The sequence below is a fragment of the Pseudomonas sp. EA_15y_Pfl1_P101 genome (assembly GCF_963970835.1).
Lineage (GTDB): Bacteria > Pseudomonadota > Gammaproteobacteria > Pseudomonadales > Pseudomonadaceae > Aquipseudomonas > Aquipseudomonas tritici.
In genome coordinates, this window is record NZ_CAXAPA010000004.1 from 1 (window position 1) to 115,343 (window position 115,343).

The 115,343-nt window shown below is 60.4% G+C and carries 89 protein-coding genes and 5 pseudogenes (1 of these 94 running past the window's edge); 43 read left to right on the forward strand and 51 right to left on the reverse strand.

The genetic code is table 11. The features are described 5' to 3' along the window. A partial coding sequence (locus AACY36_RS06850) for a DUF6531 domain-containing protein (protein WP_339496838.1) occupies window positions 1–1,495 on the reverse strand: 1,495 nt, incomplete at its 3' end. Window positions 1,496–1,697: 202 nt separating this feature from the next. Here AACY36_RS06850 and lexA point away from each other — a divergent pair. From lexA to uvrA, 6 genes are all read left to right on the forward strand, one after another. Beyond that, entirely contained in the window at window positions 1,698–2,315 is a 618-nt protein-coding gene (gene lexA / locus AACY36_RS06855; RefSeq protein ID WP_339415835.1) for a transcriptional repressor LexA, read from the forward strand. Next, complete coding sequence (imuA, locus tag AACY36_RS06860) at window positions 2,315–2,929, forward strand: translesion DNA synthesis-associated protein ImuA (RefSeq protein WP_339415836.1); 615 nt, start codon at window positions 2,315–2,317, stop codon at window positions 2,927–2,929. Before lexA ends, imuA begins: the two co-directional genes overlap by 1 nt. A gap of 7 nt (window positions 2,930–2,936) precedes the next feature. Further along, window positions 2,937–4,349: a Y-family DNA polymerase gene (locus AACY36_RS06865; RefSeq protein ID WP_339415838.1), complete on the forward strand. Its 1,413-nt coding sequence runs from the start codon at window positions 2,937–2,939 to the stop codon at window positions 4,347–4,349. Continuing rightward, on the forward strand, window positions 4,325–7,417 hold the full coding sequence (locus AACY36_RS06870) for an error-prone DNA polymerase (RefSeq protein ID WP_339415839.1): 3,093 nt from the start codon (window positions 4,325–4,327) through the stop codon (window positions 7,415–7,417). The genes AACY36_RS06865 and AACY36_RS06870 overlap by 25 nt, the downstream gene beginning before the upstream one ends. A 108-nt stretch (window positions 7,418–7,525) precedes the next feature. Further along, the gene (locus AACY36_RS06875) at window positions 7,526–9,238 is read left to right on the forward strand and encodes an ATP-binding protein (protein WP_339415841.1); all 1,713 of its coding nucleotides are present in this window, start codon (window positions 7,526–7,528) and stop codon (window positions 9,236–9,238) included. Next, entirely contained in the window at window positions 9,235–11,754 is a 2,520-nt protein-coding gene (gene uvrA, locus AACY36_RS06880) for an excinuclease ABC subunit UvrA (RefSeq protein WP_339456807.1), read from the forward strand. The genes AACY36_RS06875 and uvrA overlap by 4 nt, the downstream gene beginning before the upstream one ends. Window positions 11,755–11,807: 53 nt before the next feature. Here uvrA and tkt read toward each other — a convergent pair whose 3' ends face one another. Continuing rightward, window positions 11,808–13,871, reverse strand: coding sequence for a transketolase (gene tkt / locus AACY36_RS06885; RefSeq protein ID WP_339496840.1), 2,064 nt, complete (start codon window positions 13,869–13,871; stop codon window positions 11,808–11,810). Between the two features lie 175 nt (window positions 13,872–14,046). On the opposite strand from tkt, the gene AACY36_RS06890 reads away from it, so the two are divergent. Further along, window positions 14,047–14,271, forward strand: a complete 225-nt coding sequence (locus AACY36_RS06890; protein WP_339415846.1) for a DUF465 domain-containing protein — start codon at window positions 14,047–14,049, stop codon at window positions 14,269–14,271. 155 nt (window positions 14,272–14,426) lie between these two features. Here AACY36_RS06890 and hglS read toward each other — a convergent pair whose 3' ends face one another. Further along, window positions 14,427–15,803, reverse strand: a complete 1,377-nt coding sequence (hglS, locus tag AACY36_RS06895) for a 2-oxoadipate dioxygenase/decarboxylase HglS (RefSeq protein ID WP_339415848.1) — start codon at window positions 15,801–15,803, stop codon at window positions 14,427–14,429. 252 nt (window positions 15,804–16,055) lie between these two features. Between hglS and AACY36_RS06900 the strand changes: the two are divergent. Both AACY36_RS06900 and AACY36_RS06905 read left to right on the forward strand, forming a co-directional pair. Next, window positions 16,056–16,637: pseudogene (locus AACY36_RS06900) on the forward strand (OprD family outer membrane porin); the annotation flags it as partial. 69 nt (window positions 16,638–16,706) lie between these two features. Further along, window positions 16,707–19,343, forward strand: a complete 2,637-nt coding sequence (locus tag AACY36_RS06905; protein ID WP_339415849.1) for an MGH1-like glycoside hydrolase domain-containing protein — start codon at window positions 16,707–16,709, stop codon at window positions 19,341–19,343. A gap of 123 nt (window positions 19,344–19,466) precedes the next feature. Here AACY36_RS06905 and AACY36_RS06910 read toward each other — a convergent pair whose 3' ends face one another. Beyond that, entirely contained in the window at window positions 19,467–19,781 is a 315-nt protein-coding gene (locus AACY36_RS06910; protein ID WP_005788868.1) for an SCP2 sterol-binding domain-containing protein, read from the reverse strand. Between the two features lie 56 nt (window positions 19,782–19,837). Beyond that, window positions 19,838–20,548 carry a histidine phosphatase family protein gene (locus tag AACY36_RS06915; RefSeq protein WP_339415851.1) on the reverse strand — a complete coding sequence of 237 codons (711 nt, stop codon included), beginning with the start codon at window positions 20,546–20,548 and terminating at the stop codon, window positions 19,838–19,840. A 193-nt stretch (window positions 20,549–20,741) separates the two neighbouring features. Here AACY36_RS06915 and sohB point away from each other — a divergent pair, with 193 nt between their 5' ends. Then, window positions 20,742–21,767, forward strand: coding sequence for a protease SohB (gene sohB / locus AACY36_RS06920; protein ID WP_339415853.1), 1,026 nt, complete (start codon window positions 20,742–20,744; stop codon window positions 21,765–21,767). 75 nt (window positions 21,768–21,842) lie between these two features. On the opposite strand, the gene AACY36_RS06925 is transcribed toward sohB, so the two are convergent. Continuing rightward, a complete protein-coding gene (locus AACY36_RS06925; protein WP_339415855.1) occupies window positions 21,843–22,958 on the reverse strand; it encodes an MDR/zinc-dependent alcohol dehydrogenase-like family protein in 1,116 nt (371 codons plus the stop codon). 69 nt (window positions 22,959–23,027) lie between these two features. Beyond that, complete coding sequence (locus AACY36_RS06930) at window positions 23,028–24,035, reverse strand: substrate-binding domain-containing protein (protein ID WP_339415857.1); 1,008 nt, start codon at window positions 24,033–24,035, stop codon at window positions 23,028–23,030. Between the two features lie 475 nt (window positions 24,036–24,510). On the opposite strand from AACY36_RS06930, the gene AACY36_RS06935 reads away from it, so the two are divergent. Then, a complete protein-coding gene (locus tag AACY36_RS06935; RefSeq protein ID WP_339427605.1) occupies window positions 24,511–26,079 on the forward strand; it encodes a TerC family protein in 1,569 nt (522 codons plus the stop codon). A 28-nt stretch (window positions 26,080–26,107) separates the two neighbouring features. Here the strand turns inward: AACY36_RS06935 and AACY36_RS06940 are convergent. Continuing rightward, window positions 26,108–26,389: pseudogene (locus AACY36_RS06940) on the reverse strand (thioredoxin family protein); the annotation flags it as partial. Window positions 26,390–26,460: 71 nt separating this feature from the next. Continuing rightward, window positions 26,461–26,709 carry a hypothetical protein gene (locus AACY36_RS06945; RefSeq protein WP_339415859.1) on the reverse strand — a complete coding sequence of 83 codons (249 nt, stop codon included), beginning with the start codon at window positions 26,707–26,709 and terminating at the stop codon, window positions 26,461–26,463. A 329-nt stretch (window positions 26,710–27,038) separates the two neighbouring features. Between AACY36_RS06945 and AACY36_RS06950 the strand changes: the two genes are divergently transcribed. The 8 genes from AACY36_RS06950 to AACY36_RS06985 all read left to right on the forward strand — a co-directional run bounded on the left by AACY36_RS06950 (window position 27,039) and on the right by AACY36_RS06985 (window position 33,641). Next, window positions 27,039–27,887 (forward strand): transporter substrate-binding domain-containing protein, encoded by an 849-nt coding sequence (locus tag AACY36_RS06950; RefSeq protein WP_339415860.1) that lies wholly within the window; start codon window positions 27,039–27,041, stop codon window positions 27,885–27,887. 53 nt (window positions 27,888–27,940) lie between these two features. Continuing rightward, a complete protein-coding gene (locus AACY36_RS06955) occupies window positions 27,941–28,603 on the forward strand; it encodes an amino acid ABC transporter permease (protein ID WP_339496842.1) in 663 nt (220 codons plus the stop codon). 11 nt (window positions 28,604–28,614) lie between these two features. Beyond that, window positions 28,615–29,277 (forward strand): amino acid ABC transporter permease, encoded by a 663-nt coding sequence (locus AACY36_RS06960; RefSeq protein ID WP_339427604.1) that lies wholly within the window; start codon window positions 28,615–28,617, stop codon window positions 29,275–29,277. Continuing rightward, the gene (locus AACY36_RS06965; protein ID WP_339415865.1) at window positions 29,274–30,056 is read left to right on the forward strand and encodes an amino acid ABC transporter ATP-binding protein; all 783 of its coding nucleotides are present in this window, start codon (window positions 29,274–29,276) and stop codon (window positions 30,054–30,056) included. The genes AACY36_RS06960 and AACY36_RS06965 overlap by 4 nt, the downstream gene beginning before the upstream one ends. 16 nt (window positions 30,057–30,072) lie before the next feature. Further along, entirely contained in the window at window positions 30,073–30,462 is a 390-nt protein-coding gene (locus AACY36_RS06970) for a RidA family protein (protein ID WP_010210958.1), read from the forward strand. Between the two features lie 167 nt (window positions 30,463–30,629). After that, on the forward strand, window positions 30,630–31,394 hold the full coding sequence (locus AACY36_RS06975; protein WP_339415868.1) for an IclR family transcriptional regulator: 765 nt from the start codon (window positions 30,630–30,632) through the stop codon (window positions 31,392–31,394). 9 nt (window positions 31,395–31,403) lie between these two features. After that, window positions 31,404–32,612, forward strand: coding sequence for an amino acid deaminase (locus AACY36_RS06980; protein WP_339415869.1), 1,209 nt, complete (start codon window positions 31,404–31,406; stop codon window positions 32,610–32,612). A 126-nt stretch (window positions 32,613–32,738) separates the two neighbouring features. Further along, window positions 32,739–33,641, forward strand: a complete 903-nt coding sequence (locus AACY36_RS06985; RefSeq protein WP_339427601.1) for a sugar kinase — start codon at window positions 32,739–32,741, stop codon at window positions 33,639–33,641. 118 nt (window positions 33,642–33,759) lie between these two features. On the opposite strand, the gene AACY36_RS06990 is transcribed toward AACY36_RS06985, so the two are convergent. From AACY36_RS06990 to AACY36_RS07045, 12 genes are all read right to left on the reverse strand, one after another. Continuing rightward, a complete protein-coding gene (locus tag AACY36_RS06990; protein ID WP_003174397.1) occupies window positions 33,760–34,035 on the reverse strand; it encodes a peptidylprolyl isomerase in 276 nt (91 codons plus the stop codon). A gap of 43 nt (window positions 34,036–34,078) precedes the next feature. Then, window positions 34,079–36,199, reverse strand: coding sequence for an ATP-binding protein (locus AACY36_RS06995; RefSeq protein ID WP_339496843.1), 2,121 nt, complete (start codon window positions 36,197–36,199; stop codon window positions 34,079–34,081). A gap of 135 nt (window positions 36,200–36,334) precedes the next feature. Continuing rightward, the gene (locus AACY36_RS07000; protein WP_339496844.1) at window positions 36,335–38,293 is read right to left on the reverse strand and encodes an acetoacetate--CoA ligase; all 1,959 of its coding nucleotides are present in this window, start codon (window positions 38,291–38,293) and stop codon (window positions 36,335–36,337) included. 123 nt (window positions 38,294–38,416) lie between these two features. Further along, a complete protein-coding gene (hbdH, locus tag AACY36_RS07005) occupies window positions 38,417–39,190 on the reverse strand; it encodes a 3-hydroxybutyrate dehydrogenase (protein WP_339415873.1) in 774 nt (257 codons plus the stop codon). A gap of 7 nt (window positions 39,191–39,197) precedes the next feature. Continuing rightward, complete coding sequence (locus AACY36_RS07010) at window positions 39,198–40,589, reverse strand: GntP family permease (protein ID WP_339415874.1); 1,392 nt, start codon at window positions 40,587–40,589, stop codon at window positions 39,198–39,200. A gap of 286 nt (window positions 40,590–40,875) precedes the next feature. Further along, a complete protein-coding gene (locus AACY36_RS07015; protein ID WP_339496845.1) occupies window positions 40,876–42,285 on the reverse strand; it encodes a sigma-54 interaction domain-containing protein in 1,410 nt (469 codons plus the stop codon). Between the two features lie 57 nt (window positions 42,286–42,342). Further along, on the reverse strand, window positions 42,343–43,914 hold the full coding sequence (locus AACY36_RS07020) for an ABC transporter ATP-binding protein (protein ID WP_339415877.1): 1,572 nt from the start codon (window positions 43,912–43,914) through the stop codon (window positions 42,343–42,345). Window positions 43,915–43,924: 10 nt separating this feature from the next. Continuing rightward, window positions 43,925–44,947 (reverse strand): ABC transporter permease, encoded by a 1,023-nt coding sequence (locus AACY36_RS07025; RefSeq protein ID WP_339427597.1) that lies wholly within the window; start codon window positions 44,945–44,947, stop codon window positions 43,925–43,927. Then, window positions 44,947–46,008, reverse strand: a complete 1,062-nt coding sequence (locus AACY36_RS07030) for a microcin C ABC transporter permease YejB (protein WP_065890854.1) — start codon at window positions 46,006–46,008, stop codon at window positions 44,947–44,949. Before AACY36_RS07030 ends, AACY36_RS07025 begins: the two co-directional genes overlap by 1 nt. Beyond that, entirely contained in the window at window positions 46,008–47,867 is a 1,860-nt protein-coding gene (locus AACY36_RS07035; RefSeq protein WP_339439172.1) for an extracellular solute-binding protein, read from the reverse strand. The genes AACY36_RS07030 and AACY36_RS07035 overlap by 1 nt, the downstream gene beginning before the upstream one ends. A 130-nt stretch (window positions 47,868–47,997) precedes the next feature. Then, window positions 47,998–48,279 carry a peptidylprolyl isomerase gene (locus tag AACY36_RS07040; protein WP_339415882.1) on the reverse strand — a complete coding sequence of 94 codons (282 nt, stop codon included), beginning with the start codon at window positions 48,277–48,279 and terminating at the stop codon, window positions 47,998–48,000. Window positions 48,280–48,428: 149 nt separating this feature from the next. Continuing rightward, window positions 48,429–48,923 carry a DUF1543 domain-containing protein gene (locus AACY36_RS07045; protein ID WP_339415883.1) on the reverse strand — a complete coding sequence of 165 codons (495 nt, stop codon included), beginning with the start codon at window positions 48,921–48,923 and terminating at the stop codon, window positions 48,429–48,431. Between the two features lie 106 nt (window positions 48,924–49,029). Between AACY36_RS07045 and AACY36_RS07050 the strand changes: the two genes are divergently transcribed. Then, a complete protein-coding gene (locus tag AACY36_RS07050) occupies window positions 49,030–49,851 on the forward strand; it encodes an aldo/keto reductase (RefSeq protein ID WP_339415884.1) in 822 nt (273 codons plus the stop codon). A gap of 52 nt (window positions 49,852–49,903) precedes the next feature. On the opposite strand, the gene AACY36_RS07055 is transcribed toward AACY36_RS07050, so the two are convergent. Then, window positions 49,904–50,419, reverse strand: coding sequence for an Hcp family type VI secretion system effector (locus AACY36_RS07055; protein ID WP_339415885.1), 516 nt, complete (start codon window positions 50,417–50,419; stop codon window positions 49,904–49,906). A 475-nt stretch (window positions 50,420–50,894) separates the two neighbouring features. Between AACY36_RS07055 and AACY36_RS07060 the strand changes: the two are divergent. After that, window positions 50,895–51,758, forward strand: a pseudogene (locus AACY36_RS07060) (type VI secretion system ImpA family N-terminal domain-containing protein); the annotation flags it as partial. Between the two features lie 324 nt (window positions 51,759–52,082). On the opposite strand, the gene AACY36_RS07065 reads toward AACY36_RS07060, so the two are convergent. The 6 genes and pseudogenes from AACY36_RS07065 to AACY36_RS07090 all read right to left on the reverse strand — a co-directional run. Beyond that, the gene (locus tag AACY36_RS07065) at window positions 52,083–52,352 is read right to left on the reverse strand and encodes a PAAR domain-containing protein (protein ID WP_339415886.1); all 270 of its coding nucleotides are present in this window, start codon (window positions 52,350–52,352) and stop codon (window positions 52,083–52,085) included. Between the two features lie 64 nt (window positions 52,353–52,416). Then, window positions 52,417–52,749 (reverse strand): hypothetical protein, encoded by a 333-nt coding sequence (locus AACY36_RS07070; RefSeq protein ID WP_339415887.1) that lies wholly within the window; start codon window positions 52,747–52,749, stop codon window positions 52,417–52,419. Between the two features lie 157 nt (window positions 52,750–52,906). Continuing rightward, window positions 52,907–54,565 carry a type VI lipase adapter Tla3 domain-containing protein gene (locus AACY36_RS07075; protein WP_339496846.1) on the reverse strand — a complete coding sequence of 553 codons (1,659 nt, stop codon included), beginning with the start codon at window positions 54,563–54,565 and terminating at the stop codon, window positions 52,907–52,909. Next, a complete protein-coding gene (locus AACY36_RS07080; RefSeq protein WP_339496847.1) occupies window positions 54,562–56,583 on the reverse strand; it encodes a T6SS effector phospholipase Tle3 domain-containing protein in 2,022 nt (673 codons plus the stop codon). Before AACY36_RS07080 ends, AACY36_RS07075 begins: the two co-directional genes overlap by 4 nt. Before the next feature lie 82 nt (window positions 56,584–56,665). Further along, a complete protein-coding gene (locus AACY36_RS07085; RefSeq protein WP_339415888.1) occupies window positions 56,666–59,275 on the reverse strand; it encodes a type VI secretion system Vgr family protein in 2,610 nt (869 codons plus the stop codon). A 185-nt stretch (window positions 59,276–59,460) separates the two neighbouring features. Then, a pseudogene (locus AACY36_RS07090) lies at window positions 59,461–59,882 on the reverse strand (Tn3 family transposase); the annotation flags it as partial. Between the two features lie 10 nt (window positions 59,883–59,892). On the opposite strand from AACY36_RS07090, the gene AACY36_RS07095 reads away from it, so the two are divergent. Continuing rightward, window positions 59,893–60,633 carry a serine/threonine-protein kinase gene (locus tag AACY36_RS07095; RefSeq protein ID WP_339415889.1) on the forward strand — a complete coding sequence of 247 codons (741 nt, stop codon included), beginning with the start codon at window positions 59,893–59,895 and terminating at the stop codon, window positions 60,631–60,633. A 4-nt stretch (window positions 60,634–60,637) separates the two neighbouring features. Here the strand turns inward: AACY36_RS07095 and AACY36_RS07100 are convergent, their stop codons facing one another. Beyond that, a complete protein-coding gene (locus AACY36_RS07100) occupies window positions 60,638–60,967 on the reverse strand; it encodes a DUF6388 family protein (RefSeq protein ID WP_339415890.1) in 330 nt (109 codons plus the stop codon). Between the two features lie 13 nt (window positions 60,968–60,980). Continuing rightward, window positions 60,981–61,247, reverse strand: a complete 267-nt coding sequence (locus AACY36_RS07105) for a hypothetical protein (protein ID WP_339415892.1) — start codon at window positions 61,245–61,247, stop codon at window positions 60,981–60,983. 309 nt (window positions 61,248–61,556) lie between these two features. On the opposite strand from AACY36_RS07105, the gene AACY36_RS07110 reads away from it, so the two are divergent. After that, window positions 61,557–63,632: an EAL domain-containing protein gene (locus tag AACY36_RS07110; protein ID WP_339415893.1), complete on the forward strand. Its 2,076-nt coding sequence runs from the start codon at window positions 61,557–61,559 to the stop codon at window positions 63,630–63,632. On the opposite strand, the gene AACY36_RS07115 is transcribed toward AACY36_RS07110, so the two are convergent. From AACY36_RS07115 to AACY36_RS07125, 3 genes are read right to left on the reverse strand one after another with little or no spacing between them, the layout of a single operon-like run. Then, complete coding sequence (locus AACY36_RS07115; RefSeq protein ID WP_339415895.1) at window positions 63,629–64,462, reverse strand: metal-dependent hydrolase; 834 nt, start codon at window positions 64,460–64,462, stop codon at window positions 63,629–63,631. The genes AACY36_RS07110 and AACY36_RS07115 overlap by 4 nt on opposite strands. A gap of 15 nt (window positions 64,463–64,477) precedes the next feature. Next, a complete protein-coding gene (locus AACY36_RS07120; RefSeq protein ID WP_339415897.1) occupies window positions 64,478–65,368 on the reverse strand; it encodes an SDR family NAD(P)-dependent oxidoreductase in 891 nt (296 codons plus the stop codon). Continuing rightward, a complete protein-coding gene (locus tag AACY36_RS07125) occupies window positions 65,365–66,903 on the reverse strand; it encodes a flavin-containing monooxygenase (RefSeq protein ID WP_339415899.1) in 1,539 nt (512 codons plus the stop codon). The genes AACY36_RS07120 and AACY36_RS07125 overlap by 4 nt, the downstream gene beginning before the upstream one ends. A 266-nt stretch (window positions 66,904–67,169) precedes the next feature. Between AACY36_RS07125 and AACY36_RS07130 the strand changes: the two genes are divergently transcribed. The 10 genes from AACY36_RS07130 to AACY36_RS07175 all read left to right on the forward strand — a co-directional run bounded on the left by AACY36_RS07130 (window position 67,170) and on the right by AACY36_RS07175 (window position 80,749). Then, a complete protein-coding gene (locus AACY36_RS07130) occupies window positions 67,170–68,168 on the forward strand; it encodes an alpha/beta fold hydrolase (protein ID WP_339415900.1) in 999 nt (332 codons plus the stop codon). A 294-nt stretch (window positions 68,169–68,462) separates the two neighbouring features. Beyond that, window positions 68,463–69,743, forward strand: coding sequence for an alkane 1-monooxygenase (locus AACY36_RS07135; protein WP_339439183.1), 1,281 nt, complete (start codon window positions 68,463–68,465; stop codon window positions 69,741–69,743). A gap of 134 nt (window positions 69,744–69,877) precedes the next feature. Continuing rightward, window positions 69,878–70,372, forward strand: a complete 495-nt coding sequence (praA, locus tag AACY36_RS07140; RefSeq protein ID WP_339496848.1) for an alkane oxidation protein activator PraA — start codon at window positions 69,878–69,880, stop codon at window positions 70,370–70,372. Window positions 70,373–70,502: 130 nt separating this feature from the next. After that, a complete protein-coding gene (gene praB, locus AACY36_RS07145; RefSeq protein WP_339415903.1) occupies window positions 70,503–71,006 on the forward strand; it encodes an alkane oxidation protein activator PraB in 504 nt (167 codons plus the stop codon). Window positions 71,007–71,126: 120 nt separating this feature from the next. After that, on the forward strand, window positions 71,127–72,578 hold the full coding sequence (locus AACY36_RS07150) for an outer membrane protein transport protein (protein ID WP_339427613.1): 1,452 nt from the start codon (window positions 71,127–71,129) through the stop codon (window positions 72,576–72,578). A gap of 229 nt (window positions 72,579–72,807) precedes the next feature. Next, entirely contained in the window at window positions 72,808–75,333 is a 2,526-nt protein-coding gene (locus AACY36_RS07155; protein WP_339415906.1) for an acyl-CoA dehydrogenase, read from the forward strand. Window positions 75,334–75,481: 148 nt separating this feature from the next. After that, window positions 75,482–76,825 carry a 3-oxoacyl-ACP reductase gene (locus tag AACY36_RS07160; protein ID WP_339415907.1) on the forward strand — a complete coding sequence of 448 codons (1,344 nt, stop codon included), beginning with the start codon at window positions 75,482–75,484 and terminating at the stop codon, window positions 76,823–76,825. A gap of 3 nt (window positions 76,826–76,828) precedes the next feature. Next, a complete protein-coding gene (locus tag AACY36_RS07165; protein WP_339415908.1) occupies window positions 76,829–77,719 on the forward strand; it encodes a MaoC/PaaZ C-terminal domain-containing protein in 891 nt (296 codons plus the stop codon). Beyond that, window positions 77,716–79,014 (forward strand): acetyl-CoA C-acetyltransferase, encoded by a 1,299-nt coding sequence (locus tag AACY36_RS07170; protein ID WP_339415909.1) that lies wholly within the window; start codon window positions 77,716–77,718, stop codon window positions 79,012–79,014. Before AACY36_RS07165 ends, AACY36_RS07170 begins: the two co-directional genes overlap by 4 nt. A 31-nt stretch (window positions 79,015–79,045) precedes the next feature. Continuing rightward, window positions 79,046–80,749: an AMP-binding protein gene (locus AACY36_RS07175; protein WP_339427588.1), complete on the forward strand. Its 1,704-nt coding sequence runs from the start codon at window positions 79,046–79,048 to the stop codon at window positions 80,747–80,749. Between the two features lie 111 nt (window positions 80,750–80,860). Here AACY36_RS07175 and AACY36_RS07180 read toward each other — a convergent pair whose 3' ends face one another. Next, window positions 80,861–81,976 carry a Gfo/Idh/MocA family protein gene (locus AACY36_RS07180; protein ID WP_339415912.1) on the reverse strand — a complete coding sequence of 372 codons (1,116 nt, stop codon included), beginning with the start codon at window positions 81,974–81,976 and terminating at the stop codon, window positions 80,861–80,863. A gap of 307 nt (window positions 81,977–82,283) precedes the next feature. Between AACY36_RS07180 and AACY36_RS07185 the strand changes: the two genes are divergently transcribed. From AACY36_RS07185 to AACY36_RS07205, 5 genes are all read left to right on the forward strand, one after another. Continuing rightward, the gene (locus tag AACY36_RS07185; protein WP_339416327.1) at window positions 82,284–83,324 is read left to right on the forward strand and encodes a WD40/YVTN/BNR-like repeat-containing protein; all 1,041 of its coding nucleotides are present in this window, start codon (window positions 82,284–82,286) and stop codon (window positions 83,322–83,324) included. A gap of 15 nt (window positions 83,325–83,339) precedes the next feature. Further along, window positions 83,340–85,715 (forward strand): efflux RND transporter permease subunit, encoded by a 2,376-nt coding sequence (locus tag AACY36_RS07190; protein WP_339496850.1) that lies wholly within the window; start codon window positions 83,340–83,342, stop codon window positions 85,713–85,715. A gap of 79 nt (window positions 85,716–85,794) precedes the next feature. Continuing rightward, window positions 85,795–86,088, forward strand: coding sequence for a DUF5629 family protein (locus tag AACY36_RS07195; protein WP_339415915.1), 294 nt, complete (start codon window positions 85,795–85,797; stop codon window positions 86,086–86,088). Continuing rightward, window positions 86,078–87,250, forward strand: coding sequence for a lactonase family protein (locus tag AACY36_RS07200; protein ID WP_339427587.1), 1,173 nt, complete (start codon window positions 86,078–86,080; stop codon window positions 87,248–87,250). The genes AACY36_RS07195 and AACY36_RS07200 overlap by 11 nt, the downstream gene beginning before the upstream one ends. A gap of 156 nt (window positions 87,251–87,406) precedes the next feature. Next, window positions 87,407–87,586: a hypothetical protein gene (locus AACY36_RS07205; protein WP_016980181.1), complete on the forward strand. Its 180-nt coding sequence runs from the start codon at window positions 87,407–87,409 to the stop codon at window positions 87,584–87,586. A gap of 442 nt (window positions 87,587–88,028) precedes the next feature. Here the strand turns inward: AACY36_RS07205 and AACY36_RS07210 are convergent, their stop codons facing one another. The 4 genes from AACY36_RS07210 to AACY36_RS07225 form a co-directional block, all read right to left on the reverse strand. Continuing rightward, window positions 88,029–88,622, reverse strand: coding sequence for a glutathione S-transferase (locus tag AACY36_RS07210; RefSeq protein WP_339415920.1), 594 nt, complete (start codon window positions 88,620–88,622; stop codon window positions 88,029–88,031). Continuing rightward, window positions 88,619–92,257 carry an AAA family ATPase gene (locus tag AACY36_RS07215; protein ID WP_339427586.1) on the reverse strand — a complete coding sequence of 1,213 codons (3,639 nt, stop codon included), beginning with the start codon at window positions 92,255–92,257 and terminating at the stop codon, window positions 88,619–88,621. Before AACY36_RS07215 ends, AACY36_RS07210 begins: the two co-directional genes overlap by 4 nt. Continuing rightward, a complete protein-coding gene (locus tag AACY36_RS07220) occupies window positions 92,254–93,495 on the reverse strand; it encodes an exonuclease SbcCD subunit D C-terminal domain-containing protein (protein ID WP_339415923.1) in 1,242 nt (413 codons plus the stop codon). The genes AACY36_RS07215 and AACY36_RS07220 overlap by 4 nt, the downstream gene beginning before the upstream one ends. Before the next feature lie 111 nt (window positions 93,496–93,606). Further along, window positions 93,607–93,801 carry a DUF6124 family protein gene (locus AACY36_RS07225; protein ID WP_339427585.1) on the reverse strand — a complete coding sequence of 65 codons (195 nt, stop codon included), beginning with the start codon at window positions 93,799–93,801 and terminating at the stop codon, window positions 93,607–93,609. Window positions 93,802–94,246: 445 nt separating this feature from the next. Here AACY36_RS07225 and AACY36_RS07230 point away from each other — a divergent pair, with 445 nt between their 5' ends. The 3 genes and pseudogenes from AACY36_RS07230 to AACY36_RS07240 form a co-directional block, all read left to right on the forward strand. Then, window positions 94,247–94,705 carry a hypothetical protein gene (locus tag AACY36_RS07230; RefSeq protein ID WP_339415925.1) on the forward strand — a complete coding sequence of 153 codons (459 nt, stop codon included), beginning with the start codon at window positions 94,247–94,249 and terminating at the stop codon, window positions 94,703–94,705. A 506-nt stretch (window positions 94,706–95,211) separates the two neighbouring features. Continuing rightward, complete coding sequence (locus AACY36_RS07235) at window positions 95,212–95,601, forward strand: hypothetical protein (protein WP_339415926.1); 390 nt, start codon at window positions 95,212–95,214, stop codon at window positions 95,599–95,601. Window positions 95,602–95,689: 88 nt separating this feature from the next. Beyond that, a pseudogene (locus AACY36_RS07240) lies at window positions 95,690–95,863 on the forward strand (xylose operon transcription regulator XylR); the annotation flags it as partial. Window positions 95,864–96,523: 660 nt separating this feature from the next. Here AACY36_RS07240 and AACY36_RS07245 read toward each other — a convergent pair. From AACY36_RS07245 to AACY36_RS07275, 7 genes are all read right to left on the reverse strand, one after another. Beyond that, window positions 96,524–98,164, reverse strand: coding sequence for a BatD family protein (locus tag AACY36_RS07245; RefSeq protein WP_339415927.1), 1,641 nt, complete (start codon window positions 98,162–98,164; stop codon window positions 96,524–96,526). Further along, window positions 98,161–99,900, reverse strand: a complete 1,740-nt coding sequence (locus AACY36_RS07250; RefSeq protein ID WP_339415928.1) for a tetratricopeptide repeat protein — start codon at window positions 99,898–99,900, stop codon at window positions 98,161–98,163. Before AACY36_RS07250 ends, AACY36_RS07245 begins: the two co-directional genes overlap by 4 nt. Beyond that, window positions 99,897–100,985, reverse strand: coding sequence for a vWA domain-containing protein (locus AACY36_RS07255; protein WP_339415930.1), 1,089 nt, complete (start codon window positions 100,983–100,985; stop codon window positions 99,897–99,899). Before AACY36_RS07255 ends, AACY36_RS07250 begins: the two co-directional genes overlap by 4 nt. Then, complete coding sequence (locus tag AACY36_RS07260; protein WP_339496851.1) at window positions 100,978–101,472, reverse strand: DUF4381 domain-containing protein; 495 nt, start codon at window positions 101,470–101,472, stop codon at window positions 100,978–100,980. The genes AACY36_RS07255 and AACY36_RS07260 overlap by 8 nt, the downstream gene beginning before the upstream one ends. Continuing rightward, window positions 101,469–102,401, reverse strand: a complete 933-nt coding sequence (locus tag AACY36_RS07265) for a DUF58 domain-containing protein (protein WP_339415932.1) — start codon at window positions 102,399–102,401, stop codon at window positions 101,469–101,471. The genes AACY36_RS07260 and AACY36_RS07265 overlap by 4 nt, the downstream gene beginning before the upstream one ends. Before the next feature lie 5 nt (window positions 102,402–102,406). Next, window positions 102,407–103,366 (reverse strand): AAA family ATPase, encoded by a 960-nt coding sequence (locus AACY36_RS07270; RefSeq protein ID WP_003174327.1) that lies wholly within the window; start codon window positions 103,364–103,366, stop codon window positions 102,407–102,409. A 207-nt stretch (window positions 103,367–103,573) separates the two neighbouring features. Next, on the reverse strand, window positions 103,574–103,927 hold the full coding sequence (locus tag AACY36_RS07275; RefSeq protein WP_339415933.1) for a hypothetical protein: 354 nt from the start codon (window positions 103,925–103,927) through the stop codon (window positions 103,574–103,576). Between the two features lie 488 nt (window positions 103,928–104,415). Here AACY36_RS07275 and AACY36_RS07280 point away from each other — a divergent pair, with 488 nt between their 5' ends. Further along, the gene (locus AACY36_RS07280; protein WP_339427584.1) at window positions 104,416–109,284 is read left to right on the forward strand and encodes an NAD-glutamate dehydrogenase; all 4,869 of its coding nucleotides are present in this window, start codon (window positions 104,416–104,418) and stop codon (window positions 109,282–109,284) included. Window positions 109,285–109,385: 101 nt separating this feature from the next. On the opposite strand, the gene AACY36_RS07285 is transcribed toward AACY36_RS07280, so the two are convergent. From AACY36_RS07285 to AACY36_RS07295, 3 genes are all read right to left on the reverse strand, one after another. Beyond that, window positions 109,386–110,078, reverse strand: a complete 693-nt coding sequence (locus AACY36_RS07285; RefSeq protein ID WP_339427583.1) for a GntR family transcriptional regulator — start codon at window positions 110,076–110,078, stop codon at window positions 109,386–109,388. 17 nt (window positions 110,079–110,095) lie between these two features. Further along, window positions 110,096–110,797: a FadR/GntR family transcriptional regulator gene (locus AACY36_RS07290; RefSeq protein ID WP_339427582.1), complete on the reverse strand. Its 702-nt coding sequence runs from the start codon at window positions 110,795–110,797 to the stop codon at window positions 110,096–110,098. Between the two features lie 177 nt (window positions 110,798–110,974). After that, window positions 110,975–112,300 carry a C4-dicarboxylate transporter DctA gene (locus AACY36_RS07295; RefSeq protein ID WP_339496992.1) on the reverse strand — a complete coding sequence of 442 codons (1,326 nt, stop codon included), beginning with the start codon at window positions 112,298–112,300 and terminating at the stop codon, window positions 110,975–110,977. 217 nt (window positions 112,301–112,517) lie between these two features. On the opposite strand from AACY36_RS07295, the gene AACY36_RS07300 reads away from it, so the two are divergent. Next, complete coding sequence (locus tag AACY36_RS07300; protein WP_339415937.1) at window positions 112,518–113,147, forward strand: DNA-3-methyladenine glycosylase I; 630 nt, start codon at window positions 112,518–112,520, stop codon at window positions 113,145–113,147. 50 nt (window positions 113,148–113,197) lie between these two features. On the opposite strand, the gene AACY36_RS07305 is transcribed toward AACY36_RS07300, so the two are convergent. The 3 genes from AACY36_RS07305 to AACY36_RS07315 all read right to left on the reverse strand — a co-directional run. Next, window positions 113,198–113,965 carry an SDR family oxidoreductase gene (locus AACY36_RS07305; RefSeq protein ID WP_049713006.1) on the reverse strand — a complete coding sequence of 256 codons (768 nt, stop codon included), beginning with the start codon at window positions 113,963–113,965 and terminating at the stop codon, window positions 113,198–113,200. A 22-nt stretch (window positions 113,966–113,987) separates the two neighbouring features. Further along, a complete protein-coding gene (locus AACY36_RS07310) occupies window positions 113,988–115,055 on the reverse strand; it encodes a phosphotransferase family protein (RefSeq protein ID WP_339415939.1) in 1,068 nt (355 codons plus the stop codon). Between the two features lie 129 nt (window positions 115,056–115,184). After that, a protein-coding gene (locus AACY36_RS07315) for a 2-hydroxyacid dehydrogenase (RefSeq protein ID WP_339415941.1) crosses the window boundary here: on the reverse strand, window positions 115,185–115,343 show its 3' end. It continues 795 nt past the right edge of the window; 159 of the gene's 954 nt are visible here — the last part of the coding sequence; its start codon lies beyond the right edge, outside the window — the gene reads right to left on this strand; its stop codon occupies window positions 115,185–115,187.

The following is a 115,343-nucleotide window of genomic DNA, read 5'->3' on the forward strand; positions in this document are numbered from 1 at the left end:
TCTCATGATCCGTCCACACCACCGAGTCACCGGAAACAGCAAGCCGATGCGCCAGCGAATGACTCCAGCCAAACCCCAGCCCGCAATCCACTTCCACCGCACTGGTGCGGTACAACCGAGTCCACTCAAACGGCAGAATCCCATCGAGCGCACCATCGGTCAGTGTCAGCAATTCCTCGCCAGTGACCATCGATACTGGGCAGCCATTGGTTGCGGTCTTGTCCGAAGAAGCCGTCGCATCGCCAGCTGGGTTTTTCGCAACCGCAGGGGCATCGTCGACAGGTTCCTTTCGCACCAACACCGTCCGCTGTTCCACCTTGTCCCTAACCATCGGCACCGGATTGGAAACCACCTGATCCCCAACCTTCAGCGGCACATCCGGAATCACCCTGATCGGCGTCGCCGGCCCCCCCAGCAGAATCGGTTTGGCCAGCTCTGCATGGTCTTCCACGCGTGCCTTCCCGAACTGCCCAGCCATATGTTCCAGCCACCTGCCCGCTCGCTGAGACTTGATGCCCCCCAGCACCTTCGCACTCATGCGCACCGCCATGCCCATCCCGGCAGTAGCAAGACTCAGCAACAAATTGATCAATACCTCGGCGCTGATTTCCCCCAGCAACTCGTTCATGTACGCCGGCGGCAACAGGCGCATCCAGCTGACCATCGCCGACAGATAGATAAACAGCAGCGGCTCATCGCTCAGCACTAACAAGCCCTTAGCGATGCTTTCGGTGCCGAGTTTCAGCAGCTGTTCAAATTGGTCCTGAGACAGGTAATGCAGAAGTTTTTCGGCATGCCCCAGCGGGTCTGAGAGCCACTGAAACAGCTGCTTGATGGTGTCCCACAGCGAATGCAACGCCTCACCAAACCCGCGGGCATAGCCTTGATGCAGTGAGAGGTAGCGCTTGAGGAAGTTGGCTTCGGAATAACCCTTCCACAGCGGCTCGAAGGTGCTGCTCCATTCCGCGCGCAGCCAACCTTCCAGCGGTGCGATAACCGACTGATAAGAGGCGTACAACGCCTTGAAATGCGCTTTGGAAACAGTGGGGTAGAAGCTGACCCGGTACTGCTGGTTGCGATCACATTCTGTGATTTCGAGAATGCCGCTGGGGCCAATCGTCTTATGGATCGGCTCACCCAGCGGGCCACCGTTGGGGTCGATGCGTTGCACCATCACGGGCGTACTGCCAATGGGCACGAACCGTGAACTCTGGAACATATGCACCAGGGTCAGCGTGCCGTTGGCCTGGCAGGTTGCGGTGGTGGTGCTGGGAAAAAGCGAAGGGCTGATCGGCGCGACCAGCGTCACTTCATCCCCGACCTTGAATACCTGTTCGATATCCAATGCCGAAAAGCTGAAAAAATTCTCGGCCCAGGCGTCGTAGTGATTAAGGCAGCGCTTGAAGTCGCTGATAACGGCTTCGACGTCTCGCGCCTTCGAATCCATGGTGGCCAGCACCAAATAGCCAATAGCTTGGCTGGTTAGGCCTATCATGAAGCAGCCCCATCAGCTGGGGCCCACACAAAAAACGCCATCTGCAATCCCTCGCACTGTGTATTCAGGCGAAGGACTTTGCGGACCTTTTCAGGGGAGGGGAGTAGAGGTAATCCGACCATCACGTGGGACGTTTCGACAACGCTCGTCCTTCCTCCACGCGACTGGCGGCTATTGTCAGAAATTTCCCAAAAGAGTACAAATGTACTCCATGACGACTCTGACCCCACGCCGTACCGCCATCCTGACCTTTATCCGTGACCGCATCGCGCAGCAAGGCCAGCCACCCAGCCTCGCCGAGATTGCCGAGGCGTTCGGCTTTGCCTCGCGCAGCGTGGCGCGCAAGCATGTGCTGGCGCTGACCGAAGCCGGGTTTATCGAGGTCAACCCTAACCAGGCCAGGGGCATTCGCCTGCTCAATCAACCGGTGCGTCCGGAATGGCTGGATGTGCCGGTGCTCGGTCGAGTCGCTGCCGGTTTGCCCATCGGCGCCGATGCCGAAGTGCACAGCCGCCTGCAACTCGACCCGTCTACCTTCGCAAAAACTCCGGACTATCTGTTGCGGGTGCAGGGTGACTCAATGATTGAGGACGGCATCCTCGATGGTGACCTCGTGGGCGTACGACGCAGTGCCGAGGCGTTGAATGGGCAGATTGTGGTGGCGCGCCTGGACGGTGAAGTGACCATCAAACGGTTCGAACGCAATGGCGACAGCGTGCGCCTGCTGCCGCGCAACCCCGCGTATCAGCCTATCGTGGTGGAGCCCGACCAGGACCTGGCCATCGAAGGCGTGTTCTGCGGTTTGGTGAGGCAAGGCTGATGAGCGCCGTGATTGCACTGGACACGCTGTTCAATGGCGGGCGTGTCTGGAAAGGCCGACCCGCCGCGCCGCCGGCGAGTGTGCATCCCACGGGGTTGGCGGCGCTGGATGCGGTGTTGCCCACGGGCGGCTGGCCGGAGGCGGCCTTGAGTGAAATCCTCATGGCCAAGGACGGTGTGGGTGAGCTGCAACTGGTGCTGCCGACCCTGGCGCGCTTATCAAAGGCGGGGGAGCGAATTGTGTTGGTGGCGCCGCCTCATACGCCCTACCCGCATGCGTGGCAGAACGCCGGGATCGATCTGCGCCTGCTCTCGGTGATCCAGGCCGAGGAGCGCGACGCCTTATGGGCAGTGGAGCAATGCCTGCGTTCCGGCAGTTGCGGCGCGGTGTTGTGCTGGCCGCGCAAGGCTGATGACCGGGCGCTGCGTCGCCTGCAAGTCGCGGCGGAAACCGGGCAGACCCTGGCATTTGGCTGGCGCGCCTTGGGCGAGGCGATCAACTCATCGCCCGCCGCCTTGCGCCTGGCGGTCGAGGCCAAGCCCGCGCAGGTGCGAGTGCTCAAGTGCCGGGGCGGCCTGGCCCATCCGGCGCCGATTGCGCTGGCGGGGCACTGAGGTTGCCATGCGCTGGGTGTGTATTGTTTTCCCGCAATTGGCGCTGGACGGGGTGCTGCGTGTGCACCCCGAACCGGACCAACCCCTGGCCCTGCTGGCCGGCACGCCGCAGCAACGCGTGCTGCAAACCGTCAATGACGCCGCCCGCGCCTTGGGCCTGCGCCCCGGTCAATCCCTGACGGCTGCGAATGCCCTGGCCAAGACCTTTGCCAGCGCCGAATACGACCCTGCCGAGATCGAGCGCTACCAACAGTTCCTCGCCGCCTGGGCCTACCAGTTCAGCTCCCAAGTCAGCCTGTATTACCCGCGGGCCTTGCTGTTCGAGATCGAATCGAGCCTGGGGCTGTTCGGGCCGTGGCCGCGGTTTGAAGCGCGCTTGCGCAAGGAATTGACCGAACTGGGCTTTCGTCACCGTATCGTCGCGGCGCCCAACCCGGCCGCCGCGCGGGTGCTGGCCAATATCGATGATGGCCTGGCGGTTACCGATGACGTCCTGATGCAGGCCCTGGCGCCGCTGCCCATCGACCGCGCCGGGCTCGAACCACAGGCCGCCACGGCCCTTTCGCGCATGGGCCTGCGCCGCCTGGCCCAGGTGCAGGCGTTGCCCCGGCATACCTTGGCGCGACGTTTTGATGCCAGTTTGCTCAAGCACCTGGATGCACTGACCGGGCAGCGGCCGCTGGCCTTGGCGTTCTACCAGCCGCCGGACCAGTTTGATGTGCGTATCGAGCTGAATTTCGATGTGCAATCCCACCAGGCGCTGCTGTTTCCTTTAAGACGGTTGACCGGCGATCTGTCCGCGTTTCTGTGCGGCCGCGACAGTGGCGTGCAGCGTTTCGACCTGCACCTGGAACACGCCCAGGCGCCGGACAGTGTGATCAAGGTCGGCCTGCTCAGCGCCGAGCGTGAACCGGCGATGCTGTTTGAATTGGCCCGTGGCCGCCTGGAGCACGTTCAAGTGACCTCACCGGTACGCGGCTTTCGCCTGGTGGCCCAGGACCTGCCAGTGTTCGTGCCGCAACGCCATGACCTGTTCGACGACCGCCCGCAACAGACCCTGCCGTGGGAACAATTGCGCGAGCGCCTGCGCGCGCGCTTGGGGGATGAGGCAGTGCAGGGCCTGCGCTTTCACGCCGACCATCGTCCAGAATGCGCCTGGCAAGCGGCGGCGGATAAAAATCCGTGCCAGGCCTTGAACAAAGTACAACGGCCCGGCTGGCTGCTGCACGAACCCACGCTGCTGGCCGATCACGGTGTGCACATCCTCATGGGCCCGGAACGCATCGAATCCGGCTGGTGGGACGGCGCCGATATCCGCCGTGATTACTACCTCGTCCAGACCCGCGCCGGCCAGCAAGGCTGGGCCTATCGCACCGTGGGGCAAAGCGATGGCCTGTGGCTGCAAGGCTGGTTTGCATGAGCTATGCCGAGCTGCACTGCCTGTCCAACTTCAGCTTCCAGCGCGGTGCATCCAGTGCGCTGGAGTTGTTCGAACGGGCCAAGCGCCAGGGCTACAGCGCTTTGGCGATCACCGACGAATGCACGTTGTCGGGCATCGTGCGCGCTTGGCAGGCGGCGAAGGCGGTGGCGCTGCCGCTGATTATCGGCAGCGAGATGCGCATCGAGAACGGCCCGAAACTGGTGCTGCTGGTGCAAGACCTCAGCGGCTACCAGCACCTGTGCCGCTTGATCACCCTGGCCAGGCGGCGTGCCGAAAAAGGCAGCTATCGCCTGCTGCTGGAAGACTTCGAGCAACCGTTGCCCGGCCTGCTGGCGCTGTGGGTCGCCGAAGACAGCAACACTCAAACCGAGATCCAATGGCTGCGCCGCACCTTTGCCGGGCGCTTGTGGCTGGCGGTGCATTTGCATTGCGGCCAGGACGATGCGCGCCACCTAGAGCAGCGCCTGGCACTGGCGGCCAGCCTGAAAATCCCGGCGGTGGCCTGTGGCGATGTGCATATGCATGCGCGCGGTCGCCGCGCCCTGCAAGACACCATGACTGCCATCCGTCATCACGTGCCAGTGGCCGAAGCCGGCACGCGGCTGCACCCTAATGGCGAGCGGCACCTGCGTTGCCTGGAGGCGTTAAGCACGCTGTACCCCGCGTCGCTGCTCGATGAAACCCAGGCCATCGCCCGCCGTTGCACCTTCGACCTCAGCCAATTGCGCTATCACTACCCACGCGAATTGGTCCCCACCGGCCACAACGCCCAATCCTGGCTGCGCGCCGTGACTGAAGCAGGCATCGCCCAGCGTTGGCCGCAGGGTGTCGACGCCAAGACCTTGCAGCAGATCAACAACGAACTGGAGCTGATCAGCGAGCTGGGCTATGAAAGCTACTTCCTTACGGTGCATGACATTGTGCAGTTCGCCCGCAGCCGTTCGATCCTGTGCCAGGGCCGGGGCTCGGCGGCCAACTCGGCGGTGTGTTTTGCCTTGGGCATCACCGAGATCGACCCAAGCCTGACGAGCATGTTGTTCGAGCGCTTTCTCTCCAGGGAGCGAAATGAACCGCCGGACATCGACGTGGACTTCGAACACGAACGCCGTGAAGAAGTGCTGCAGTACGTGTTTCAGCGCTACGGCCGCACACGTGCAGCGCTGACGGCGGTGGTCAGCAGTTACCACGCGACCGGCGCGGTACGCGATGTGGCCAAGGCCTTGGGCTTGCCGCCGGACCAGATCAATGCGCTGGCCGAGTGTTGCGGGCGTTGGAGCGACGACACGCCGCCCCTGGCGCGCCTGCGTGAAGCCGGCTTTGACCCCGAAAGCCCAATCTTGCGTCGTGTGCTCACGCTCACTCAGCAACTGATCGGCTTCCCCCGGCACCTGTCCCAGCACCCCGGCGGCTTTGTGATTTCCGAATACCCGCTGGACACCCTGGTGCCGGTGGAAAATGCGGCCATGGCCGAGCGCACGATCATCCAGTGGGACAAGGACGACCTCGACGCCGTCGGCCTGCTCAAGGTGGATATTCTCGCTCTGGGGATGCTGAGCGCGATCCGCCGCTGTTTCGACCTGCTGCGCCGCCATCGCAACCGGGATTTGAGCCTGGCGTCGGTGCCCAAGGAGGACCCGGCTACTTACGCGATGATCAGCAAGGCCGATACCATCGGCGTGTTCCAGATCGAGTCGCGGGCGCAAATGTCGATGTTGCCCAGGCTCAAGCCTCAGACGTTTTATGACTTGGTGATCGAGGTCGCCATCGTGCGGCCGGGGCCGATCCAGGGCGGCATGGTGCATCCCTATTTGCGTCGGCGTAACAAGGAGGAGGAGACGACCTATCCCTCGCCGGAACTGAAAGCCGTGCTCGAGCGCACCCTGGGCATTCCGCTGTTCCAGGAACAAGTCATGCAAATCGCCATGGTCGCCGCCGACTATGGCCCCGGCGAGGCCGACCAATTGCGCCGCTCCATGGCTGCCTGGAAACGCCATGGAGGCCTGGAACCGCACCAGCAACGCCTGCGCACTGGCATGTTGAAAAACGGCTACAGCGAAGAGTTTGCCGCGCAGCTCTTCGAGCAGATCAAGGGCTTTGGCAGCTATGGCTTCCCTGAATCCCACGCCGCCAGTTTCGCCTTGCTGACCTACGCCAGTTGCTGGCTCAAATGCCATGAACCCGCGGCGTTTGCTTGTGCGCTGATCAACAGCTGGCCCATGGGCTTCTACAGTCCCGACCAGATCCTGCAGGATGCGCGGCGCCATCGTCTGCAGATTCGCCCGGTGGATGTGCAGGCCAGCGACTGGGATTGCAGCCTGGAACCCATCGACGGTGCGCAGCCGGCGATCCGCATGGGGTTGCGCATGATCTCGGGGTTTCGCGAAGAAGATGGGCGGCGCATCGAAGCGGCGCGCCAACGTCGGGCGTTCAGCGACATCGCTGACTTGGACGAACGCGCCGGACTGGATGCGCGTGCGCAGGCGTTGCTGGCGGATTCCGGTGCCTTACGCGCCCTGGCCGGTAACCGGCACAAGGCGCGTTGGGAAGTGGCGGGGGTGCACAAGCAACTCGGGCTGTTTGCCGGCCTGCCCAGCCCCGACGAAGCCGTGGTCGAGTTGCCGGCACCGACAGTGGGCGAGGACCTGTACGCTGACTACGCGACGGTCGGCACCACCCTTGGCCCGCATCCGTTGGCGTTGTTGCGCGCGCAATTGCGTAAGCGGCGTTGCCGCAGTTCCCAAGAGCTGATGCTGGTCGAGCATGGGCGCAACGTCAGCGTCGCCGGGTTGGTGACCGGTCGGCAGCGCCCAGGCACCGCCAGCGGTGTGACCTTTGTCACCCTGGAAGATGAATTCGGTAACCTCAATGTGGTGGTCTGGCGCGACCTGGCTGAGCGTCAGCGCCAGGCGCTGGTGGGCTCGCGCCTGCTGAAAGTGGACGGGCGCTGGGAAGCAGTGGGTGAAGTGCGGCACCTGATCGCCGGCCGGCTTACCGACCTGACACCACTGTTGGAAGGGATAAATGTGCTCAGCCGGGACTTTCACTGAGGCGGGGGCTTGTGGAGGCGTAACCCCCTAAATTATAAGAGATGAACCATCCGCGTCCGACGCGCTCCAAATTTTTGCGACCGTCTTCTCTTAGCGCAGAGCCAACCGATGCAATTTTTATCCAACTCTCACGGCTGTGAAGGCTGGGCCGGTGAAATGGCCCGGCGGATCCGTGCATTCGATTGGTCGGACACCGAGCTGGGGGCCATTGAACAGTGGTCCACCAGCCTGGTCTGCAACGTGCAGATGATGCTTGCATCACCCGTGCCGATGGTGATGTTGTGGGGCCGCGCGGGGTACATGATCTACAACGACAGTTATTCGGTGTTTGCGGGTGGCCGCCACCCGTACCTGCTGGGCACGCCGGTAGAACTGGGCTGGCCGGAAGTGGCCGACTTCAACCGTCATGTGCTGGACACCTGCCTGGCGGGCGGGACCTTGTCGTTCAATAACAAAGACCTGGTGTTGTTGCGTAACGGCAAACCGGAAACCGTGTGGCTGGATCTCTATTACAGCCCTGTCGCCGGCGACAGTCAGCAACCCGCAGGAGTGTTGGCGATTGTGGTGGAGACCACCGAGCTGGTGAAATCCGAGCAGGTGCGCCAGGAGCTCACCCATAACCTTGAGCAGCGTGTGGCCGCCGAAGTGCAGGCGCGCTCTGCCGCCGAGGATAAGTTGCGCCAGTCGCAGAAACTCGAAGCCATCGGCGGCCTGACCGGCGGCGTGGCGCACGACTTCAACAACTTGCTGCAAGTGATCGCCGGCAACCTGCACCTGCTCGCCCGCTACGAGCCGGACAACGTGCAGGTGCAGCGACGTGTCGCGGCGGCCATTGCGGCGGTGGATCGTGGTGCCAAGCTGTCATCGCAATTGCTGGCATTCGCCCGACGCCAACCGTTGTCACCGGCGGTGTATAACCCGCAACGCATCTACGCGGGCCTGGGCGAGCTGCTGCAACGGGCGCTTGGGGAAACCATCCACATCGATGTGCAGTTGCCCAAGGATTCGTGGTGCATCAACGTCGACCGCAACCAGTTGGAAAACGCACTGCTCAACCTCGCGATCAATGCCCGCGACGCCATGCAAGGTGAGGGTGTGATCCATATCACCGGCGCGAACATCATCCTCAACCCCGGCGATTGCGCGGGTAAAAGCATCAAGCCCGGTGAGTACGTGCGCCTGGCTGTTACCGATATCGGCGTGGGCATGCCGCCGGCGATCCTGGCGCGGGTGTTTGAGCCGTTCTTTACCACCAAGCGTAACGGGCATGGGACCGGCCTTGGCCTCAGCATGGTGTTTGGCTTTGTGCGCCAGAGCGGCGGGCATGTCGACGTGTGGAGTGAGGAAGGGCGCGGAACCGTGGTGCAGATGTATTTCCCGCGCAGCCTCGGCGAGGAGTGCGAGGACGCCTGTGACGAGCCTCTGCCGCATGCCCATGGCCATGAAACAATCCTGGTGGTCGAGGACAACGAAGACGTGCGCGAGACGGTCGTGGAACTGCTGGAGCAGGCGGGTTATACCGTGCTCTCGGCCGAAGACGGTGACCGCGCGATGAAGATGCTACAGGCCGGTGTACCGCCGGAGCTGATTTTCACCGACGTGGTGATGCCCGGTCGCGTCAAGAGTACCGACCTGGCCGACTGGGCTCGCGCGCAAACACCTCCCGTGGCGGTGCTGTTCACTTCCGGCCACACCCGCGACATTCTCTCCAGCAATCATTTGCTGAGTCCCGAGATTCATCTGCTGAGCAAACCCTACAGCCCCGAGGCCCTGACGCAACGGGTCCGCAGCGTGCTTGCCGCCCAACAAGGTTGTCCATGACTTCACAGCGCAACATCCCCTCGATCACCGCCCAACATACTGGTTTCGTCCGCGTACGCGGCGCCCGCGAACACAACCTGCGAAACGTTGATGTGGATATTCCACGGGATGCCTTGGTGGTGTTTACCGGCGTCTCGGGTTCGGGCAAATCGTCCCTGGCGTTTTCCACGGTGTATGCCGAGGCGCAGCGGCGTTATTTTGAGTCGGTGGCGCCGTATGCGCGGCGGCTGATCGACCAGGTCGGCGTGCCGGATGTGGACAGCATCGAAGGCCTGCCGCCCGCCGTGGCCCTGCAACAGCAGCGTGGTACGCCGAGTGCGCGCTCGTCAGTGGGCAGCGTCACCACGTTGTCGAGCCTGATCCGCATGCTGTACTCCCGCGCCGGCAGTTACCCGCCGGGCCAGGCGATGCTGTACGCCGAGGACTTCTCGCCGAACCTGCCGCAAGGTGCGTGCCCGCAATGTCATGGCCTTGGCCGCGCGTACGAAGTGACCGAGGCATTGATGGTGCCCGATCCCTCTTTGACTATTCGCCAGCGCGCAGTGGCGTCCTGGCCGTTAGCGTGGCAAGGGCAGAACCTGCGCGACATTCTGGTGACCCTGGGCTATGACGTGGATATCCCGTGGCGCGACCTGCCGAAAAAGCAACGCGACTGGATCCTGTTCACCGAAGAAACCCCCACTGTCCCGGTATACGCTGGCTTCACCCCCGAACAGGCCCGCGATGCGCTCAAACGCAAGCTTGAGCCCAGCTACCAAGGCACCTTCAGCGGTGCGCGGCGCTACATCCTGCACACCTTCACCCACACCCAAAGCGCGTTGATGAAAAAGCGCGTCTCGCAGTTCATGCAGGGCAGCGCTTGCCCGTTATGCGAGGGCAAACGCCTGACCAGGGCCGCGCTGTCGGTGAAGTTCGCCGGGGTGGATATCGGTGAGTTGTCGCAGTTGTCATTGGCGCAACTGGCCGAGTTGCTGCGGCCGGTGGCGGCGGGGCATGACAAGATGAAGCTGTCGGTGGAAAAACGCCTGGCCGCACAACGTATCGCCCAGGACTTGCTCGAGCGGGTCAGTACCTTGACCGAATTGGGCTTGGGCTATTTGTCCCTGGAGCGTAGCACACCGACCTTATCGTCCGGAGAGTTGCAGCGATTGCGCCTGGCTACACAGTTGGGCTCGCAATTATTCGGCGTGATCTATGTGCTGGACGAACCGTCGGCGGGGCTGCACCCGGCAGATGGCGAGGCGCTGTTCACCGCGCTGGATCGTTTGAAAGCGGCGGGCAACTCGTTGTTTGTGGTGGAGCACGACCTGGAAACCATGCGCCGCGCCGACTGGCTGATCGACGTGGGCCCGGCGGCCGGTGAGCATGGCGGGCAAGTGTTGTACAGCGGGCCGCCGGCGGGGCTGGCGCAGGTGGAGGCGTCGCAGACGCGTGAATACCTGTTCGCCGAAAAACGCGTGTCGAATCAGGAACGCCGCGAGCCCTCCGGCTGGCTGAAACTGGACGGCGTGACGCGTAATAATCTCAAGGCCCTTAACGTCGACTTTCCGCTGGGCTGCTTCACCGCAGTCACCGGGATTTCCGGTTCGGGCAAGTCCAGCCTGGTCAGCCAGGCGCTGCTGGAGCTGGTAGGCTGCGGCCTCGGCCGTGTGGTGGAAAGCGACGAAGAGCCGAGCCTGGAAGACGACACGCCGCAAACCAGCGGTGGACGTATCAGCGCCGGGCTCGAGCTGATCCGCCGCCTGGTACAGGTGGACCAGAAACCCATCGGCCGTACCCCGCGCTCCAACCTGGCGACCTACACCGGGCTGTTCGACAACGTGCGCAAACTGTTCGCCGCCACGCCGGCAGCCAGGAAACGTCATTACGACGCCGGCCAATTCTCCTTCAACGTCGCCAAGGGCCGTTGCCCGAACTGCGAGGGTGAAGGGTTTGTCAGCGTCGAGCTGCTATTCATGCCCAGCGTGTACGCGCCATGCCCGACCTGCCACGGCGCGCGGTATAACCCCGAGACGTTGGCGATCAAATGGCAGGGCTTGAGCATCGCCCAGGTGCTGGGGCTGACGGTGGAGCAGGCGGTCGACGTGTTTGCCGAACAACCCAGTGTGTTGCGTTCATTGCAAGTGCTGCGGGATATCGGCCTGGGTTACCTGCGCCTGGGGCAACCGGCGACCGAGCTGTCGGGCGGCGAAGCGCAACGCATCAAACTGGCGACCGAGTTGCAACGCAATGCGCGGGGCGCCACGTTATACGTGCTGGATGAGCCCACGACGGGGCTGCATCCGCGGGATGTGGACCGCTTGCTAAGCCAGCTCAATCAGCTGGTCGATTCGGGGCATACGGTGGTTGTGGTGGAACATGAGATGCGCGTGGTGGCGCAGAGTGATTGGGTGATTGATATCGGGCCGGGGGCAGGCGATTTGGGCGGGACAGTGGTTGCCAGCGGTAGGCCGCATAAAGTCGCCCAAAGCAAAACCAGCCGCACCGCGCCGTTCCTGGCCCGGGAGCTGAGCTAACAGACACTGAAGATCAACTGTGGGAGCAGGCAGGCCAGCCCCCACAGTTTTGATTAGTGTCGGGTCAGTTGGATTTGTGCCTTGGCTTGCTTCACTACATTCTCCAGCGTAAACCCAAACTGCTCCTGCAACTTGGCCAACGGTGCCGACGCGCCAAAGCTGTTCATGACCACTTTGGCCCCGTTCTGCCCCACATACCGATCCCAGCCCAACGGCCCCGCCTGTTCGACCACCACCCGAGCGTTCACTGCCGGCGGTAATACGCTGTCGCGATAGGCTTGGTCCTGGTCTTCAAACAACTCCCAGCTGGGCATGGAGACTACCTGCGCAGCAATCCCTTCGCTTTTCAGTTGCTCATACGCCGCCACAGCCAGGCTGACTTCACTGCCCGTCGCCAACAACAGGACTTTGGGCTCATCGCCACCCGCCAACACATAAGCCCCCTTGGCCGCGCCGGACGCCGCTGCATACTTCGTACGGTCCAACGTCGGCAATGGCTGGCGCGACAACACCATGCAACTCGGTCGATGGGTTTGCGCCAGGGCCACCTTCCACAGTTCCAGGGTTTCATTCGCATCACCGGGTCGCAGGATCAACAGCCCCGGCGTCGCGCGTAACTGCGTGAGATGCTCGATCGGTTGGTGCGTCGGCCCATCTTCACCCACGCCAATCGAGTCATGGGTAAACACAAACACCACCGGCAACTCCATGATCGCCGCCAGACGAATCGGCGGCTTCATGTAATCGCTGAACACCAGGAATGTCGAGGTGTACGGCCGCAGATAGGACAGCGCCATGCCATTGGCAATCGCGCCCATGGCGTGCTCACGAATGCCGAAGTGCAGGTTGCGTCCGCTGTAGTCGTCGGCACTGAAACGCCCGGCGCCCTCGAAGGTCAGATGGGTCTTGGTCGACGGCGACAGGTCCGCCGAGCCGCCCAGCAACCAGGGGATTTGCTCGGCAAACGCATTCAGTACTTCGCCACCGGCGGCACGGCTGGCCACGCCTTTGGGGTCGCTGTCGAAGTGAGGCACATCGTCCTGCCAGTGCTCAGGCATTTCCCCGGCGCGCATACGGCGCAGCTCGTCGGCCAGTTTCGGCTCGTATTGCTCAAGCTGCGACAGGTGCTGGTTCCAGGCTTCATACAACGGCTGGTTGCGCTCCACCAGCGCATCACGCATCACCGTGCGGGCTGCGTCGGGCACCAGGAAACTCGAATCCTGCGGCCAGCCGTAAGCCGCTTTGGTCAGCCGTATTTCTTCATCGCCCAAGGGCTCGCCATGGGCAGCGGCGGTGTTGTGTTTATGCGGCGAGCCATAGCCGATCACGCTGTCGACTACGATCAGGGTGGGCGCACCGGTGTTGCTCTTGAAGGTCTCCAGCGCCGCGCTCAACGCCTGCAAGTCGTTGGCGTCGGTCACGTGCAAGGTTTGCCAGCCATACGCCTGGAAGCGCTTGATCACGTCCTCGCTGAAGGCCAGCTCGGTATGACCCTCGATGCTGATGGTGTTGTTGTCGTAGATCCAGCACAGGTTCTCCAGCTTCAAGTGCCCGGCCATCGACGCGGCTTCGCTGCTGATGCCTTCCATCATGTCGCCGTCACCGCACAGGGTGTAGACGTTGTAGTCGAACAACACCTTAGCGTCGCGATTGAAGCGTTTTCCCAGCCAGCGCTCGGCCATGGCCATGCCGACACTGTTGGCGCAACCCTGACCAAGTGGGCCGGTGGTGGTCTCGACCCCGGTGGTCATACGGTACTCAGGGTGGCCTGGGGTTTTCGAACCGGCCTGTCGGAACTGCTTGATATCGTCCAGGCTGATCGCCGGCTGGCCGGAACGTTTGCCATGTTCATCAATCTCGACCACGCCGGCCAAGTGCAGCAGCGAATACAGCAGCATTGACGCATGCCCCACTGACAGCACAAAGCGGTCACGGTTGGGCCAGTCGGGATGTTCCGGGTGGTATCGCAGGAAGCGGCTCCACAGCGTATAGCCTACCGGTGCCAGGCCCATGGGCGTGCCCGGATGGCCAGAGTTGGCCTTTTGCACGGCGTCCATGGCCAGGGTGCGGATCGTGTTGATGCATTGCGTGTCGACAGCGGTGGCAGCATGAGTCATGAAACCGGTCTCCCTCGAGTGACTATCTACAGTGGAGGGCGGGGCGCCAGGAAGGTTTGATCGCATCGCCGGTGCCGCGACGAACGGGGGTGTGTTGACCCCGAACATGACAAGACCCCTCGCAATGGTCTAGCTTCTAGGGCGTAAGCCATTGATCAACTTGCGGAGGTACGCCATGCCAGTGAAACACGACCTGTATCAGGACTTGGGGTTGAGCAAGGAAGTCGTTCACGAACGCAGGGCGAGCGACAAACGCCTGGATTCGCTGCTCACTCAATACGACGACGCCGACAAGGAGGTATTGAAGGCGGAATCGGCAAGCGCCAGCGATGAGGATGTGGAGAAACTGAAGAAGAAGCGGTTGTTGATCAAAGACGAGATTGCGGCAAAGTTGGCTTAAGCGACAGTCCGCGTTCCCACAGGGCGCGGACATATTTATTCAGGATTCTCTGAGGGACTGGGTTCCCTTCACCGCCTATGATGCCCACCGCCTACCCGGCTCTGGGGACTGTGGCGGCGTAAGGATTGCGCCGGTGAGCCGGGTGGGTACTTCATTCAGGCCAGCAGCGCCAGGGTGCATTCGTCTATAGAGCGCTGCTGAGTCTCGGCGTATAGCTTCAATTCATCGATCGTCCGGCGCCCCAGCGCCTTTTCAAACTCGGCTTGGTTCGAATTGGCCGCGTAGTGGCTTTGCGCTGCATCCCCCAGGTTCGACTGGAAAATCCCCGCCGCGCTCACCGGCAGAAAATCTTCATAGACCAACGGCTCCACATCGATGTGGCCTGCCACCATCAGTGCTTCCAGGGTGCGCGGTTGATCCGCTGTGCCGCGCGCCGCCAAGCCTTGCTCGGTGACGAAGTAGCGGAAGTACGCCAGGCCCTGTTCACGCATTTGCCCGTAGTTATCCGGGAAGGCCTGGAAGTGCTGCTCCATCAATTGCCTATACCGTGCGGCGTTGTCCTCATTCGGGAAGGCGCCCAGTGCGTCGCGCGCGGCGTTCAGCAGTCGGTCGTACAGCGCACGGCCTTTGGGTGTGAGCGCCACACCGCGCTGCTCGATTTCGCCGAAGCGTGCGCTGTGGCTGCCTTTGGCGTCGGTGAAGGCGATGGGTTCGTCGAGGGCCTTGAAGCTGGTCTGGCGCAGCAGGATCGGGCAATTACGGCGCGGTGGGCCTTCAATCACCGCCTTGGGGGTGATGCCTTTGCCGGGCATGGCGGCCTGCACCTGGTCGATGTCCAGCGTGCGCGGGGTCAGGTGGTTGATATGCGGGCCTTTGAAGGCAACCACGTCGGCGATCAGGCGATGCTGGCCGCTCAATTGCTGATACTGCGTGGCGGTGACGGTAGCGGTGTGGTGCCAGCGGAAGGTTTCCAACGCCTGGCGGATGAATTCATCCGCATCCACGGGGTTGAGGCCGCCGTCCTTTTCCGACTGTTCGATCAGCGCCAGGGCGCCAGGGCTGAAGATCGAGCGTTTGGCCAGGGCGGTTTCGGCGAAGGTGCGCAGGTCGGAATTCTCGATCAATTCCAGGCGTAGCAATGAGGTAAATACGCGAAACGGGCTGGTCTGCAGCGCCTGTTCATGCACCGCGCGAAAGGCGGTGGAGTGCACGGGCACGCCAGCCGGGGTCAGGTCGTAATAGCCCACTGGCTGCATGCCCATCACCGCAAACAAGCGGCTGATGGTCGCCAGCTCTGCAGGCGTGCCCAGGCGGATCGCTCCGTGGCGTTCCATGTCCAGTCGCTGGATTTCGCCGGTGCGTTGCAGTTGCTGCGCCAAGCTCGGTTCGGCGTCGAGCACACGGGTGTTGGTCTCGGCCACCAACTCCATCAACGCGCCATACAGAGGAACTTCATCTCGATACATGTCGGACATGGCCTTGGAAAAACCCTTGCGGATCTCGTCGGGGCTGACATGTGCGGTGGTGGGCATAGAAAAATTCCTGATGGCTATGGCGATGAGGGTGGCCGTTGCCTGGAGTTTGTTGAGCGCAAGGCTTGCCTGCAAACGAAGAATCCTCAGGACTTCATTCTGCAAATGAATGAACAACAGGCTTACGCTGATGATTTCGGGATCGGCGCTCTGGGCACAGGTAACGGTCACAGCGGTTTCCTTGAGGACAGTCATGCGGCGATTAGTTCGCGGACCATGTACTACAGCGCGGATAACCGTCCGGGGACCAACAACGACCTGCGCTACTTCGACAGCAGCAGCGACGGCAAGAACGGCTACCCGTTCAATAACAACGGTGGCTACGCCAAGCACGCAGGCGAAGTCGACAACAAAACCTACAGTGCGGCCTTCACCTACCAATTGGGCGGCAGCAGCTTGATGCTCGACGACGTTGGTGTGGGTGACGACGGCGGCTTTGTGTGGGTCAACCAGGGCAGCCTGGCCGACCCGCATGCGCAAGGCGCCGGTGGCAGCGACTTGTACCTGTTCACCGACGCTGTGGTCGGCCAGTTCTCCCGCGCGGGCGAGCAGATCAACTTTGGCCAGTATTCGTATGACTTCAAGGCTTACGTACCTGGCCTGAAAGCGTCCGTGGCTAACCTGGACGGTACGGATATCAAGTCGAAAGCCGCCGGCGGCCCTGACCAGAAAGAAAACGAAGCCGACTTCCGCCTGGATTACGTCGTGCAGCCAGGTCCGCTGAAAGGCTTCGGTACCACTTTCCGTACCGGCATCTACCACGGTAAAAACACCGGCACTGCCGATCAGGATCAAACCCGTCTGATCTTCAACTACACGTACGCCATCTTCTAAGTCTTCATGTGCACCCGGGCGTCATTGGGCTCTACACTGCCTCTGACCTGGTAGGCGATGGAGGACCCAATGGCGGCCGCACCCGACACCCGAATAGTTGGAACCATCGAAGGCCAACGCCTGGCGACGCCGGATGCCGAGCGTTGGCGCGAATGGGGCCCTTACTTGAGCGAACGCCAATGGGGCACGGTGCGCGAAGACTACAGCGCCGACGGCGACGCCTGGTCTTACTTTCCCCATGAACATGCCCGCAGCCGTGCCTACCGCTGGGGCGAAGATGGCCTGGCGGGTTTCAGCGACAAGGCGCAACGCTGGTGCCTGGGCCTGGCCCTGTGGAACGAGCGCGATGCGATCATCAAGGAGCGCCTGTTCGGCCTTAATAACGCCGAGGGCAACCACGGCGAAGACGTCAAGGAGCTGTACTTTTTCGTCGACGGCGTGCCGAGCCATGCTTACATGCGCATGCTCTACAAATATCCCCACGCAGCCTTTCCCTACGCCGACCTGATCAGTGAGAACGCCCGCCGTGGCCTGGAGGATGCCGAGTACGAAATCCTCGACACCGGGGTGTTCGCAGACAACCGTTACTGTGACGTCAGCGTCGAATATGCCAAGCATCAGCCCGACGACATCTTCATGCGGGTCACCGTGAAGAACCGCTCGGACCAGCCGACCCGCTTGCAGGTGCTGCCCCAACTGTGGGCGCGCAATGACTGGAGCTGGACCATTGATGCGCCCAGGCCGCTGTTGACGTTGGATGCAGAGTCGGTGCTGGCGCGCCATCATGAACTGCCTGATCGTCATCTCAGCGCCTGGGGCCAGGATGGGGTGGAGTGGCTGTTCTGCGAGAACGAAAGCAACTATCCCAGGCTGCATGGGCAACCGGCGCCAGGCCCCTTCAAGGACGGGATCAATGATTACGTGGTCGAGGGTGTTCAAGCGGCGATTCGTCGTGACAGCGGCACCAAAGTCGCGGCGCGCTTCATTCTCGAGCTGGACGGCCTTGACAGTAAAACCCTCTACCTGCGTTTTGCTCCCGTCGACGCGCCGCAGGTCAACGCGCGCAAGCTGTTCGAACAGCGCCGCCAGGAGGCCGACGAGTTCTACGCCGCTTTGCAACACGGCATGGCCAGCGACGATGCGCGCAATGTGCAGCGCCAGGCGTTGGCCGGACTGCTGTGGTCCAAGCAGCTGTACTATTTCGACGTAAACCAATGGCTCGACGGCGACCCGGCGCAACCCGCGCCACCGCCCGAGCGCCTGCTTATCCGCAACACTCATTGGCGACACCTGTCGAATTTCGACATTCTCTCCATGCCCGACACCTGGGAGTACCCGTGGTATGCCTCGTGGGACCAGGGCTTCCAGGCGGTGGCCATGGCGCTGATCGATCCGGGATACGCCAAGCAACAGCTGTTGCTGCTGGTGAAAGACCGTTTCATGCATCCCAACGGCCAGTTGCCGGCCTATGAGTGGCGTTTTGACGACGCCAACCCGCCGGTACATGCCTGGGCCAGTTGGCGGGTGTATCAGCAGGACAAGACGCTGAACGGTGTAGGCGATATGGATTTCCTTGAGCGGATATTCCACAAGTTGCTGCTGAATTTTTCCTGGTGGGTGAACCGCAAGGATGCCGAGGGCCGCAACCTGTTCCAGGGCGGTTTCCTGGGCTTGGACAATATCGCCTTGTTCGACCGCTCGGCCGCGTTGCCTCCGGGTTACCAACTGGATCAGGCCGACGGTACGGCATGGGTCGCGGCCTATGCCCTGGACTTGATGCGCATCGGCCTGGAGCTGGCCAAGCGTAACGTCGTCTACGTCGACATCGCGGTGAAGTTTTTCGAGCACTTCCTGTACATCGCCGGCGCTATCAACCGCGTCGACGACAGTGCCGAAGGCCTGTGGGATGAGCAGGACCTGTTCTTCTACGATGTGCTGCACCGCCCCGACGGCCAGAACGAGCCGGTGCGCCTGCGCTCCATCGTCGGCCTGATGCCGCTGTTTGCCGTACTGGTGCTGGAACAGCACGAGCATCAACGTTTGGAGGGGTTGCGCGAGCGGCTCTTGGGTTTCATGCATCACCGGCCGGACTTGGCAAAGCTGGTCTCGCGCTGGAATGAGCCGGGGCAGGGCAATCGCCTGCTGCTGGCGCTGTTGCGCGGTGAGCGCACCAAAGACCTGCTGCGGCGCATGCTCGATGACAGCGAGTTTCTGGCGCCCTTTGGCGTGCGCTCCTTGTCCAAGGCCTTCGCCGAGCAACCCATGGCGTTGAAGATGAATGGCACCACGCTGAGTGCCTGCTATCAGCCAGGCGAATCCGACTCGCGTTTGTACGGTGGTAACTCCAACTGGCGGGGGCCGTTGTGGATGCCGGTGAACTATATGTTGATTGAGTCGCTGCGCGAGTTCCACCGTTACTACGCGGATAACTTCTCGGTGGAGTACCCGACGGGCAGTGGTTATCTGTCGTCGCTGGAGGAAGTAGCTGAGAGCCTCAGTCAGCGGCTGACCCGGTTGTTTCTAAGGGATGAAAATGGCCTGCGGCCGTCGATGGCGGGGTATGCGCAGTTGGAGGCGGATCCGGAGAGTCGTGATTTGGTGCTGTTCCATGAGTATTTCCATGGCGAGACCGGGCGTGGGCTGGGCGCGTCGCACCAGACCGGGTGGAGTGCGTTGGTGGCGTTGTTGCTGCAGCCGAAAATCTGAGTCACACCGCACAATAAAAAGCGGGCTTGCTCGCGAATGCGTGGGTCAGTCAACGAATATGTGACTAACCCACCGCATTCGCGAGCAAGCCCGCTCCCACAGGGATCCAGGGTTACCCGTGAATCAGGAAGGGAACAGCTCGCTCAGCTTCATCGCCAGCATCATGTCGCCTTCGGTGCGCAGCTTGCCGCCCATGAAGGCCTGCATGCCGTCGGTGGAGCCGTCGACGATGCCTTCCAGGGTTTCGCTGTCCATGACCAGGGTCACTTGGGCGTCCGGGTTTTCGCCTTCCTGCAGCTCGCAGGTCTTGTCTTTGACGACCAGGGAAAAGTTCTTCGTGTCGTCGATACGGAAACCGAACACCAGGTCCAGGCCTTCGGCAGCGCTTGGGTTGAACTTGGCTTTCATTGCTTCTACAGCTTTGGCTACGTCAGTCATGGTTTCGATCCTTTAGGGTAGAGTCCAGTGACCTTGGGGTCACGGTTGGCCGCAGTTCATCGGAAGGTGATGAGCTGCGGCGCCCTCAACAGTTGCAAGTGGGTATGGCTGTTGAAGGAAGCCAGTGTCACCTCGCGACCGCGGAATTTCAGCTGGTTGAGCGAGGTGTTAACAATTTGCCAGTTCAGTTCGAACGCCTGGGCGGCGGGCATTCGGGTAATCAGGTGGAGCAGGGCGGTGATGGTGCCGCCGGAGGTGAACACCGCGATCTTCTGCGTGTTGTCCGCCGCTTCAAGAATACGTTGCAGGCCGCCTTGGACACGCTCGACGAAACCCAACCAGCTTTCCAGTCCTGGCGTGTCATAGGTGCCGGCCAGCCAGCGTTCAATGATCAAGGCGAAGATGCGCTGGAATTCGCTGCGGTTCTGCGCGGCATTACGCAGGATCTCCAGGGCTTCGGGTTCGTGGCTGAGCAGGTCAGGGAGTAGGGCGCGAATGATCGCCTCGGCATCGAATTCGTTGAAAGCGCTGTCGACTTCCAATGCCGGTACCGGCAGGCCCAGTGCGCTGTATTGTTCGAAGGCGGCGGTGGCGGTGTGTTGCTGGCGGCGCAGGTCGCCGGCCACGCAGCGATCAAACACCAGGCCCATGTCCGCCAGGTGGCGACCGAGCACTTGCGCTTGCTCCACGCCGACGGGCGACAAGACGTCATAGTCGTCTGCACCGAAGGAGGCCTGGCCATGTCGAATCAGATAGATGCTGCCCACGTCCGTTTTCCCGGTACGTTGAAAGTCTGGCGAGGTTATGAGGATGCCTTCAAGCTGTCAATGAAAAAACATACGCTTGTTTTAAAAGTGCGTTGGAGGGCGCCTGGTGGCGGTTTGAGCGCTGGCTCACGGCAAGCACCGTCGGTATGCTGGGGCCATCCGCGCCTGGCGCACTGCACTTGTAAGGAGAACTATGGATTTTGTGGCCGAATACGCGAGCTTTCTGGCGAAGACCGTTACCCTGGTGGTCGCTATTCTGGTGGTACTGATCAGCTTCGCGGCGTTGCGCAGCAAAGGTCGTCGCAAATCCGCCGGCCAGTTGCAGGTCAGCAAGCTCAATGATTTCTATAAGGGCCTGCGTGAGCGCCTGGAGTCGAGCCTGCTCGACAAAGACCAGCTCAAGGCGTTGCGAAAATCCGAAGGCAAGGCTGAAAAGAAGAAAGGCAAACAGAAAGCCGAGGCCAAGCCACGGGTGTTTGTGTTGGATTTCGACGGCGATATCAAGGCTTCGGCCACTGAGAGCCTGCGCCATGAAATCACCGCACTGCTGAGCCTGGCCACGCCAAAGGACGAAGTCGTACTGCGCCTGGAAAGTGGCGGCGGCATGGTCCACAGCTACGGCTTGGCGTCTTCGCAACTTGCGCGTATCCGTCAGGCGGGCGTACCGTTGACCGTGTGCATCGACAAGGTCGCAGCCAGCGGCGGTTACATGATGGCGTGCATTGGCGAGAAGATTATCAGTGCACCGTTTGCCATCCTTGGCTCCATTGGCGTGGTGGCGCAGTTGCCCAACGTCAACCGCCTGTTGAAAAAACACGACATTGACTTCGAAGTGCTGACCGCGGGTGAATACAAGCGCACCCTCACGGTGTTTGGCGAAAACACTGAGAAGGGCCGCGAGAAGTTCCAGGAAGACTTGGACATCACTCACCAATTGTTCAAGAATTTCGTCTCGCGTTATCGCCCGCAGTTGGCAATCGATGATGTTGCGACCGGAGAAGTGTGGCTGGGTGTTGCTGCGCTCGACAAGCAATTGGTCGATGAGCTGCAAACCAGCGACGAATACCTGGCCACCAAGGCCAAGACCGCCGAGGTGTTCCACCTGCACTACGCCGAGCGCAAGAGCTTGCAGGAGCGGGTTGGCCTGGCGGCGAGTGGCTCGGTAGACCGGGTTCTGCTGACCTGGTGGAGCCGGTTGACCCAGCAGCGATTTTGGTAACTCGATTCTGAGCGTTTAGTTGAATCCATTGTGGGAGCGAGCAAGCCCGTTCCCACATTGGTTTGGCGGTGACGGTTAAGGCTCGAGTACGACCTTGAGGGACTTGTCGCCGCGCTCCATCACTGCGAACGCTTCCTTGAAGTCTGCCAGGGCGAACTTGTGGGTGACTACGCCGCGCATGTCGATCTTGCGGTTGCCGATGAAGTCGATGGCGCGTGGGTACATGTAGGGCCCCAGGTGCGAGCCGAGCACGTCCAGTTCCTTGCGGTCGCCGATGATCGACCAATCCACCGTCGCCTCGTCATTGAATACGCTGAACTCAACGAAACGCCCCAGCTTGCGCAGCATCGCCAGGCCCTGGTTGACCGCTTTGTGATGGCCGGTGGCTTCGATGTAGATGTCGCAGCCGTAGCCGTCGGTGATTTCACGGATCTTCGCCAGCACGTCAACGTCCGCCGGGTTCCACACTTCGTCCGCGCCCATGCGTAGGGCGAGCGCGGTGCGTTCGGGTTTCATGTCCAGCACGATAAGTTTTTTCGGATTACGCATGCGCACTGCGCCGATGATGCCCAGCCCCAGCGTACCAGCGCCAGCGACTACCACCACGTCATCGAAGTCGACATTGGCGCGCTCGGCGGCATGCAGCGAGCAGGCGAGAGGTTCGATCAAGATGGCTTCGTCCGGAGCGATGGCGTCCGGGACTTTGTGGATGATGCCTTCCTTGGTGAAAATCATGTACTGGGCCATGGCGCCCTGCACATTGTTCTGGAAGCCATACAGGTCGTGTTTCTGGCACATCCAGTACTGGCCGTGATTGCAGAAGCGGCAGCCCCAGCACGGTACGATCTGCTCGGAAATGACCCGATCACCGACCTTCACACCGCGTTTTTCCGCGCCGGGGCCCAGGGCGACCACACGGCACACAAATTCGTGGCCGGGGATCATCGGCGGTTTCACATAGCGCGGCTGCTCGGCATCGCCCCAGAACGAGGGCGCGCCGCGATAGGTCTTGATATCGCCCATGCAGATGCCGCACAGCTCGACCTTGGTGAGGATTTCCTCAGGGCCGGGCACAGGTACATCGACGGTTTCCAGACGATAATCTTCCGGGCCATAACAGACCACTGCCTGCATGGTTTTCGGGATGATCGGGAATAGTTGTTCTTGCGAACGTTCGGTAACGGTGGACATGGCGGGCCTCGGGGCAAAAGTGAACTCATCGCTCCCGTGCGGACACGGGAGCGATCAACCGGCAATGGTTTATTTGGCGCCGCTGACTTGCTTGTACAGCGCGTCGGCGTTGGCGTTAGTCACGGGCACCCAGGGCAAGATGTAGTTCTTCGCGGTGCCATCGGCCCATTTCACGTCTTTGGCGTAGCGCTCCCAGATCGCCGATTGTGGTGTGTAGTCCTTCCCGGCGAGTGCACGCAGGGCCACGTCCAGCGCGCCTTGGGATTGAGCCTGGGCATCCTGCAGGAAGGTGGTGACTTCGTCTTTTTTCGCCGCCTGGATCGCATCTGGCATGCCGTCGATGGAGGTGACCGGTACGTCCTTGGCGGTCAGGCCGTGGGATTTCAGTGCCTGTACGGCGCCTAGGGCCATGTCATCGTTTTGCGCGATCACGCCGTTAATGCCTTTGGGGTGGGCGTTCAGCCAGTCTTCAGTCAGTGTCATGGCCTGGGCGCGGTCCCAGTTGGCGGTCTTTTTCTCGATGATCTTGATGTCCGGGTGCTTGCCCAGCACTTCCAGTTCACCTTTTTCCCGATCGATCTGCGCCGACTGGCCGATCGGGCCCTGAATAATCACCACATTTCCCTTGCCGTTGAGCTTGTCGACCATGGCTTGTGCCTGCAAGCGGCCGCCTTCCACATCGTCGTTGCCCACATAGGGTACGGAGGCATCGGCTACTTTCGTATTGGAGGCGATGACCACCACGTCGTTGCTCATGGCTTGCTTGACGGTGCCCACGCCGGCCTTGGTGTCGATGGGCACGAACAGGATGGCGTCGTAGCGCTGGGTCACCATGTTTTCGATCTGGTTGTTCTGGGTCAGTGCGTCGTAGTTGCCGTCGAATACGGTCAGTTGCACGGTGCCGTCTTTGACGGCGGGGTGTTCCTTGAGCTCGCGTACCCAGTTCTGCATGAACTGGCCCTTGAGGCCGTAGACCGCGGCACCGACCTTGTAGGTCTTGCCGTCGGCGGCCAGGGCGAGGCTGCTGGCGAGTAGGGTGAGGGCCGCTGCGGCGGCGATGGTCGAACCAGGTTTCATGATGAGCACCTATTTATTGTTGTGGTCAGTCGTTCATGCATTGCCTTGTTGTGATCATATGTTTAGCAAATGAAAATCTGGTCAGTCAAATTTTTTCGCATGAAACCTGAAAATAGGCCTACTATTGCAAATTATTGGATTTTTTATGAGGTTATTGCCTTATTTTTAATGTTTTCGCGTGATATTAATTTCAATTGATGATCATGTGGTCGTATTAATTTGGCAGGTTTTACAGATCTTGTAATAGTTTGGGTTGTGGAGAGGTTCGGATTCGCCTGTACGATTCAGATCCTTTTGTCATTGCAGGATTTGCATGAACACCCTCTCGGAGCCTCCCAGTCGTCTTTCCCCAAGACAACCGCTGCTGCTATTCCCGCTGAAGCACCCCGTATTCCGACTGCTAGTCTTGTCCCGGGCCCCTGACCGTGCCTTGCCGTGTCTGGCATTCTGAAATTCGATTGAAGAGGCTTTATAGATGGAATGGTTAGCGGATCCAACGGCCTGGCTCGGCCTGTTGACCTTGATTGTGCTGGAACTGGTACTGGGCATCGACAACCTGGTGTTTATTGCGATCCTGGCGGACAAGCTGCCGCCCGAGCAGCGTGACCGTGCGCGCTTGATCGGTTTGTCCCTGGCGCTGCTGATGCGGCTGGGCCTGTTGGCGAGTATTTCCTGGTTGGTGACCCTCACCCAGCCACTGTTCGAGGTGTTCGACAAGAGCTTCTCCGGCCGTGACCTGATCATGCTGTTTGGTGGTGTGTTCCTGCTGTTCAAGGCCACCATGGAATTGCACGAGCGCCTGGAGGGCCATGTCACACAGCGAACCGGTAACGTCGCCTACGCGATGTTCTGGCCAATCGTGGCGCAGATCGTGGTGCTTGATGCGGTGTTCTCCCTGGATGCGGTGATTACCGCCGTGGGCATGGTGGACGAGCTGGCGGTGATGATGATCGCGGTGATCGTGTCCATCGGCCTGATGATCGTGGCGAGCAAGCCGTTGACCCGCTTCGTCAATGCGCACCCGACCGTGATCATGCTGTGCCTGGGCTTCTTGATGATGATCGGTTTCGCCCTGACCGCCGAAGGCCTGGGCTTCCATATTCCCAAGGGCTACCTGTACGCCGCCATTGGTTTCTCGATCCTGATCGAAGTGTTCAACCAGATTGCCCGCGCCCGTCGCAAGAAGTCGGCGCAAGGTGTGCTGCCGGTGCGCGAGCGTACCGCTCACGCGGTGATGCGTTTGCTCGGCGGCCGCAGCCTCGCGGTGGAAGAGGTGGGCGAAGACGTGGCCGATTTGCTCGGCGAGTCTGATGCGACGCAAGGTCCGCTGTTTGGCCGACGTGAACGCGTGATGATCAGTGGCGTGCTGCAACTGGCCGAACGGCCGATTCGCACGCTGATGACGCCGCGTGCCCAGGTTGACTGTATCGATCTGGCGGACGATCCCGACACTATCCGCCTAAAATTGATGCATTCGTCCTACTCGCGTTTGCCGTTGATTCGCAACGGTGCCGTCGATGAGCCCCTAGGCTTTGTGCACAAGAAGGAGCTGCTCAAGGAGTACCTGGCCGGCAACGAACCTAACCTGGAGCATTTGGCGCGCCGTGCAATCAACTTGCTGGAGAGTTTTTCGATCCTCAACGCCCTGGAGCAGATGCGTCAGGAGTCGACCCACATCGCTTTTGTGATCAACGAATTCGGTGATTTCATGGGCGTGTTGAGCATGACCGACATTCTTGAATCGATTGCTGGTGAGTTGCCGGATGCCAGTGAGGTCGAGGGGCCGGATATCGTCGAGGAGGGCGATGGTTTCCGCGCCAATGGTGCGTTGAACCTCAATCTGGTTAGTCAGCGCACAGGCTTCAAGGCTGCTGCGACCGAGGACTATCAGACGTTGGCCGGCCTGGTGATGAGCCTGCTGGACCGTTTGCCGGTGGTGGGCGATAGCCTGGAGCATGAAGGCTGGCGCTTGACGGTGGCGGCGGTGGAGGAGCGGCGGGTAACGCAGGTGGTTTTGCGACCTTGCGCTGGTCATAACGTTTGAACGTATCTGTCACAAACCGCACCTGTTCTTGCTCAGGACCGAAACCTTTGAACACCTCCATCAAGGTTCCGTTGAGGTAGATCAGCAACGTTGGGGTGCCCATTACGCTTGGGTGCCTCGGCGTTTTCACGCAATTAAGCACGATGCTCACTATCCAGGGATGTCTTGAGGCAATCCGTTCGAACAAGGGGCCTGCGCTCACGCAGGCGGGGCAGTGGTCGGAAATAAACAGAATGAACACTGGGCGTGGCGTATTCAGCACCCTTTGAAAGTGTTTGGCATCAGAAATTTTTTGCGTAGCAATCTCCATAATGATCTCCCGGGCAGCGCTGGTTTTTGTCAACGCTAAGCCCGGCAATCACCCTCGTCTACTGTCAATCTTCACAGGTCCTCCTTACGCTCCAAGCGTTCCCGCGCCTTGCGCGCCTGGCTCGCGCATTTCTTGTATTCCAAGTTGTTCCTGGAGGCCTTCGCTTCGCGATAGCCGTGGTGATTCTGGCTCGTGTAGCGAGTGCTGAAGGCTTCGTTGAGCTTGCGCAGTTCTTCCTTGCAGTCACGACGATCTTTGCTGGCGGAGGCGCCGTTGGTCACCAGGAAGGCCAGCAGAAACAGGCTGAGACGTAGCTTCATCAGGGCGGGTCCTTATCGACATGAATATGCCAAGGCTAGCCCAGGGCAAGGATTTTTCAATGGTGGGCGTGCACTGCACGGGTGCGCGGTAACACTGTTATGGCGCACCCCAGTGGGGCTGATCACCGTTGTGGGGGCCTTGGGTAGCAGGGGCATTTCAGGTGATGGCGCAACGCCTCGTCGAAAAAATACTCATCTAACTGATTCATAACGAATTTATTTCAATCATATTTTTCTGTTACTACGTGTGGCACACTTCCTGCTGTCTATTCCGTTGTTACATACTATGTTCCGGTATAGCGGAATACACATCTCTTGGAGTGCTTGTCATGCATCACCGACCTTCCGTGTTTAAAGCGTGTGTTTTTCTCTTCGTCGCATCGGCTTCCCTCGCCAGCCTTGTGCAAGCGGCGGACAGCAAGCTCGATAACGTGCTCAAACGGGGGCACCTGATCGTGGGTACAGGCAGTACCAATGCGCCGTGGCACTTCCAGGGAGCGGATGGCAAGTTGCAGGGGTTTGATATCGACATCGGCCGCATCGTGGCCAAGGGCTTGTTCAACGACCCAAGCAAGGTCGAGTTTGTGGTGCAGTCGTCCGACGCACGCATTCCCAACCTGCTGACCGACAAGGTCGACATGAGTTGTCAGTTCATTACCGTCACCGCCAGCCGCGCGCAGCAAGTGGCTTTTACCCTGCCGTACTACCGCGAAGGCGTGGGCCTGCTGCTGCCAAACAACAGCAAGTACAAAGAGATTGAAGACCTGCAGGCGGGCGGCGATGGCGTGACTGTGGCCGTGCTGCAAAACGTGTACGCCGAAGAGCTGGTGCATCAGGCTTTGCCCAAGGCCAAGGTCGACCAGTACGACAGCGTCGACCTGATGTACCAGGCCGTGAACTCCGGCCGCGCCGACGCCGCCGCCACCGACCAGTCCTCGGTCAAATATCTGATGGTGCAGAACCCAGGCCGCTACCGCAGCCCGGCCTACGCCTGGAGCCCGCAGACCTATGCATGCGCCGTCAAGCGTGGCGATCAGGATTGGCTGAACTTCGTCAACACCGCGTTGCATGAAGCCATGACCGGTGTGGAATTCCCCACCTACAAGGCCTCGTTCAAGCAGTGGTTCGGCGTTGATCTGCCGGAGCCGGCGATCGGTTTCCCGGTTGAGTTCAAGTAATTCATGAAAGTCGGGGCGCCGCGAGCGGCGCCCCCATTCAGGTACTGTCGACCATGAACTATCAGTTGAACTTTGCCGCCGTCTGGCGCGATTTCGATACCTTGCTGTTGGGGCTCGGCCTGGGCTTGGAACTGGCATTGCTGTCGATCGCCATCGGCTGCGTGATTGGCCTGCTGATGGCGTTTGCCATGCTATCCAGGCACGGCGCGCTGCGAATCTTCGCCTCGGTGTATGTGACGGTGGTGCGCAATACGCCGATCCTGGTACTGATCCTGTTGATCTACTTCGCCTTGCCCAGTCTGGGTATCCGCCTGGACAAGATCCCCTCGTTCATCCTCACCTTGTCGCTTTACGCCGGTGCCTATCTGACGGAAGTGTTCCGCGCCGGGCTGTTGAACATTCCCAAGGGCCTGCGTGAAGCCGGCTTGGCCATTGGCTTGGGAGAGTGGCGTATCCGCGCCTACATCATCGTGCCGGTGATGCTGCGCAACGTGCTGCCTGCGCTGTCGAACAACTTCATTTCGCTGTTCAAGGACACCTCGCTCGCCGCCGCCATCGCGGTGCCGGAGCTGACCTATTACGCCCGCAAGATCAACGTCGAAAGCTACCGGGTGATTGAAACCTGGATGGTCACGACCGCGCTCTACGTGGCTGCCTGTTACCTCATCGCCATGCTGCTCCGTTACCTGGAACAGCGCCTGGCGATCCGTCGTTAAGCGAGGTTTCCATGTACCAATCCCCAAGCTGGCTGCATGAGTTGTGGATCGCCCGGGAGACGCTCTGGGCGGGCTTCCAGGCCAGCGTGTATGTCTCGGCGTTGGCCATTATCTTTGGCACCCTGATCGGCATCGTCGCCGGGTTGATCCTCACCTACGGCAAATTCTGGATGCGTGCGCCGTTTCGTCTGTATGTCGACTTGATCCGTGGCACACCGGTATTTGTACTGGTGCTGGCGTGTTTCTACATGCTGCCGGCACTCGGCTGGCAAATCAGCGCGTTTGAGGCCGGTGCGGTCGGGCTGACGTTGTTCTGCGGCTCCCACGTATCGGAAATCGTGCGCGGCGCGCTGCAAGCCATTCCCCGTGGGCAACTGGAAGCGGGCAGGGCGATTGGCCTGACGTTCTACCAGTCCCTGGGCTACGTGCTGTTGCCCCAGGCGCTGCGCCAGATCCTGCCGACTTGGGTCAACTCCTCGACGGAAATCGTCAAAGCCTCGACCTTGCTCTCGGTGATCGGCGTGGCCGAGCTGCTGCTGAGCACCCAGCAAGTGATCGCACGCACTTTCATGACCCTGGAGTTCTACCTGTTCGCCGGGTTTCTGTTCTTTGTCATCAACTACGCCATCGAATTATTCGGTCGCTACATTGAAAAGCGGGTGGCCTTGCCATGAACCAACCTCAAACAACCCAACCGCTGCTGAACATTCGCGGCCTGCGCAAACAGTACGGCGAAGTCGAAGTGCTCAAGGGCGTCGACCTCTCCATGCAGCGCGGCAATGTGGTGACCTTGATCGGCTCCAGCGGCTCGGGCAAGACCACGCTGTTGCGCTGCGTCAACCTGCTCGAAGAGTTCCAGGGCGGCCAGATCACCTTGGATGGCGAGTCCATCGGCTACAGCGAGATTGCCGGCAAGCGCGTACGTCATCCTGAACGGGTGATCGCCCAGCACCGTGCGATGACCGGCATGGCGTTCCAGCAATTCAACCTTTTCCCACATTTGACTGCGTTGCAGAACGTTACCCTTGGCCTGCTCAAGGTCAAGAAAATGGGCAAGGACGAAGCCGTCGCGCTGGCGGAAAAATGGCTGGACCGCGTAGGGCTTTTAGAGCGTCGCAACCACTTCCCCGGCCAGCTTTCCGGTGGGCAGCAACAACGTGTGGCCATTGCCCGCGCGATTGCCATGAACCCGAGCCTGATGCTGTTCGACGAAGTCACCTCGGCCCTCGATCCCGAGTTGGTGGGCGAAGTGCTCAGCGTGATCAAGGGCCTGGCGGAAGAGGGCATGACCATGTTGTTGGTTACCCACGAGATGCGCTTTGCCTATGAAGTCTCGGACAAAATCGTTTTCATGAACCAGGGCCGCATTGAAGAGCAGGGCACCTCGAAGGACATCTTCGAACGCCCGCAATCGCCGCGCCTGGCGGAATTTCTCAAGAACATTCGTTTTTAATCAGGAGCCTATTTTTATGAGCATCACTCGTTACGGTGCCGGTAGCACAGCCGGCGGTGGCCAGCCACGTCCTTTCGCCCGCGCGGTGGAAGCGGACGGCTGGCTGTACGTCTCGGGCCAAGTGCCTGCGGTGGACGGCGAAATCATCACCGGCGGGATTATCGAGCAAACCCGCCAGACCATGCGCAACGTGGTGGCGATCCTCGAAGAAGCCGGCTACGAGCTCAAAGACGTCGTGCGCGTCGGCGTATGGCTGGAAGACCCCCGGGACTTCTGGAGTTTCAACAAGGTATTCGGCGAATACTTCACCCCGGAACACGCCCCGGCACGTGCCTGTGTGCAGGCGAACATGATGGTCGATTGCAAGGTCGAGATTGATTGCGTGGCCTACAAGAAAAAAGGCTAAATGCCCCCACTCTTGAGACCACTCGAGATCAAATGTGGGAGCGGGCTTGCTCGCGAAAGCGGTGTTTCAGTGAATGCATCTATAGCTGATCCACCGCATTCGCGAGCAAGCCCGCTCCCACAGGGGCCTGTGTTGACAGTAACGTTTTGAACGAGACCAGAACCGCCATGACCGAAGACACCATCAAACGCCGCGCCAAGGGCCTGGACCGTGCATTCGATATCCTCGATTTCCTCAAGGAAATCGGCCAACCCCTGCGCCCGAATGATATTGCCAGCGGCATCGGCAGCCCCAAATCCACCGTCTACGAATTGGTCGCGTCCTTGCTCGAACGACGCATCCTCGAAACGGTGGGCAAGGACGGTCACGTCTACCTCGGCCGCCAACTGTACTTTCTCGGCCAGGCGCACCTGCGCCATTTCGACCTGACCCGCGAGGCCGACCACGCCTTGCAGGAAATCGTCAGCCGAACCCACGAAACCGCGCAGATGTGCCTGCTCAACGGGCGCAAATACACGGTGGCGCTGATGCGCGAAGGCGAGCGGCATTTCCGGATTTCCTCGGACATCGGCGAAAACGCACCGATCCCCTGGACCGCCTCCGGACGCCTGCTGCTGGGGCACTTGAGCGATCAGCAGATCATTGATCTGATCGATCCCGACGACTTCATCCTGCCGGATGGCGAGCGCCTATCGCTGGAGACCTTCCTGGCGCAAATCCGTCAGGCCACCCTTGATGGCTTCTTTTCCTTCGACAGTGTGGCCGACACCTTTACACATTGCTTTGCCGCCCCGGTACGGGACGCCCAAGGCATCAGCATTGCGACCCTGTGCATCGTCGCCCCACGCGCCGACGCGCTCAAAAACTACAACGACTATCGCCGGGTGTTGATCGACAGCGCCAACCACCTGGCCCGGCGCATCAACGAATAGGAGTTTTCCATGTCTGCCATCAATGCCGTTGAAAAGGGCGCGGCTGCCGTCGGTGCCCACCTGGTTCGTGACGTCAGCCTGCCCGCCCTGGTGCTGCACCGTGACGCCCTGGAACACAACATCCGCTGGATGCAGGACTTTGTCAGCAAGAGCGGCGCCGAGCTCGCGCCCCATGGCAAGACCAGCATGATGCCGGCACTGTTCCTGCGCCAGATCGCAGCGGGTGCTTGGGGCATCACCCTGGCCAACGCCGTACAGGTCCGTGCTGCTTATGCCGGCGGCGTGCGCCGTGTGTTGATGGCCAATCAACTGGTGGGCGCGCCAAACATGGCGTTGATCGCTGACCTGTTGGCCGACAAGGATTTCGACTTCCACTGCATGGTCGACCACCCGGATAACGTCGCCGACCTCGGCCTGTTTTTCGCCGCTCGCGGTTTGCGCCTCAACGTGATGATCGAATACGGCGTGGTCGGTGGCCGTTGCGGTTGCCGTAGCGAGCAGGAGGTCCGTGATCTGGCCAAGGCGATCAAGGCCCAGCCCGCCCTGGCCCTTACCGGTATCGAAGGCTATGAAGGCGTGATCCATGGCGAGCACGCCATCAGCGGCATCCGTGAGTTCGCCGCCAGCCTGGTGCGCTTGGCAGTTGACCTGCAGAACAACGGCTCTTTCGACCTGCCCAAGCCCATCGTCACCGCGTCGGGGTCGGCCTGGTATGACTTGATCGCCGAGTCTTTCGAGGCGCAAAACGCCGCCGGCCGCTTCCTCAGTGTGCTGCGCCCTGGCAGCTACGTGGCCCACGACCACGGCATCTACAAAGAGGCGCAATGCTGCGTGCTTGACCGCCGTATCGACCTCAGCGAAGGCCTGCGCCCGGCGCTGGAAGTCTGGGCGCATGTGCAGTCTATGCCGGAGCCGGGTTTTGCGGTGATCGCCCTGGGCAAGCGTGACGTCGCCTATGACGCCGGTTTGCCGGTGCCGCTCAAGCGCTACAAGGCCGGTATCGTTCCGGCGGAAGGCGATGATGTGGGCGCGTGCAAGGTCACGGCAGTGATGGATCAGCACGCATTCATGACTGTCGCCGCGGGGGTGGAGTTGCGTATTGGCGACATCATCTCGTTCGGCACTTCCCACCCTTGCCTGACCTTTGACAAGTGGCAAGTGGGTTGCCTGGTGGATGAGCAGTTGCAGGTGATTGAGTCTTTGCATACCTGCTTCTAGACCGTGTCACTCCCTTCGCGAGCAAGCCCACCCCCACCTTGACCGCATTTTATCTGTAGGCATGCAGTCAACTGTGGGAGCAGGCTTGCTCGCGAAGGGGCCATCAGCCCACTCGAGAGATATGCCATGCCCCCCCAACCCCACATCGCCCTCATCGGCGAATGCATGATCGAACTGCAACACCGCGCCGACGGCAGCCTGCACCAGAGCTTCGGCGGCGACACCCTTAACGCGGCGGTCTACCTGCGCCGTGAACTGGGCGACACCGCTCACGTCGACTACGTCACCGCACTGGGCGATGACAGCTTCAGTGACGCCATGTGCCAACAGTGGGCGCAAGAAGGCTTGGGCCTGGGCAGGGTCCAGCGCCTGCCCGGGCGTTTGCCAGGCTTGTATTGCATCCAGACCGATGCCAATGGCGAGCGTAAATTCCTCTATTGGCGTAACGAAGCCGCCGTGCGCGAGTGCTTCACTACGCCTGCGGCCGAGCCGATCCTGGCCGCCTTGCCGGACTACGACGTGGTGTATCTGAGCGGCATTACCCTGGCGGTACTGGGTGAAATCGGCCGTGAGCGTTTGCTGCCAACCTTGATCGAAACCCGTCGACGCGGGGGTAAGGTGGTATTCGACAACAACTACCGACCGCGCCTGTGGGCCAGTGTCGAGGCGGCACGGGCGGCGTATCACCAAGTGTTGGCCGAGGTGGATATTGCCTTGTTGACCGAGGATGACGAGCGCGCGTTGTTTGGTTATGCCGACAGTGAGCAGGTATTCGCAGCGTATCCGGGGATTGCTGAGGTGGTGCTCAAGCGCGGGGCGCACGCGTGTTTGATCCGTTGTGCAGGGGAGCGGTTCGCAGTGCCCGCGCTGAAGGTGGAGAAGGTGGTGGATACGACGGCGGCGGGGGATTCGTTCAGTGCGGCGTATTTGGCTGGTCGGCTCAAGGGGGGCTCACCCGAAGAGGCCGCCTTGGCTGGGCATCGGTTGGCGAGTCGGGTGATCCAGGTGTCCGGAGCTTTGATTCCCTGATGAATGGCCGCCTGCGGCGGTTCGGGAGCAAGCCCCACAGTTGACTGCATTCCTTCAGATGACATGCGGTCAACTGTGGGAGTGGGCTTGCTCGCGAAAGCGGTCCAAAGCCAACCCCTTAGTCCCGGTAAAACACCTGCACCAAGTGATACCCAAACTTACTCTTGATCGGCCCGTGAACCACCTTCACCGGCTTCTTGAAAATCACCGCATCAATCGCCCCGACCATCTGCCCAGGCCGCACTTCACCCAGATCGCCGCCACGCTTGCCAGACGGGCAGGTGGAGTACTTCTTGGCCAGCACGTCAAACGCCTCGCCCTTGGCAATGCGCTGCTTGAGTTGTTCGGCTTCTTCGCTGGTTTTCACCAGGATATGACGGGCTTGGGCTTTCATTGATCTCTACCAGGTGTGCGACGGCGCGCGATTATGCCTGAACTCATTCGTCCACGCTGATCATGCTGCGGATTGTCGTGGCCAGCAGGTCGATGGAAAACGGTTTGGCAACCATGTTCATGCCGTCTTCCAGAAAGCCCTGGCGCTCAGCGGCTTTCTCGGCGTACCCGGTCATGAACAGGACCTTGAGACCGGGCCGCTGCTGACGGGCAATTTCCGCCAACTGCCGGCCGTTCATGCCCGGCAGGCCGACATCGGTGACCAGCAAATCTACGCGCAGGTCCGACTCCAGCAGCGGCAGTGCAGCCCGTGCGTCCGCCGCCTGATGCGCGGTGTAGCCCAGTTCATCGAGCACATTGACCACCAGCATGCGCACCGCCGGGTCGTCTTCGACCACCACTACCGCCTCACCCGCCAGCGCCAACGGGGCTTCGCTCAGGTGCGGCGGCTGGCTGCTTTCCAGCGACGTACCGTACAGGCGCGGCAGGTACAGGCGCACACACGTGCCCTGGCCCGGATCACTTTGAATGGTCACGTGGCCGCCGGACTGCTGGGCGAACCCGTAGATCATCGACAGCCCCAGGCCGGTGCCCTGGCCGATGGGTTTAGTGGTGAAGAACGGGTCGAACGCCTTGGCCAGGATCTTCGGCGCCATGCCCGTGCCGTTGTCGCACACGCCCAGCATCACGTAGTCGCCAGCCTTGACCGGTTCAAGGGTGATGATGTCGGAGCCGTCCAGGTAACTGTTGGCGGTTTCAATCAGGATTTCACCGCCATCGTGCATGGCATCGCGGGCGTTGATTACCAAATTGAGCAAAGCATTTTCCAGTTGGCTGGCATCGGTGTTCACCGGCCAGATGTCATGGCCGAGTTGCACTTTGAGCGAGATATGCGCGCCCGTGGTACGCCGGAACAAGTCTTCCAGAGACGTCACCAATTGGTTCGGGTTCAGCGGGCGTCGGTCCAGTGACTGGCGGCGTGAGAACGCCAGCAAGCGGTGGGTGAGGGCGGCCGCACGATGGGCGGACGACACGGCAGCATCGGTAAAACGCCCGATCTCATCACTGCGCCCGGCGGTGATATAGCGCTGCATCAGGTCCAGGCTGCCGATGATACCGGTGAGCATGTTGTTGAAGTCATGGGCGATACCGCCGGTGAGTTGGCCGACCGCTTCCATTTTCTGCGCATGGCGCAGGGCGTCTTCGGCGCGCTCACGCTCGTACATTTCGTTTTGCAGGCGCTGGTTGGACTCGGCCAGCGCCTGGGTGCGCTGGGCCACGCGTTCCTCAAGGTTTTCGTTGAGGTGGCGCAGGGCCTGTTCGGTGTGCTTGCGCTCGGTGAGGTCCAATGCGGCACCGAGGAACCGCGCCGGGCGGCCTTGATGGTCCTTGTAGCAACGGCCCCGGGCAAACACCCAGCGCACGTTGCCATCGGCCTGCAGCAGGCGGTATTCCTCAGCGTATTCGGTGCCGAAGGTGATGCAGTGTTTGATGCTGCGCGTCACCGTGCCACGGTCTTCGGGGTGCACGCCTTGCAGGTAGTCGCTGATCGGCAGCAGGCCTGCATCGCTGGGCTCGACGCCGTGCAGGTAGGCGAAATGCGCGTCGGCAATAAAACGGTCTTCGCCGATATCCCAGTCCCAGGTGCCTACGGCGTCAGTGGCCGCCAGGGCAAGTTGCAGGCGTTGTTCCGTGTTGTGCTGGGCCCGGCGGCGTTCGTTGGTTTCGATGGCGGTGACCAGGATGCCAGCCACGTTGGCGCTTTCATCGCGGACCGGGCTGTAGGTCAGGTCCAGCCAGATCTCGGTGTCGCGATTATTGCGTTGCAGCACGAAGCGCTGCTCGCTGAACGTGCGCACCTCGCCGCTGAGCACAGCGTCGTAGACCGGCGCGGCAAAACTTTCCAGCTCCGGCCAGGTATGGTGCGCGGGTTTGCCCATGGCTTCGGGGTGTTTGTTACCCGCCAGCAGTGCGAAGCCGTCGTTATAGAGTTGCGTGAGTTGGCTGCCCCACAGCAGCAGCATCGGCATCGGCGAGTGCACGACAATATCCAGGGCAGTGCGCAGGCTTTGTGGCCAATCATTGGCCTCACCGAGTGGGCTTTGCGTCCAGTCCAGCCGCGCAATTAAAGCGGCGGCTTCGCTACCGGTGGATGTTCCCTTCATGTAAAAGCCCTGAGCGTAACGCTTTGAAAGATGACAACACCCATTATCCCGTGACGTGGGAATGAGTGACTACCCCCGAAAAATAGCATGCATTCGGGGTTTGTCTTCAAAACAGTGCGCCGGGGCTGAAACCTTTCATCCTTCAGCCAGTTCAGGGCGATTGCGAAACTGCTCCAGCGCCTGCGGGTTCGCCAGGGCGTCGGTGTTCTTCACGGGCTCGCCGTGCACCACATTGCGCACCGCCAATTCAACGATCTTTCCGCTGATGGTGCGGGGGATATCGGTGACAGCGAGGATCTTCGCCGGTACATGGCGTGGTGTGGTGTTGGCGCGGATCACCTGGCGAATGTGTTGCTCCAGGGCTGCGTCCAGGTCCACACCGTCGTTGAGGCGCACGAACAGCACCACACGAACGTCGTCCTGCCAGCGTTGGCCAATCGCCAGGCTTTCCAGCACCTGTGGGACTTTTTCCACCTGGCGATAAATCTCTGCCGTGCCGATGCGTACGCCGCCCGGGTTGAGCACGGCGTCGGAACGCCCGTGAATCAGCAGGCTGCCATTGGGCCGCTGTTCGGCGTAGTCACCCTGGGCCCATACGCCGGGGAACTGGCTGAAATACGAGGCGCGCAGTTTATGGCGCTCCGGGTCGTTCCACAGGCCGATCGGCATGGCCGGGAAATGCCGGGTGCACACCAGTTCGCCTTTTTCGCCGATCAGTGGCTGGCCCTGGTCGTTCCACACTTCAATGGCCATTGCCAGGCTCTTGCACTGCATTTCGCCGCGCCGCACCGGCAACACTGGGTTGCCGATCACAAAACAGGAGACGATATCGGTGCCGCCTGACATGGAGGACAGGCACAACTCGCGCTTGATCTCGCGATACACGTAGTCGTAGCTCTGCGGCGACAACGGTGAACCTGTTGAAATCAGGCCTTTGAGGCTGCTCAGGTCGTGGGTCATGCGCGGTTGCAGGCCTGACTTTTCCAGCGTGGCAAGAAACTTGGGGCTGGTGCCGAACACGCTGATCTTTTCCGCGTCAATCAGGTCGATCAGCCGCTCGGGGCCCGGGTGAAACGGCGAACCGTCATACAGCACCGCCGTGGCGCCGATGGCCAGCACCGACACCAGCCAGTTCCACATCATCCAGCCGCAGGTGGTGTAGTAGAACAGGCAGTCCTCGCGCGACAGGTCGGCGTGCAGGCCGTGTTCCTTGAGGTGGGTGAGCAGCACGCCGCCGGTCCCATGGATGATGCATTTAGGGATACCGGTGGTGCCGCTGGAATAGAGGATGTACAGCGGATGATCGAACGGTACGGCGACGAATTCCGGCTCGCCACCGGCTTGGTAGGCGTCCTGCCACAGGGAGATGCTGGCGTGGGTGCGGTAGTCCTCGACCCGCGCCTGGGGCCGTGCATAAGGCACAATGATCAACTGTTCCAGGGACGGCAGGCGCTCGAGGATTTCATTGAGCTTGGCGGTCTGGTCGATGTGCTTACCGGCATAGCGGTAACCGGCGCAGGTGATCAGCACTTTGGGTTCGATCTGGCCGAAACGGTCGATCACGCCCTGGGTGCCAAAGTCGGGCGATGAGCACGACCAGATCGCGCCCAGGCTGGTGGTCGCGAGCATGCCCACCAGGGTTTGCCAGGTGTTGGGCATGCACGCGGCAACCCGGTCGCCCTGGGTGACGCCGGCAGCGCGCAGGCTTTTTTGCAGGCCGGCGACATGGGCAGCCAGTTCGGCGTAGGTCAATTGCTCGCGCTGGCCGTCTTCGCCGATGGCGACCACCGCCGGGTGATCGTCGCGGCGGCGCAACAGGTGCTCGGCAAAGTTCAGGGTGGCGCCGGGAAACCAGTGGGCACTGGGCATCTCGGTGTCTTCGATCAGCACGGCCGTGGGCGGACTGCGAAATTGCACGTCGAAGAACGCCACGATCGCCCGCCAGAAATCCGCGCGCTGGTCGATGCTCCACTGGTGCAGGTCCGGGTAGTCGCTGAGCTGCACGCTGTAGCGTTCGTTGAGGTAGCGACGGAACTGGTCCATGCGCGTGTTGGCGATGCGTGCCGGGGAGGGTTGCCAGAGGATGTCGGACATGCGCGAGTCTCTTGTTCTTATACAAATCTACGAGACAACATAGATCCAATGTGGGAGCGAGCAAGTCGAATCGTCGCACCGCCACTCCCATATTTGGATCTGCATTGGTGTGGAAGTCTGTGTTTATTGTGCCAGCCAACCGCCATCCATATTCCACGCCGCACCGCGCACCTGGCTACCCGCTTCGCTGCACAAAAACAGCACCAACTCACCCAGCTGCGGCGGCGTGACAAACGCCAGTGACGGCTGCTTCTGTGCCAGCAAATCATGCTGCGCCTGCTGCGGGTCCACGCCATTGGCGGCGCGATCATCAATCTGCTTCTGCACCAGCGGCGTCAGCACCCAGCCAGGGCAGATGGCGTTGCACGTGACGTTGCTGGTTGCCGTTTCCAGGCCCACTACTTTGGTCAGTCCGATCACGCCGTGCTTGGCCGCCACATACGCCGCCTTGCCCACCGAACCGACTTGCCCGTGCACCGACGCGATATTGACGATGCGCCCCCAGCCCTTGGCTTTCATGCCCGGCAAGCTCAGGCGCGTGCTGTGGAACACCGAGGACAGGTTGATCGCGATGATCGAGTCCCAGCGCTCAACCGGGAAGTCTTCCACCGCCGCGACGTGCTGGATGCCGGCGTTATTCACCAGGATATCCACGCCGCCGAATTCACGCTCGGCGTAGGCGATCATGTCGGCGATCTGCGCCGGGTCGCTGACGTCGGCCGGGTGATGGCCGACCTTGCCGCCAAACGCTTGCACTTGCGCGATCACCGCGCCGGCGTCGCCGAAGCCGTTGAGGATCAGATTGGCCCCGGCCTTTGCCAGGCTCAACGCGATGCCCAAGCCGATGCCGCTGGTGGAGCCGGTGACCAGAGCGGTCTTGCCGTTCAATGTCGTCATGAAAACCTCACACAATGCCGGTGGCGTAGAAAGTACCGATCACCACAAACACCGCGAGGGTCTTGATGATCGTGATGCCGAAAATGTCCTTGTAGGCTTCGCGGTGGGTCAGGCCAGTCACCGCCAACAGCGTGATCACCGCGCCGTTGTGGGGCAGGGTGTCCATGCCGCCGCTGGCCATCGCCGCCACCCGGTGCAGCACTTCAAGGGGGATATTGGCCGCATGGGCCGCCGAAATAAAGCTCTCGGACATGGCCGCCAGGGCAATGCTCATGCCGCCCGACGCGGAGCCGGTAATACCGGCCAGCAGGGTCACGGTAATTGCTTCGTTGACCAGCGGGTTGGGAATGCCTTTGAGCCAGTCTGCCAGTACCAAAAAGCCTGGCAACGAGGCGATCACCGCGCCAAAACCGTATTCCGAGGCGGTGTTCATCGCCGCCAGCAGCGCACCGCTGACCGCACTTTTACTGCCTTCGGCCAGCTTGCTTTTGATCGCCGACCAGCCGAACACCAGCACCATGATGATGCCCACCAGCAACGCCGCCTGCACCGCCCAGATTGCGGTCAGCTTGGCGATGTCGGTGGTCACCGGTGTGCTCATGCCCGGCAGGCTGAGGCTGTGGGTCTTGCCGTACCACTGCGGGATCCAGTGGGTGAACAACAGGTTCATCACCCCCACCAGAATCAGCGGCGACAGCGCGATCCATGGGTTGGGCAGGGTCAGGTTCTCAGCGGTTTCGGGCTCGTTGCGCAGTTCGGTGCCATAGCCTTCACCGGCACGTTGCGCCTTATTGCGCTGGCGCGCGAGGTACAGCATGCCGGCGCAGAACACGAAGATTGTGCCGACCAGCCCCAGCCACGGCGCGGCCCAGGCGGTGGTGTTGAAGAAGGTGCTGGGGATGATGTTCTGGATCTGCGGCGTGCCGGGCAGGGCGTCCATAGTGAACGAAAACGCACCGAGGGCGATGGTTGCCGGTATCAGCCGCTTGGGAATATTGCTCTGGCGAAACATCTCCGCCGCGAACGGGTACACCGCAAACACCACCACGAACAGCGACACGCCGCCATAGGTGAGCAGGGCGCAGACCAGCACGATCACCAGCATCGCCTGGCGCGTGCCGAGCAAGCGGATCGCGGCGGCGACAATCGAGCGCGAGAAGCCCGACAACTCGATCAGCTTGCCAAACACCGCACCGAGCAGGAACACCGGGAAATACAGTTTGATAAATCCGACCATTTTCTCCATGAACACCCCGGTAAACGCAGGGGCGACGGCGGACGGGTCGGTGAGCAGCACAGCGCCGAGGGCGGCGATGGGGGCAAACAGGATAACGCTATAGCCACGGTAGGCAGCCAGCATCAGCAGCGCCAGGGCTGCCAGGGCAATGATCACACTCATGGTGTGTCTCCATCGGGTTGTTATTTTTGTGGGGTGAGGCTTGAAGGAGGGCTATAGCGAGATGTGTGCCAAGATCACAAGCTATTGAAATATAATGATATTTAAGATATTTCAAACAACAGCTCTAAGGTTTGTCTCTTATTTGAGACAGGTGCAGTTCAAATGTGGGAGCTGGCTTGCCTGCGATAGCGGTCTTCCTGCTAGCCTATATGCAAGCTGAACCACAGCGATCGCAGGCAAGCCAGCTCCCACATTAGATTGTCTTGAATTCGAGATTTATGTCTCTTTATTGAGACTCGCTGATGCCCAACGCCACCATTTTCTTATACAACGTCGACCGCCCAAGCCCCAGCCGCTTCGCCGCCTCCACCACATTCCCCTCACACGCCTCCAACGCCGCCCCTATCACCTGCCGATCAAACCGCTCCCGCGCCGCACCGAAACTCTCCCCCTCCACCGGCACCACCGCACTGCCACGCTGCACCGGGGTGAACGTACCAATTGCCGCACGAATTTCCCGGGCATCCAACACCAAGTCATCACTCAACAACGCCGCGCGCTCCAGCACGTTACGTAGCTCACGGATATTCCCCGGCCACGCATGCTGCGCCAATAACGCTAACGCTTCATGATCCAGTTCATGCTGGCTGCGCAGTTCCTCAAGGATCGCCTCACTCAGCGCCGGGACATCCTCCAGCCGCTCACGCAACGGCGGTACCTGGATGGGCAGCACATTCAGCCGGTAATACAGGTCCGCACGAAATTCGCCGCGCTTGATCGCCGCCTCCAGGTCCATGGACGTCGCGGCAATCACGCGCACATCGCTGTGCAGCATCTCGTTGGAGCCTACTTGCTCGAATTCTTTTTCCTGCAATACCCGCAGCAATTTGCTTTGCAGCGGCAGGGGCATGTCCCCGATCTCGTCGAGGAACAGCGTGCCGCCTTGGGCGATCTGGAATTTACCGGGACGGCCCTTGCGGTCAGCACCGGTAAACGCGCCCGGTGCGGTGCCGAAGAACTCGGCTTCCAGCAGGTCTGCGGGAATCGCCGCGCTGTTGACGCTGACGAAGGCCTTGTGCGCCCGCGTGGAGGCGCCGTGAATCGCCTGGGCGAGCAACTCCTTGCCGGTGCCGGTTTCCCCCAGTAACAATACCGGCGATTCGGCACTCGCACTGCGCCGCGCCCGGCGTTTCACTTCAAGGCTGGCGGCGCTGGTGCCGATGAAGTGCGCAAAGTTGTATTTGCTCTGGCGCGAACGCAGCAATGAGCGAGTGGAGGCCAGCTCCTGTTGCATGCTCAGGTAACGTTCGATCAATGGCGACAGGTTGCGCAGCTCATCAAACAAGGCAAAACCAATCGCCCCGATCACCGCGCCTGCGTCGTTGTGGATCGGCAGGCGCATCACCACCAGCGGGCCTTTGGGCGTGTCCTGGATATCCAGCAAGATCGGCTGATCATTGCGCACCACCTGGCGCAGCAGGCTGTTGGAAATCACCTGTTCACAGGGCTGGCCGATGGCTTCGTCAGCGCTTTTCAGGCCGAAGCGCTTGGCGTAACGCTCGTTCATCCAGACAATATTGGCGTCGCGGTCGACAATCACTGTGCCCTCGCTGGACTGCTCGATAATCTCGAACAGCGACTGGATGGCCAGGCCGCGAACCTGTTGGTAGTCCTTGAGGTTATCGGTGATGTTCATGTTTAGGCTACCAACACAAATTGGACATGGAATCGCGATCCTTGTGGGCGCGCACGCCTATAAGGGAATGTGCGCCGCTGCTAAAAGCTCTTTGGTATAGGCATGCTGCGGTGAATCAAACACCTGGTGGCTCGCGCCGGCCTCCACCACCTTGCCGTCCTTGATCACGATCATGTCGTGTGCCATGGCGCGCACCACCGCCAGGTCATGGCTGATAAACAGGTAAGTCAGGCCGTATTTCTGTTGCAGTTCACGCAGAAGTGCCACCACTTGTTTCTGCACCGTACGATCGAGGGCCGAGGTGGGTTCGTCCAGCAGCATCAGCGCCGGCTTGAGCACCAGGGCGCGGGCGATGGCGATACGTTGGCGCTGACCGCCAGAAAACTCATGCGGATAGCGGTGCCGGCTAGCAGGGTCAAGGCCCACGTCCTCGAGCACCTGAACCACCTGCGCATCGCGGTCGGCCAGGCTGCACGGCGCGTGTACTTCCAGGCCTTCGCTGATGATCTGCTCCACGGTCATGCGTGGGCTGAGGCTGCCGTAAGGGTCCTGGAACACCACCTGCATCTGCTTGCGCCATGGGCGCATTTGCTGGTTATTCAGCGGGTCAAGGGCTGCACCCTGGAAGCGGATGCTGCCGGTGGAATCGAGCAAACGCAGGATCGCCTGGCCCAGGGTGGATTTACCCGAGCCAGACTCGCCGACGATCCCCAGGGTCTTGCCACGCTGCACGCTGAGGCTGATGCCATCCACCGCACGCAGATAGGTTTTGTGCCGAAACAGGCCGCTGCTCAGCGGGAATTGCACGCTCAGGTCGTCGACCTGCAACACCGTCTCGCGCTCATCGCTGCACAGCGCATCACCGGCCGGTTCAGCATCCAGCAGCAGGCGGCTGTAAGGGTGCTGAGGCGAATTGAACAGGGTCTGGCAGTCGGCCTGTTCGACAATCTCCCCGGCGTGCATTACGCACACGCGTTGGGCAATGCTGCGCACCAGGTTGAGGTCATGGCTGATCAGCAGGAGCGACATGCCCAGGCGTTGCTGTAAGGACTTGAGCAGCAGCAGGATCTTGCGCTGCACGGTCACGTCCAGGGCGGTGGTGGGTTCATCGGCGATCAGCAACTCCGGCTCGCAGGCCAGGGCCATGGCGATCATCACCCGCTGGCGTTGACCACCGGAGAGCTGGTGCGGGTAGGCCTTGAGCCGCTCCTGGGGTTTCTGGATGCCCACCAGCTCAAGCAATTCGAGGATGCGCGCCTGCGCCGCCTTACCGCCCAGGCCCTTGTGCACCAGCAGGGTTTCGCCGATCTGTTTTTCGATGCTGTGCAGTGGATTGAGGGAGGTCATCGGCTCCTGAAAGACCATCGCAATGCGGTTGCCGCGCAGCTTTTGCAGGGTTGCCGCTGAGGCACCGATCAATTCCTGGCCACGATACTTCACCGAACCTGTGGTTTGCGTACCCGCTTCGGGCAGCAATTGCAGGATTGAATGGGCCGTCACCGACTTGCCCGAGCCCGACTCGCCCACCAGCGCCAGGCATTCACCGGGGCGCACATCCAGGCTCAGGTTGCGCACCACGGTCTGGCCACTGAACGCGACGCTGAGGTCGCGGATTTCGATCAGGTTCATACGGGAGCACTCACGAACGGGGGTCGAAGGCATCACGCAGTGCCTCGCCGATAAATACCAGCAGCGACAGGATCAGCGCCAAGGTGAAAAACGCCGTCAGGCCCAGCCACGGCGCTTGCAGGTTCTGTTTACCCTGGGCGATCAGTTCGCCCAGCGACGCGCTGCCTGCCGGCATGCCAAAGCCCAGGAAATCCAGCGCGCTCAAGGTCGAAATCGCCCCAGTCAAGATAAACGGCAGGTAGCTCAACGTCGCGGTCATCGCGTTGGGCAGGATATGCCGGCGAATGATCTTGCCGTCACCCAACCCCAACGCGCGTGCGGCCTTGACGTATTCCAGGTTGCGCCCGCGCAGGAACTCGGCGCGCACCACATCCACCAGGGCCAGCCAGGAAAACAGCGCCATGATCCCCAGCAGCCACCAGAAATTCGGCTCGACAAAGCCGGAAAGGATGATCAGCAGGTACAGCACCGGCAGCCCGGACCACACCTCCAGAACGCGCTGGCCAATCAAATCCACCCAGCCACCGTAGTAGCCCTGCAAGGCACCCGCCGCAATGCCGATGGCGGCGCTGATCGCCGTGAGCGCCAAGGCAAACAGGATCGACACCCGCGCGCCAAAGATCACCCGCGCCAACACATCCCGCGACTGGTCATCGGTGCCCAGCCAGTTCACCGTTGAAGGTGGGCTGGGGGCAGGGCGGGTCAGCTCGTAGTTGGGCGTGTCATCGCTGAACGGGATCGGTGGGAACAGCATCCAACCGCCGTCGTGCTTGATCAGCTTTTGCACGTAATCGCTGCGATAGTCGGCCTGGAACGGCAGCTGACCACCGAATTGCTGCTCGGTGTAACGCTTGAACACCGGAAAATACAGCTCGTTCTTGAAGCTCAGCACCAAGGGCTTGTCGTTGGCGATCAACTCGCCGCCGAGTGTCAGGATAAACAGGCCGATAAACAGCCACAGCGACCACCAGCCGCGACGGTTCTTCTTGAACCGCTCGAAACGCCGACGGGCAACGGGAGACAGATTAAGCATCAGGCGTTCCTCGCGGCGAAGTCGATACGCGGGTCCACCAGGGTGTAGCAGAGGTCACCGATCAGTTTTATCAAGAGGCCGAACAACGTGAAGATAAACAACGAGCCGAATACCACCGGATAGTCCCGCGATACGGCGGCTTCGTAACTCATGCGGCCCAGGCCGTCGAGGGAGAAGATCACTTCAATCAGCAAGGAACCGGCGAAGAACACACTGATAAACGCCTGGGGAATGCCCGAGATCACCAGCAACATGGCGTTGCGAAATACATGGCCGTACAGCACGCGTCTTTCGCTCAAGCCCTTCGCGCGTGCGGTCACCACATACTGGCGCGTGATTTCATTGAGAAACGAGTTTTTGGTGAGGATCGTCAGCGTGGCGAAACCGCCAATCACCAACGACGTTACCGGCAATACCAGGTGCCAGAAATAATCGGCGATCTTGCCCACGGTGCTCAGTTCTTCGAAGTTTTCCGAGACCAGCCCGCGCACCGGGAACCAGTTCAGCGAGGTGCCGCCGGCAAACACCACGATCAGGAACATCGCGAACAGGAACGCCGGCATTGCATAACCAATGACGATGGCGGTGCTGCTCCACACATCGAAGCTGCTGCCATGGCGCACGGCCTTGCGAATTCCCAGGGGGATCGACACCAGGTAGGTGATCAGCGTTGCCCATAAACCAAGGGAAATGGTCACTGGCATTTTTTCCAGGATCAGGTCGATCACTGTTTTACCGCGAAAGAAGCTGTTACCAAAATCCAACTGGGCATAGCTCTTGAGCATCAGCCAGAGGCGTTCCGGCGCGGGCTTGTCGAAACCGTATTGTTTTTCGATGTCCTTGATCAACTTCGGGTCCAGGCCACGACTGGCGCGGGAACCGCTGCTGATGCCTTCGCCGGATGAACCACCGACGCCACCGCCGCCGATGCCTTGCAGGTGGGCGATGGCTTGCTCAACCGGACCGCCGGGGGCGGCCTGTACGATCACGAAATTCACCAGCAGGATGATCACCAACGTCGGGATGATCAGCAACAAGCGCCGAACGATATAGGCAAACATCAGCGCGAACCTCCGCGTTTTTTCAGCTCGGCTGTCATTTGTTCATTGGTCAGTGGCGTGGGACTGATTTCCCACCAGGTTTCCAGGGCTTCGTCGTTCTTCGCCTCGATGGCCGGGCGACCGAAGCGGTTCCACCACGCGGCCGAGGTGCCCGGTGGGTAGTAGTTGGGGATCCACAGGTAATTCCATTGCAATACCCGGTCCAGGGCATGCGCGTAGGTGAGCATCTGCGCCTGGGTGTCGGCCTTGACCAGGCCTTTGATCAAGGTGTCGACGGCCGGATCCTTGAGCACCATGTAGTTATTGGCGCCGGGGTCATAGGCCGCAGCCGAGCCGAAGTAGTTGTACAGCTCCATGCCTGGCGACGTGGTGACGGGAAAGCCGATCACGATCATGTCGTAATCCCGAGTCATGATCCGATTCACGTACTGAGAAGCGTCAATACGGCGGATATTCAAGGTGATGCCGATCTGTGCCAGGTTGCGTTTGTACGGCAGCAGCAGACGCTCAAGGCCGTTCTGCGTATTGAGGAATGTGAACGCCAGTGGCTCGCCCTCGGCGTTCACCAGCTTATCGCCTTCAGGTCTCCAGCCGGCGTCTTCCAGCAAGGCCAGGGCTTGCAGCTGTTTGTCGCGAATCATGCCGCTGCCATCGGTCACCGGCGCCTTGAACACTTGGGTGAAGACCTCGTCGGGGACCTGGCCGCGCAAGGGCTCGAGAATCGCCAGCTCTTCTTTGCTTGGTAGCTGGCTGGCAGCCAGCGGGCTATTGGAGAAGAAGCTCTGCTGGCGGATGTACATGTTGCGCATCATCTGCCGGTTGGCCCATTCGAAGTCCCACAGCATCGCCAGCGCCTGGCGCACGCGGCGGTCCTTGAACATCGGTTTTTGCACGTTGAATACATAACCCTGGGCCGCTTGCGGCATCTGCTTGGCCAAATGCGCGCGTTGCAAGCGGCCATCGTCGAGGGCCGGGCCGTTGTAGCCGATGGAATAGCCGGTGGCGGAAAACTCGCGGTTGAAGTCGTAGGCGCCGCCGCGCAAGACCTGGCGGGCCACTTCGGTGTCACCGAAATACTCCAGGCTCAGGTGATCGAAGTTGTACAGGCCACGGCTGACAGGCAAGTCCTTGCCCCACCAATTCGGGTCGCGTGTAAAGGTGATGGTGCTGCCGGAGTCGATCTTGCTGATTTTGTACGGACCGCTGCCCAGCGGGGCCTCGTAACCGCCACCATTGGCGAAATCACGGGTTTTCCACCAGTGCTCCGGGAAGACGGGCAGGGTGGCAATGTCCAGGGGCAGGGTGCGGTTTTCATTGCTAGAGAAGTCAAAACGCACTTGGCGCTCGCCCTCGACGTCGACGTGCGTGACGTCGGCGAACAGCGTGCGAAAGCGCAGGCTGCCTTGGGTCATCAACAGGTCGAAGCTGTAGCGCACGTCTTCGGCGGTGATCGGTTTGCCGTCGGCAAAGCGTGCCTTGGGGTTGAGGAAAAAGCGCAGCGACAGGCCATCGTCGGCGCGCTCCATGTTCTCGGCGACCAGGCCGTAGACCGTGTAGGGCTCATCCAGGGAGCGCTGTGCCAGTGGCGCATAGAGCCAGCCATCGACCTGGGAAACACCAATGCCTTTGTCGATATACGGCAGCACATGGTCGAAGCGCCCGATTTCGATCGCTGATCGGCTCAGGCTACCGCCCTTGGGGGCATTCGGGTTGGCGTAGTCGAAATGGCTAAAGCCCGCGGGGTACTTGGCCGGTTCGCCGTATACCGTAAGGTAAGGTTGGGGCGCCGCAATCAGGGCGGTGCTGGTCAGCAACAGGACCAGCGTCGAGCTAAAAAGGTAGGAAAAAGCCAATCGCATTGTCAGCCTTGAACGCCGTGTGAAGTAGAAAAGGGATTTGTACGCTAACGGCATCAGCGTCGCCAGTCGTCACATGCACAACGGCCCACCAAAAGGCGGGCCGTTGTTTATAGCGTCAGCGCAGACTGGATCAGTCCTGGCGGCTGGTGACTTCCAGCAGGTGGTAGCCGAACTGGGTTTTCACCGGGCCTTGCACGGCGTTGACCGGGGCGCTGAATACGACAGTGTCGAACTCTTTTACCATCTGGCCTGGACCGAACGACCCCAGGTTGCCGCCGTCGCGGCTGGACGGGCAGCTGGAGTTGGCTTTGGCGATTTCTGCGAAATCGGCGCCGCCTTCGATTTGGGCCTTGAGTTCGTTGCACTTGTCTTCAGTGGAAACGAGGATGTGACGGGCGGTGGCTTTGGCCATGGGAAGTAACTCCTTGAGTAAAAAGGGTGAGCGTACCGGATTCAGGCGGTTATTTCCTGGCAAAGTTCCACTGGGTTTCGGGTGCTGCGCTAAACCTGGGTAGGCATCTGTCCATTGTTCAGCTGCTTCGGCGTAGCGCTCATAAGCGTTCAAAGCAGGACGATATAGTCGTTTTGCTGGATGATGGGCCGATGCGGGCCTTGCACCAAGTGCAGATAACGGCCATCCACCAGGTCGATGGGGAGGCAGTCGTCTATATCCATCACAGCGTCAGTATGGGCCTGGGACCAGTGACGCAGCATCTGTTGCTTGCCTTTGCTCATCGCTTCCTGCTTGTTGCGTGCGACCACCAGCAGGTAGTGGTGAGCCTCGCCAAAGCTGTTGGCTTCATAACCACCCAGGTTGATGAAGTACAGGTGATGCGCGCTGGCAGCCGGTGCCAGGTGGCTTATCTCGACTTTCCAGCCGTCGACGCCGTCCACTGCCATCCACGAATCGATATGCACGCCCTTGGGGCTGCCGAACCAGTCGGCGCGTAATTGCGGGTAGGCCGCTTCCAGCGTGTCGGCCACAGCGAATACCACATCGTGCACTTCAATCTTTGCGCGAGGGTGCTTGCCCCCAAGCATGACGACAAACAGCATTGCAGGTTCTTCCTGGCGACTTGGCAAAGGCTAACCATACTTCGATTGAACCCTTTTGTCCGGTCAATGCCACACTGTTAATCCGCGAACTCATCAGGAGGTTGTCATGCGTACCATTGATCTGGCGGGCGTTCCCGTCCCTGTCATCGGCCAGGGAACCTGGCGCATGGGCGAAAACCCCGACCAGCACCGCGCCGAAGTCGCGGCGTTGCAACTGGGCATTGATGAGGGCATGACCCTGATCGATACTGCCGAAATGTATGGCGAGGGTGGTGCTGAAACAGTCGTCGGCGAAGCCATTCGCGGTCGGCGTGACCAGGTGTTCCTGGTGAGCAAGGTCTACCCGCACAACGCCAGTCACAAAGGCGCTCCCCGTGCCTGTGAAGCCAGCCTCCAGCGCCTGGGCACGGAATACATTGATCTATATCTGTTGCACTGGCGTGGCCAATATCCTCTTGAAGAAACCGTCGACGCCTTCGAGCGCTTGCGCGAGGCCGGCAAGATTGGCCGCTGGGGCGTCTCCAATTTCGACGTGGCCGACCTGCAGGAGCTCGCATCCCCAGCCTGCGCCACCAACCAAGTGCTCTACAACATCGAGGAGCGTGGTATCGAATTCGACCTGCTGCCCTGGTGGCAACAGCATCACTTGCCCTTGATGGCGTACTGCCCGATCGCCCAGGGTGGCGAGTTGTTGGCCAGCCCGACCCTCAAGCAGATAGCGCGGCGCCACGAGGTGACGCCCGCCCAGGTTTCCCTGGCCTGGGTGTTGCGCCAGGACGGTGTGATCGCGATACCCAAGGCCGTCACCCCGGAGCACGTGCGACTCAACGCAGCCGCCGCCAAGCTGGTACTGGATGAGCACGACCTGGACGCTATCGATCACGTGTTTGGCGCGCCCAAGCGCAAGCATGCGTTGGCGATGGTGTAGCCAACTGGCAGGAACGGCGTCTTCCTTGGCGCCGTTTCTGTATCAATCCTATCTAGCCCGCAACCGGGCTGCGCCAGTCATCAGACCCCGATGTCCCGGACACTTCATGGGTCCACACGATCTTGCGATACGTGAAGTACACATCTTCCAGGTGCGTGAAATGGGCGTTGTCCGGGTCCTGGCAATTGGGCATGCGTGACTGGATGTCAACGATGGTCGCCCCTTCCAACTCAATGGTGAAGTAGTGTTCCTGGGTGCCGGCCGACGAGGTGCGCAACCACTCCAGCCGACACTTGACCTCTTCGCCGCTGGTCAATGCGCTGAACAGCAATGGTGAAGACTTATCGAAGACCTTGCTGATCATCAAAGGCTTGTGGACCCTCTGTCCCGTTGGCTGGCCCGACTGCGGATCGCGGGGAATGATCACCTGATGAGCAAAGGCCTGGACCAGGATCTGGTCCTCATGGCCTTCCTGATAAATGTTACCTACCGAGTCCTGGGTAAACGTGCCTGCCGTAATCAAACCTTGTTTGGCACCGGTGATGGAGAGATACGCGGGTGTTGGCATGACGGGTTTCCTTGCCTGATTAATGAGGTAGCCCCAACCGATAATTGTGCCGACTGGGCAAATACCTCTAACAAAAAGCGTGCCTGAAAGTACGTTGCCCAATAAAAGTAGGGGGCGGCGTTATATGCGCATGGAGTTTCTATGAGATAGGCGGTTTTTGATTGCTTTGGAAGGTATTTGATTGCGCAGTGGTGCGCATTTAGTTGCTCAGGTAGATCGCTTGGTAAAACTTACAGTTTTCGAAGAGGACGAGCATCTACGGTTGTTTGATTGCGCAAAAAGTTGCGCATTCGTCGATTTAGGATGTTTGTAGGAAAAGGATTAAGTGTAATTTCGTCGCTTGCTGAATGTTATAGGCGTGGCTAAGGTTTGGGAGTTTTGCAGGGGTTTCGGCAAGGTAAAGATGGCTTTCTGATAAGCAGTTTTAATGCGATTAGTTGGCCTTTTTTTCTCGGTTAGTTGCGCGCGGTGCCAAATGTCTTATTCGGACGAGCTGTGTGATTATTGGCTTGAAGTTGCACGGTCGCCGTGTACGCAAACACGTTTTGCGGGCAGCGATATGCGCTTTTCAAGTGAGTATGAAGTCTTGGAATCAGAGCTGGCCAAGGTGCAGTCGATTCATGGCAACGGTCAGCCCGATTGGCATAAGGTCCTGGAAACCAGCGAGATCCTGTTACGCCAGCAGTCCAAGGATCTGAAGGTGGCCGTCTGGCTGACCTGGGCGCTGCACCAGCGTGAATCCTTCCCAGGCTTACTGGCCGGGCTCGGGTTGCTGCGTTATCTCTGCGAGCATCATTGGTCGGTGGTCTACCCTGAAAAACCGCGCACCCGCGGCGCGGCATTCGGATGGTTGGTGTTGCGCCTTGACCCCCTGTTTATGCAGGGCCCGCCGCTGCAGAGCCAGCAGCCTCTATTCCGTGCCGTGCTTGAGCACCTGATATGCCTCGATGAGCTGTGGGCCAAGCACTTGGGGGATGAAGCGCCGCTGCTGCTGCCGATACGCAGGCAATTGGCCCAGCGATTGGAGCGGGCTGCGCAGGGCGACACCCCGGCGGTGGGATTGAGTGGCGTCATTGCGCAGGTCAAGCTGGCGACCAGCCAATTGCTCAAACCCGAAGCGGTGGTGGACAACGAAAAAGACGCCAGCAAGTTGCTGCGTACGTTGCAGGAACAAGCCCGTTCCCTCTGTGCCTGGTGGTTGCGCCAGAACGCTAATGACCTGCGCGCCCTGCGCCTGAATCGAACATTGACATGGCTGGCACTCGCCAGCTACCCGGATGCCGATAATGAGCGGGTGACCGCCTTGCGCGGGCCAGCCCCCGACAAGCTCAAGGGTTATCACGCGGAGCCTACAGAATTCGGAAAAAATCGTACGCTAAGAGTATAAACCTGCCGTAGCGGCCTGATTTTACTTGTGTTTTTTCCAAGACGCTGGCTTTGCCCTTAGCGCTCGTAGGACTGTCTTGATCTTTGCATCGCTCCGATCAGGGGACACCCCTACGGCCTATTCCGCTTGCTGCGTCATTGATCATACCGGGATCTGTTTAAGTAGGAAAATAACCTAAGCTATTGATAAACCTGGTCACCTTGGTGAAAGCACATGATATTGCTTCAATCCCAGGAACGAAGTTGATGGTCAAATCCAAACGTATTAAGTTCGCAGTCAACCCAACTGCACGTTGGCTGCGTGGCTCGCTACCCCATGACAGCCGCATTCCAGCCGATGCCCATCCATGACGATGCTTAGGCCGTTCATGCGTCGATGCGGATGGCCTTCCGTGAACGCGTAGATACCCACATGCAACGGGCAGGTGACTTTGTCGCCGAGCACGGCTACGGTTTTGCCGTTGATCTGGTGAGTGCCTGCAAGCTGGCACTCGACGACCTCACCACCACTGCTGGTGGCGTCGCCTAAACAAACGGGTTGTTTCATTACGTGACTCCGGCTGGGTCGAAGTTGAAAAGAAACGACATGTGAACCTAGAGAGGCACTCAACTCAGTGACCGCGAATCACCAGAGGCACGAAATATATCGCTGGAATAAGCACGGCGAGACTCGCGGCAAATACGTGGATATAGAATGTATCACGCACCGTACCGGTAAGCCTCCAGGGCTTAAACCACGCGGCGTAGATGAGTAAAAGCAGGATGCCACCCAATTCCACTTTCGCTAAAAGGATAACGAAATAAGCAAAGGCCAATGCACCGTTCAGCGAGCGATCATTTGTCATATATAAAAGAGCAACACCGATAATAGGTAGCCATATGCCGATACCTACAAGAATCAGAAAAGCACGCTCGCCGGTAGTTGATTTTTGATCAGAGCTCATGTTCGCTCCTTACGTATTATTGAATTGGCACGCCCGATTTGCTCTCGCAGGTCATGCAGAGGCTGGCACTTATCTGTAGCTGTTGCGGCTCGTACTTGAAAACACGGGCAAGCGGTATCAAAGCCAGAAAGCATGCTGTCCTCCCAGATAGGCCGTTTCATTGCGTCACTCCCGGCGCGCCAAAGAGGAAGGGGTCGGCCCAGCGTGTTTTCGCGTTTTTTGCTTTGGTGGCGTCGTCGGGTGGGCGGACCATTTGTACGGTGGTGCTGCCGTCGCTGCCGTTGTAGACCACTGCGCTGGTGCCGCCGTCGAGGTAGCTGGCCATGCTGGCGAGGTTGATGGCGACCAGTGCGCTACTGACGCCGGTATTGCCCAGGCGACGGCCCAGGTCGTAGCCTTCTTCGACGTTGCCTAGTTCGATGCCGGTGCCGTCGGTGTTCAGGCCGTGCAACGCGTTGTTGAGGGCGATCAGGCCTTCGATGTTGTCGGTGCTGTCGTAGAACACCCGCACCGGGGCGGCGCCTTCGGGCAGGGTGTTCAGGGCTTGGAGCCAGGCGCCTTGCAGGGCTTTGACCTGGAGGGCGGGCTTGAGGGGTTTGCCGTTTTCGTCGGTCATCGCCACTTTTATCGGGCGGTGCAGGTAACCGAGCATGGGCGCGGCGTCGAATTCCTTGACCTGATGTTCGGCCCAGCGCACGGGTAGCCAGGGCGTGGGTTCGAAACGGCCGGGGCCGCGATTGCTGAGGGTTTGCCAGAGTTCGGGGAGTTGGGCGTGCCAGTAGGTGCTGGACATGGTGCCGGGGCCATTGGGGGCTTTGAAACCTTCGGCACGTTTTTCTGCTTCATAGACATCATCAAATGCATAGGTGTGCTTCCAGTAAAACGCCCATAACTTGCCCATGTCGGTGCGCTTGTTCTGGTTGTCCTCTTCCTCGTTGGTGGCGAATGGACGCAGGTATTGATCGACCCTGTCTGAGCGTGAGACCAACAGCCCGGTCATGGCTTCATAGACTTTGGGCACCGCATAGCCATCCTGCATCCCTGGTGTTCCGGTAACCCGAAGACCGTTGCGCGTCGTATCGCCATCTTCGCTAACGATCAATGCCTCTGGTACTTCTGGGTTGTCATCAAAAAACTGAAACAGCTTTTCGATCATGGGTTGGGCGTGAGTAGTGTTGTCTGCGTCTTGCCAGAGAAACAGCGTCACGCCGAGCGTGGCGGCATTTCGGCCACTCCAAATATTGCTCGCAGAGCCAGTACTATTGAGGCGTTTGAGAGGACCAAGCGCAAAGGTCGGCAAGGGCCAGTAGGCCACGGCATCGCGGGCGGAATGGCGGAAAGCGGCGCGGGTATTGATCGCGGCATCATCACGTCGGGTGCCCGCACTATAAGGATAATCCTGAGCGTTCTGTGAATGGATTGAACTGAAGTTGTCGTTTTTCTTTTGAATCAGGCGCCAAATACCGGATTGCTGGTTTTCATCCACCGCCAAGCCCGCCGCCCTGATCTCCAACGCATAAGTCCGTTCACGTTCGGCAATCTGCTCCGCGGTCAATGGCACGGGTTGCGCAACAACAGCAGCGCCGCCATTGGCCCACTGCATCACGGCCTTGCCACCCCACACCACGCCATACAGCAACGCCACCACACCAAAAATGGGAGCAAGCCCAGCGAGAGTGGGCAGCCCAACGGATCTCATCGTCATCTCTTCAATCTCTATATATTTCATCACTTCGTGGGTCACGAACGTCAGCCACCCGAGAACCAGTACGAACCCGATCCAGAGGAAAACCGTTAAACGCGGTCGGCTGCTCATGATTGACCTCCTGGATTGCCGGGTCTTCTGACCATGGGCGGGGGCGTCATTGGCACCAGTTCAGGGGAGGGGAATGTTCCTTTGTCGTAATACTTGTAGTTGGCGGTAACCAATGCCTGCGCCTCAGCACTTAACTTTGGCCATCCGGGCATTTGTGTAATTTCGTTTTCGAATGTTTTTTCATCCGTCCGCCAATCCCCCATCGCAATCAACACCTCCCGAATCTGCGGATCGTCCAAACATTTACCCTGCCCCACCGCCACATCCATCGCCGTCACCCACCGATGGTTTTCCGGGCTGCGCAACACTGCCGAGTGATAGCTGTTGTTGTCCCATTCCTCGGGATCTACCGCCAGACGGGCGCGGATTTCGTTGGGGGTTTCTTCGCGTTCTATTAAAAAATGACCGACCGGGCTGAGCATCGGGTTGCCCGACATCCCCTGGCGCAGCACACGGGTCTGGTCATCCGGGTGTTTATCCTGATTCCAGGCAATCAACGCCTGATCAAGGTCCACCCGCTGTGGGCTTTTGCGCACTTCAACCCATTTGAACGTGGCGTTTTTATTGCCCAGCGCATTGTTCTGCGACACCGCGTCCGGTGCGTCGATACCTGGACTGGTCGGGTTACCCGTGATGGCTTCGCCGCCGAACATCTGCGGCGCATGCGGCGGCACCAACGCTTCGCCGTTGATATAGCGGGTTTCGTCGATGCCGACGGAGGCCTGCAATATCGCTTTGAGGGGATCATATTCCGCCGCGTAGCGCTCACCCCAAACCCGCAACGGCACCAGGGCTGGCGCTGCACCCACGTAGATCGGCTGTTCATTGCGGTGCCGCATGCTCCACAACCGCTGATAGAAGCCCGAAGGCATGGCGGCCATGGCAGGCTGGCCATCGGGCAAGTGCGGCGGCACCCCGAAGGTGCCAATACCGCTCACATCGCTCAGGCCCACGGTCGAGTCGTCATGGCTGAAATACAGGTACACCTTGCCGCGATTGTCACGCTCGGGAAACACCACCGTGCGGTCGTCCGGCCCCAGGCGCTGGCCTTGTCCGGGCGACCAGTTCGGGCCGGTGCGACCGCCATAACCGGGTTGCACGTATTGCATCGCCGTGAGGGGCGGTGCTGGGTGAGGCGTGTCGGTAACGGCCTGCACGATATCAAGCAGGGTGCCGAGGGTGTCGGAGCCTTCCGGGGTTTTATTCGGTAAGAGTGAATACGGCGAGGCAACCATGATCGCGCAGTCGGCGCAGCGCTGGCCGCGATCCACCAGTAATGCCTGCGCGAGCAGGGTGATCAGCGTGCCCTGGCTGTGGCCCATGATGGTGATGGTTTCATCGGGGGCCAGGCGGCGCGCTTCGCTGATCAGCATGGCCAAGCGATGGGCGGCCAGGACGAAATAGCGGCGCTTCGGGTTGGCGCCCATGAACAGTGGATTGGGCAGAGAAAGATTAGCGGCGTGCCGGGTGATTTTGTTGAATCCCTCGCCAAACATTTCCAACAGATTGTTGGTGGCGTTGGCGAAGAACCCACCGCCCTTGGCGAAGTGCCGGTCCAGACGGTTGTCGAAGTTGTCCTGGTACTGGGTGCGCAGTTTGGTCGGGTCGCCGTTTTTGTCGCGTTTGATTTCGTCGGGCGCGGCGCGATAGCCCCAGTAGAACGGGATGAAACAACTGCGGGTGGTTTTGTTGGTGCTGCGTTTGTAGAGGTAGGTGTCCGGGTCGTCGAGCCTGTCTTTGTTTCGTGCAGACAGGCGCTCTACCGGAATCGCCTTTGCCGCCGCAAAGTCAGCGCCATAACTTCCCGCGTATAAATCCGGGCGGTGCAGCCGCTCGTTCAAGCCTTGAAGCAACCCGGTTTCCACCGACTCATACGAGGCGCCAGGATCGTTAACGCCATGCAAGAAAATCACGATGCCGGGCATGTCACGTGGGATAGCGACCAGACGATCACCCGGTCGATTAGGGACAAGCCGACTGCGTTGTTCCGCGATAACAGTGTAGTTAGGTTCGCTCATGCCTTAGTTCCTTTGGCTGTTTTTTCATGCGCCACGCGCATTGCGTGCGCTGAGGCCATTTCAGGCCACGTTGTCCGGTGGACTAGAGCAACGGCCTCAACGCATTCACATTCGCCAACTGCATGGCTTCCCGCTGAATCTGTTCCGTACCCCCGTCACCTCCAGTGATCCCTCGCACCACGCTGCCATCCTCCAACGTGACGTTGTAAGCCTGCGATAACGCAGCAGCCTTTGCGTCACCCTCAAAGTGCAAAACGTGACGCTGATCTGCCCCAGTACGGCCAAACGCTGGCATCGGTACGCGGTCGGTCTTGGGACCCACCCAGTCATGGTCTGCCGCGTGTACGATGGCGCTGCCCGACGTACCAATCTCGATGCCGCCGCCAATCTTGATGTAGCTGCCGTCATCAGCGACCAAACGAATGGTCGGCGCCGTCAGGACGATTTCACCTTCAGCCGCCGAGGCGTGCAGGTTCTTTTGTGCATTGAGGGCGATGTCGTCGTTTTGAGCCTGCACAAGTACTTTGCCGCGATTGGCGATGGCGCTGATGCCAGCGTCCTGGGCAAACGCGGAAATACCTTGGCCCGCGTGCAGGCGCATGGCCGCGCCGCTGGTCATTTGCAGATGATCCTGGGCGGTCGTGTCGTGATTGCCCCCGGCGTAATGGGCTTGGGATGCAGGGGTGGCACTGACGATGCCAGCCTCACTGGTGATCGCGATCAGCGGTTCACCGCTGGCTGAACTGTCGGCAGCGGGCCACTGACTCAGGGTTTGGCGCAGCGCTTCGATACCGGCGTGATCGAGTGCCTGGGCGCCTTGTGCGGTGGCGGTTTCACCCAAAGACTTAAACAGGTCGGCACATTGGCTGAGTAATTCCAGCAGGGCTTCACGGCTCAACTGCGGGTCTTGCGCCTGATGCTTGGCGTAGGTGGTCAGCAGCAAGCCTTGGGCGGCGCGTAAGGCTATTGCGGCATTGGTACGCAGTTCTGCACCGTTGCCCAGCGGTTGGGCCTTGCCTTCGTTGCGCGGCGTCGTCAGTTTGCCCAGGTTCAACGCGCTGTCCTGATGTCGGCTGGCGAGTCGGGTGCGCAGTTCACCTGCGGTGTCATCGAACAGCAACTCGTTGTAGCCACCGCCTTGGTGCTCTTTTGTCTTGATTCCGCTCAAGGCATTGTTGTTCGGCAACTGCTTCAACCCTGCCCCATCGCTGAAGCGTGGCGAGTGGTGACGGCTGTTGTAAACCGTGCCGGTGATCAAAGGCTGGTTAACGTCCCCGGCAATAAAGCTCACCACCACTTCCTGCCCGATACGCGGCATGAACTGATGACCAAAGCCTTCCCCGGCGCTGGGCTGGGATACCCGCAGCCACGCGGTGTCTTGCGCATGTAGCTTGGCGCTGTCGCGCTCATCGGGCTGTTGGCGTTGCCAATGAAAGCGCACCTTCACTCGCGCCCACTCATCGGTATGCACTTCCCCCAAGTTCTTATCGCCGACCACGATGGCGGTCAGAGGCCCGGCAACCACTGGGCATGGCGTCAAGCATTGAGGGCGATAAGGAATATGGCGACGGATGCTGGTGAAGGTGTTGCTGTAGTCCGCCTCAGATTCGTTGAGGTAATTGTTGTGTCCCTGATGCTGCACGCTCAGCAGCAGAAACTCATTAACCGTGGCCCCTGGCTCGCGCTGATTGTTGCGGCTATTCGCCTGTGAGGGATCATGTCGGGGATGCTGCGTCAGCGTGAAGGTGTAACCGGGCACCATGGCTCGGCAATTGCTGACGCCGCGAAAGGTTTTGCCTAGCGCATGCACGGCATCACGGCGCCAGCCGACACGATTGACAGTGTCAGCACGGCTACCCGCGTTGTATTGACCTAAAAATTCGTACTGCTCAAATCGTACGGAGTCGCTGGCAGACTTCAGCAAGCCTGTATCGATGTGTTCCCACGGCTCTGCCTGCTTGTAATCGAACGAGGGAACACTGATGGCGTCGGATTGCTGCTGGCGTTGGGCAGTCCATTCGCTGATGGTGTCGGCAGTGGCCGGAATCGAGTTCTGATGGTATTGAATGACCGGTTGCTGCTCCAACGGCGCGAGCCTGTCGGAATCATTTCGCACCACCAGCGTGTGGCTTTGCGCGGTGTGCTCGAAGTAGAACAGCAAGCCTTCTTGCTCAAGTAGGCGCCGTGCAAAGTGTTCGTCTGTTTCATTGAACTGCGTGATGCAACTGTGGGTTCTGAGGGGCTCGTCCTGCGCAAGATCGAATCGGAACGTGGCCAATGCGCCGTAATGGCTGAAAACTTTGTGCAACACGTCGACCACGGTGAGGTCTTGGAAAATACGGGAATCTACCCGCTGGCTCAGATACCAAAACCATGGGCTCATCGTTGCCGAGTAATAGCTCAAGCCACCGTCATTTTTCAGGTGGTTGAAGCCCGTGATGTGACCGTGAATGCAGCGGTGAGCGCCATTGGCCAATTCGACTTCAAGCAGCGTGGGTTGGCCGATCACGGTCTTGAGCTCAAGCAGCGGATCGCGGCTAAGCAACGCTAAGTCAAAGCTGAACGGTTGGGATATCGCTTCATGGCCACTGAAACTGTCCAGCAACAGTTCGTGATCGGATTCGGCGTGAACAGAGAGTTTGATCAAACGATGTTTTTGAGAGGAAAGAAGTGATGCTGGATCGATGAACATGCTGGCCTCTATATTGCGGAGGGCGGCGGACGTTCATCTACTTGATGGGGATGCAGGTTCGCCTAAAGGCAGGAATTTGAGCATAGAGGGAGGAAAGTGGCGTGTCGGATGGCAGCCTCATTCGAGTAGGAATACTCTGAAAGCACTAAATTATGGGAGCCTACAGTATTCTGAAAAATCGTACGTTAAGGTTTTCCGACCTGTCGTAGCGGCCTGAATTTCCCGTCTTCCAGCTTGCGGCTCTGCCGCCAGACGTAATCGCCGGTCAGGTTGACGTGCTCCCAGCCCAACGGCGACAGATACTGATACAGGTCGGTATTCACCGGCTTTCCGGCGTCAGCCAGTCCTTGGGTGGCCCGTTCCAAGTAGACCGCGTTCCACACACGATAGCGGCGGTCACCAGGTTGAGGCCGCTGGCCCGGTAGCGTTGTTGCTCGATGCTCCTATCCCTAATTTCACCAAGTCGGTTGAAGAACACCGCCCTGGCCAGAGCATTGCGCGCCTCGCCCTTGTTCAAGCCTGTATGCACGCGTCGACGCAGCTCGACACTTTGCAGTCAGTGCAAGATAAAGAGCGTGCGCTCGATCCGGCCCAGGTCCCTGAGGGCCCGGGACCTGATGCATGAGGCGTTCGGCGAGCCCGACTGCCGTGTGGCGCTGAAGCTGTTGGGCGAGACCCTTTCTGCCTCTGCCGACGCTCATGTGTTGCTGTACAGCGAATTCGCCCTGACCCGAAGTCTGTGCCATGACCATGTGGTACGCGCGTTTTCATTCGAGGTAGACACCACGCACCAACTGGCATTTTTCACGATGGAAGTGATGCCGGGCCTGACCCTGGATCGCATGCTCCCGGAGTGTCCGCAGGGGCTGGCATGGCAGGAGCTGCAACCCATGGCCCTGCAATTGCTGGATGCACTGGCCTATACCCATCGGCAAGGCGTCCTGCATGGGGACGTGAAACCGGCGAATATCATGGTGGGGGAGCAAGGGGTACGCTTGTTCGATTTTGGCCTGGGCCATGCCGAGACGCAGGCAAAAGCTGGGTTACCGAGCTTAAGCCGCAGTCGCCTGAATGCCTGGACGCCGGCGTATGCGGCGCCAGAGCTGATAGCGGGAGGGTTACCGTCGGCCAGTGCCGATTTGTACGGGGCTGCCTGCGTGCTCTATGAACTGGCCGAAGGCCGGCGCCCCGGCGAGCGCCAGCAGAATCAGCGACTGCGTCGGCCCAGGCAACTGCCCAGGCACTGCTGGCCTCCGTTGTGTTCAGCATTGGCGATGGACCCCGAGCAGCGAACGGTAGGCGTCGCCGAGTTGCGCGACGCGTTGGCGGGCTGGCGTCGTTGCTGGTTCCTGAGCTAGTGCGTCAACCGGGGAGGTCATGCAACTGGCAGTACTCGCTCCAGCCCAGGCCCGCCATCTGCGCCACTTCCCTGTGCACCTCAAGGCGCTGGGCTTCGAAGGCTTCGGCGGACTCGGAGGTCAGTTTGAGGGTCAATTCCCAGGCAAACAGGCCTTGGCGTTCGGCTTCCGCTTCGAAGGCTTCATGCAGCCGCTCGGCGCGGTACTGCGCCAGGGTTTCGCCCTTGGCCTGGGCGGCCAGCGGGTTCAGGCTATTGAGTTCGGAGGCCACATCGGGGTGTTCGTTGAGGAACCTGTCCAGTGCTAGCTGGTGGTTATCGCCAGGTGGTGACAAAGGCTTGCTCCAATCAAGGGCCGGATTCCGGTCGGTGGGATGCACAGAGGCGACGCGCGCGTTTGCGCAGCCGGCGGTAGGTCCAGGCGCGTATAGGGTTGAGTAAAAACAATAACAGATAGGCGCTCAGCACGAGGGCCAAGTCCACAGAGCTATCGCTCGGGGACCCGGTCGCTCGTTCAATAACGCCCCTGCTGGTCAACAGCAGCGCAACGCCGAACACCCACAGCAGCACGTTGAAAAACAGCGGGTGCCCCTTCATTGGCAGCTTACTTTGCATAGCCAGCTTATCTCCCTGGTGCCTGCTGCCTTCGCAAACAACCTTCCTTGATCAGTTGAGTCCCCGGCGCCGCGAGCCTGCGCACATAAACACACAGACAGTCAGTATTGAAGCAGACTCCGCGATTGGCCCAGCTCAGAAAAGTCAATTATTTGGAAAACTTCAGCGAATTTCCTGTCATCCATTGTTGAAAAAACACCCGGATGAATGGCAAAAAGCTTTCGCTCACTGTGCCAGCACGTGTAGCGTTAGCCCGTGTTTCCGGCGCTGCCTTCCAGGGACAGTGGGCGATGGGCAGAGGGATGGGTTATGGCGCAAACGCTGTTCAAGCTTTTCTTCACCCAACGCCTGGCCGCCTTGGCCAGCACTGAGTCGCTGCGAGCGATCCGCGAAGGGTTGTTGTGGATCCTGCCGTGCCTGCTGGTGTCGGCGACCTTTCTGATCCTGTCTGAATGTGCCCGCGTGCTTGGCTTCGACCCGCCGGTGGTGGCGTTCCTCGCCGGCCTCCACAATCAGATCAGCTCCGTCATTCCACTGCTGGTGGCCGCTTCCATTGGCTACATGCTGGCGATCCAGCATCGCCTGCCGCAACTGCCGGTGGCATTCCTGTGCCTGGCTCATGTGGTGGTGGCGACGTTTGTCCTGAGGGACTACCCGCGCGCCTCGGCCACCTTCGTACTGTTTATCGCGATTGCCTCGCCGCTGTTGAACGTGCCGGCCATTGCCTGGCTGCACCGTTACCGCTGGAGCCGGCTGGTCAACGAAGACCTGGTGGGGCACAACCTGCGGGGCACGATCAACATGGTGGTGCCGGGGGCCATCACTGCCTTGGCGTTGGTGGCAGTGCTGTCCTTATTGTTGCAGGTGCCCTATATGGCCCAACTCCAAGGGCCGCAGGTACTCAATGCGTTGGAATCGCCCTACGGCAGCGGCCTGTTTGTGACATTGATGAATTCGCTGCTGTGGTTTTTCGGGATCCACGGTGTGTACGCCATGCAACCTTTGTTCGATGTGCTGGACCAGGCCGTAGTGCTCAATAGCACGGCGTCGGCAGCGGGCGAGCCGATCAAGTATGTGTTGAACAGCGGCCTGTTGGGCAGCTTTGCGTTTATCGGTGGTTCGGGCGGTGCATTGTGCCTGTTGCTGGCGATCCTGCTGTTCTCCAAGAGCCAGTCCATGCGCCTGTTGGCGGTGGCGAGTTTGCCGCTCTCACTGTTCAACGTCAGTGAAGTGCTGCTGTTCGGTTTACCGATCATTCTCAACCCGCGCTTGTTCTTACCGTTTCTGATCGTACCTGCGTTGAACGCCACGGTGGCGTTAACCGTGGTGCAGATGGGGTGGGTGTCGCCAGCAGTGGTCAGCGTACCGTTCACTGCGCCTGTGCTGCTCAATGCCTATCTCAGTACCCACGGCGACCTGGCGGCGGTGGCGCTGCAACTGGCGCTGCTGGCCCTGGGCACGCTGGTGTATGCGCCTTATGTGCAGGCGATTCATCGCCAGGCCACTGAGGGCGGCACGGTATACCTCAAGTCCCTGGACATGACCTTCCGCGGCCTTGAGGAAAAGGGCCGGTTGCGCGAGCTGGACCCGGTGCTCGCTTCGCACAAGACCTTGGCGCGCCAGGCCACTGAGCTGAGCCGCATCCAGCAGATCAGCGACTACGAGTTCTACCTCGAATTTCAGCCGCAGGTCTCGATTCGCACCGGCCTTTGCACCGGCTGTGAGGCGCTGATGCGTGCCCGTGACGCCCAGGGCACGGTGCATTCGCCGTGGGAGTTCCTGCAATGGCTGGCCCAGGCGCGGTTGATGCCGGACGTGGATGTGTGGGTGGCATCCCAGGCGGTTCGCCAATACCAGAAGTGGCAAAAACTTGGCTTTGCCTTGCCGATGACCATCAATATTTCCAGCGCGACCCTGACCGACGCTGCCTATGGCGAGCGCCTTGTGGAGATTCTGGCCCAGGCCCACGGGCAGGTATCGGTGGAAATCACCGAGGACGCGCTGGTCAGTGATATCCAGGCCACGCGCCGGACCATCCAGAAGCTGCAAGCCATCGGCGCCAAGGTTTACATCGATGACTTCGGCACCGGGTTTTCGGCCTTGAGTTATCTGCACCAGTTTCCGGTGGACTTCATCAAGATCGACCGCAGTTTCGTGGTGGCCCAGCATGATCCCAAGGGCGCTCAGGTCATGACCGGCCTGTTGCGTTTTTGTGAGGCCCTGAACCTGGGTGTGGTGGTGGAAGGGGTAGAGAATGCCGAGCAGTTGGCCTTCCTGAACACCGGCGCCGAATTGATTATCCAAGGCTGGTATTTCAGCAAGGCGCTGCCGGGCGATCAGTTGGAAGGCTTTGTGCGAGCGCGTGCCGCGTTAGCCAAGGGCTAATAACCGCGCTGGGTCTGCTCGATTTCCTCGACCAGGCCGTCTATCCCAGCCAGACGTGCCCGGTTGTCATGGTCCCAGGGGTGAAAACCGGGTTTGAAGTAATGCAACCACGGCACCAGCATCCGTGGGAAAACCCCCTTGGGCCCATACAGAAACTTCAGCATGCGCCAGAAGCCTTTCAGGTGCCCCCCCGATTTGCGGTCGGCAATCAGCAGCCGCAGGTGGAAATCGAATACCACCAGCCAGAAGAGCAACGTGGTGGTCAGCATGGTCCCGGTGCGTAGCAGGTAACGCTTGGGGCCGGGCTTGATCACGCGGTTCCACACATCGAAGGCCACGGCCTTGTGTTCGGTTTCCTCCAGAGCGTGCCAGTACCACATCTGCTGGTAGCCTTTGAGTGAATGGCCGAAACGTGTCGGGTCGCTCAGGAGTATTTCCGCCAGCATCGCGGTGTAGTGTTCAAGCGCAATGGTCACCGCGAGGTTGAAGGACGGCGGCAGATGTTTTTTCTGCAGATCGAGGATGAATTTAAGCCGTCGGTCCAGGGTGTGTGCCGGCAATCCTGCATCTTGCAGCAGGTTGTTGTAGGCCACGTGCTCACGGCTGTGCATGGCCTCCTGGCCGATAAATCCCTGGACCTCTTTCTTCAGTTCAGGATCATCAATGTGCTGGCGGTAGTGGCGCACGCTGTCCATGAAAAACAGCTCGCCCTGGGGGAACAACAGCGACAAGGCGTTGAAAAAATGCGTGATGAACGGACCCTGTTCATGCCAGTCCTTGATGCGCTCGGCGGGCAGGTCAAAATGGATGTCACGGCGGATCGGCAACATAGTGCATACTCCTGTTCAGAGGCGGGGCTCGTCGTTGGTTTCAAACACCGGCGTGCGGGCTTTTGGGGCCATGCGCTTGCTGGCGAGTACCACCAAGGCTTGATAGGCCGCCGGCAGGCACCGGGCGAGCAGGTCGAGGAAATACGCGTCGCGGCCGATCAGCACACGACGCTTGTTTTTGCGCACGCCTTGCAGGATCACTTTGGCGGCTTGGTCTGCGTCAGTGATGAACAGCTTCTCGAAGTCGGCGCGGGCCTGCTGTTCGCTGTGGATCAGGAAACCCGTCATGTTCGCGTCGATACGGCTGCTGCGACAGATATCGGTACGAATGCCTCCCGGGTGTACGCAGGTGGCAGAGACGCCGCAGCGCTGCATATCCAGCTCTTGGCGCAGGGATTCGGTAAAGCCGCGCACGGCGAACTTGGTAGCGTTGTAGCCACTCATGCCGGGTTGGGCAAACAGGCCGAATACGCTGGACGTGTTGACTATGTGGCCGTCACCCGAGGCTTTCAGATACGGCAGGAACGCCTTGGTGCCGTGGACTACACCCCAGAAGTTGATGCCGACAATCCATTCCAGGTCGGCGTAGTCCACACCTTCCACCGTGCTCGACAGGGCCACCCCGGCATTGTTGAACACCAGGTTGACCTGGCCGTGTTCGGCAACGCAGCGCGCGGCCCAATCCAGCATGGCCTGGCGGTCGGAAACATCCAGCACCTGGGTGGAGATCAACACGGGGGCCAAGGTCGAGGTCTTGATCAACGCCTCGGTCTGTTCCAAGCCCTGGCTGTTTTTGTCCGCCAGCGCCAAGTGGCAACCTTCCCGAGCCAGGGCCAGGGCGAGGGCGCGACCCATGCCGGATGCCGCGCCGGTAATGGTCGCTACGCGACCGTTGAATGACTTCATGACAGGCTGCCTTCTGCGGTGGAGTGGGGCGCCGGCACTGGACGGCTGGGCGCGTTGACCGGTAGCAGGTCGGCCACATAGTCCTTGAGCGCAAACTGCCGGGTGACCTGCTTGAAGCGCCAGGTCGAGCCGGGCCATAGGGTGGTGTTCTTGCCCGTGCGCGGGTCGAGGTACCAGCTTTGGCAACCGCCGGTGTTCCAGATGGTGCGCTTGAGCTTGTCTTGCAGCTGTTGGTTGTAGGCGCTTTCGACACTGGGTTTGACGTCGACAGTGGCGATGCGATGCCGCTGCATGTGCTGGAGTGCGTCGAGGATGTAGGTGACCTGGGCTTCGATCATCAGGATCATCGAGTTATGCCCCAGGCCGGTGTTGGGCCCGACGATCAGGAACAGGTTGGGATAGCCCGGCACGGTGGTGCCCTTGTAGGCGTGGGCGCCGTCTTGCCAGGTGTCCATCAGGTCCACGCCACCGCGCCCGATGATGCAATCGCGGGGCAGGGGATCGGTGGCTTGGAAGCCGGTGCCGAAAATCAGGCAATCGGCCGGGTGCTTGATGCCGTCGGCGGTGATCACACCGTCAGCTTCAATGCGTACCACGTGTTCGGTGACCACATCGACATTGCTGCGCGACAACGCTGGGTAGTAGTCATTGGAAATCAACACGCGCTTGCAGCCGATGGTGTAGTCCGGGGTCAGCGTTTTGCGCAGCGAAGGGCGAGCCACTTGTTTATGCAGGTGGCGCAGGGCGATTTTCTGCACCATCTTCATCAGCCGTGGGTGCAGGGCGAAGCCGATTACGCGGCCTTCCAGCGCCCAGTAGAAGGCGCCGCGCACCAGGCGCTGAGTGAAGGGCAGGTGCTTGAACAGCCAGCGTTCGAAGGGCGAAACCGCGCGGTCGGGCTTGGGCATGATCCACGGCGGGGTGCGCTGGAACAGGTCCAGGTGAGCCACCTGCGGCGCGATCTGTGGCACGAACTGAATGACACTGGCGCCGGTGCCGATCACTGCCACCCGCTTACCCTTCAAGGCGTAGTCGTGATCCCATTGTTGGGAGTGAAAGCGCTTGCCCTTGAAGCTGTCGAGCCCGGGAATTTCCGGCAGCGCCGGGCGCGACAAGCCCCCCATGCCCGATACCAGTACCCGCGCACTGACCTGACGGCCATCGCTGAAGCTCAACTGCCAGCGTTGCTGTTGGTCGTCGAACACCGCGCGTTTGAGGCCCATGCCGAAGCGCAGGTAGGGCGCCAGCCCAAAGCGCGTGGCGCATTGTTCCAGGTAAGCGCGGATCTCTGCCTGCGGCGCGAACTGCCGCGTCCAGTCCGGGTTGGGAGCAAAGGAAAACGAGTACACATGCGACTGCACATCGCAGGCGCAACCCGGGTAGTGGTTGTCCCGCCAGGTACCCCCGAGCGTGTCGGCCTGCTCGGCGATAAAGAAGTCGGTGAACCCGGCCTCCTTGAGCTTGATCGCCATGCACAGGCCGGCAAAGCCTGAGCCGATGATGGCAATGTCGATTGAATCACTCTGGGCATTCATAAGCAGTCCTTCGTGGGCATCGGGTGTGCTCCCTTTCTTGTTTTGTCTTTTAGATAGAACACCATTGCAAAGAAAAATTGAATTACTTATTTTAAAAAAGATTTTAAATAATCTACCTGAAAATATCGCCTACGCTAGTCCCCGGTTCCTCATGTGCGATTTGTCCGACGGACAGGCACGACGTTAGGTCCAGGGTGTGGACGATAGCTGAGGCCTTGATCAATTCCGGTCGGGTCGCCAGCAACAGGGATGCAGAGGACCGAGCTATGGCTGTTGAATGGGTTATTGCTGCGGCTGTGTTTATGGGCGTAAGCGCTGCTTTGTGGGGGTTCAGTGTCTGGATCACGCGGCGTATCGAAGCTGCCGTTCCGAGCAACGGGCGTTTTGTGGACGTGAATGGCGAGCGCTTTCACTATTACGAGGAGGGCAAGGGCCCACCGCTGTTGATGATTCACGGGCTGATGGGCAGCAGTCGCAACCTCACCTACGCCTTGTCCGGCCAGTTGTGCGAGCACTTTCGAGTGATCACGCTTGACCGTCCGGGGTCGGGCTATTCCACGCGCCATAAAGGCACCGCCGCGGACTTGCCGGCCCAGGCGCGGCAAGTGGCAGCCTTTATCGACACGCTAGGCCTGGCCAAACCGCTGGTGCTGGGCCATTCCCTCGGCGGCGCGATCTCACTGGCGCTGGCCCTGGACCACCCGCATGCGGTGTCCGGCCTGGTATTGGTGGCACCACTGACCCATCCGCAACCCACATTGCCCTTGGTGTTCTGGTCACTGGCGATACGACCGGCCCTGCTTCGGCGTTGGGTGTCATACACCCTGACCGTGCCAATGGGCCTGCTCACGCGCCGCTCGGTGGTCAAGGGCGTGTTCGCTCCGGACACTGCCCCAGAGGATTTTGCTACCCGGGGCGGCGGGCTGCTGGGCATGCGGCCCGACAACTTCTATGCGGCGTCCAGCGAGATCGCGCTGGTCAACGATTGCCTGCCGGACATGGTCAAGCGCTACCCGCAACTGACGCTGCCGATCAGCCTGATCTATGGCGCGCGTGACAAGGTCCTGGACTTTCGCAAACACGGGCAGGCCCTGGCTGACAGGGTCCCCGGCCTGAAGCTGCAGGTGGTGGAAGGGCGCGGCCATATGTTGCCGATCACCGCCACGGCGCGGGTGGCCGAGGCGGTACTGCAATTGGCCAAGCGTGCCCGGCCGCCGGAAACCGCGGTGATCCTGCATCCGCCATTTGCCTTGGCGAACAAATAATCGTGGCCTCCACTGCGCGGTGGACGGTCCGAGATGCTTGCCCTAGAGACCTGACCAAACGGCAGAAAAACAGACTGCCCAGTCACGCGGAAAAGGCCTCGAAAAAGTAGTTGACGACCTATCGATTCCGCGCTATTTATTTAAAAAAATATTTCAATTTTTGTTTTGAAATGATTTTTGAAATGCCTAAGAGCGAATAAAAATGAAAAAAACGCCTTTTATCGCATGGTTGATTTCCCGGAGCATTCAGCGCTCCCTGAACCTGTTTTCTGCCTCCCTGCCACGGAGGTTGCCATGAATCAGACTCTGGCAGCCCCAAGCGTATGGACCGACGGCAAGCGTCACCTGTGGTGGCTGGGCATCACGCCCCTGGCCACGCCATTGCTCTCCGGTGCACTGGCCATCTGCACCGGTATCCAGCAACTCTGGTGGGTCGGCGTGCTGGTGATCTTCGGCCTGATCCCGCTGATCGACGGCTTGCTCGGTGAGGATGTGAGCAACCCGCCCGAATCCGCCGTGAGCCACCTCGAATCCCAAAGCTATTACCGCTGGATCGTCTACACCGGCGTGCTGTTCGTCATCTCATCGGTGGTGATCACCGGTTGGCTGGCCGCCGGCGGTATCGACTGGATCATCCGGGGTGGTTTGTTGCAGGCTGCGGCGAACCTGGAACCGTCCAACTGGCTGTCCCACGCCGCCAGCTACATCACTGCGCGCACTCAACTGCATGGCGAAGCGAGCTGGTTTACTTACCTGGGCATGGCCATGTCGACAGGTGCCGCTACCGGCATCGCAATCAACACGGCCCACGAGCTGGGGCACAAGCCCAACGCGCTGGAAGTGTTCCTGGCCAAGGTCACCCTGGCCCCGACCTTTTACGGGCACTTCTACACCGAACACAACCGTGGCCATCACGTACGTGTGGCTACCCCGGAAGATCCAGCCAGTTCGCGCCTCGGGGAGAGCTTCTGGGCCTTCCTGCCGCGCTCGGTATGGCTCAGTGCCCGTTCGGCGTGGAACCTGGAGCGCGAACGCCTGCGCAAGCTCGGCTTGCCGGCCTGGCACTGGCAGAACGGGGTACTCAGCGCGTGGATGTACAGTGTGGTGTTGTGGGGCGCGATGATCGCCTGGTTGGGGGCGGCAGTGATCCCGTTCCTGATCATTCAGGGCATCTACGGCTTCTCGCTGCTGGAAGTGGTGAACTACGTCGAGCATTACGGGCTTAAACGCCAGAAGTTGTCCAATGGTCGTTATGAGCGTTGCTCACCACGGCATTCATGGAACAGTAACCGTATTGTCACCAATATCTTTCTGTTCCAATTGCAGCGGCACTCCGATCACCATGCCAACCCAACCCGTAGTTATCAGTCGTTGCGCCACTTTGATGAGTCGCCGCAACTTCCCTACGGCTATGCGAGCATGATTGTCTGGGCCTATGTGCCTTACTTGTGGCGACGTCGCATGGATCATCGAGTGCTGAATCATTACGCCGGGGATATCACCCTGACCAATCTTCAACCGTCACAACGCTTGAAGTATCTGGAGAAGTACAGTGGCAGTGCCAAGCCGTTCTGATGTGAATTAAAACGTGTGTTGCGCGCTCGGGATCTGTGCATCGCGCAGGTCTCTATCGCCCAGGATTCTCAAAATGAGTTGCAAAAAAGTTGTTTGACCCGAACAAAAATAATTTCAAGGGAAGGACGTACATCATGCAATCACCTGCCAAGTTGACCACCCATATCGTATTGGCCGCGCTGGGCCTGATCGTCTACCACCAGGCTCAAGCTGCGCGCATTGAGCCTGCCGGCAGTGCGTTTACCGCCCATGGCCCCATCAGTTTTTCCAAAGGTGCGCTGATCAGCGCCGACTGCACCATCAAGGTCGCCGGCAAAGTGGCGGCCGACGGCTCATCGGTGAATGTCGACAAAGTTGAATTCGATGGCGGCCTCAAATGCAGCCGAGTCGAAGCCATTAACCTGCCCTGGGTATTAGTTGCCAAAGACACCAAGAGCGGTTCCATGTCGAACATCAGCGTAGATGTTCATGCGTTTGGCCTGGGTGGCAAGTGCGGGCCTTCTACCGCCGAGGGTACATGGGATAACGCCACCGGTAAGTTGGAAGCCGCGAACGTACCGATTGGCGAAGACTGCACAATCAAGACGGTGTCGATCAAGATGCCACCGAACTTCAAAGTGGTTGAATAACAGCAAATGTTGTTGCGGTAATTGAATTGAGATTTGGCTGGAAAGGGAAGTTCTGCAGTTTCACCGTGACCTCTCGTTCATGGCCATTACCCCCTGGCGAATGACTCGCCATAACATGTGAGGAAAAACAATGAAAAGTTTGAAAACCCTCGTATCGTTGTCTGCTTTGGCTGTTTGCATGGGTGCTGCTTCGATGGCCAATGCGGCTTCGATCAGCCCTGAAGGCCCCTTTACCACCACCGCAGGTTCCATCGTGGTGCAATCACCGTCTTCATTCGGCGGCAGTGTGACCTGTGGCATTACTTTCAGCGGTACTGTCAGTGGCGGTGTTGCCACTATCACCAATGCCGCACTGACCGGAGGTGGCTTGTGTGCTTTGCCTACGCTCAAGAGCATTCCGTCGCCAGGCTGGGTGCTGACTGCGTCGTCGGCCACTGAAGGCAAAGTGGCAAACGTTGGTTACACCATTAAAAAGACTTTTATTATCCCCGGCACCGACTGCGGTCCATCCTCCATCAATGTGACCTGGAATGCTTCGTCTCACACCCTTACCGCGGCAAACCAGCCTCTGAGTGGCGGTTGCAACATTGTATCGCTGACTACCACTGCCTCTGGTCTGACGGTTAACCCATAACGGGCACACGTTACGGAACGCAGGGTTGATCACCCTTTGAAAGGCCGGTGCCTCGTTTGAGGTGCCGGCTGACGTAGAAAGCCGGCAATGCCGGAAGCGAATAATAATAAGGAGTGCCGCATGATCACTAATAAACAACAGGCTCATACACTGTTGGGGTTGGCAATACTGGGGGGGCTGATGACGGCCGCTACCGTGCAGGCGGGTGGGTTCTCTACGCCGACTTACGGTGCCCCAGGTTGGGGCCGGGCGTTCGGCGGCGGTTCTCTGTTCAAGAATGACCCAAGTTCTGCATACAACAATCCGGCAGCGATGGCGTTCGTCGATCAATCCGTGGTTCAACAAACCGTCGACTATGCCCGGATCAAGATCAAATACACGGGGCAGTCTTACGATTACACCGGTAATCCGGCCAGCAATACTGCAGTGTCGCCCGATGGTAGCTTTGATCCGAGCACTGCAACCGTCAATAACAACAATGGCGGCCAGGGTGGTTTCACCGCGTGGCTGCCAACAGGGTTTCTGGTGATCCCGATTGGCGACCGCTTTGCATTCGGCCTCAGTCAGGTCGTGCCGCAAGGCATGCGCAGCACCTGGAATGAAAATTCCAAGTTTCGCGACTTCGCCGTGGACACCAAAATTGAAACCGTCGGCTTGACGGGGTCCTTATCCTTCAAGGTGCGCGACGACTTTTCCATCGGCGGTGGCATGATCGTCCAACGTAGCCAAGGCTTCGTCAGCCAGAACATCGATCTATTCTCGGCTGCTTCGGTCTCTCCCGGCTTGGGTAACGGGGCGTTCCCGCCAGGCGTAGGTACCGCGCTGATGCGGGTCAAAGTGGACAATGTTTCCGTTGGCTGGTTTGGTGGCGTTGTGTGGAAACCGACCGACAAAGACTCCTTGGGTCTGAACTACCACGCCAAAATCAAAAACAAGCTGACGGGTAAGTACAAGGTTCGGGCCGATGCGCTGAACAACGGCTTGATGACGGACGATTCGATCTTTGGTGATGGCAAGACGCTGGTTGAAACGGCGTACCCTGGACTGAAGTTGTTCCCCAATGGCGCCAATGCCAGCACGCAGTTGGATATTCCGGCGACTGCCGCTATCGACTGGGTGCACCAGTTCAATGATCGTTGGACGTTAGGTGTCAGCGCCGTGTGGACGCAATGGTCGTCCTTCAAGGACCTGACACTCAAGTCCAATGGCTCGACGATTGTTGCCATTCCTTATAATTATCAGGACACGTGGATGTACTCCCTGGGGGGCGATTTCAAGGCCACGGATGAGTTGACCTTGAGGGCAGGCGTGGCGTACGACCAGACGCCGACCCGTAATTCGACGCGCGATCCGCGCATCCCCGACGGCGACCGTTATTTTGCATCGCTGGGCGCGGGTTACGACGTCAAGGCCATTCCCGGCCTGACGCTGGATGCCGCGTATTCGCACCAATTCGTTCAGAAGGTCAATATCAAAACCCAGAACGTCGATCGTCTTGGTGGTGGCCGTCTTGACGGCACTGCCGAGTCTTCAGGCGATGTCGTCAGTTTGTCGGCCACTTACAAGTTTTAAGGCAGCTATGACGCGAACATCAAGCGCATTCTGGTCTTCGCGTCATGCACCTGCCGCAATGGCTGGCCCAATCGGCTGAGGGGTCAGCTAATTTTTTTTGCCAAACAATTAAATTAAAATTTAAAAACAAGATTTGAATTTGATTCCAAATTTTGTAGTGTGGCGCCACGCAGGTCACTTCGACCGGCCGCGCATTGGCAATACCCTGAATCGAATATGAGGTATCCCCATGGTTATCTGGTTATTGATGGGCCTCGCCGCCGCGATTGCCCTGGCATATCGACAAGCCGCCGCGACCCTGTGGTTGTTCATTGGCCTGATCTGGCTGGCGGCAGGTTACCTGTTCAACGTGGTCGCCGGTTTCGGCGTGAGCGTCGCGGCGGTGCTGGTGGTGTTGCCGGCGTTGTTGATGACGATCAAGCCCCTGCGCCGCACCTTGCTGACTCGCCGGGCCTTGAGCCTGTTTCGTACGATTATGCCGGCCATGTCCGACACTGAGCGTGCCGCTATCGAGTCTGGCACCGTGTGGTGGGACGCCGAGTTGTTCAGCGGCAAGCCGAATTGGCAGCGCCTCTTGCAAGCTGCTCCGGCCAGCCTGAGCGCTGAAGAACAAGCCTTCCTCGACAATGAAGTGGAAACGCTGTGCGACATCGCCAATGACTGGGAAACCACCCAGGTCTGGCAGGACATGTCGCCGCAAGGCTGGCAGTACACCAAGGATGCCGGGTTCCTTGGCATGATCATTCCCAAGCAGTACGGCGGCAAAGGGTTCTCCCACTACGCGCACTCGCAAGTGGTGATGAAGCTGTCGACGCGCTGCTCGGCGGCGGCGATTTCGGTGATGGTGCCCAATTCCCTGGGCCCGGCGGAGCTGCTGTTGCATTACGGCACCGATGCCCAGCGAAATTACTACCTGCCGCGTCTGGCGCGGGGCGAGGACATCCCGTGCTTCGCGCTGACCAGCCCATACGCCGGCTCTGATGCGGGGGCGATTCCCGACCTGGGCATCGTCTGCAAAGGCACCCATGAAGGCGAGGAAGTGCTGGGTTTTCGTGTGACCTGGGACAAGCGCTACATCACCCTCGGCCCGATTGCCACGGTGTTGGGCCTGGCATTCCGCGCCGAGGACCCGGACGGCTTGCTCGGCGCTCCCGGTTCACTCGGCATCACCTGTGCACTGATTCCAACGTCGCATCCCGGCGTGAACAGCGGTCGCCGTCATTGGCCATTGAATGCCGTGTTCCAGAACGGTCCTACCACCGGTAAGGATGTCTTCATCCCACTGGAATGGGTGATCGGTGGCCGCGAGCAAATCGGCAATGGCTGGCGCATGTTGATGGAATGCCTGGCCGCGGGGCGGGCGATTTCCTTGCCGTCGGCCAACGTCGGCCTGGGCAAGGTCGCGGTGCGCGGCACCACGGCCTACGCTGCCATGCGTAAACAGTTCGGCCTGCCTATCGGGAAATTCGAAGGCGTGCAGGCGCCACTGGCACGCATGGCTGGGCACCTGTATGCCTGCGATGCGGTGCGTAAAGTCTCGGTAGCGTCCCTGGATGCGGGTGAGAAACCCTCGGTGATCTCGGCCATCGCCAAGTACCACGTCACCGAGCGCGCGCGCATCATCGTCAATGACGGCATGGACATCGTTGCTGGCAAGGGCATCTGCATGGGCCCGAACAACTTCCTGGCGCGTGCCTATCAGCAAAGCCCCATCGCCATTACCGTGGAAGGCGCGAACATCATGACGCGCTGCCTGATCATCTATGGCCAGGGGTTGATTCGTTGCCATCCTTATGTGTTCCGCGAAATGGAAGCGGCACGCAACCCGGACCGGCGCAAGGCGCTGGAAGCCTTCGACAGCGCGATGTTCGGCCATGTGAGCTTTGTGCTGGCTAACACCGTACGCGCGGCGGTGCATTCTCTGACGGCGGGGCGGCTGATATCCGTACCGGCCAAGACCGACCCCGCGCTGGCGTCCTACTACCGCCAGGCCAATCGTCTGTCGGTGGTGCTTGCGTTGATTTCGGACGTTTCCATGGGCGTACTGGGCGGGGCCCTCAAGCGCAAGGAAAGTATCACCGGGCGCCTGGGGGATATTCTGTCGCAGCTGTACATTTTGTCCTGCGTGCTCAAGCGCTTCGAGGATGACGGCCGGCCCCAGGCGGACCTGCCGTTGGTGCACTGGTCGGCCCAGGATGCATTGCTGCGGGCTCATGAAGCGCTGGCCGAGGTGCTCGACAACTACCCGTCAAAAGCGGCGGCGGCCGTGGTGCGGGCGTTGACGTTCCCGTTCGGTATCCCGCTGCGCAAACCTTCGGACCGTCTGCTGGCCGAGGTGGCGGATGTGGTGCAGACACCAGGCGAAACCCGCGAACGCTTGCTGGCCAATTCCTACATCCCACGTCCGGAAATCGACAAATTGGCCTACGGCGAACTGGGCTTCCGCCTGTTGCCGCAGGTGGAGTTGATCGACGCCCGACTCAAGTCCGCCGTCAAGCAGGGCTTGATCGAACCGATGCCGATCTCAGCCACAGCCTTCACCGCCTGGCGCGTCAAGGCGCGGGCGCTGGACCTGATCAGCGACGACGAAGACACCTTGCTCGGTCGCTATGTGGAATACGCCGACCACGGCATCCAAGTGGATGACTTCCCGCAGGACTTCGGGTTGCTGGAGGCGTTGCAGCGGCGCAAGCAAGCGCTGGAGCCTATGCCAAAGCGCCGAACCGCCCAAGGTGAAAACGCCTCGGTCAATTGAGTGGCACTGAATGTACACGGTCAGTGTGGGAGCTGGCTTGCCTGCGATGCTGACGACTCGGTCCATCAGAAGCACCGAGGTGATGCCATCGCAGGCAAGCCAGCTCCCACATTGATCGGGTTTACACGCCAAGACAGTGGGTCTACTTATGAGTGACAGCTACCTTTCTTTCGTCAATTCCCCTTGGGGCCGTCGCCTGGCCCAGGCCGTTGGTCTGCCGCAACCCTTGCCGCTGCAACGTCATCGCAGCGGCCAGCAAGGCCTGGCCAACCCGGTGATCCTCGCCGGGGCAGGGCGCCTGGCCTTTGAGGTGCAGCGGATTTTCGCGGCCACCGACACAGTCACCGCTACCCCGGCCACGCTCAAGGCGCCGTCCACGGTGAACGTGCAGGGCGCGGTGTTTGACGCCAGCGCCGTGGCCGATCTGCAGCAACTGGATGAGCTCTATCTGTTCTTCCACGCCAACGCCAAGCGCCTCGGTCAGCACGGCCGCGTGGTGGTACTCGGTACCGCGCCGGAACACTGCCAGGACTTGCCCCAAGCCATCGCCCAACGCGCCCTCGAAGGCTTGGTGCGTTCGCTGGCCAAGGAGTTGCGCCGCGCGGTCACCGTGCAATTGATCTACGTGGCGCCGGGCGCAGAAGACGCACTGGACAGCAGCCTGCGGTTCTTCCTGTCGCGCCGTTCGGCGTATGTCTCGGGGCAAGTGGTGCGCGTGGAAAAGCCGGTGGACGGCCAGGTTCCCGTCGACTGGGACAAACCCTTCGCCGGCCGCCGCGCGCTGGTCACTGGCGCTTCCCGTGGCATTGGTTTGGCAATCGCCCAAGTGTTGGCGCGCGACGGCGCCCATGTGGTGTGCGTGGATGTACCGCAGGCCCAGGCGTCGCTGCAACAAGCGGCGCAGAGTGTCGGTGGTTTGGCGCTGCCCCTGGATATCACTGCAGCGGATGCTGCCGCACTGCTGCAGGCCCATGTCAGTCAATACGGCGCTTTTGACGTGGTGGTGCACAACGCCGGGATCACCCGCGACAAAACCGTCGCCAAAATGACCGAGGCGGCGTGGCGCAGTGTGCTGGCGGTCAACCTTGAGGCGCCCCTGCAACTCAGCGACGCGTTATTGCAAAACCAAGGGTTGAACCCCGGTGGGCGCATCGTGTGCGTGTCGTCGATTTCCGGCATCGCTGGCAACCTCGGGCAAAGCAATTACGCCACTTCCAAGGCTGGTGTGATCGGCCTGGTCCAGGGCCTGGCACCGCGTGCGGCGGCGCAGCACGTCACCGTGAATGCGGTGGCGCCGGGGTTTATCGAAACCCAAATGACCGCGAAGATCCCGCTGATGATTCGCGAAGCGGGGCGGCGCATGAATTCGCTGTCCCAAGGCGGGCAGCCGATCGATGTGGCCGAGACCATTGCCTGGCTGGCGCACCCAGCGTCTGGCGGGGTCAACGGCCAAGTCGTACGCGTGTGTGGTCAAAGCCTGCTGGGAGCCTGAGCCATGGACTACGTGACACAGATTATCGACCCACCGCCATCACGCACACGCTTGCTGCTGGACGGCGTGCGGGCCTTACGCAAGCCAGCGCTCGACGGTGCGCCTGTATTGCCCAAGGAACGCCTGGTGCGCTCGGCAGTGGAGTTATCCGCCGCTGGCATCGCCGCGTATGGCCGTGCCTGTGGTTTTCGCCGCGAGCAAGGCGTGCCGCTGTCTTATCCCCATGTGTTGGCGTTCCCGCTGCACCTGATGCTGCTGACCCGCCCGAGTTTCCCGTACCCGGCCAGCGGCATGGTGCACCTGGCGAATCGCATTCGTCAGCACCAACGCCTGCACGAAGGCCAGGCCTTGCGCCTGGAAGTGTATTGCGAGCGCTGGGTCGCGCATCCCAAGGGGCAGGCGTTGAGCATCGCGACCCGTGCCTACAGCGCTGGCACCCTGGTATGGGAAAGCGACAGCCTGTACCTGCGCCGGGATGTCAAAGACCCGGTCGGCGAGCCCTGGGACGACGCGTTGCCGTTGCAGGAAGAAGGGGTGTTGCGCACTCAACGTTGGGTATTGCCCGCCGACCTGGGCCGGCGCTTTGCCAAGGTCTCGGGGGATTTCAACCCGATCCACATGTCGCTGATCGGCGCGAAAATCTTCGGCTTTCGCCGTGCCATCGCCCACGGCATGTGGACCTTGGGCCGTGCCCTTGCTGCGCAGCAACCGCCCGGTGGGCTGGACCAGGCCGAGGCGCATTGCGACTTCAAGCTGCCGATCTTCCTGCCCGGCCAGGTCGCGCTGTGGAACCGTCCGGCAGCGGGCCCGTGCCGTGAGTTTGAAGTCCGCAATTTCGCAGGTGACAAGCCTCACATGCGTGGACTGTTCGTCTGGAAAGAGAGCCTTAAATGACTGATTACAGCTTCAACCCAGCCCCGGTTCGCCGCGTCGCGATTATCGGCGGTAACCGCCTCCCTTTTGCGCGCTCCAACACGGTGTATGCCCACGACAGCAACCAGGACCTGCTGGTCGCCGCTTTGCAGGGGCTGGTCGACCGCTACAACCTGCACGGCCAACGCCTGGGTGAGTTTGCCGCCGGCGCGGTAATCAAGCATTCGCGGGATTTCAACCTGGCGCGTGAGTCGTTGTTGTCCACCACCTTGTCTCCGGATACGCCGGCCTATGATGTGCAGCAAGCCTGCGGCACCGGCCTGGAAGCAGCATTGCTGGTGGCGAACAAGATCGCACTGGGCCAGATCGAGGTGGGCATTGCCGGTGGTTCCGACACCACCTCCGACGCCCCCATCGGGATCAACGAATCCCTGCGCCACACCTTGCTCGCCGCCAACCGCGCCAAGGGCATGGGCGACAAGCTGAAAGCGCTGCTCAAGGTTCGGCCGTCGATGTTTTTCAAGCCCTTGCTGCCCCGCAATGGTGAGCCACGCACCGGCCTGTCCATGGGCGAACACTGCGAGGAAATGGCCAAGCGCTGGCAGATCAAGCGTCTGGCCCAGGATGAGCTGACACTCACCAGCCATCAGCGCCTGGATGCCGCATACAAATGTGGCTTCTTCGACGACCTGATCAGCCCCCATCGCGGCCTGGCCCGGGACAATAACCTACGCGCTGACGCCAGCCTGGAGAAACTCGCCGGGCTGTCACCCGCTTACGACCGCCAGAACGGCACGCTCACCGCAGGCAACTCCACGCCGCTGACCGACGGCGCTTCGGTGGTGTTGCTGGCCAGCGAAGAATGGGCGGCCGAGCACGGCTGGCCAGTGCTGGCTTACCTGCGGACCGGCGAAACGGCAGCCGTGAACTTTGTCGACGGCACCGAAGGCCTGCTGATGGCCCCGGCCTACGCGGTGCCACGCATGCTCAAACGTGAAGGCCTGAGCTTTAATGACTTCGATTTTTTCGAGATCCACGAGGCCTTTGCCGCCCAGGTGCTGTGCACGCTAAAGGCCTGGGAAGACGCCGATTATTGCCGCGAGCGTCTAGGCTTGGACGCGCCGCTGGGGCCCATTGACCGGTCGAAAATGAACGTCAACGGTGGCTCGCTGGGCTGCGGTCACCCGTTCGCCGCCACCGGAGGCCGGCAATTGGCAGCGCTAGCCAAGATCATCCATGAGAACGGCGGCGGGCGCGGCCTGATTTCCATCTGTGCGGCAGGCGGACTGGGCATTACCGCCATCGTCGAAAAGTAGCGCTATCAAAAACAACAATAAGGAGACTGCCATGAACGCTGTAAGCCTGGAACAAACCGAACGGATCTGGCTTGACGCTTACCTGCCTGGCGTCCCGGCGGATATCGATGCCGCGATTGAAGATTACCCATCGTTGCGCGAGGTGTTCCTCGAACACTTGGAGAAATTCCACGAGCGTGTGGCGTATGTGAGCATCGGCACCGAAATGACCTACGCTGACTGGCAGGTGCAAGGTATTGCGTTCGCCGCCTGGTTGCAGGGCCAGGGTGTGCAAAAGGGCGACCGCGTGGCGTTGATGATGCCCAACTGCTTGCAGTACCCGATCTGCCTGCTGGGTACGATCCTGGCCGGCGCGGTGGTGGTCAATGTCAACCCGCTGTACACCTCCCATGAACTCAAGCATTTGCTCAAGGACAGCGGCGCGCAGACCGTGGTGATCTTCGAAAACTTCGCGCATACCCTGGAAAAAGTCATTGCCGGCAGCAGCGTCAAGCGCGTGGTAATCGCGGCCATCGGCGATTTGCTCGGCACCTTCAAGGGCGCAGCGATGAACTTTATCCTGCGTAGCGTGCAAAAGCAGGTGCCGGCGTTCAATCTGCGCGGCTCGGTGCGGTTCAATCAGGCCTTGAAACAGGGGCGCGGGCTCAATCATTTTCCGGTGGAAATGCACCTCGATGACCTGGCTTTCCTGCAATACACCGGCGGCACCACCGGCGACGCTAAGGGCGTGATGCTCAGTCATCGCAACATCATCGCCAATCTGCTGCAGGCCAAGGCCTGGGTCGGTGACCAACTGGACCAGCACAAGCAGGAAACCAACGTCATCTTGCTGCCGCTTTACCACATCTTTTCGCTGACGGTGAACTGCCTGATGTTCATGTGCCTGGGCGGGCGCAATATCCTGATTGCCAACCCACGGGACGTGAAGCGGGTGCAGATGATCCTGCGCAAGGAGCGCTTCAACGGCATTGCCGGGGTCAACACGTTGTTTAATGGCTTGCTGGAAAACAAGGCGTTTTGCGCGCGGGACTTTTCCGACCTGCGCATGGTGATCGCGGGCGGCATGGCCACCCACACCGCAGTGGCCAAGCGTTGGAAGGAAGTCACCGGACTGCCGATCATCGAAGGCTATGGCCTCACCGAGTGTTCGCCGGTGGTGAGCATCAGCCCGATCAATATTGCGCGCATGCGCGAGATGGAATTCACCGGCAGCATCGGTGTGCCATTGCCGTCGACCTGGGTGCGGTTTATCCGTGAAGACGGGGAGCTGGCCGAGATTGGCGAGCAGGGCGAACTACAAGTGCGCGGGCCGCAGGTGATGCAGGGCTACTGGAAACGCCCGGAAGCCACCGCCGAGGTGCTGGATGCCGAGGGATGGCTGTCGACCGGCGATATCGGTGTGATGGACGAGCGTGGCTATATCCGCCTGGTGGATCGCAAGAAAGACATGATCCTGGTCTCGGGCTTCAACGTGTACCCCAATGAAATCGAAGACGTGGTGGCGTTGCACCCAGGGGTGGCGGAAGTGGCGGCGATTGGGGTGGAAGATGGCGTGACGGGGGAGAAGGTCAAGATCATCGTGGTGCGCAAGGACCCGAACCTGACGCAGGAGCAGATCCTGGCGCATTGCCGCGAGTATCTGACGGGGTACAAGGTGCCGAGGTATGTGGAGTTTCGGACCACGGAACTGCCTAAGACCACCGTGGGTAAAGTGCTGCGCCGAGCCTTGCGCTGACTCGAAGGTTTAGGTGATCCAAATGTGGGAGCTGGCTTGCCTGCGATAGCGGTGTAACCGTTACACCGCTATCGCAGGCAAGCCAGCTCCCACAAAGTTCTGTGGTGGATTTTAGAGTGAGTTCACGGCTACCCAGCGTTCTTCCCTGGCAGCCAGGCGAATCGCCGTCGCCAACCGCTCAACCTCCCATGCCGCCTCAAAGTCAGTGCCATCCGTACCTTGGCCCGCCACGGCCAGGATCAACGCCTGCACCTCCAGCGTTTTCAACTCGTTGTACCCCAACTGGTGCCCCGCAGCCGGGCTGAACGCCGCATAGCCGGGCAGGGCGGGACCGGCCAACAGACGCTGGAAACCCTCCTGACCAACCCGGCAAACGCGCAACTCATTCAAGCGCTCCTGATCGAACGCCAGCGTGCCTTTCGTCCCGCTGATCTCGAAGCTCAGGTGGTTCTTGTAGCCATGCTTGAGCCAGCTACTGCTCACCGTGCCGCGCGCGCCGTTGGCGAAACGCAGCAAGGCATGCACCTGATCGTCCACGGCGATGGGTTTCACCTCCGTGCTCCCTTTGACGGCAGGGCGGCGGGCGTGGACGGTCTGGGTATCGGCACACACGCTGACTACATCCCCCAGCAGATAGCGCGCCATCGACAGCAGATGGCTGCCCAAGTCCGCCAGCGCACCGCCGGCATGTTCCACTTCGCAGCGCCACGACCAAGGGGACGTCGGGTCGGCCATGAAGTCTTCGCTGAATTCACCCTGGAAGCTGATGATCTCGCCAAGCTCGCCAGTGGCAATCATCTGTCGGGCCAGGGTGATCATCGGGTTGTGCTGATAGTTGTAGCCGACCCGCGTGACCACGCCGGCCGCACGGGCGGCGCGGCGCATGGCGTCGGCCTGCTCCAGGCTGACCGCCAGGGGCTTCTCGCAGTAAACCGCCTTGCCTGCCGCGATGGCGGCCATGGCCATTGGGTAGTGCAAATGGTTGGGGGTGGTGATGGCCACTACACCGACGCCGGGATCATTGATCAACGCCTGCCAGTCGCCGTGGGCCTGGGCAAACCCCCAGGCATTGGCGCAGCGCTGCGCACGCTCGGTGTCGGCATCGGCCAGGGCGGCCAGCTTGAGCTGTACCGGCAGCTCAAATACCGCTCGCGCATTGTTGAACGCCAACGCATGGGCGCGGCCCATGAAGCCTGTGCCGATCAAGCCGATTCCGAGTTCGCGCATTGCCGTGGTCCTTTGCATTATTGTTTTGAGAAAAGGTATTAATGGAATAAAAATTCACTAAATTCAATAGATGGAATAAAAATTCATTAAGCCGCTGAAGATCACCTCAGCGAATGCAGCTATATTCAGGTGATGGGGAAATGGCATCAGTTAACAAAAGATAACGTAGCGCCGATTGTCAGACGATTCGAAAGCCCGATAGGATGGCCCCTGCTTCCTCCAGGCGCTCTAGATTGCAGGTTTCAAGGCCCCGGAAGGCAGGCGATAACAATAATAAATGGGAGAAAGGTCTATGAGTGAGCCTGTCATGGGTTGGGTTGTTTGCCGCCCACGCGCCGCACGCACGGTTGCGTTGTTGGCCACAGCGCTCTCGTTGCTGGTCGGTGGCGTGTTGTCCACGTCCGCACTGGCAGCCAGCGATACCACCGCAACGCCTGCGTTTGCGATTGAATCCCCCAAGGCCGCCAAAGGCCTGATGATCGACGTGGTCCATGCCGGCAAGCGGCTGGTGGCCGTTGGGGATCGCGGGCATATCCTCTATTCCGATGATCAGGGCAGCACCTGGACCCAAGCCAAAGTCCCCACCCGGCAACTGCTCACGGCGGTGTTTTTTGTCGATGAGAAGCAGGGCTGGGCGGTGGGCCATGATGCGCAAGTTCTCGCCAGTTCCGATGGCGGCGCTACGTGGACCCGGCAGTATCAAGACCTCAAACACGAAGCCCCGTTACTCGACGTGTGGTTCAACAACGCCAATCACGGCCTGGCCGTCGGCGCCTACGGTGCGTTGATCGAAACCACCGACGGCGGCAAAACCTGGAACGACGTCAGCGACCGCCTCGACAACGAAGACCAGCTCCACCTCAACGCCATCGCCCATATCAAGGACGCCGGCCTGTTCATCGTCGGTGAGCAAGGCAGCATGTTCCGCTCCAGCGACGACGGCCAGACCTGGGAAAAACTCGAAGGCCCTTACGAGGGCTCGCTGTTTGGTGTGATCAGCACCGCCCAACCGCAGACCCTGTTGGCTTATGGCTTGCGTGGCAACCTTTACCGCTCCGCGGATTTCGGCAGCACGTGGGAACAAGTCGAGCTGAACGCGGCGCGGGGAGCGCTGGAGTTCGGTTTGTCGGGCGCGACTTTGCTGGATGACGGTTCCATCGTTGTCGTCGGCAACGGTGGCAGCGTGGTGATCAGTCATGACGGCGGGGCGACCTTCAGCGTGTTCAACCGTCCGGACCGTATTTCGCTGTCGGCCGTCACGGCGGCAGGCAATGGCAACTTGATTCTGGTCGGGCAGGGTGGCGTTCGTGTTGCCATGCCCACCGGCGCTGAACCGACAAAACAATAAGAAGGCGGGCAAAGAATGAGCAGTCATCACAACGATAAAGCGACCTTTCTTGAGCGCCTGATCTTCAACAACCGCCCGGCAGTGATCGTCATCTGTCTGCTGGTGAGTATTTTCCTGTTCTGGCAGGCGACGTTGATTCGCCCGTCCACTAGCTTTGAAAAGATGATCCCTCTCAAGCACCCCTTCATCGAGAAGATGATGGAGCACCGCAACGACCTGGCCAACCTGGGCAACACGGTGCGCATTTCGGTGGAGGCCAAGAACGGCGACATCTTTACAAAGGAGTACATGGAGACCCTGCGCCAGATCAACGACGAAGTGTTCTACATCTCCGGCGTCGACCGTTCGGGCCTCAAGTCGCTGTGGAGCCCCAGCGTACGCTGGACCGAAGTGACCGAAGAAGGCTTTGCCGGTGGTGAAGTGATTCCGCAGAGTTACAACGGCTCGCCGCAAAGCCTTGATCAACTGCGCAACAACGTGCTCAAGTCCGGCCAGGTCGGGCGCCTGGTAGCCAACGATTTCAAATCAAGCATTGTCGATATCCCGCTGCTGGAGTCTTACCCGGATCCGCAGGACCAAGGCACGTTGCTGGCCCTTGACTACCGCAAGTTCTCCCATGAGCTTGAAGACAAGATTCGCGACAAGTTCGAAGCGCAGAACCCCAACGTCAAGATCCACATCGTCGGTTTTGCCAAGAAGGTCGGCGACCTGATCGATGGCCTGGTGATGGTGGTGCTGTTCTTTGGCATCGCGTTTGTCATCACGCTGATTCTGCTGCTGTGGTTCACCCACTGCCTGCGCAGCACCATTGCGGTGTTGAGCACGACATTGGTGGCGGTGGTCTGGCAGCTCGGGTTGATGCACTTTTTCGGCTTTGGCCTCGATCCGTATTCGATGCTGGTGCCGTTCCTGATCTTCGCCATCGGTATTTCCCACGGCGTGCAGAAGATCAACGGCATCGCGCTGCAGTCCAGTGAGGCCGACAACGCGCTGACGGCGGCGCGACGCACATTCCGGCAGCTGTTCCTGCCGGGAATGATCGCGATCCTCGCCGACGCGGTGGGCTTTATCACGCTGTTGATCATCGATATCGGCGTGATCCGCGAACTGGCCATCGGCGCGTCCATTGGGGTGGCGGTGATCGTGTTCACCAACCTTATCCTGCTGCCGGTGGCGATCTCCTATGTCGGCATCAGCAAGCGCGCCATTGCCCAAAGCAAGAAAGACGCGCACCGCGAACACCCGTTCTGGCGCCTGCTGTCGAAATTCGCCAGCGCCAAAGTGGCGCCAGTCTCGATCCTGCTCGCGTTGGTCGCCTTTGGCGGTGGCCTCTGGTACAGCCAGAACCTGAAGATCGGCGACCTGGACCAAGGCGCGCCGGAACTGCGCCCGGACTCGCGCTACAACAAAGACAACAACTTCATCATCAGCAACTACTCGACCAGCTCTGACGTGCTAGTGGTCATGGTCAAGACCAAGGCCGAAGGCTGCTCGCGCTATGAAACCATGGCGCCCATCGACCAGTTGATGTGGAAGATGCAGAACACTGAAGGCGTGCAGTCGGCGATCTCGCTGGTGACCGTGTCCAAGCAGATGATCAAGGGCATGAACGAGGGCAACCTGAAATGGGAAACCCTGTCGCGCAACCCCGATGTGCTGAACAACTCCATCGCCCGTGCCGATGGCCTGTACAACAACAACTGCTCCGTGGCCCCAGTGCTGGTGTTTCTCAACGACCACAAGGCCGAAAACCTCGACCGCGCGGTGCATGCGGTGCAGGACTTCGCCAAGGAAAACAACAGGGATGGCCTGGAATTCATTCTAGCGTCTGGTAATGCCGGGATCGAGGCAGCTACTAACGAGGTGATCAAGGAATCGGAGTTGACCATCTTGATCCTGGTGTACCTGTGCGTGGCGACCATGTGCATGATCACCTTCCGCTCCTGGGCCGCGACCCTGTGCATCGTGCTGCCGCTGGTGCTGACCTCGGTGCTCGGCAACGCGCTGATGGCGTTCATGGGGATCGGCGTCAAGGTCGCGACCTTGCCGGTAGTGGCCTTGGGCGTGGGGATTGGCGTGGACTACGGCATTTACATCTACAGCCGCCTGGAAAGCTTCCTGCGTGCCGGCCTGCCGCTGCAAGAGGCGTACTACCAGACGCTCAAGTCCACCGGTAAAGCCGTACTGTTCACCGGTTTGTGCCTGGCGATTGGCGTGTGCACCTGGATCTTCTCGGCCATCAAGTTCCAGGCCGACATGGGCTTGATGCTGACTTTCATGCTGCTGTGGAACATGTTTGGTGCGCTGTGGCTGCTGCCGGCGCTGGCGCGGTTCCTGATCAAACCGGAGAAGTTGGCGGGGCAGAAGGGCAATTCTTTGTTTGCTCACTGACCGATAGAGACCATTGCCGCAAGGCACTGCGGGGGAATTGACCTATCATGTGTCTTTTCCCCCGCAGTGACTTCACATCATGACCGACGCAGCACCCAACCTGAGCACCGCCCTCAAAGACAGCGACATGCTGATCATCAACGGGCTGCACGCCTTCGACTTCACGTTCGATCAGCACTTGCAGATCGAAAGCATGGACGGCCGGGAACTCAAGCGTTGGACGTTCAGTCCAGATCAACTGAACGCCGCCACCTTTGATGGCAGCTTGCAAAGCTGGCTCTTGAGCAACGAAGACGGTGAACACCGTCTGGTCTGCCTGAGTGCGATCAAGGGCGACAACAACAACGACGAGGATGAAGCGGATGATGCGTAAATTCTGGCCCCTGCTGATGGCCGGCAGCGTAGGCGCGATGTCGGTGCAAGCCGCGCCGGCCGACACCTATGAACTGCTGGTGGGCACCTACACCGCTGGCACCAGCCAAGGCATCTACCGCCTGCAATTCGACAGCCGTACCGGCACGTTCCAAGGCCAGCCGGTGTTAGCGGCCAAGGCGGCGAACCCGTCGTGGCTGACGGTCTCCAAGGACCAGAAGCACCTGTTTGTGGTCAACGAAAACGGGCCGGGCCAACAGGATGCGGTCGGCCGCGTGAGCAGCTACAGCATTGATCCGCAGAATCATCAGTTGACCTTGATCAACCAGGTCCAGAGCCTTGGCAACGAGCCCACCCATTCCAGCGTGGCTGCCGATGGGCGCTACCTGTTTGTGGCCAACTACTCGGTAGTGGAAGATCCGGGCGGAAGCCTGGCGGTGCTGCCGGTCGATGCCGAGGGCAAGCTGTCAGCCCCGGTGCAACTTAGCGGCCACCCGGCCAGCCGCGTCAACCCGGAGCGCCAGGCATCCAACCATGTGCATTCGGTGGTGTCGTCGCCAGATGGCAACTACGTGTTCGTGCAGGACCTGGGCGCGGACAAGGTGTTTGCCTATCACTACGACCCCAAGGCCAATCATGAACTGCCATTGACCCCGGCCACTCCGGCCTCGGTGCAACTGCCGCCGGGCAGCGGTCCGCGTCACTTGTTGTTCAGCGCTGATGGCAAGCATGCCTGGCTGACCACCGAGATGAGCGCACAGGTCGCGGTGTTTGACTACAAAGACGGCCAACTGACCCAGACGCAACGGGTGGATTTGGCGGCCGAGCAACCGGTGTCCGACAAGGCCAGCGCCGCGCTGCATGCGTCCAGTGATGGCAAATTCCTCTACGTGAGCAACCGTGGCACGGCCAATCAGTTGCTGGTGTTCAGCATCGACCCGGCTACCGCGCACCTCAAGGAACTGCAACGCCGTTCAGTGGACGGCGACCACCCGCGCGAGTTCAGCCTGGACCCGAGCGGCAAGTTTTTGCTGATCGCCAACCAGAAAAGCAACGAAATCGTGGTGGTTGAACGCGACCCCAAAACCGGTCTGCTGGGTAAAACCGTGCAGAAACTGGCGATTGATGCCCCCAGCGACCTCAAGTTCCTGGTGCGTCAATAAGCCACAGGCCCCGCACTGTGGGGCCTGACCCGGTGTATTAATTTTATTAATAGCGGCTACTGTTTCAAAGCATTTCTAAGGTTTAACCCTCGGGCGTAAGTTTGGTTCCAAGGCCTTCCAAGGCCACTCAACCAAATGAACACAAGGGTTACCGACATGAACTTGAATCTCTTCTCCATCATCGCCGCTTCCGCTGTTTCCGCCACTGTTGCCCTGCCAGCGGCGGCCAGTGTGGAAGTCTCCGGCAAAAAATCCAGCACCAGCGCCTACACCCAGAAATACCTGCAACAAAGTGCCAACTTCTACGCCGCACTGGATCACAAGACTCAGCAATAACCTGCACAAAAGCAGACGCCAAACCACTGGAACGAAGCCTGGCTCGTTCCAGTGGTTTGGCGTTTGTGCATCTGCAGAATAAAAATGATTGATATCACATTGCCATGTGTTTAAATTTGACGCTCAAATATTGACGCATTTATTCCTGGAATCGACAGCATGGCACTCCGACTCTCCGCACTCATCCTGGTTCTCTACTCCGCCCCCATCCTGTCCTCCATACAAGGGGTGGACGGTGAGCCGGAGATTGCCCGTGAGCGGTTGCTTAACCTGGTTGAAGGCTAAGCCGAATTGCAGTAGTGAGCGGGCTTGTCCCGCGCTGGGCTGCGAAGCAGCCCCAAAACCAGGCGCCGAGGAATACCTGACACCGTGCGGCGTTTTCGATGGGGCCGCTTCGCAGCCCCGCGCGGGGCAAGCCCGCTCACTACAGAGCCCTGTCGGGTCAGTTCTTTGCCATCACGGCAATGAACAGCGGCGATTGCAGGAAGCGCTCCAGCCACTGCTGTAACCGGGGATACGGTGCACCGGCAAACCATTCCCTATCCACATGGGCGAACTGCCGCACAAACGGCGCCAGGGCCATGTCTGCCAGGCTTGGGTGATCGGCGAATAGGTACTCGTGATTCGCCAATAATCCCTCAAGTGCGCGCAAGAACACCTCGCCCTCGGCCCGATAATGTTCCATCGGTTGTTCCGGATAGCGTTCGGCATACTTGTATCGATTCAAGTGATACTTGAAGCCCACATCGTTCTCGGCAATCAACGCCAATACCGCCGGGTTACCCGGCAGCAGCCAATCCTGCGGATCGTGCTGAGCCAGCGCCCATTGCATGATCGCCAGGCTTTCATCGATCACCTCGCCATTCACGCTCAACACCGGCACCGTGCCTTTGGGTGACAGTGCCAGCATCTCGGCCGGCTTGGCCTTGAGGCTCACTTCGATAATGCGCACGGGCGCCCCCGAATAGCGCAACGCCAGGCGCGCACGCATCGCATACGGGCAACGTCGAAACGAATACAGCAGCGCCTCGCTCACTTGACCTCCAGCGTGCTCAAGCCATTGCCCTGGCGCTTGACCTGGATCTGCACCGGAATGCGCTCGTGCATTTCCTGCACGTGGGAGATCACCGCCACTTTGCGGCCCTGGGCCTGCAAACCGTCCAGTGCGTCCATGGCCAACTGCAGCGACTCGGGGTCCAGGCTGCCGAAGCCTTCGTCGATAAACAGCGACTCGATCTTCAACGTGCTGGAGGCCATCGACGCCAGGCCCAAGGCCAACGCCAGCGACACCAGAAACGTCTCGCCACCGGACAACGAATGCACCGAGCGCAGTTCATCGCCCATTTCCGTGTCCATGACCAACAGGCCCAGCATGCTGCCGCCGCGCTTGAGGCGGTAGCGACGCACCAATTGGCGCAATTGCACGTTGGCGTGGTGCACCAGCAGGTCGAGGTTGTAGGCCTGAGCGATCTTGCGGAAGGTGTCGCCCGTGGCCGAGCCGATCAGCGCATTCAGGCGTGCCCAGCGTTGCCATTCGTCATAGGCCTTGGCGATCTGCTCGGCGAAGGCCTGATTGGCATCCTGGCGGCGCTGGTCTTCGGATTGGCGCGCGCGCAATTCGGCGCAGGCTTTCTCTCCCTCGGCCAACTGCTGGTTGAGCGCGGCCAGGGCGCTGTCCAGTGCTTCGGCGTCGAGGTTGCCATTGTGCAGGGCCTGGTGCTCGGCGAGGCGTTGCTCGCGTTCCTGCAGCAGGACCTTGGCTTGTTCGACGGCTTTTTCGCTGTGTTGCAACTGCTGGCGCAACTGGCTGACCTGGGCGTCATCGTAGGCCAGCAGACGGTTGAGGCCGTCGTCATCGAGTTCCGGGTGCAGGGCGCGCCACTCGCTGAGGCGTGTGTCCAGCGATTGCTGCTCGGCGTGTAACGCTTGCTGACGCTCCTGTTGGGCCTTGAGATCGGCGGCCAACTGGATCAATGCGTTGTGGATCTCTTGCAATTGCTTGTTGGCGTCGGTTTCACTCTGGCGTGATTGGGTCACGGCCTGATCCAACTGCTGTTGCCAGTGTTCGACACTGCTGTGCTCGCCCAGCAATGCGCGGAGTTGTTCCTGAGCTGCTTGTTGCTGGGCGGCCAACTCGTTGACCTGCTGATTCAGCGCATCGAGTTGCTGCTGACGATGCTGCTGATGGGTCTGTTCTTTCTCGATCGCCTGTTGGCGTTCTTGTTGCTCGGCCAGCTCATCGCGTTGATGGCCGAGCTGTTCCAGGCGTTGGCTGACCTGCTGGTCCAGCTGCATGAAGGTTGCGGCCGGTTCGGCACGCAAACCTTCCTGGGTTTCGGCGGGCAACAGGCTGGCGAAGGCAGTCAGTTCCTGCTCAAGACGTTCGCGGTCGCTGGCCAACTCGCGTTGCTGATCCACCAGCAATTGACGCGCCTGCTGGCTTGCTTCCTGGGCGGCTTGCAGTTGTTGCTGCAAGCGCCCGGCGTTTTGTTGCAGGTTGAGCAGGGCGCCTTGGCGTTGTTCGTCCTGGGCGATGCTCTGGGTCAGTTGACTCAACTGTTGATCAAGCCAGGCGCTGCGTTTGGCCGCCTCCTGGTTGAACAGCGCGGCCGACAGTGGGTGCGCATCCAGGCTGGGCTTGAGTGCTTGTTGTTGCGTCGCCAGTTGCTCCTGCTGTTGCAGGTATTCCTTTTGCTGGGCGATCAGACCGCCGACTTCGCCGCGCAGCTCGGTGAGCTTTTCCTTGAGTGAGTCGACGACTTTCTGCGCCGTGGCTTCCTCGTTTTCGTCATGGCGACCGAGGCTCTGAAGCAGCGCTTCGGGCTGGTGGTACGGGTGTTCGTGGCTGCCGCACACAGGGCAGGGCTGGTCGTCCTGCAACTGCTCGCGCAATTCCTCGACACTGGCGCTGCGGGCCAGGCGCTGGCGCTCAAGCAGTTGCTTCGTGACCGCCAGGGTTTGTTCGGCAATGGTCAGCTCCGCTTTGGTTTGCAGGCCGGTCTGGTTCAGTTGCTCGCGTTGCTGTTGGGCATCGGCGAGCTTTTGCGTCAGTACGCTGGCCTGCTGGTCCAGCTGTTGCTGGCTGTCCCACAGGCGCGTCAGGTCTTCGAAGGCGCGTTGTTGTTTGCGATTGTCTTGCAGCAGGCTGGCCAGCAACTGGATTTGCTCGGCCACGGCATGGGGTTCGGCGCCGGCTTCCTGATAGAGCAGGTCCAACGCGTCGCGCTGTTGGGAGAATTGTTCAGCGGCAGCGGTAGCGCGTTGTCCCAGTTGCGGCAGCTCAGCCTGGCCTTTGTTCAGGCGGTTGCCGATCAACATCAGCTGTTGCAAGCGATCGCGGTAGGCGGTCCAGGCGTCGCTCAAGGGGGCGAGGGCGGCGCTGCGATCGAGTTCGGTGACCAGGCGTTGGAGGCGTTCGGCGACTTGGTTCTGCTTTTCCAGCAGACCGTTAAGCCGGGCCTGGCCTTCGGTGCAGGCGTGTTCGTGCTGCTTTTTGTCCTCGGTGCGCTTGGCCAGCTCTTTGGTCAAGTGGGTGAGGGTGCTCTGCTCTTCAAACGCCTGGCGCAGCAAAGGCACGGCATCGGCCTGGTTTTTCAGCGCCTCGGCCAACGCGGTTTGCGCGCTGGCTTGCTGTTGCTCGGCCTGCGTCTGGCGACCATGCAGTTGGCCCTGTTGTTCGATATGCAACTGAATCTGCACGGCCAACGGGGCAAGCACGCTGTTGAGTTCGGCCTGGCGGGCGAACTGATGACGTTGTGGCGCCAATTGCTCCAAGCGACTCAGGTCCTGGCGTTGCGGGCCCTGGGCATCCCAATCAGCCTGCGCGCGCTGCAGTTGTTCGGTGGCGGCGAGCTGGCGTTCCTGCCATTCGCGCAGTTCCTTGAGCCAGGTGTGTTGCCGCTCCAACTGCTTGAGTTGGGCCTGTTGGGCCTTGAGCTGGGCGTTTGCGGCGTCGAACTGCTGATCCAGTTCGGCGCGGGCTTCAGGGGCCAGGGGCACCACGCCGGTGGCTTGGTCCTGCAACTGCTTGTGCGCGTCCCTGGCGTCTTTGGCCTTGTCGAACGCGCGTCGGCCAAGCTGGGTGTAGAGGGCCGTGTCGGTGAGCTTTTCCAGCAGTTCGCTGCGCTCGTTATCGTTGGCCTTGAGGAAGGCACTGAACTCGCTTTGCGCGAGCAATACGGCGCGGGTGAACTGCTCGAAGTTCAGGCCCAGGGCCAGTTCCAGCTGGGTCTTGTATTCGGTTTTCTGGCTGGCCAGCAGTTGCTCGCTGTCCAGGTCGATCAGGCTCTGGCGGCTGTTCTGCAACTTGCCACTGGCCTTGTCGCGGGCGCGGTTGGCTTCCCAGCGCGCACGGTAGCGACGGCCGCTGACGCCGACAAAATCCACTTCGGCATAACCACCACCGGTGCCCCGACGGATCAAGGTGCGCGGGTCGCCAATGGAAATGTCGCTGTCGGCGTCCGGCATCTTGGCCTGGCCGGTATCGCCCAGGCGCGGCACCGCACCAAACAGCGCCAGGCACAGTGCATCGAGCAGGGTGCTTTTACCGGCCCCGGTGGGACCGGTTATCGCGAACAAACCCGCGCTGGCCAGGGGCTCGGCGGTGAAGTCGATCTCGAACGGGCCAGCCAGGGAGGCGAGGTTTTTCAGGCGAATGGCGAGGATCTTCATGGCTGTTGCTCCTCCTGTTGCACTTCCTGGAGCAGCACGGCGAAATCCTTCAAGGTCTGTTCATCCACTTCACTGCCGTAACTGTCCTGCCAGGCGCGGCTGAACAGTTCCTGGGGCGTGAGCTGGTCGAGTTCGATCAGGCGCTCGTCGTCCGTGTTGTCGCTGGCGCGTTTACCCGCGTATTCGGCGGCGATGCGCACCAGGCGCACGGCTTTGCCTTGCAGGGCGGTTTCGATTTGCTGGCGCAGGTCGGGTTGCGGCTCGTCGAGGCGCACGCGCACTTCCAGCCACGGGTGGCGTTGGGTTTCGGCGAGCAGGTCGATGTCGGGCAGATCCGCCAACTGCTTAAGGATATCCGCCAGCGGCGCAGCCTCCAGGCGTTGCAGGTCAACCGAGCGCGGGATCAGCAGTGGTTCGACACTCACCAGGCATTGGCCCTGGAACGTCACGTCGAGAATCTGGTGCTTGTAGCCGATTTCGGAAAACGACAGCGGAATCGGCGAGCCGCTGTAGCGAATCCGCTCTTCGCCATTGACCTTCTGCGGCTTGTGCAAATGGCCGAGGGCGACATAGCCGACACTTTTATCGAACAGGCTGGCCGGCAGCGCCTCGGCATTGCCGATGATCAGGCTGCGCTCGGAGTCTTCCGACACCGACCCTCCGGCCATGTGCGCATGGCTGATGGCAATCAACGGCTGGCCTTTTTTACGCTTGGCGTTGGCGGCGGCGATCAGCCATTCATGCACCTGGCCGATACCGCGCAGGTAGTCGTCACCCAGGTGTGCACCGGTGACTTCCGCCGGGCGCAGGAATGGCAAGGCCAGGCACCAGCCGGCAATCTTGCCCTTGGCATCCGGCAGGGGGATCAGCAGGCGTTCGGCATCCAGTTGGCCGTCATCCAGCCACAGCACGCGACCGAGCGCATGGGTGCGCAGGCGACGCATCAATGGCGCAGGCAGTTCGATGCGCGAGCCGGAGTCGTGGTTGCCGGCGATCATCACGATGGTCAGCTTGGGGTTTTGCTCGTGGGCGCTGATGATGAAGTCATACAACCGCTCCTGAGCCTTGAGCGGCGGGTTGACGGTGTCGAAGATATCGCCGGCGATGAGCAGCACATCCGGGCGCTGGGCATTGAGTTGGCCCAGCAGCCACTCGAGGAAACAGGCGTGTTCGAAATCGCGTTCCTGGCCGTGGAGGTTTTGGCCAAGGTGCCAGTCGGAGGTGTGGAACAGACGCAAGGCGAACTCCGTGGAAGAGATGAAAAGGAGGGGAGTTTACCCGTAAAAGCACACACGTTGCCTGCGGGTGACACAGATCAACTGTGTGCGGGCAAGCCCGCACCACAGGGGTTATGAGCCATGCAGGCAGTCCAGCGCTCGGTCGGCGAGTGTTTTGGCGCTGTTGATCAAGTGCTCGGTGGCGCCGGCCATGTTGCGCTGATCACTGCTCAGCCCATGGGTAGTGCCGACTGCGTTGGCGGCTGCGCAACGCAGCAGGTCGCAGATCTGGGCGAGGGCGTCTTCGAAGCTGAGGTCTTGGTGCACGACGGGGAGGGTGGTGGGTCGGGGATGAGTTTGTTCATGGATAAAGCTCCTGCTTGGATTGGGAGCCATTATTTTGCCGATCACACACGTCAAAAGGTGGAAGCTGTGTGCGGGTTGAGATACCGGAAAACAGGACCCCGCCAGACCGAAGTCTGCCCGCACACAGCCGCCATAGACGGTTGTAGCGCATTGCGCCTGCTAATAACGGGATCTCGCACCCGATCGCTGATATGCAGCGACGAAGCGAAGGCTAGCCACTGGTGAGCAGGCGCAAGGCCAAAGGACTGTCTAGGAAACGTCCTGCAAATTAAAGAGATATGGATTGCTGCCCTTTAACAATGCATGTCGAACGGACGGTGACGAACGAATTGGAACGGCAGGGTGAGTGGCGACCACTCACAAAGTGGATTTTTCAATCAATCCCTGAATGAATCAGGGGCCCAGCATGACATTTTCAATAAAACCACCTTCCACCACTGCTTTCACCGCTCTACCAGAGCAACTGGAGGCTGACAGTCGCTCAACCCAAGCTAACCACCGTCAGACACGAAGCGCTGAGACCCAGGCCAACGCTGCGGACGCGCGCTCATTCGCAAGCGTGACTGACCGGCAACTGATAGGGCTGGTCCGCGATCATTTACGCGAGTTCCCCGCTGGCGCGACCGACAGCTATGTGAACTTCAACGAGCTGAGGGAGGCCGCCGGCCTGATAGCTACCGACAGGACATCTTCACCAGAGGCCCACCACGCGGCCAAGGCGTTTCTCTCACGCCCAAAACTGCTGCGCAAGCTGGATATTGGCATCAGCCCCGGCAAGAAGGATGGCCGGTTCGATATGGACAACCTGAACTACCTGTACAAATTCCCCCATCGTGAATGGAAGGTGCCGCGTCGTAATCATTAAGTGCAGGCAGGCGTCCGCGCAGCGGCCCGCCAATCACGCAGCTAGGAGTAGCAGCCCGAAGCATCGCGCCGGACGTCGCAGGCCTATCAGACTTATACGACGAAATACCCGGAATCGTCTGACTTTACCCTAAGTAAGTCCCTCTCCAAAGTTTGGCTTGCCGCTGACTCTCTCGTTCTCGTTTACATCGGTATTGGTCTTGGCGGTGTGTCTTCGATGTTGGCTATACAGCAGGTGTGTAATGCGGATTCTGGGGCGGCTTGCGAGAGGGTCAAGCTTACGGAAGTAGGAAAATTTGTGGGGTCTACTTCTCTTGGGGCTTTGAGCGGAGTGATGGCTGGTGCTGCCAGTGGCTCTATTTGCATTGCAATGGGCGTGGCGACTGGAGGCTTTGGCGGGGTTATTTGTGTTGCCGCTATAGTGGGGGCGGGCGCATGGGTGGGTACGACGGGTGGGGGGATGGCGGGTGAAGCTATTGGAGAAAAACTCTACCAAGTAAATCAACCATGAGCAGTATCGACACTTGGCCTCTCTGGATCGCGATCTCTTTTCTAGGGGGGCCAATGTTGCTTGCAGCTTTGACACTTACATACAGCCTGTACCTGACTCATCGTCACATGGACGCCATAAAGGAGGCCTTAAAGCACAGCCGTTATATCTATATCTGGGGGCCAAGCCTTGGAAAACGAGGCTTGATTTGGTCACTCTTAGAGATGGGTAAAATCTCGGGAATGCTACTGTGGCCAAAAGCTTCTCTCATTAATGGAGAGCTGGACCCAACCGATCTTGAAAATTTCCCACCTCACTTAAAGCTACGAATTACCCTTAATCTGAAAACGATGATCATCGCCTTCATTTGGATGTTGATCGGGGTTGTTCTGCTGGAGTTCAGGTAGTTCTGCGGTGAAATTTTTAACTTGAAAGCTCTCGGCACTTTCCACCCATGCCCCTGACCCATCATTGGGTTCCCGATGGCTGTGCCGAGGCAAATACCTGAGCAGCACCCGTGCATCCTGGGACCTATTCCTGGAAGAAGACATCCTCTGCCGCCTGCGCGGTATCGAGCGCTGGCAGGGCGATGGGATCATTGCTGACTTCGATGACCCGCTGATTGGCGGTGCGGCAGGTGGTGCGTTCGCGAGTTATATGTCTACAGGTATAGGCGGGGTCGTATGTGCTGCTGCTTTAGTAGGAGCTGGCGCCTGGGCGGGTACGACTATCGGTGGGAAGGTCGGCGAAGTCAGCGGAGAAATGTTGTACGAGAAAACACTGCCATGACATCGGGAGATTTTTGAACCTCCTGGTTGGCTTTCTGGATTGTTGGAGGTGTACCGGGCCTGCTCGGCATGGCTGGTATCGCATACAGTCTGTACCTGAGTCGGTGCCACCTTAAAGCCACTACACAAGGAGGCTCTGAAAAATAGCCATTACATTTATCTCTGGGGCCAAGCCTGGGAAAACGCGGGGTGATTTGGTCGCTCCTGGAGATATTTAAAATTGCTGGAATGGTAGTGTGGCCGAGGGCTTCGCTCATTATTGGAGAGATAGACCCGGTGGATCTTGCCAGTTTTCCTCCGCGTCTGAGAAGGCATCTGATCATCAAGATGATGCTCATGTCGACTTGTTTCCTTTGGATGGCAGGTGTAGCGATTTTGTTGGCGTTCAGGTAGATCGAGCGGACGTGCCCCGGCTGCACTAAACGCAGCCTAACCCTGTGAGAGCTGGCTTGCCTGCGATGGCTGAGTATCAGCCAACACATCTGCCAACTGTTACACCGCCATCGCGGGCACGCCCGCTCCCACAGGGTTTTGTGGTGGGTTATTTGGGGTAGAGCGGCGGCAAGCTGGTGGTGTCGGTGGCCGGGTCTTGCTCGCGTTCGGCCACGGGGATGGCTTTGATCGCACGCCACAGGTCTTCACCCAGCCAATAATGGCCGCCCTCGCTGTACAGCGCGCCGTTCAAGCCGTCCAACGCGTCCGACAGCGGCACAAACCGCGCGGCCATGTCTGCCAGGGTTTCCGGCTGTTGCCGTGCCCAGGCGTCGAGGGCCTGGCGGGTGGCGTGGGGGTCGTTGGCCTGGGTGGCGCGCTTGAGGTCGTCGAGCAGGGTGCGCGGGCTCGGGCCGGTTTGTGCGGCGCGCAGTACGGCGGGCTGTCGGCGTGCGCGCCACCACAAGCCAAAGCCCAGCAAGGTGGTGCAGGCAAGGAGCAGGGTGCTGAGTTGCCACAGCCACAGGTGGTTGTCATCGGGGGCGGTGATGACGGTGGGCGTGGCGGGAGTGTCGACCACCAGGCTAGGGTTGATCGCCACTTGCAGGGTGCGGGCCGGCAGGCTGGTGCGCTCAAGGTGATCTTCGTGGGTGTTCCACCACACCACTTCAACGGCAGGCAGTTCCAGTGCACCTGCGCGGTTGGGCACCAGGGCTTCGCGGTCTTCGCGGCTGCCGATCAGGCCGCGGTCGTTGGTCTGGTTGCCGAGCACCGGTTGGTCCGGGTAGCGGCGCAGGCCGTTGATCTCAGTGCTAGGCAGGGCCGGCAGTTGCGCGCTGGACAGGCCTTCGGCCTTGACCGTGAGGCTGCGAGTCAGCGAGTCGCCGACCTGGACATGCTCGGGCTCCGGGTTCCAGTTTTCGCTCAGGGTCAGGCTGCGCGCCGGTAGCCAGGGCGTATCGGCGGGATACAGCGCCGGCTTGGGCTTGACCACCAGCGGCAGCTGCGCCGAGCTGACGTGGATCAGCTTGCCGGGTTTGGTGCCTTGCAGCGTGTTCTCTTGCGGCGGGCGCGACTCAACCAGCGTGGCGCTGAACGTCTGCGCCGCAATTGCCAACGTGCCGCTGTGCTGCGGGTAAATCGCGTAGCGGGTTTCGATCACGCCGTGGCGAATGCTGTTGATCACCTTCTCGTAGGTGCGTGACTCGCCCAATTGTTCGACGCGTGCGTCGGCAATCTGCAACGGTGTGAGGCTGCTGTCGTCATACAGCGACACCGAGTGGTACACCCGCACGGTCAACAGTGCCTGGGCCTGGACGTAGACACTGGTCTGGTCAAGATTGGCCTCGACAAACACCGGGGCCAGTTCGGCGGCTGTGTTCTGGCTAGCGGTTTCTATCACTTGCAGGCTGATCGGCTGGGTCTTGTACTCGCCTACTTGCAGGGGCGGGATGAGCACCGTGCCGTTTTCCTTGGGCAGCAGCGTGATGATCCATCGCGTGGTGGCGTGGTTATCGCCGCCCAGCGTGGTGAGTTGGTTGATCTGCCGCGTACCGCTGACTTCGAACTGCGCATCCAGCGGCGACAGGTCGGGTTTGCCGAACTGCGTTACATCGCTGGACTCTACCGTGAGCTCCACCGTTTCCCCGGAATTGAGGCGGCTGCGGTCGACGCTGGCAGTCAGGCTCGCCGCCTGGGCGTGGCCTGCCGAGAGTGCGAGCAGGAACAGTAGGGTGGTGCGACGGCTCATCGAGTCTTGTCCTGATGTTGTTGCTGTTCGTACCAGAATTTGCGGCGCAGCAGTTCGCCGGGGTTGTCCGGGATCTCCCGTAGCCATTGCTCCAGGGCCTGGCGACGTTCACCGTCGAGGCTGGCGTCGGCAGGAAGCAGCGGCGGGGTAGTGGTTTGTTCGTCGCCCAATTCGCTGCCCGGCACTTCATTGCCTGCGGTGTGCGGCGTATTACCGGCCTGTGTGTCGCCGGTGCCGGCTTTCCCCTGGCCTTGGGGTGACTGCTCGCCACCCATGGTGCTTTGCCCACTCGCACCCGGTTGCGCAGTTTGGCCGGGTTGGGTGGTTTCGTCATCCTCGTTATTGGCTGGCTTATCGGGTTCGGGCTGCTCTTTTTCCTGCATCAGGGTTTCCACCAGCGCTTTGTTTTTCAGGGCCGGTTGCAAGTCGGGTTGTGCTTCAAGGGCCTGTTCGTAGGCGTCGATGGCGGCCTCCAGCTCACCGGACTTGGCCAGGGCGTTACCCCGATTGTAGTGGGCGTAGGCGTCATTGCTCTCGGCGAAACGCTTGATGGCCTCGGCATAGTTGCCGGCTTCGTAGAGCGCTACGCCCTGCCACTGAGGGTCTTCGAAGTGTTCGGCGGCTTCGGCGGGGCGTTTCTGCTTCAGCAGGTATTGGCCTTGCTGGTCGGGACGCAGCCACAGGTCCTGCAAGCCGAAGGCATAGCTGGGTTGTGGCGCGCTCAACAGCAGCAGGGGCAGGCAGAACAACCAGCCACGCCGACCGGCGCAGGCAGCGAGTAGCAACAGCGGCAGGAGCAGCCAGTAACCCTGGTCGGCCCAGATATCGAGGTGCAGCCGTTGAGCGTCGTTGCGCAAGGTGTGTGGCGGGTCCAGTACACCGAGTTGGCGCAGGTCTTTGTCGTCCAGGCGGGCGGCGCGGTAGCGGCCGCCCATTTCGCTGGCGAACGCCTTGAGCGTCGGGCTGTCCAGACGTGGCACCAGGATCGCGCCGTGTTCGTCCTTGAGGAACTCGCCACTTTCCTGGGTCACCGGGGTGCCTTCCCGGCTGCCGATACCGAGGATCGACAGGGTCGGCGCCTGGCTACTTTGCAGCAGCAGCCGAATGCCCTGGCGTTCCTGTTTGGACAGCGACGAGCCGATCAGCAACAGACGCCCCTGGCCGAGGCCGCCTTGTTTGAGCAGGCCCAGGGCTTTCTCGACTGCCATGTCGGCGCGGTGGCCGGGCTCCGGCATGATTGACGGGCGCAGGGCTTCGAGCAGGTTGCGGCTGGTGCCCAGGTCGTCTGACAGCGGCACCAGGGTGTGGGCGCTGCCGGCGTAAACGACGATGGCGGTCTGCGCATCGGTGCGTGCCTGCAACAGGTCATACAGCTTGCGCCGCGCCTGTTCCAGGCGGTTGGGCGGGCTGTCGGTGGCGAGCATTTCCGGGGTCAGTTCCAGCAGCACCACCAAAGGATCGGAGGGTTTCTGGCTGGACTGCTCAACCCTTTGCCAACTGGGCCCAAGCAGCGCCAGTACGGCCAAGAGCCAGGCAACGCCGAGCACCACCCATGGCGATTTGCTTTCGCGCCCGTTGCCACCACTGAGCAACACGGCGTGGAAGGCCGGCGGCAGGATCATCTGCCAACGCCCGGCGCGCTTTTGCCGATGCCACAGGTGCCATAGCAACCAGCCGAGCAATGGCAGGAGCAACAGCGACCAAGGGCGGAACCAGTGTGGCCACAGGTCGATCATCGACGCCTCCGCAAGCGCAGGCGTGTGAGGCGCTGGCGCCATTCCGGGTGCTGTTGCAGGAAAATCCCCTTGCTCGACAATTTGGTGAGCCACCGATGCAAGGCGTTGTTCGGCCAGCGTTCCTGGATCACCAGCAACATGCTCAGCACCAACGCCAAGGCCAGCGGCGCGCTGTACAGGGCCAGGGCCGGGCGTGCCTGGGTGGGTTGCTGCTCAACGGGCTCGAGCGTGTCGAGCGTTGCCTTGATCGCTTGCAGCTCTTCGCCATCACGCGCGCGGAAGTACTGACCGCCCGTGGCCTCGGCGATGGCCTTGAGTGCCGGTTCGTCGAGGTCCAGGCTCGGGTTGACGCCGAGGATGCCCAGTGAGCCGGTTTGTTCCGGGTCGGCGCCGATGCCGATCGGATAGATCTTCACGCCTTCTTCAGCGGCGAGGCGCGCGGCGGTCAGTGGGTCGATCTGCCCGGCGTTGTTGGCGCCGTCGGTGACCAGGATCAGTACACGGCTCTGCGCCGGGCGCTGACGCAGGCGTTTCAAGGCCAGGCCAATGGCATCGCCAATCGCGGTGTTCTTGCCGGCAATGCCGATGCGCGCTTCATCCAGCCAGGTGCGCACGGTGCGGCGGTCAAAGGTCAGCGGTGCTTGCAGGTAGGCCTGGCTGCCGAACAGGATCAGGCCGACGCGGTCACCTTCACGGCCTTCAAGAAAGTCGCCGAGCAAGTGTTTGACCAGGCTCAAGCGGCTGACGTCCTCGTCTTGCCAGTTCATATCGGGAAAGTCCATGGAGCCGGACACGTCCACCGCCACCAGAAGGTCGCGGCCACTGGCGGCAATCGGCAGCGGCTCGCCAAGCCATTCTGGGCGGGCGGCGGCGGTTAACAGCAGCAGCCACAGCACCACAAAGGGCCCTTGCTGGCGCCAGCCGGGCAGGTTGACGCGGGCGCGGCGGCGAGCGAGGCCCTCAAGGTCGCTGAGGTAGCTGACTTTCAACGCCGGCTCACCGCTGTCGGCTGCCGGCAACACAAGCCGCATCAACCAGGGCAAGGGCAACAGGGCGAAGATCCACGGCCAGGCGAACTCAAACATGTTTGCGAATCCAGGTGTCGACCGCTTGGGTCAGGCCGGCGATGGCCTTGTCGTCGAGTTTGCATTCGGGTTTGTAGGCGCCTTCCACCAACACCATCCAGCGTGTGAGGCCAGCGGCGGGACAGCGGTTGTCGAGGAAGGCCAGCCATTTTCGGCCGTTGAGGGTATGGCTCTGGCTGTAGGGATAGTCGTTGCGGCACAGGCGTTTGAGCAGGCCGTTGAGTTGCTGCAACCACGCGCCGGCCGGGGCCCCGTCGCAGGGTTTGGGCATCAGCGCCAGTTCCGCGAGGGCGGCGATGCGCAATGGGTCCAGCGGTTGCTCGGCGCGGGCGATGGGGCGACGGGTTGGCAGGAAGCGTCGCAGTGACCAAAGCCCCCAGCCGAGCAGTGGAATCAGCAGCAGCAACAACCACCAGCCCGGCGCAGGTGGCCAAAAGCCGACGGCTGGCGGGGCGATCAGCGGTTGCAGTTGGTCAAGGCTGCTCATTGTTTTTTAACCGGACGCTGCGGGTTGAGGTACTCGCGCAGTTGCTCGACCATTTCGCTCTGGGTGCTCAAGGGCATCAACAAGATGCGCAGCTTCTGGGCGAGCAGTTCCCAGCGGGCGATGCGCGCTTCGGCTTGGGCCTTGTAGGCCTGGCGCAAATCGACGTTGAGCGTATCCAGTTCCAGCTGGGCACCGCGTTCTGCGAAACGCAGCAGCCCGGCAGCGGGCAGGGCGTGGTCCAGCGGGTCGGAGATGGGCAACAGCAGCAGGTCGCAGTGCCGTGACAACAGGCTCAATTGCTGCTCGGCACCTTCGGTGAGCGCGCGTTCATCGCAGATCACAATCACCAGGCTGCCTGGGCGCAACACTTCGCGGCCACGGCGCAGGGCCATGCCCAGTGCGTCAGCCTCGGGGCGGCTTTCGGTGTTCAGGCTCTGGTTGACGCGCACCAACCGGTTAAGCAGTTGCAGCAGACTTTGTTTGCTGCGGCGCGGTTTGATTTCGTAGTGCTCGCTATCGCCGAATACCAACCCGCCCACGCGGTCGTTGTGCCCCAGCGCCGCCCAGCCGATCAGGCTGGCCGCCTGGGCCGCCAGCACCGATTTGAACATCTGCCCTGAGCCGAAAAACAGCCGGCAGCTTTGCTCCACAATGATGAAAATCGGTCGCTCGCGCTCTTCGTGGAACAGCTTGGTGTGCGGTTCCTGGGTGCGCGCGGTCACGCGCCAGTCGATGGTGCGCACATCGTCGCCGGCCTGGTACACGCGCACCTGGTCGAAGTCGACACCGCGCCCGCGCAGCCTGGAGTGATGCAGGCCGATCAGCGGGCTGCGCTGGCTCGGCGTGGAAAACAGCTGCACTTCGCGCACACGGTGGCGCATCTCGATCAATTCGCTGAGCGTGACGCGGATTCCATCGCTGGTGTTCATGGGTTTCAAGCCACGGCAACGACGTCAAGAATGCGTTGCACCACGCGGTCCTGGTCAATGCCGGCGGCTTCGGCCTCGAACGACAGAATGATGCGATGGCGCAGCACGTCGAACAGCACCGCCTGGATATCTTCTGGGCTGACGAAGTCGCGACCGGCCAGCCAGGCATGGGCGCGGGCGCAGCGGTCGAGGGCGATGGAACCGCGTGGGCTGGCGCCATAGGCGATCCACTCGGCCATCTCCGGGTCGAACTTGGCCGGGGTGCGCGTAGCCATCACCAGTTGCACCAGGTATTCCTCTACCGCATCAGCCATGTACAAGCCGAGGATTTCCTTGCGTGCGGCGAAGATCGCCTGTTGGCTGACGCGGCGCTCAGGCTTGGTTTCGCCGTTCAGGGCTTCGCCACGCGCCTGTTGCAGGATGCGCCGCTCGACGGCGGCGTCGGGGAAGCCGATCTTGACGTGCATCAGGAACCGGTCGAGCTGGGCTTCGGGCAGCGGGTAGGTACCTTCCTGCTCGATGGGGTTTTGCGTGGCCATGACCAGGAACAGCGGCGACAGGTCGTAGGTGCTGCGTCCCACGCTGACCTGGCGCTCGGCCATGGCTTCCAGCAACGCCGATTGCACCTTGGCCGGCGCGCGGTTGATTTCGTCGGCCAGCACCAGATTGTGGAAGATCGGCCCCTGTTGGAACACGAAACTGCCGGTTTCCGGGCGATAGATCTCGGTGCCGGTGATGTCGGCGGGCAACAGGTCGGGGGTGAACTGGATTCGATGGAACTGCGCCTCTATGCCTTCGGCCAGCTCTTTGATGGCCTTGGTCTTGGCCAGGCCCGGCGCGCCTTCTACCAGCATATGGCCGTCAGCGAGCAAGGCGATCAGCAAGCGATCGATGAGTTTTTCCTGGCCGAGAATCTGCGTAGAAAGAAAAGTTCGCAGCGCAAGCAGCGCTTCACGATGTTCCATCGATGACGGTTCCTGGAGAGATGAGCGCAGGCGTCGAGTAAAAACCGCCGGGCTTGGGGGGCTTACTTTAATCCATCGAGGGGGCAGGCGACTAACGACGTAACGGGTATTTTTGGCAAAACTTGTAGGATTTTTGTGTGTCCGCGAGGAATGAGGGCTGGACCGGGTGTTTAGTGAGCGGGGCAAGCCCGCTCACTAAACAGTGACTTAAGTCCGGGAGAAGGTACCGGTGCCCTTGAGGATGTTCTGCAGGGTTTCTTCAACTTCGGCCATGTCCGACACGGCCGTGGCATGGGTGATCTGCAACTGATCCTTGCCACCCAACGCGTCGGCATCGCCGGCGGCGAGTTCTACCAGCACGGTCGTCTCACTCAGCGTGACCTTCAACCCATCCAGGGTCGACGGCGCGTAGTCCCAGGTTAGTTCCACCTCATCTTCATCGGGATAACGGGTGAGCATGAACATCTCGCCGTTTTTGCCGTGGCAGCAGAGCATGGCCATGTTGTCTTCTTCGTCGTCGCACGGGGTGACCATCAGGGCGTCGGTTTTCAGTTGCAGCATGGGGAATCCTGTCTGGGGTAGGGCGTGATGGGGGCAATTGTGCCATTGCGACGAATTTTGTGCTGCATCCAGTGTCAGATCCCGTGCATGACCTCGCCGGCTGAATCAGTCACTTCTGGTACTCGGGGGATTGAAAAGCGTCGGTTTTTCTACCTGGAAATCCGGGTTGCCCAAGTCGCAACCCCAAGCCTGTTTACCGATGACCGAATATGTCGCAGCGTCGCAAGCAGCTGTCTTCCTACACTCGTTAAGCTGCGCAACGGATGTGCACCCGCCAGGCGCCTGACCTGCCCGTCGTACCGTCACCCGGCAAGGTGCGCATCTTATGGAAGTTGTATGTGACCTGATTGTCTTGTCCAGCTTCACCCACCTGTCACTCTGATTCGTTTATGGTGTTTCCAGAATTCCCAGCGAACAGAGCTGACGGTCCCCCAAGGGGATAACACGCGACGCTTCCATCAATAACAAGCCCAAGCGGAGTACCACAGATGGCGTTCTTCACCGCAGCCAGCAAGGCCGACTTCCAGCATCAACTGCAAGCGGCACTGGCCCAGCACATCAGTGAACAGGCACTGCCACAAGTGGCGCTGTTTGCTGAACAATTCTTCGGCATCATTTCCCTGGACGAACTGACCCAGCGTCGCCTTTCCGACCTGGCCGGCTGCACCCTCTCTGCGTGGCGTCTGCTTGAGCGCTTTGACCACACCCAGCCGCAGGTGCGTGTCTACAACCCCGATTATGAACGTCATGGCTGGCAGTCGACCCACACCGCGGTCGAAGTGCTGCACCATGACCTGCCGTTCCTGGTGGACTCGGTCCGCACCGAACTGAACCGCCGTGGCTACAGCATCCACACCCTGCAAACTACCGTGCTCAGCGTACGTCGTGGTGCCAAGGGCGAGTTGCTGGAAATCCTGCCGAAAGGCACCCAGGGCGAAGGCATCCAGCAAGAATCGCTGATGTACCTGGAAATTGACCGCTGCGCCAACGCCGCCGAACTGAGCGTGCTGAGCAAAGAGCTTGAGCAGGTGCTCGGCGAAGTGCGCGTGGCCGTGGCTGATTTCGAACCGATGAAAGCCAAGGTCCAGGACCTGCTGGCCGGTATCGACGCCAGCCAGTTCAGCATCGACGGCGAAGAAAAAGCCGAGATCAAGAACTTCCTGGAATGGCTGGTGGGCAACCACTTCACCTTCCTCGGTTATGAAGAGTTTGTGGTACGTGACGAGGCGGATGGCGGTCATATCGAATATGACGCCGATTCCTTCCTCGGTCTGACCAAACTGCTGCGCGCCGGCCTTACCGCCGACGACCTGCGCATCGAAGACTATGCCGTGGCGTACCTGCGTGAGCCGACCGTGCTGTCGTTCGCTAAGGCTGCGCACCCGAGCCGCGTGCACCGCCCGGCGTATCCGGACTACGTGTCGATCCGTGAGATCAGCGCTGACGGCAAGGTCATCAAGGAACACCGTTTCATGGGCCTGTACACTTCCTCTGTGTATGGCGAAAGCGTGCGGGTGATCCCGTACATCCGCCGCAAGGTCGCGGAAATCGAACGCCGTTCCGGCTTCCAGCCCAAGGCTCACCTGGGCAAGGAGCTTGCTCAAGTCGTTGAGGTGCTGCCGCGTGATGACCTGTTCCAGACTCCGGTCGACGAGCTGTTCAGCACCGTGATGTCGATCGTGCAGATCCAGGAACGCAACAAGATCCGTGTGTTCCTGCGCAAAGACCCGTACGGTCGTTTCTGCTACTGCCTGGCCTACGTGCCGCGCGACGTCTATTCCACCGAAGTGCGCCAGAAAATCCAGCAAGTGCTGATGGATCGCCTGAAGGCCTCGGACTGCGAATTCTGGACCTTCTTCTCCGAGTCCGTGCTGGCGCGCGTGCAGTTGATTCTGCGGGTTGACCCGAAGAACCGCCTGGACATCGACACGCTGCAACTGGAAAAAGAAGTGGTGCAGGCCTGCCGCAGCTGGCAGGACGACTACTCCAGCCTGGTCGTGGAAAGCTTCGGCGAAGCCCAAGGCACCAACGTGCTGGCCGACTTCCCGAAAGGCTTCCCCGCCGGTTACCGCGAGCGTTTTGCTGCGCATTCGGCTGTGGTCGACATGCAGCACCTCAACAGCCTGACCGAAGCCAACCCGCTGGTGATGAGCTTCTACCAGCCGCTGGGCCAGGTCTCCGGCCAACGCGAGCTGCATTGCAAGCTCTACCATGCCGACACCCCGCTGGCGCTGTCCGACGTGCTGCCGATCCTGGAAAACCTCGGCCTTCGCGTGCTGGGTGAGTTCCCGTATCGCCTGCGTCATGCCAGTGGTCGTGAGTTCTGGATCCATGACTTCGCGTTCATCGCCGCCGAAGGCGTGAACCTGGATATCCAGCAGCTCAACGACACCCTGCAAGACGCGTTCGTGCACATCGTGCATGGCGACGCCGAGAACGATGCGTTCAACCGCCTGGTACTGACTGCTGGCCTGCCTTGGCGCGACGTGGCCTTGCTGCGTGCCTACGCCCGTTACCTGAAGCAGATCCGCCTGGGCTTTGACCTGGGTTACATCGCCAGCACCCTGAACAACCACACCGACATCGCTCGCGAGTTGACCCGGTTGTTCAAGACCCGTTTCTACCTGGCCCGCAAACTCACCGCCGAAGACCTGGAAGACAAGCAGCAACGCCTGGAACAAGCGATTCTCAGCGCCCTGGACGACGTTCAGGTGCTCAACGAAGACCGCATCCTGCGTCGCTACCTGGACCTGATCAAGGCCACCCTGCGTACCAACTTCTACCAGGCCGACGCCAACGGTCAGAACAAGTCGTACTTCAGCTTCAAGTTCAACCCGCACGCGATTCCTGAGCTGCCTAAGCCAGTGCCGAAGTTTGAAATCTTCGTGTACTCGCCACGGGTTGAGGGTGTGCACCTGCGCTTCGGCAACGTGGCGCGTGGCGGGTTGCGCTGGTCCGACCGTGAAGAAGACTTCCGTACTGAAGTGCTTGGCCTGGTAAAAGCCCAGCAAGTGAAGAACTCGGTCATCGTGCCAGTGGGGGCGAAGGGCGGCTTCCTGCCGCGTCGCCTGCCACTGGGCGGCAGCCGGGACGAGATCGCGGCCGAAGGCATCGCCTGCTACCGCATCTTCATTTCCGGCCTGTTGGACATCACCGACAACCTGAAAGACGGCGCCCTGGTACCGCCGGCCAACGTTGTGCGCCATGACAACGATGACCCGTACCTGGTGGTGGCTGCGGACAAGGGCACTGCGACCTTCTCCGACATCGCCAACGGCATCGCCATCGACTACGGCTTCTGGCTGGGCGACGCGTTCGCCTCGGGTGGTTCCGCCGGTTACGACCACAAGAAAATGGGCATCACCGCCAAGGGCGCGTGGGTCGGTGTGCAGCGTCACTTCCGTGAGCGCGGCATCAATGTGCAGGAAGACAGCATCACTGTTGTGGGCGTCGGCGACATGGCCGGTGACGTGTTTGGTAACGGCCTGTTGATGTCCGACAAGCTGCAACTGGTCGCGGCCTTCAACCACCTGCATATCTTCATCGATCCAAACCCGAACCCGGCCACCAGCTTCGTTGAGCGCCAGCGCTTGTTTGAGCTGCCGCGTTCGGCCTGGACCGACTACGACACCAGCATCATGTCCGAAGGCGGCGGTATCTTCTCGCGCAGCGCGAAGAGCATTGCCATCTCGCCACAGATGAAAGAGCGCTTCGCCATCTCGGCCAACAAGCTGACCCCGACCGAATTGCTGAACGCCTTGCTCAAGGCGCCGGTAGACCTGTTGTGGAACGGCGGTATCGGTACCTACGTCAAGGCCAGCACTGAAAGCCACGCCGATGTGGGCGACAAAGCCAACGACGCACTGCGCGTCAATGGCAACGAGCTGCGCTGCAAAGTGGTGGGCGAGGGCGGTAACCTCGGCATGACCCAACTGGGTCGTGTGGAATTCGGCCTCAATGGCGGCGGTTCCAACACCGACTTCATCGACAACGCCGGTGGTGTGGATTGCTCCGACCACGAAGTGAACATCAAGATCTTGCTCAACGAAGTGGTGCAGGCCGGTGACATGACCGACAAGCAACGCAACCAGTTGCTGGCGAGCATGACCGACGAAGTCGGCAACCTAGTGTTGGGCAACAACTACAAGCAGACCCAGGCCCTGTCCCTGGCTGCGCGCCGTGCCTACGAGCGTGCCGCCGAGTACAAGCGCCTGATGAGCGACCTGGAAGGCCGTGGCAAGCTGGACCGCGCCATCGAGTACCTGCCGACCGAGGAGCAGCTCGTCGAGCGCGCCGCGAATGGCAAGGGCCTGACCCGTCCGGAACTGTCGGTGCTGATCTCGTACAGCAAGATCGACCTCAAGGAAGCGCTGCTCAAGTCTCGCGTACCGGATGACGACTACCTGACCCGAGACATGGAGACCGCGTTCCCACCGAGCCTGGTCGCCAAGTTCGGCGAGGCCATGCGCCGCCACCGCCTCAAGCGCGAAATCGTCAGCACCCAGATCGCCAACGATCTGGTCAACCACATGGGTATCACCTTCGTTCAACGGCTCAAAGAGTCGACCGGCATGACCCCGGCGAACGTAGCCGGCGCTTACGTGATCGTGCGTGACATCTTCCATCTCCCGCACTGGTTCCGCCAGATCGAAGCCCTGGACCACCAGGTGTCGGCTGACGTGCAACTGGAGCTGATGGACGAGCTGATGCGCCTGGGTCGTCGCGCCACGCGCTGGTTCCTGCGCAGCCGTCGCAACGAGCAGGACGCTGGCCGTGACACCGCGCACTTCGGTCCGCACCTGGCGGCGTTGGGCCTCAAGCTCGACGAACTGCTGGAAGGCCCGACCCGTGAAGGTTGGCAGAACCGTTACCAGGCCTACACCGAAGCCGGTGTTCCTGAGCTGTTGGCACGCATGGTTGCAGGCACGGCTCACCTGTACACCTTGCTGCCGATCATCGAAGCCGCTGACGTCACCGGGCATGACGCCGCCGAAGTGGCCAAGGCCTACTTCGCCGTTGGCAGCGCCCTGGACTTGCCATGGTACCTGCAGCAGATCAGCGATCTGCCGGTGGCCAACAACTGGCAGGCCCAGGCCCGCGAAGCCTTCCGCGATGACGTGGACTGGCAGCAGCGTGCAATCACCATCTCCGTCCTGCAAATGGCCGACGCGCCACAAGACATGGAAGCCCGCGTGGCCCTGTGGCTTGAGCAGCACAAGGACATGGCCGAGCGTTGGGTGGCGATGATGGTTGAGATTCGTGCTGCTGTGGGTACGGACTACGCCATGTATGCCGTGGCCAACCGCGAGTTGCTGGACCTAGCGTTGAGTGGTCAGCCGGTGCTGCAACCGGCTTGATCAAGCGGTAAAACAAAAGCCCCCACATCGTGAGATGCGGGGGCTTTTTGTTGCAGCGCTATTTATCAAACACTGAAGGGCACATTTTGATCTTCATTCACTTAGGTGCAGTGGTGTTTTACTAGTTTGCTTTGCAGATGATCCAAGTGCTGCATCATGAGGTTCACCGCAGTGGTTGAGTCACGGTGCTCCACCGCATCCACAATCGCCGCATGCTCCTGCCACGCGCAATACGTGCAGGCTTTTGCTTCGTATTGGGCAATGATCAACGACGTCAGCGGCACCAAACTGTTAAGGAACTGCGCCAGCGGTGCATTGCGCGCCATCGCTGCCAATTGCAGATGAAATTCCCCCGACAGCCGAATCGCCGGTCCACGCTGGTCGCGCTCGATGCACTCGCGCTCGCGGGCAATCAGCTCGCGTAACTGGCGCACCTGGGGCGGTGTGGCGTGTGCGCAGGCCAGTTGCACCACAGTTATTTCAGTCAGGCGCCGTGCTTCAAGGATTTGCCGGGTTTGCTGCGGGTCCGGCGCGGCGACCTGGGCCCGTTGGTTGGGCCGCAGGATGATTACTTGCTGATGGGACAGTTTTGCCAGGACCCGGCGAATCACACTGCGACTCACGCCAAAGATTTCGCCCAGGCCTTCTTCGGTAAAACGGCTGGCTGGGGCGATGCGTTGTTCGAGGATGGCGTCGAACAGGCGCGGGTAGATGTCGTCCACCGAAGGCTTTTTACCAGCGACCAGGCGCAGGGCAGGGAGGATAGGGTCGCGGTGCAGCGCGTGAGCGGTCATGGCCGGTCTCCAGAAAGTCAGCTGCCCAGATGGTCGTCCGGGATGTTCAAACGGATGCCCATGCGCAGGCCTTCCTGAAGGATGTGCCGACGCATTTCCGCACTGGCCAGGGCGCTGTTCTTGTTGCGGATGGCGCGCACCACGGCTTCGTTTTCCCGCAGGCGCTCCGCCAGGTGCTCGGGCGAGTTGCGCAGCACTTGGGCGCTTTGCTTGAGGGCGTTACTGGTTTGTTGCACCACGTTCTGGAAGATCGGGTTGGAGGTCAGGGCGAACAGTTCTTCATGGAAGCCGATGTAGGCGTTCATGCCAGTTTCGGCGTCGCCGGCGTCGAGGGCTTCGCGCATGTCCATCAAGGTCAGGCGCAATTGGCCGACCTCTTTGCTGCTGATGGATTGGGCCACCAGACCGACAATGAACGGCTCGAGGGTGTAGCGCAGTTGCAGGATGTCTTCGAGGCTCGCGTCGGCCACGGTGTCGCTGGAGTGCGCGTCGCTAACGCTGGTTTCCAGCACCACCACGCCTTTGCCGGGCATGGAGCGCACCAGGCCAAGGGTTTCCAGGACAATCACGGCTTCGCGCAGGCTGGGGCGGCTGATGCCCATTTGTTCGGCCAGTTCGCGCTGGCCGGGGAGCATTTCGCCGCGGCGCCACTGGCCCCGCGCCAGAGCGGCTCGGAGTTTTTCTACGACTGAATTGACGACGGTTGAGGTGCTGATCACGTCGTACACTCCTTTAAGTTGCCAATACAATAATTAAACTGGCATTGAGCCAATGTGGGCGCTGGCTTGTCGGGTCGCCGCATCGCTGCGCTGGCTGACTATCAGTTGATAGCTTTGTAGGCTGGCCCACCGCTATCGCAGGCAAGCCAGCTCCCGCATTTAAACGGTGTCGCTTGCTCAGAACTCCTGATGCGCGGGCAGCACCGGTTTCTTGGCCTGGAAAGCGTAGCCTTGGTGACCATCAAGGACCTTGTTGGCGCGCTGGATATCGATGTCTTTCTCCCAGCGTGCAATGGCCACGGTGGCGACGCAGTTGCCGATCAGGTTAGTCAGGGCGCGACCGATGCCCATGAACCAGTCCACCGCCAGCACCAGCACCAGGCCCACCACCGGAATCGCCGGGATCGCGGTAAGGGTCGCCGCCAGGATCACCAGCGCCGAACCGGGAATCCCATGGGCGCCCTTGGATGTAATCAACGATACCAACAAGATGGTCATCAGATCGGTCATCGACAGCGGTGTGCCGGTGGCATTGGCGATAAACACGATGGCCAGGGTCAGGTAGATCGAAAAGCCATCGAGGTTGAACGAATACCCAGTTGGAATTACCAGGCCCACGGTGGAGCTGCCGATCCCCAGGTGCTCCAGCTTACGCATGATTTGCGGCAGCACGGCGTCGGAGGAGGCGGTGCCCATCACGATCAGCAGTTCTTCGCGCAGGTACTTGAGCAGCGGCAGCATGCGCAGGCCCGACAGGCGCATTACCAGGCCCAGGATCAGGCCGACGAAGGCAAAGCACGTCAGGTAGAACAGGCCGACCAGGCTGCCCAGGTGTTGCAGCGAATCAAGCCCGTAGGTGCTGGTGGTAAAGGCGATCGCGCCGAATACACCGATCGGCGCCAGGCGCACGATCATGCCCATGATGCGAAAGATCACATGGCTCAGTTCGTTGATCAGCCGGGAAATGCCCGACGCCGCTTCGCCCACCAGGTTCAACGCGCTGCCGAATAGCACCGAGAACAACAGCACTTGCAGCACGTTGTTCTCGGCAAAGGCGCCGATGACCGAGTTGGGGATCAGGTCCATCAGAAACTGGCTGGTGCCCTTGATGTGCTGGCCCTTGTCGGCCAAGTCATTCAAACCGGCAGACGACAACTGCTCCAGATGGATATTGGCGCCAGTGCCGATACCGGTGCTAAAAGCCATGATGAGTCCGATCACCAGGGCGACCGTGGTCAGGACCTCGAAGTAGATCACCGACTTGAGGCTGATGCGTCCGACCTTTTTCAAGTCGCCGGCGCCGGAGATGCCGCTGACCACCACGCAGAACACGATCAGGCCGATCAGCATCTTGATCAGCTTGATGAAGCCGTCGCCCAAGGGTTTGAGTTGCGAGGAGAATTCGGGAAGGGCCAAGCCGCAGATTACGCCTAGCATCAGGCCAATCACGACTTGCAGGAAAATCGAACGCGAGCACCATCTGAGCATGGGAGGGATCTCTATTCGGTGCCCTGGTGATTCCAGGGCTTAATTGTTGTGGTCATACCGGTAAGTCCAGTGCGGGGCCAGTCTAGGCCAGGTATTTTTGAAATAACAAGTCATTATTTAGCGTTTGACGGGTCCCGGTCTGACCAGTTGGTCGGTGAGGTCGATGCTTGAGCGGTTGGCGGGGTGGGATTTTTTTCGCTTATCATCCGTCGCTCGGCATACGAGGTGATAGATGGACCCGCCAGGACTGACCACTGACGACACCGGGTGCACCCATTGCACCTGGCGCACCGCAGCGCCGGAATACCCGCATTACCACGACTGTGAGTGGGGCGTGCCGGTGGCGGACGATACCCAGCTGTACGAGAAGATCTGCCTGGAAGGTTTTCAGGCAGGCATGGCGTGGATCACCGTCCTGCGCAAACGCGAGCAGTTTCGCGCGGCGTTCGAGGGGTTTGATTTTCGCCGGGTGGCGCAGTACGGCGCGGCGGATATAGAGCGGCTGATGCAGGACCCGGGCATCGTGCGTAATCGCGCGAAGATCGTGTCCACCATCAACAATGCGCGCAGGGCGTGTGAGTTGGTGGAGGAGACCGGCTCGCTGGCACGGTGGTTGTGGGCGTTTGAGCCCGCTGACGATGAGCGCCCGGCCGTGGTGGACATGGCTTACTGGACAGGTAACCCCACCTCGCCGGCTTCCGAACGTTTGTCGAAAGCCCTGAAGAAGCGGGGTTGGACGTTTGTCGGCCCGACCACGATGTATGCGCTGATGCAGGCGATGGGGATGGTGAATGATCATCTGGAAGGCTGCTGCTGCCGGCCGCGAATTGAAACGCTGCGGCAGCAGTTCAAACGGCCCTGAATCCCTGGTTCCAGACTGTCAACACTGTGGGTGCGGCGGTGTCTGGGCTATCAGGACAGGAAACCACCGTCCACATTCAGCGACACACCCGTGGTGTAGCTGGACGCATCGCTGGCCAGGAACAACACCGCGCCGGCCATTTCGCTCGGATCCGCCACACGCTTGAGGGGGATCTGCGCCAGGGCCATTTTCAGGATTGCGTCATTCTTCACCAGGGCCGAGGCGAACTTGGTGTCGGTGAGGCCCGGCAACAGGGCGTTGCAACGAATGCCGAACTCGGCGCATTCCTTGGCAAACACCTTGGTCATGTTGATCACGGCGGCCTTGGTCACCGAGTAGATGCCCTGGAAGACACCCGGCGAAATCCCGTTGATCGACGCCACATTGATGATGCTGCCGCCACCGTTTTCGCGCATCAGCTTGCCGGCTTCCACCGACATGAAGAAATAGCCACGGATGTTCACGTCAACGGTCTTCTGGAACGCACCGAGATCGGTGTCCAGCACGTTGCAGAATTGCGGGTTGGTCGCAGCGTTGTTCACCAGGATATCCAGGCGACCAAACTGCTCGCGAATGCCGGCGAACACTTGGGTGATCTGCTCCATTTCGCCGATATGGCAGGCCACGGCGGTGGCCTTGCCGCCGTCGGCGATGATTGCATCAGCCACGTGCTGGCAGCCTTCCAGCTTGCGGCTGGAAACGATCACGTGAGCGCCTTGTTGGGCCAGCAACTTGGCGATGGCTTCACCGATGCCACGGCTGGCGCCGGAAACAAAAGCAATCTTGCCATCGAGGTCGAACAGGTTGGTCTTGGACATGAGGGTTCCTTGGTGTGTGCGATCAGAGCGCTGATTTGCCGATGACATTCAGGCTCATTTGCTCCAGCAGCTTGTTCATTTGAATGAACTGCGCAAAGCGTTTGTCCTGGGTCTGGCCATGGAAGAAGCGGTAGTAGATCTGCTGCACGATGCCCGCCAGGCGGAACAGGCCGTAGGTGTAGTAGAAGTCGAAATTGTCGATCTGCAGGCCCGCGCGTTCAGCGTAGTAATCGACGAACTGGCGGCGGGTGAGCATGCCGGGGACGTTGCTTGGCTGACGGCGCATCAGTTGCACCGGCGCAGGGTCGGCGGCTTCGATCCAGTAGGCGAGGGTGTTGCCCAGGTCCATCAGCGGGTCGCCGAGGGTGGTCAGCTCCCAGTCCAGCACGCCGATGATCTGCATCGGGTTGTTTGGGTCGAGGATCACGTTGTCGAAGCGGTAGTCGTTATGCACGATGCTCGACGTTGGGTGGTCGGCGGGCATTTTTTCATTCAGCCACGCGCGCACGGCGTCCCAGCGCGGCGCGTCGGGGGTCAGGGCTTTTTCGTAGCGATCACTCCAGCCACGGATCTGGCGCTCTACGTAGCCTTGCGGCTTGCCCAGGTCAGCCAGGCCGCAGGCGCTGTAGTCCACTTGGTGCAGTTCGACGAATTTGTCGATAAAGCTTTTGCACAACGCCTCGGTCTTGGCCGCATCCAGGCCCAGTTCGGGCGGCAGGTCGGAGCGCAGGATGATGCCGTTGACGCGCTCCATCACATAGAACTCGGCACCGATCACCGACTCGTCGGTGCAATGCACGTAGGCCTTGGGGCAATAAGGGAAGCCGTCTTTGAGCTGGTTGAGAATGCGGTATTCGCGGCCCATGTCATGAGCGGACTTGGCCTTGTGACCAAACGGTGGGCGACGCAGCACGAATTCCTGACCGGGGTATTCCAACAGGTAGGTCAGGTTGGACGCACCACCCGGGAACTGGCTGATCGTAGGCGTGCCGCTCAAACCGGGGATGTGGGCCTTGAGGTAGGGATCGATCAGGCTGGCATCAAGTTCTTCGCCTGGGCGAATCTGGGTCGATTGGTCGTTCAGCGCCATGCTTATCCCTTCTGCTTATTCTAAAGGCCTTGGACTATTTCCTAATCTAATGCGCACCACCGCCCAGCGACAAGGTCGTGGCGGCTTAATAGGTTAGCGTGTTGGATGATGATCAGCGTGCCTGATCGGTCATTTATTGGGCGGGGGCAGGGCGACCGGCGTGAGCACTGGACGCCCGGCGAAGTATTCCACCAAGTTGTCCGCTACGCGCTGCACCGTGTCATGGGCGGCTTCCGGCGACAGGCCCGCGACATGGGAGGTGAGCACGGTGTTGCTGAGTTTCTTGAG

Excerpts from the sequence above, each read along its gene's own strand:
- lexA (WP_339415835.1), top strand. The coding sequence starts at position 1,698 with ATGTACTCCATGACGACTCTGACCCCACGCCGTACCGCCATCCTGACC.
- imuA (WP_339415836.1), top strand. The coding sequence starts at position 2,315 with ATGAGCGCCGTGATTGCACTGGACACGCTGTTCAATGGCGGGCGTGTC.
- AACY36_RS06865 (WP_339415838.1), top strand. The coding sequence starts at position 2,937 with ATGCGCTGGGTGTGTATTGTTTTCCCGCAATTGGCGCTGGACGGGGTG.
- AACY36_RS06875 (WP_339415841.1), top strand. The coding sequence starts at position 7,526 with ATGCAATTTTTATCCAACTCTCACGGCTGTGAAGGCTGGGCCGGTGAA.
- uvrA (WP_339456807.1), top strand. The coding sequence starts at position 9,235 with ATGACTTCACAGCGCAACATCCCCTCGATCACCGCCCAACATACTGGT.
- tkt (WP_339496840.1), bottom strand. The coding sequence starts at position 13,871 with ATGACTCATGCTGCCACCGCTGTCGACACGCAATGCATCAACACGATC.
- AACY36_RS06890 (WP_339415846.1), top strand. The coding sequence starts at position 14,047 with ATGCCAGTGAAACACGACCTGTATCAGGACTTGGGGTTGAGCAAGGAA.
- hglS (WP_339415848.1), bottom strand. The coding sequence starts at position 15,803 with ATGCCCACCACCGCACATGTCAGCCCCGACGAGATCCGCAAGGGTTTT.
- AACY36_RS06905 (WP_339415849.1), top strand. The coding sequence starts at position 16,707 with ATGGCGGCCGCACCCGACACCCGAATAGTTGGAACCATCGAAGGCCAA.
- AACY36_RS06910 (WP_005788868.1), bottom strand. The coding sequence starts at position 19,781 with ATGACTGACGTAGCCAAAGCTGTAGAAGCAATGAAAGCCAAGTTCAAC.
- sohB (WP_339415853.1), top strand. The coding sequence starts at position 20,742 with ATGGATTTTGTGGCCGAATACGCGAGCTTTCTGGCGAAGACCGTTACC.
- AACY36_RS06925 (WP_339415855.1), bottom strand. The coding sequence starts at position 22,958 with ATGTCCACCGTTACCGAACGTTCGCAAGAACAACTATTCCCGATCATC.
- AACY36_RS06930 (WP_339415857.1), bottom strand. The coding sequence starts at position 24,035 with ATGAAACCTGGTTCGACCATCGCCGCCGCAGCGGCCCTCACCCTACTC.
- AACY36_RS06935 (WP_339427605.1), top strand. The coding sequence starts at position 24,511 with ATGGAATGGTTAGCGGATCCAACGGCCTGGCTCGGCCTGTTGACCTTG.
- AACY36_RS06945 (WP_339415859.1), bottom strand. The coding sequence starts at position 26,709 with ATGAAGCTACGTCTCAGCCTGTTTCTGCTGGCCTTCCTGGTGACCAAC.
- AACY36_RS06950 (WP_339415860.1), top strand. The coding sequence starts at position 27,039 with ATGCATCACCGACCTTCCGTGTTTAAAGCGTGTGTTTTTCTCTTCGTC.
- AACY36_RS06955 (WP_339496842.1), top strand. The coding sequence starts at position 27,941 with ATGAACTATCAGTTGAACTTTGCCGCCGTCTGGCGCGATTTCGATACC.
- AACY36_RS06960 (WP_339427604.1), top strand. The coding sequence starts at position 28,615 with ATGTACCAATCCCCAAGCTGGCTGCATGAGTTGTGGATCGCCCGGGAG.
- AACY36_RS06965 (WP_339415865.1), top strand. The coding sequence starts at position 29,274 with ATGAACCAACCTCAAACAACCCAACCGCTGCTGAACATTCGCGGCCTG.
- AACY36_RS06970 (WP_010210958.1), top strand. The coding sequence starts at position 30,073 with ATGAGCATCACTCGTTACGGTGCCGGTAGCACAGCCGGCGGTGGCCAG.
- AACY36_RS06975 (WP_339415868.1), top strand. The coding sequence starts at position 30,630 with ATGACCGAAGACACCATCAAACGCCGCGCCAAGGGCCTGGACCGTGCA.
- AACY36_RS06980 (WP_339415869.1), top strand. The coding sequence starts at position 31,404 with ATGTCTGCCATCAATGCCGTTGAAAAGGGCGCGGCTGCCGTCGGTGCC.
- AACY36_RS06985 (WP_339427601.1), top strand. The coding sequence starts at position 32,739 with ATGCCCCCCCAACCCCACATCGCCCTCATCGGCGAATGCATGATCGAA.
- AACY36_RS06990 (WP_003174397.1), bottom strand. The coding sequence starts at position 34,035 with ATGAAAGCCCAAGCCCGTCATATCCTGGTGAAAACCAGCGAAGAAGCC.
- AACY36_RS06995 (WP_339496843.1), bottom strand. The coding sequence starts at position 36,199 with ATGAAGGGAACATCCACCGGTAGCGAAGCCGCCGCTTTAATTGCGCGG.
- AACY36_RS07000 (WP_339496844.1), bottom strand. The coding sequence starts at position 38,293 with ATGTCCGACATCCTCTGGCAACCCTCCCCGGCACGCATCGCCAACACG.
- hbdH (WP_339415873.1), bottom strand. The coding sequence starts at position 39,190 with ATGACGACATTGAACGGCAAGACCGCTCTGGTCACCGGCTCCACCAGC.
- AACY36_RS07010 (WP_339415874.1), bottom strand. The coding sequence starts at position 40,589 with ATGAGTGTGATCATTGCCCTGGCAGCCCTGGCGCTGCTGATGCTGGCT.
- AACY36_RS07015 (WP_339496845.1), bottom strand. The coding sequence starts at position 42,285 with ATGAACATCACCGATAACCTCAAGGACTACCAACAGGTTCGCGGCCTG.
- AACY36_RS07020 (WP_339415877.1), bottom strand. The coding sequence starts at position 43,914 with ATGAACCTGATCGAAATCCGCGACCTCAGCGTCGCGTTCAGTGGCCAG.
- AACY36_RS07025 (WP_339427597.1), bottom strand. The coding sequence starts at position 44,947 with ATGCTTAATCTGTCTCCCGTTGCCCGTCGGCGTTTCGAGCGGTTCAAG.
- AACY36_RS07030 (WP_065890854.1), bottom strand. The coding sequence starts at position 46,008 with ATGTTTGCCTATATCGTTCGGCGCTTGTTGCTGATCATCCCGACGTTG.
- AACY36_RS07035 (WP_339439172.1), bottom strand. The coding sequence starts at position 47,867 with ATGCGATTGGCTTTTTCCTACCTTTTTAGCTCGACGCTGGTCCTGTTG.
- AACY36_RS07040 (WP_339415882.1), bottom strand. The coding sequence starts at position 48,279 with ATGGCCAAAGCCACCGCCCGTCACATCCTCGTTTCCACTGAAGACAAG.
- AACY36_RS07045 (WP_339415883.1), bottom strand. The coding sequence starts at position 48,923 with ATGCTGTTTGTCGTCATGCTTGGGGGCAAGCACCCTCGCGCAAAGATT.
- AACY36_RS07050 (WP_339415884.1), top strand. The coding sequence starts at position 49,030 with ATGCGTACCATTGATCTGGCGGGCGTTCCCGTCCCTGTCATCGGCCAG.
- AACY36_RS07055 (WP_339415885.1), bottom strand. The coding sequence starts at position 50,419 with ATGCCAACACCCGCGTATCTCTCCATCACCGGTGCCAAACAAGGTTTG.
- AACY36_RS07065 (WP_339415886.1), bottom strand. The coding sequence starts at position 52,352 with ATGAAACAACCCGTTTGTTTAGGCGACGCCACCAGCAGTGGTGGTGAG.
- AACY36_RS07070 (WP_339415887.1), bottom strand. The coding sequence starts at position 52,749 with ATGAGCTCTGATCAAAAATCAACTACCGGCGAGCGTGCTTTTCTGATT.
- AACY36_RS07075 (WP_339496846.1), bottom strand. The coding sequence starts at position 54,565 with ATGAGCAGCCGACCGCGTTTAACGGTTTTCCTCTGGATCGGGTTCGTA.
- AACY36_RS07080 (WP_339496847.1), bottom strand. The coding sequence starts at position 56,583 with ATGAGCGAACCTAACTACACTGTTATCGCGGAACAACGCAGTCGGCTT.
- AACY36_RS07085 (WP_339415888.1), bottom strand. The coding sequence starts at position 59,275 with ATGTTCATCGATCCAGCATCACTTCTTTCCTCTCAAAAACATCGTTTG.
- AACY36_RS07095 (WP_339415889.1), top strand. The coding sequence starts at position 59,893 with ATGCATGAGGCGTTCGGCGAGCCCGACTGCCGTGTGGCGCTGAAGCTG.
- AACY36_RS07105 (WP_339415892.1), bottom strand. The coding sequence starts at position 61,247 with ATGCAAAGTAAGCTGCCAATGAAGGGGCACCCGCTGTTTTTCAACGTG.
- AACY36_RS07110 (WP_339415893.1), top strand. The coding sequence starts at position 61,557 with ATGGCGCAAACGCTGTTCAAGCTTTTCTTCACCCAACGCCTGGCCGCC.
- AACY36_RS07115 (WP_339415895.1), bottom strand. The coding sequence starts at position 64,462 with ATGTTGCCGATCCGCCGTGACATCCATTTTGACCTGCCCGCCGAGCGC.
- AACY36_RS07120 (WP_339415897.1), bottom strand. The coding sequence starts at position 65,368 with ATGAAGTCATTCAACGGTCGCGTAGCGACCATTACCGGCGCGGCATCC.
- AACY36_RS07125 (WP_339415899.1), bottom strand. The coding sequence starts at position 66,903 with ATGAATGCCCAGAGTGATTCAATCGACATTGCCATCATCGGCTCAGGC.
- AACY36_RS07130 (WP_339415900.1), top strand. The coding sequence starts at position 67,170 with ATGGCTGTTGAATGGGTTATTGCTGCGGCTGTGTTTATGGGCGTAAGC.
- AACY36_RS07135 (WP_339439183.1), top strand. The coding sequence starts at position 68,463 with ATGAATCAGACTCTGGCAGCCCCAAGCGTATGGACCGACGGCAAGCGT.
- praA (WP_339496848.1), top strand. The coding sequence starts at position 69,878 with ATGCAATCACCTGCCAAGTTGACCACCCATATCGTATTGGCCGCGCTG.
- praB (WP_339415903.1), top strand. The coding sequence starts at position 70,503 with ATGAAAAGTTTGAAAACCCTCGTATCGTTGTCTGCTTTGGCTGTTTGC.
- AACY36_RS07150 (WP_339427613.1), top strand. The coding sequence starts at position 71,127 with ATGATCACTAATAAACAACAGGCTCATACACTGTTGGGGTTGGCAATA.
- AACY36_RS07155 (WP_339415906.1), top strand. The coding sequence starts at position 72,808 with ATGGTTATCTGGTTATTGATGGGCCTCGCCGCCGCGATTGCCCTGGCA.
- AACY36_RS07160 (WP_339415907.1), top strand. The coding sequence starts at position 75,482 with ATGAGTGACAGCTACCTTTCTTTCGTCAATTCCCCTTGGGGCCGTCGC.
- AACY36_RS07165 (WP_339415908.1), top strand. The coding sequence starts at position 76,829 with ATGGACTACGTGACACAGATTATCGACCCACCGCCATCACGCACACGC.
- AACY36_RS07170 (WP_339415909.1), top strand. The coding sequence starts at position 77,716 with ATGACTGATTACAGCTTCAACCCAGCCCCGGTTCGCCGCGTCGCGATT.
- AACY36_RS07175 (WP_339427588.1), top strand. The coding sequence starts at position 79,046 with ATGAACGCTGTAAGCCTGGAACAAACCGAACGGATCTGGCTTGACGCT.
- AACY36_RS07180 (WP_339415912.1), bottom strand. The coding sequence starts at position 81,976 with ATGCGCGAACTCGGAATCGGCTTGATCGGCACAGGCTTCATGGGCCGC.
- AACY36_RS07185 (WP_339416327.1), top strand. The coding sequence starts at position 82,284 with ATGGGTTGGGTTGTTTGCCGCCCACGCGCCGCACGCACGGTTGCGTTG.
- AACY36_RS07190 (WP_339496850.1), top strand. The coding sequence starts at position 83,340 with ATGAGCAGTCATCACAACGATAAAGCGACCTTTCTTGAGCGCCTGATC.
- AACY36_RS07195 (WP_339415915.1), top strand. The coding sequence starts at position 85,795 with ATGACCGACGCAGCACCCAACCTGAGCACCGCCCTCAAAGACAGCGAC.
- AACY36_RS07200 (WP_339427587.1), top strand. The coding sequence starts at position 86,078 with ATGATGCGTAAATTCTGGCCCCTGCTGATGGCCGGCAGCGTAGGCGCG.
- AACY36_RS07205 (WP_016980181.1), top strand. The coding sequence starts at position 87,407 with ATGAACTTGAATCTCTTCTCCATCATCGCCGCTTCCGCTGTTTCCGCC.
- AACY36_RS07215 (WP_339427586.1), bottom strand. The coding sequence starts at position 92,257 with ATGAAGATCCTCGCCATTCGCCTGAAAAACCTCGCCTCCCTGGCTGGC.
- AACY36_RS07230 (WP_339415925.1), top strand. The coding sequence starts at position 94,247 with ATGACATTTTCAATAAAACCACCTTCCACCACTGCTTTCACCGCTCTA.
- AACY36_RS07235 (WP_339415926.1), top strand. The coding sequence starts at position 95,212 with ATGAGCAGTATCGACACTTGGCCTCTCTGGATCGCGATCTCTTTTCTA.
- AACY36_RS07245 (WP_339415927.1), bottom strand. The coding sequence starts at position 98,164 with ATGAGCCGTCGCACCACCCTACTGTTCCTGCTCGCACTCTCGGCAGGC.
- AACY36_RS07250 (WP_339415928.1), bottom strand. The coding sequence starts at position 99,900 with ATGATCGACCTGTGGCCACACTGGTTCCGCCCTTGGTCGCTGTTGCTC.
- AACY36_RS07255 (WP_339415930.1), bottom strand. The coding sequence starts at position 100,985 with ATGTTTGAGTTCGCCTGGCCGTGGATCTTCGCCCTGTTGCCCTTGCCC.
- AACY36_RS07260 (WP_339496851.1), bottom strand. The coding sequence starts at position 101,472 with ATGAGCAGCCTTGACCAACTGCAACCGCTGATCGCCCCGCCAGCCGTC.
- AACY36_RS07265 (WP_339415932.1), bottom strand. The coding sequence starts at position 102,401 with ATGAACACCAGCGATGGAATCCGCGTCACGCTCAGCGAATTGATCGAG.
- AACY36_RS07270 (WP_003174327.1), bottom strand. The coding sequence starts at position 103,366 with ATGGAACATCGTGAAGCGCTGCTTGCGCTGCGAACTTTTCTTTCTACG.
- AACY36_RS07275 (WP_339415933.1), bottom strand. The coding sequence starts at position 103,927 with ATGCTGCAACTGAAAACCGACGCCCTGATGGTCACCCCGTGCGACGAC.
- AACY36_RS07280 (WP_339427584.1), top strand. The coding sequence starts at position 104,416 with ATGGCGTTCTTCACCGCAGCCAGCAAGGCCGACTTCCAGCATCAACTG.
- AACY36_RS07285 (WP_339427583.1), bottom strand. The coding sequence starts at position 110,078 with ATGACCGCTCACGCGCTGCACCGCGACCCTATCCTCCCTGCCCTGCGC.
- AACY36_RS07300 (WP_339415937.1), top strand. The coding sequence starts at position 112,518 with ATGGACCCGCCAGGACTGACCACTGACGACACCGGGTGCACCCATTGC.
- AACY36_RS07305 (WP_049713006.1), bottom strand. The coding sequence starts at position 113,965 with ATGTCCAAGACCAACCTGTTCGACCTCGATGGCAAGATTGCTTTTGTT.
- AACY36_RS07310 (WP_339415939.1), bottom strand. The coding sequence starts at position 115,055 with ATGGCGCTGAACGACCAATCGACCCAGATTCGCCCAGGCGAAGAACTT.